The 111823-nt window shown below is 71.0% G+C and carries 107 protein-coding genes and 1 pseudogene (1 of these 108 cut by a window edge); 63 read left to right on the top strand and 45 right to left on the bottom strand.

The features are described 5' to 3' along the window. The 3 genes from ACIP6U_RS18935 to ACIP6U_RS18925 all read left to right on the top strand — a co-directional run. On the top strand, positions 1–2050 hold the 3' portion of the coding sequence (locus ACIP6U_RS18935) for a WD40 repeat domain-containing protein (protein ID WP_401718810.1). It extends 773 nt beyond the left edge of the window; 2050 of the gene's 2823 nt are visible here — the last part of the coding sequence; its start codon lies beyond the left edge, outside the window; its stop codon occupies positions 2048–2050. A gap of 228 nt (positions 2051–2278) precedes the next feature. Next, on the top strand, positions 2279–3262 hold the full coding sequence (locus tag ACIP6U_RS18930) for a hypothetical protein (RefSeq protein WP_401718807.1): 984 nt from the start codon (positions 2279–2281) through the stop codon (positions 3260–3262). Further along, the gene (locus ACIP6U_RS18925; protein ID WP_401718805.1) at positions 3259–5394 is read left to right on the top strand and encodes a hypothetical protein; all 2136 of its coding nucleotides are present in this window, start codon (positions 3259–3261) and stop codon (positions 5392–5394) included. The genes ACIP6U_RS18930 and ACIP6U_RS18925 overlap by 4 nt, the downstream gene beginning before the upstream one ends. Here ACIP6U_RS18925 and ACIP6U_RS18920 read toward each other — a convergent pair. Beyond that, on the bottom strand, positions 5322–6107 hold the full coding sequence (locus tag ACIP6U_RS18920) for a hypothetical protein (protein ID WP_401718803.1): 786 nt from the start codon (positions 6105–6107) through the stop codon (positions 5322–5324). The two genes, ACIP6U_RS18925 and ACIP6U_RS18920, sit on opposite strands and share 73 nt — an antisense overlap. A 168-nt stretch (positions 6108–6275) precedes the next feature. On the opposite strand from ACIP6U_RS18920, the gene ACIP6U_RS18915 reads away from it, so the two are divergent. Then, a complete protein-coding gene (locus tag ACIP6U_RS18915; protein ID WP_401718800.1) occupies positions 6276–6677 on the top strand; it encodes a hypothetical protein in 402 nt (133 codons plus the stop codon). 1 nt (position 6678) lies between these two features. Here the strand turns inward: ACIP6U_RS18915 and ACIP6U_RS18910 are convergent, their stop codons facing one another. After that, entirely contained in the window at positions 6679–6903 is a 225-nt protein-coding gene (locus ACIP6U_RS18910; protein WP_401718797.1) for a hypothetical protein, read from the bottom strand. Positions 6904–7242: 339 nt separating this feature from the next. On the opposite strand from ACIP6U_RS18910, the gene ACIP6U_RS18905 reads away from it, so the two are divergent. The 3 genes and pseudogenes from ACIP6U_RS18905 to ACIP6U_RS18895 all read left to right on the top strand — a co-directional run. Beyond that, positions 7243–7710 (top strand): DUF3052 domain-containing protein, encoded by a 468-nt coding sequence (locus ACIP6U_RS18905; RefSeq protein ID WP_401718794.1) that lies wholly within the window; start codon positions 7243–7245, stop codon positions 7708–7710. 154 nt (positions 7711–7864) lie between these two features. Continuing rightward, a complete protein-coding gene (locus ACIP6U_RS18900) occupies positions 7865–8779 on the top strand; it encodes a glycosyltransferase family 2 protein (protein ID WP_401718791.1) in 915 nt (304 codons plus the stop codon). 241 nt (positions 8780–9020) lie between these two features. Continuing rightward, positions 9021–10880: pseudogene (locus tag ACIP6U_RS18895) on the top strand (BTAD domain-containing putative transcriptional regulator); the annotation flags it as partial. A gap of 45 nt (positions 10881–10925) precedes the next feature. On the opposite strand, the gene ACIP6U_RS18890 reads toward ACIP6U_RS18895, so the two are convergent. Continuing rightward, complete coding sequence (locus ACIP6U_RS18890) at positions 10926–12608, bottom strand: bifunctional 3'-5' exonuclease/DNA polymerase (RefSeq protein WP_401718789.1); 1683 nt, start codon at positions 12606–12608, stop codon at positions 10926–10928. Between the two features lie 92 nt (positions 12609–12700). Beyond that, entirely contained in the window at positions 12701–13444 is a 744-nt protein-coding gene (locus ACIP6U_RS18885; protein ID WP_401718786.1) for a Clp protease N-terminal domain-containing protein, read from the bottom strand. 115 nt (positions 13445–13559) lie between these two features. Here ACIP6U_RS18885 and ACIP6U_RS18880 point away from each other — a divergent pair, with 115 nt between their 5' ends. Together ACIP6U_RS18880 and ACIP6U_RS18875 are read left to right on the top strand one after the other, a co-directional pair. Continuing rightward, the gene (locus ACIP6U_RS18880) at positions 13560–13862 is read left to right on the top strand and encodes a hypothetical protein (RefSeq protein ID WP_401718783.1); all 303 of its coding nucleotides are present in this window, start codon (positions 13560–13562) and stop codon (positions 13860–13862) included. 41 nt (positions 13863–13903) lie between these two features. Continuing rightward, a complete protein-coding gene (locus ACIP6U_RS18875; protein ID WP_401718780.1) occupies positions 13904–15043 on the top strand; it encodes a DUF2786 domain-containing protein in 1140 nt (379 codons plus the stop codon). A gap of 87 nt (positions 15044–15130) precedes the next feature. On the opposite strand, the gene ACIP6U_RS18870 is transcribed toward ACIP6U_RS18875, so the two are convergent. The 4 genes from ACIP6U_RS18870 to rpmB all read right to left on the bottom strand — a co-directional run bounded on the left by ACIP6U_RS18870 (position 15131) and on the right by rpmB (position 17242). Beyond that, positions 15131–15661: a DUF4232 domain-containing protein gene (locus ACIP6U_RS18870; protein WP_401718777.1), complete on the bottom strand. Its 531-nt coding sequence runs from the start codon at positions 15659–15661 to the stop codon at positions 15131–15133. A gap of 185 nt (positions 15662–15846) precedes the next feature. Continuing rightward, positions 15847–16377 (bottom strand): hypothetical protein, encoded by a 531-nt coding sequence (locus ACIP6U_RS18865; RefSeq protein ID WP_401718774.1) that lies wholly within the window; start codon positions 16375–16377, stop codon positions 15847–15849. Positions 16378–16700: 323 nt separating this feature from the next. Next, positions 16701–17006: a 30S ribosomal protein S14 gene (gene rpsN / locus ACIP6U_RS18860; protein WP_401718772.1), complete on the bottom strand. Its 306-nt coding sequence runs from the start codon at positions 17004–17006 to the stop codon at positions 16701–16703. Continuing rightward, positions 17006–17242, bottom strand: a complete 237-nt coding sequence (gene rpmB, locus ACIP6U_RS18855) for a 50S ribosomal protein L28 (RefSeq protein WP_401718769.1) — start codon at positions 17240–17242, stop codon at positions 17006–17008. Before rpmB ends, rpsN begins: the two co-directional genes overlap by 1 nt. 74 nt (positions 17243–17316) lie before the next feature. Between rpmB and rpmG the strand changes: the two genes are divergently transcribed. The 5 genes from rpmG (at position 17317) to ACIP6U_RS18830 (ending at position 19828) form a co-directional block, all read left to right on the top strand. Further along, positions 17317–17481, top strand: coding sequence for a 50S ribosomal protein L33 (gene rpmG, locus ACIP6U_RS18850; protein ID WP_044382365.1), 165 nt, complete (start codon positions 17317–17319; stop codon positions 17479–17481). A 5-nt stretch (positions 17482–17486) separates the two neighbouring features. Beyond that, positions 17487–17759 (top strand): type B 50S ribosomal protein L31, encoded by a 273-nt coding sequence (locus ACIP6U_RS18845; RefSeq protein ID WP_401718765.1) that lies wholly within the window; start codon positions 17487–17489, stop codon positions 17757–17759. Continuing rightward, positions 17756–18991 (top strand): CobW family GTP-binding protein, encoded by a 1236-nt coding sequence (locus ACIP6U_RS18840; RefSeq protein ID WP_401718762.1) that lies wholly within the window; start codon positions 17756–17758, stop codon positions 18989–18991. The genes ACIP6U_RS18845 and ACIP6U_RS18840 overlap by 4 nt, the downstream gene beginning before the upstream one ends. Next, positions 18991–19236: a 30S ribosomal protein S18 gene (gene rpsR, locus ACIP6U_RS18835; protein WP_401718759.1), complete on the top strand. Its 246-nt coding sequence runs from the start codon at positions 18991–18993 to the stop codon at positions 19234–19236. The genes ACIP6U_RS18840 and rpsR overlap by 1 nt, the downstream gene beginning before the upstream one ends. A 373-nt stretch (positions 19237–19609) precedes the next feature. Then, the gene (locus ACIP6U_RS18830) at positions 19610–19828 is read left to right on the top strand and encodes a DUF397 domain-containing protein (RefSeq protein ID WP_401719615.1); all 219 of its coding nucleotides are present in this window, start codon (positions 19610–19612) and stop codon (positions 19826–19828) included. A gap of 93 nt (positions 19829–19921) precedes the next feature. Here the strand turns inward: ACIP6U_RS18830 and ACIP6U_RS18825 are convergent, their stop codons facing one another. Next, positions 19922–20410: an ATP-binding protein gene (locus ACIP6U_RS18825; protein WP_401718758.1), complete on the bottom strand. Its 489-nt coding sequence runs from the start codon at positions 20408–20410 to the stop codon at positions 19922–19924. Between the two features lie 354 nt (positions 20411–20764). Here ACIP6U_RS18825 and ACIP6U_RS18820 point away from each other — a divergent pair, with 354 nt between their 5' ends. From ACIP6U_RS18820 to ACIP6U_RS18795, 6 genes are all read left to right on the top strand, one after another. After that, entirely contained in the window at positions 20765–21589 is an 825-nt protein-coding gene (locus ACIP6U_RS18820; RefSeq protein ID WP_401719612.1) for a helix-turn-helix domain-containing protein, read from the top strand. Between the two features lie 134 nt (positions 21590–21723). Further along, positions 21724–23184 carry an aldehyde dehydrogenase family protein gene (locus ACIP6U_RS18815; protein WP_401718755.1) on the top strand — a complete coding sequence of 487 codons (1461 nt, stop codon included), beginning with the start codon at positions 21724–21726 and terminating at the stop codon, positions 23182–23184. Positions 23185–23288: 104 nt separating this feature from the next. Next, positions 23289–23837: a DinB family protein gene (locus tag ACIP6U_RS18810; RefSeq protein ID WP_401718752.1), complete on the top strand. Its 549-nt coding sequence runs from the start codon at positions 23289–23291 to the stop codon at positions 23835–23837. A 37-nt stretch (positions 23838–23874) separates the two neighbouring features. Then, positions 23875–24516, top strand: coding sequence for a PadR family transcriptional regulator (locus tag ACIP6U_RS18805; RefSeq protein WP_401718749.1), 642 nt, complete (start codon positions 23875–23877; stop codon positions 24514–24516). 118 nt (positions 24517–24634) lie between these two features. Beyond that, positions 24635–25663 carry an ATP-binding cassette domain-containing protein gene (locus tag ACIP6U_RS18800; RefSeq protein ID WP_401718746.1) on the top strand — a complete coding sequence of 343 codons (1029 nt, stop codon included), beginning with the start codon at positions 24635–24637 and terminating at the stop codon, positions 25661–25663. Continuing rightward, positions 25660–26421, top strand: a complete 762-nt coding sequence (locus ACIP6U_RS18795) for an ABC transporter permease (RefSeq protein ID WP_401718745.1) — start codon at positions 25660–25662, stop codon at positions 26419–26421. Before ACIP6U_RS18800 ends, ACIP6U_RS18795 begins: the two co-directional genes overlap by 4 nt. On the opposite strand, the gene ACIP6U_RS18790 is transcribed toward ACIP6U_RS18795, so the two are convergent. The 3 genes from ACIP6U_RS18790 to ACIP6U_RS18780 all read right to left on the bottom strand — a co-directional run bounded on the left by ACIP6U_RS18790 (position 26411) and on the right by ACIP6U_RS18780 (position 30199). Continuing rightward, on the bottom strand, positions 26411–27355 hold the full coding sequence (locus ACIP6U_RS18790; RefSeq protein ID WP_401718743.1) for a class I SAM-dependent methyltransferase: 945 nt from the start codon (positions 27353–27355) through the stop codon (positions 26411–26413). The two genes, ACIP6U_RS18795 and ACIP6U_RS18790, sit on opposite strands and share 11 nt — an antisense overlap. Positions 27356–27452: 97 nt before the next feature. Continuing rightward, positions 27453–28865 carry a glutamate decarboxylase gene (locus ACIP6U_RS18785; RefSeq protein WP_401718740.1) on the bottom strand — a complete coding sequence of 471 codons (1413 nt, stop codon included), beginning with the start codon at positions 28863–28865 and terminating at the stop codon, positions 27453–27455. A gap of 41 nt (positions 28866–28906) precedes the next feature. After that, positions 28907–30199 carry an ion channel protein gene (locus tag ACIP6U_RS18780; protein ID WP_401718737.1) on the bottom strand — a complete coding sequence of 431 codons (1293 nt, stop codon included), beginning with the start codon at positions 30197–30199 and terminating at the stop codon, positions 28907–28909. A gap of 132 nt (positions 30200–30331) precedes the next feature. On the opposite strand from ACIP6U_RS18780, the gene ACIP6U_RS18775 reads away from it, so the two are divergent. Beyond that, positions 30332–31093: a MerR family transcriptional regulator gene (locus ACIP6U_RS18775; RefSeq protein ID WP_401718734.1), complete on the top strand. Its 762-nt coding sequence runs from the start codon at positions 30332–30334 to the stop codon at positions 31091–31093. A gap of 37 nt (positions 31094–31130) precedes the next feature. Here ACIP6U_RS18775 and ACIP6U_RS18770 read toward each other — a convergent pair whose 3' ends face one another. Continuing rightward, positions 31131–31496: a YbjQ family protein gene (locus tag ACIP6U_RS18770; protein WP_123998621.1), complete on the bottom strand. Its 366-nt coding sequence runs from the start codon at positions 31494–31496 to the stop codon at positions 31131–31133. 142 nt (positions 31497–31638) lie between these two features. Between ACIP6U_RS18770 and ACIP6U_RS18765 the strand changes: the two genes are divergently transcribed. Beyond that, positions 31639–32550: a DedA family protein gene (locus tag ACIP6U_RS18765; RefSeq protein WP_401718733.1), complete on the top strand. Its 912-nt coding sequence runs from the start codon at positions 31639–31641 to the stop codon at positions 32548–32550. Positions 32551–32564: 14 nt separating this feature from the next. Here ACIP6U_RS18765 and ACIP6U_RS18760 read toward each other — a convergent pair whose 3' ends face one another. Beyond that, complete coding sequence (locus ACIP6U_RS18760; protein WP_401718730.1) at positions 32565–34196, bottom strand: threonine/serine exporter ThrE family protein; 1632 nt, start codon at positions 34194–34196, stop codon at positions 32565–32567. Positions 34197–34306: 110 nt separating this feature from the next. After that, on the bottom strand, positions 34307–34798 hold the full coding sequence (locus tag ACIP6U_RS18755) for an inorganic diphosphatase (RefSeq protein ID WP_401718727.1): 492 nt from the start codon (positions 34796–34798) through the stop codon (positions 34307–34309). 79 nt (positions 34799–34877) lie between these two features. On the opposite strand from ACIP6U_RS18755, the gene dacB reads away from it, so the two are divergent. The 6 genes from dacB to folE all read left to right on the top strand — a co-directional run bounded on the left by dacB (position 34878) and on the right by folE (position 42767). Then, entirely contained in the window at positions 34878–36515 is a 1638-nt protein-coding gene (gene dacB / locus ACIP6U_RS18750; protein WP_401718724.1) for a D-alanyl-D-alanine carboxypeptidase/D-alanyl-D-alanine-endopeptidase, read from the top strand. A gap of 266 nt (positions 36516–36781) precedes the next feature. Next, positions 36782–37906, top strand: a complete 1125-nt coding sequence (locus ACIP6U_RS18745; RefSeq protein ID WP_401718721.1) for a zinc-dependent metalloprotease — start codon at positions 36782–36784, stop codon at positions 37904–37906. A gap of 192 nt (positions 37907–38098) precedes the next feature. After that, complete coding sequence (gene tilS, locus ACIP6U_RS18740) at positions 38099–39121, top strand: tRNA lysidine(34) synthetase TilS (protein ID WP_401718718.1); 1023 nt, start codon at positions 38099–38101, stop codon at positions 39119–39121. A gap of 93 nt (positions 39122–39214) precedes the next feature. Then, positions 39215–39775: a hypoxanthine phosphoribosyltransferase gene (gene hpt / locus ACIP6U_RS18735; RefSeq protein WP_123998615.1), complete on the top strand. Its 561-nt coding sequence runs from the start codon at positions 39215–39217 to the stop codon at positions 39773–39775. Positions 39776–39982: 207 nt separating this feature from the next. Beyond that, positions 39983–42022, top strand: a complete 2040-nt coding sequence (ftsH, locus tag ACIP6U_RS18730; protein ID WP_401718715.1) for an ATP-dependent zinc metalloprotease FtsH — start codon at positions 39983–39985, stop codon at positions 42020–42022. A gap of 139 nt (positions 42023–42161) precedes the next feature. Further along, positions 42162–42767, top strand: a complete 606-nt coding sequence (folE, locus tag ACIP6U_RS18725) for a GTP cyclohydrolase I FolE (RefSeq protein ID WP_123998613.1) — start codon at positions 42162–42164, stop codon at positions 42765–42767. 22 nt (positions 42768–42789) lie between these two features. Here the strand turns inward: folE and ACIP6U_RS18720 are convergent, their stop codons facing one another. From ACIP6U_RS18720 to ACIP6U_RS18695, 6 genes are all read right to left on the bottom strand, one after another. Continuing rightward, positions 42790–43275 (bottom strand): DUF3180 domain-containing protein, encoded by a 486-nt coding sequence (locus ACIP6U_RS18720; RefSeq protein WP_401718712.1) that lies wholly within the window; start codon positions 43273–43275, stop codon positions 42790–42792. 58 nt (positions 43276–43333) lie between these two features. After that, the gene (folK, locus tag ACIP6U_RS18715) at positions 43334–43945 is read right to left on the bottom strand and encodes a 2-amino-4-hydroxy-6-hydroxymethyldihydropteridine diphosphokinase (RefSeq protein WP_401718709.1); all 612 of its coding nucleotides are present in this window, start codon (positions 43943–43945) and stop codon (positions 43334–43336) included. After that, positions 43942–44301 carry a dihydroneopterin aldolase gene (gene folB, locus ACIP6U_RS18710; RefSeq protein ID WP_401718706.1) on the bottom strand — a complete coding sequence of 120 codons (360 nt, stop codon included), beginning with the start codon at positions 44299–44301 and terminating at the stop codon, positions 43942–43944. The genes folK and folB overlap by 4 nt, the downstream gene beginning before the upstream one ends. Positions 44302–44549: 248 nt before the next feature. Beyond that, a complete protein-coding gene (locus tag ACIP6U_RS18705) occupies positions 44550–45053 on the bottom strand; it encodes a nuclear transport factor 2 family protein (protein ID WP_401718703.1) in 504 nt (167 codons plus the stop codon). After that, positions 45050–45940 (bottom strand): dihydropteroate synthase, encoded by an 891-nt coding sequence (gene folP / locus ACIP6U_RS18700; protein ID WP_401718700.1) that lies wholly within the window; start codon positions 45938–45940, stop codon positions 45050–45052. Before folP ends, ACIP6U_RS18705 begins: the two co-directional genes overlap by 4 nt. Positions 45941–46086: 146 nt before the next feature. Then, the gene (locus ACIP6U_RS18695; RefSeq protein ID WP_401718697.1) at positions 46087–47898 is read right to left on the bottom strand and encodes a phosphatidylglycerol lysyltransferase domain-containing protein; all 1812 of its coding nucleotides are present in this window, start codon (positions 47896–47898) and stop codon (positions 46087–46089) included. 223 nt (positions 47899–48121) lie between these two features. Here ACIP6U_RS18695 and ACIP6U_RS18690 point away from each other — a divergent pair, with 223 nt between their 5' ends. Both ACIP6U_RS18690 and ACIP6U_RS18685 read left to right on the top strand, forming a co-directional pair. Next, entirely contained in the window at positions 48122–49249 is a 1128-nt protein-coding gene (locus ACIP6U_RS18690) for an alpha/beta hydrolase (protein ID WP_401718694.1), read from the top strand. Positions 49250–49430: 181 nt separating this feature from the next. Further along, positions 49431–50969 (top strand): hypothetical protein, encoded by a 1539-nt coding sequence (locus ACIP6U_RS18685; RefSeq protein WP_401718691.1) that lies wholly within the window; start codon positions 49431–49433, stop codon positions 50967–50969. Positions 50970–51064: 95 nt separating this feature from the next. Here the strand turns inward: ACIP6U_RS18685 and ACIP6U_RS18680 are convergent, their stop codons facing one another. After that, positions 51065–52402 carry a PH domain-containing protein gene (locus ACIP6U_RS18680; protein ID WP_401718688.1) on the bottom strand — a complete coding sequence of 446 codons (1338 nt, stop codon included), beginning with the start codon at positions 52400–52402 and terminating at the stop codon, positions 51065–51067. After that, a complete protein-coding gene (locus ACIP6U_RS18675; protein WP_401718685.1) occupies positions 52399–52911 on the bottom strand; it encodes a PH domain-containing protein in 513 nt (170 codons plus the stop codon). The genes ACIP6U_RS18680 and ACIP6U_RS18675 overlap by 4 nt, the downstream gene beginning before the upstream one ends. A 31-nt stretch (positions 52912–52942) precedes the next feature. Here ACIP6U_RS18675 and ACIP6U_RS18670 point away from each other — a divergent pair, with 31 nt between their 5' ends. Beyond that, positions 52943–54103, top strand: coding sequence for an NADH-quinone oxidoreductase subunit D (locus ACIP6U_RS18670; protein ID WP_401718682.1), 1161 nt, complete (start codon positions 52943–52945; stop codon positions 54101–54103). Between the two features lie 73 nt (positions 54104–54176). Here ACIP6U_RS18670 and ACIP6U_RS18665 read toward each other — a convergent pair whose 3' ends face one another. Beyond that, positions 54177–55229: an SAM-dependent methyltransferase gene (locus ACIP6U_RS18665; RefSeq protein ID WP_401718680.1), complete on the bottom strand. Its 1053-nt coding sequence runs from the start codon at positions 55227–55229 to the stop codon at positions 54177–54179. A gap of 200 nt (positions 55230–55429) precedes the next feature. Here ACIP6U_RS18665 and ACIP6U_RS18660 point away from each other — a divergent pair, with 200 nt between their 5' ends. Together ACIP6U_RS18660 and ACIP6U_RS18655 are read left to right on the top strand one after the other, a co-directional pair. Next, positions 55430–56632 carry a histidine kinase gene (locus ACIP6U_RS18660; protein ID WP_401718677.1) on the top strand — a complete coding sequence of 401 codons (1203 nt, stop codon included), beginning with the start codon at positions 55430–55432 and terminating at the stop codon, positions 56630–56632. Positions 56633–56728: 96 nt separating this feature from the next. After that, the gene (locus ACIP6U_RS18655; RefSeq protein ID WP_401718674.1) at positions 56729–57400 is read left to right on the top strand and encodes a response regulator; all 672 of its coding nucleotides are present in this window, start codon (positions 56729–56731) and stop codon (positions 57398–57400) included. A gap of 405 nt (positions 57401–57805) precedes the next feature. Here ACIP6U_RS18655 and ACIP6U_RS18650 read toward each other — a convergent pair whose 3' ends face one another. Then, the gene (locus ACIP6U_RS18650; protein WP_401718671.1) at positions 57806–58909 is read right to left on the bottom strand and encodes a DUF5937 family protein; all 1104 of its coding nucleotides are present in this window, start codon (positions 58907–58909) and stop codon (positions 57806–57808) included. 192 nt (positions 58910–59101) lie between these two features. On the opposite strand from ACIP6U_RS18650, the gene ACIP6U_RS18645 reads away from it, so the two are divergent. Further along, entirely contained in the window at positions 59102–59317 is a 216-nt protein-coding gene (locus ACIP6U_RS18645) for a hypothetical protein (RefSeq protein WP_401718669.1), read from the top strand. Here the strand turns inward: ACIP6U_RS18645 and ACIP6U_RS18640 are convergent. Further along, entirely contained in the window at positions 59307–60530 is a 1224-nt protein-coding gene (locus ACIP6U_RS18640) for a threonine aldolase family protein (RefSeq protein WP_401718666.1), read from the bottom strand. The genes ACIP6U_RS18645 and ACIP6U_RS18640 overlap by 11 nt on opposite strands. A 185-nt stretch (positions 60531–60715) precedes the next feature. Between ACIP6U_RS18640 and ACIP6U_RS18635 the strand changes: the two genes are divergently transcribed. The 10 genes from ACIP6U_RS18635 to ACIP6U_RS18590 all read left to right on the top strand — a co-directional run bounded on the left by ACIP6U_RS18635 (position 60716) and on the right by ACIP6U_RS18590 (position 69017). Continuing rightward, positions 60716–61672: a Rossmann-like and DUF2520 domain-containing protein gene (locus ACIP6U_RS18635; protein WP_401718663.1), complete on the top strand. Its 957-nt coding sequence runs from the start codon at positions 60716–60718 to the stop codon at positions 61670–61672. After that, complete coding sequence (panC, locus tag ACIP6U_RS18630; protein WP_401718660.1) at positions 61669–62661, top strand: pantoate--beta-alanine ligase; 993 nt, start codon at positions 61669–61671, stop codon at positions 62659–62661. The genes ACIP6U_RS18635 and panC overlap by 4 nt, the downstream gene beginning before the upstream one ends. A gap of 11 nt (positions 62662–62672) precedes the next feature. Beyond that, entirely contained in the window at positions 62673–64424 is a 1752-nt protein-coding gene (locus tag ACIP6U_RS18625) for an L-aspartate oxidase (RefSeq protein WP_401719610.1), read from the top strand. 5 nt (positions 64425–64429) lie between these two features. Then, positions 64430–65419 (top strand): carboxylating nicotinate-nucleotide diphosphorylase, encoded by a 990-nt coding sequence (gene nadC / locus ACIP6U_RS18620; protein WP_401718657.1) that lies wholly within the window; start codon positions 64430–64432, stop codon positions 65417–65419. 9 nt (positions 65420–65428) lie between these two features. Then, entirely contained in the window at positions 65429–66226 is a 798-nt protein-coding gene (locus tag ACIP6U_RS18615) for a type III pantothenate kinase (protein WP_123998592.1), read from the top strand. 229 nt (positions 66227–66455) lie between these two features. After that, entirely contained in the window at positions 66456–67094 is a 639-nt protein-coding gene (locus ACIP6U_RS18610) for a hypothetical protein (protein WP_401719608.1), read from the top strand. Positions 67095–67148: 54 nt separating this feature from the next. Continuing rightward, positions 67149–67328, top strand: coding sequence for a hypothetical protein (locus tag ACIP6U_RS18605; RefSeq protein WP_401718655.1), 180 nt, complete (start codon positions 67149–67151; stop codon positions 67326–67328). Positions 67329–67475: 147 nt separating this feature from the next. Beyond that, on the top strand, positions 67476–67883 hold the full coding sequence (locus tag ACIP6U_RS18600; RefSeq protein WP_401718653.1) for a BlaI/MecI/CopY family transcriptional regulator: 408 nt from the start codon (positions 67476–67478) through the stop codon (positions 67881–67883). 9 nt (positions 67884–67892) lie between these two features. After that, positions 67893–68441, top strand: a complete 549-nt coding sequence (locus tag ACIP6U_RS18595; protein ID WP_401718650.1) for an amino-acid N-acetyltransferase — start codon at positions 67893–67895, stop codon at positions 68439–68441. Between the two features lie 240 nt (positions 68442–68681). Beyond that, positions 68682–69017 (top strand): Lsr2 family protein, encoded by a 336-nt coding sequence (locus ACIP6U_RS18590; protein WP_401718648.1) that lies wholly within the window; start codon positions 68682–68684, stop codon positions 69015–69017. Between the two features lie 37 nt (positions 69018–69054). On the opposite strand, the gene ACIP6U_RS18585 is transcribed toward ACIP6U_RS18590, so the two are convergent. Continuing rightward, positions 69055–69684, bottom strand: coding sequence for an SCO3374 family protein (locus tag ACIP6U_RS18585; RefSeq protein WP_401718645.1), 630 nt, complete (start codon positions 69682–69684; stop codon positions 69055–69057). A gap of 440 nt (positions 69685–70124) precedes the next feature. Between ACIP6U_RS18585 and ACIP6U_RS18580 the strand changes: the two genes are divergently transcribed. Next, entirely contained in the window at positions 70125–72653 is a 2529-nt protein-coding gene (locus ACIP6U_RS18580; protein WP_280875617.1) for an ATP-dependent Clp protease ATP-binding subunit, read from the top strand. 57 nt (positions 72654–72710) lie between these two features. Here the strand turns inward: ACIP6U_RS18580 and ACIP6U_RS18575 are convergent, their stop codons facing one another. The 5 genes from ACIP6U_RS18575 to ACIP6U_RS18555 all read right to left on the bottom strand — a co-directional run bounded on the left by ACIP6U_RS18575 (position 72711) and on the right by ACIP6U_RS18555 (position 77947). Then, positions 72711–76016: an NACHT domain-containing protein gene (locus ACIP6U_RS18575; protein WP_401718641.1), complete on the bottom strand. Its 3306-nt coding sequence runs from the start codon at positions 76014–76016 to the stop codon at positions 72711–72713. Beyond that, positions 76013–76363: a trypco2 family protein gene (locus tag ACIP6U_RS18570; RefSeq protein ID WP_401718638.1), complete on the bottom strand. Its 351-nt coding sequence runs from the start codon at positions 76361–76363 to the stop codon at positions 76013–76015. The genes ACIP6U_RS18575 and ACIP6U_RS18570 overlap by 4 nt, the downstream gene beginning before the upstream one ends. A gap of 105 nt (positions 76364–76468) precedes the next feature. Continuing rightward, on the bottom strand, positions 76469–77086 hold the full coding sequence (locus ACIP6U_RS18565) for an HAD family acid phosphatase (protein ID WP_401718635.1): 618 nt from the start codon (positions 77084–77086) through the stop codon (positions 76469–76471). A gap of 111 nt (positions 77087–77197) precedes the next feature. Beyond that, positions 77198–77695 (bottom strand): hypothetical protein, encoded by a 498-nt coding sequence (locus ACIP6U_RS18560; protein WP_401718632.1) that lies wholly within the window; start codon positions 77693–77695, stop codon positions 77198–77200. A gap of 84 nt (positions 77696–77779) precedes the next feature. Then, entirely contained in the window at positions 77780–77947 is a 168-nt protein-coding gene (locus tag ACIP6U_RS18555) for a hypothetical protein (RefSeq protein WP_401718630.1), read from the bottom strand. Between the two features lie 371 nt (positions 77948–78318). On the opposite strand from ACIP6U_RS18555, the gene ACIP6U_RS18550 reads away from it, so the two are divergent. Next, positions 78319–79023 carry a M23 family metallopeptidase gene (locus ACIP6U_RS18550; RefSeq protein ID WP_401718627.1) on the top strand — a complete coding sequence of 235 codons (705 nt, stop codon included), beginning with the start codon at positions 78319–78321 and terminating at the stop codon, positions 79021–79023. Between the two features lie 4 nt (positions 79024–79027). Here the strand turns inward: ACIP6U_RS18550 and ACIP6U_RS18545 are convergent, their stop codons facing one another. Beyond that, positions 79028–79636 (bottom strand): TetR/AcrR family transcriptional regulator, encoded by a 609-nt coding sequence (locus ACIP6U_RS18545; protein ID WP_401719605.1) that lies wholly within the window; start codon positions 79634–79636, stop codon positions 79028–79030. A 191-nt stretch (positions 79637–79827) separates the two neighbouring features. Here ACIP6U_RS18545 and ACIP6U_RS18540 point away from each other — a divergent pair, with 191 nt between their 5' ends. From ACIP6U_RS18540 to ACIP6U_RS18525, 4 genes are all read left to right on the top strand, one after another. Then, a complete protein-coding gene (locus ACIP6U_RS18540) occupies positions 79828–81405 on the top strand; it encodes an MDR family MFS transporter (RefSeq protein ID WP_401718625.1) in 1578 nt (525 codons plus the stop codon). 274 nt (positions 81406–81679) lie between these two features. Beyond that, positions 81680–82102, top strand: coding sequence for a helix-turn-helix transcriptional regulator (locus tag ACIP6U_RS18535; protein WP_401719602.1), 423 nt, complete (start codon positions 81680–81682; stop codon positions 82100–82102). A gap of 59 nt (positions 82103–82161) precedes the next feature. Then, positions 82162–82608: a VOC family protein gene (locus ACIP6U_RS18530; protein WP_401718622.1), complete on the top strand. Its 447-nt coding sequence runs from the start codon at positions 82162–82164 to the stop codon at positions 82606–82608. Then, positions 82605–83465: a class I SAM-dependent methyltransferase gene (locus ACIP6U_RS18525; RefSeq protein ID WP_401719599.1), complete on the top strand. Its 861-nt coding sequence runs from the start codon at positions 82605–82607 to the stop codon at positions 83463–83465. The genes ACIP6U_RS18530 and ACIP6U_RS18525 overlap by 4 nt, the downstream gene beginning before the upstream one ends. A 371-nt stretch (positions 83466–83836) precedes the next feature. Here ACIP6U_RS18525 and cseC read toward each other — a convergent pair whose 3' ends face one another. From cseC to ACIP6U_RS18500, 5 genes are all read right to left on the bottom strand, one after another. Continuing rightward, positions 83837–85201 (bottom strand): two-component system sensor histidine kinase CseC, encoded by a 1365-nt coding sequence (gene cseC, locus ACIP6U_RS18520; RefSeq protein WP_401718619.1) that lies wholly within the window; start codon positions 85199–85201, stop codon positions 83837–83839. Positions 85202–85218: 17 nt separating this feature from the next. After that, positions 85219–85923, bottom strand: coding sequence for a two-component system response regulator CseB (cseB, locus tag ACIP6U_RS18515; RefSeq protein ID WP_401718616.1), 705 nt, complete (start codon positions 85921–85923; stop codon positions 85219–85221). Positions 85924–86003: 80 nt separating this feature from the next. Further along, complete coding sequence (locus ACIP6U_RS18510) at positions 86004–86654, bottom strand: hypothetical protein (RefSeq protein WP_401718613.1); 651 nt, start codon at positions 86652–86654, stop codon at positions 86004–86006. Next, positions 86642–87181, bottom strand: a complete 540-nt coding sequence (locus ACIP6U_RS18505) for a SigE family RNA polymerase sigma factor (protein ID WP_123998575.1) — start codon at positions 87179–87181, stop codon at positions 86642–86644. Before ACIP6U_RS18505 ends, ACIP6U_RS18510 begins: the two co-directional genes overlap by 13 nt. Positions 87182–87452: 271 nt before the next feature. Next, entirely contained in the window at positions 87453–88400 is a 948-nt protein-coding gene (locus tag ACIP6U_RS18500) for an A/G-specific adenine glycosylase (protein WP_401718610.1), read from the bottom strand. A gap of 193 nt (positions 88401–88593) precedes the next feature. Here ACIP6U_RS18500 and ACIP6U_RS18495 point away from each other — a divergent pair, with 193 nt between their 5' ends. After that, the gene (locus ACIP6U_RS18495; protein WP_401718607.1) at positions 88594–89415 is read left to right on the top strand and encodes a hypothetical protein; all 822 of its coding nucleotides are present in this window, start codon (positions 88594–88596) and stop codon (positions 89413–89415) included. Positions 89416–89483: 68 nt separating this feature from the next. Here ACIP6U_RS18495 and disA read toward each other — a convergent pair whose 3' ends face one another. Both disA and radA read right to left on the bottom strand, forming a co-directional pair. Further along, positions 89484–90608, bottom strand: coding sequence for a DNA integrity scanning diadenylate cyclase DisA (gene disA, locus ACIP6U_RS18490; protein ID WP_123998572.1), 1125 nt, complete (start codon positions 90606–90608; stop codon positions 89484–89486). Between the two features lie 81 nt (positions 90609–90689). Next, positions 90690–92099, bottom strand: coding sequence for a DNA repair protein RadA (radA, locus tag ACIP6U_RS18485; protein ID WP_401718603.1), 1410 nt, complete (start codon positions 92097–92099; stop codon positions 90690–90692). A 216-nt stretch (positions 92100–92315) separates the two neighbouring features. Here radA and ACIP6U_RS18480 point away from each other — a divergent pair, with 216 nt between their 5' ends. Then, positions 92316–94010: a hypothetical protein gene (locus ACIP6U_RS18480; protein WP_401718600.1), complete on the top strand. Its 1695-nt coding sequence runs from the start codon at positions 92316–92318 to the stop codon at positions 94008–94010. A 247-nt stretch (positions 94011–94257) separates the two neighbouring features. Here ACIP6U_RS18480 and ACIP6U_RS18475 read toward each other — a convergent pair whose 3' ends face one another. After that, positions 94258–95082 carry a hypothetical protein gene (locus tag ACIP6U_RS18475; RefSeq protein ID WP_123998569.1) on the bottom strand — a complete coding sequence of 275 codons (825 nt, stop codon included), beginning with the start codon at positions 95080–95082 and terminating at the stop codon, positions 94258–94260. A 71-nt stretch (positions 95083–95153) separates the two neighbouring features. On the opposite strand from ACIP6U_RS18475, the gene ACIP6U_RS18470 reads away from it, so the two are divergent. The 4 genes from ACIP6U_RS18470 (at position 95154) to ilvD (ending at position 99888) form a co-directional block, all read left to right on the top strand. Then, complete coding sequence (locus ACIP6U_RS18470; protein WP_401718597.1) at positions 95154–96086, top strand: Ppx/GppA family phosphatase; 933 nt, start codon at positions 95154–95156, stop codon at positions 96084–96086. A gap of 376 nt (positions 96087–96462) precedes the next feature. Next, complete coding sequence (locus tag ACIP6U_RS18465; protein WP_401718596.1) at positions 96463–97287, top strand: sugar phosphate isomerase/epimerase family protein; 825 nt, start codon at positions 96463–96465, stop codon at positions 97285–97287. Continuing rightward, positions 97284–97889 carry a TetR family transcriptional regulator gene (locus ACIP6U_RS18460; RefSeq protein ID WP_401718593.1) on the top strand — a complete coding sequence of 202 codons (606 nt, stop codon included), beginning with the start codon at positions 97284–97286 and terminating at the stop codon, positions 97887–97889. The genes ACIP6U_RS18465 and ACIP6U_RS18460 overlap by 4 nt, the downstream gene beginning before the upstream one ends. Positions 97890–98034: 145 nt before the next feature. Continuing rightward, the gene (gene ilvD / locus ACIP6U_RS18455) at positions 98035–99888 is read left to right on the top strand and encodes a dihydroxy-acid dehydratase (protein ID WP_401718590.1); all 1854 of its coding nucleotides are present in this window, start codon (positions 98035–98037) and stop codon (positions 99886–99888) included. Between the two features lie 87 nt (positions 99889–99975). Here the strand turns inward: ilvD and ACIP6U_RS18450 are convergent, their stop codons facing one another. Continuing rightward, positions 99976–102099, bottom strand: a complete 2124-nt coding sequence (locus tag ACIP6U_RS18450; RefSeq protein ID WP_401718588.1) for a serine/threonine-protein kinase — start codon at positions 102097–102099, stop codon at positions 99976–99978. A 181-nt stretch (positions 102100–102280) separates the two neighbouring features. Here ACIP6U_RS18450 and ACIP6U_RS18445 point away from each other — a divergent pair, with 181 nt between their 5' ends. The 3 genes from ACIP6U_RS18445 (at position 102281) to ACIP6U_RS18435 (ending at position 104035) form a co-directional block, all read left to right on the top strand. Beyond that, positions 102281–102598, top strand: coding sequence for an SH3 domain-containing protein (locus ACIP6U_RS18445; RefSeq protein ID WP_401718585.1), 318 nt, complete (start codon positions 102281–102283; stop codon positions 102596–102598). A 44-nt stretch (positions 102599–102642) separates the two neighbouring features. Next, the gene (locus tag ACIP6U_RS18440) at positions 102643–103146 is read left to right on the top strand and encodes an EamA/RhaT family transporter (protein ID WP_401718582.1); all 504 of its coding nucleotides are present in this window, start codon (positions 102643–102645) and stop codon (positions 103144–103146) included. A 118-nt stretch (positions 103147–103264) separates the two neighbouring features. Beyond that, entirely contained in the window at positions 103265–104035 is a 771-nt protein-coding gene (locus tag ACIP6U_RS18435) for a class I SAM-dependent methyltransferase (protein WP_401718579.1), read from the top strand. On the opposite strand, the gene ACIP6U_RS18430 is transcribed toward ACIP6U_RS18435, so the two are convergent. Then, positions 103999–105441 carry a SulP family inorganic anion transporter gene (locus ACIP6U_RS18430; protein WP_401718577.1) on the bottom strand — a complete coding sequence of 481 codons (1443 nt, stop codon included), beginning with the start codon at positions 105439–105441 and terminating at the stop codon, positions 103999–104001. The genes ACIP6U_RS18435 and ACIP6U_RS18430 overlap by 37 nt on opposite strands. A gap of 266 nt (positions 105442–105707) precedes the next feature. On the opposite strand from ACIP6U_RS18430, the gene ACIP6U_RS18425 reads away from it, so the two are divergent. The 3 genes from ACIP6U_RS18425 to proC all read left to right on the top strand — a co-directional run bounded on the left by ACIP6U_RS18425 (position 105708) and on the right by proC (position 108233). After that, a complete protein-coding gene (locus tag ACIP6U_RS18425) occupies positions 105708–106562 on the top strand; it encodes an ABC transporter ATP-binding protein (protein ID WP_401718574.1) in 855 nt (284 codons plus the stop codon). Beyond that, entirely contained in the window at positions 106559–107359 is an 801-nt protein-coding gene (locus ACIP6U_RS18420; protein WP_401718571.1) for an ABC transporter permease, read from the top strand. The genes ACIP6U_RS18425 and ACIP6U_RS18420 overlap by 4 nt, the downstream gene beginning before the upstream one ends. Before the next feature lie 61 nt (positions 107360–107420). Continuing rightward, positions 107421–108233 (top strand): pyrroline-5-carboxylate reductase, encoded by an 813-nt coding sequence (gene proC / locus ACIP6U_RS18415; protein ID WP_401718568.1) that lies wholly within the window; start codon positions 107421–107423, stop codon positions 108231–108233. Positions 108234–108297: 64 nt separating this feature from the next. Here the strand turns inward: proC and ACIP6U_RS18410 are convergent, their stop codons facing one another. Beyond that, the gene (locus tag ACIP6U_RS18410; RefSeq protein ID WP_401718565.1) at positions 108298–108885 is read right to left on the bottom strand and encodes a cysteine hydrolase family protein; all 588 of its coding nucleotides are present in this window, start codon (positions 108883–108885) and stop codon (positions 108298–108300) included. A 120-nt stretch (positions 108886–109005) separates the two neighbouring features. Between ACIP6U_RS18410 and ACIP6U_RS18405 the strand changes: the two genes are divergently transcribed. Then, positions 109006–110031: a GlxA family transcriptional regulator gene (locus tag ACIP6U_RS18405; RefSeq protein ID WP_401718562.1), complete on the top strand. Its 1026-nt coding sequence runs from the start codon at positions 109006–109008 to the stop codon at positions 110029–110031. Here ACIP6U_RS18405 and trpS read toward each other — a convergent pair. Continuing rightward, positions 109923–110996: a tryptophan--tRNA ligase gene (gene trpS, locus ACIP6U_RS18400; protein WP_401718560.1), complete on the bottom strand. Its 1074-nt coding sequence runs from the start codon at positions 110994–110996 to the stop codon at positions 109923–109925. The genes ACIP6U_RS18405 and trpS overlap by 109 nt on opposite strands. Between the last annotated feature and the right edge of the window lie 827 nt (positions 110997–111823).

The raw sequence follows: 111823 nt of genomic DNA, 5'->3' as shown, positions 1-111823 counted from the left end.
GCTCTGGGATGCGCGTACCGGCGAACTGCTGTCCACGCTCGGCACGCCTCTCCGATCGGCGTCCGTGCTGCTGGAGTTCGGCGTCGTCGACGGCCGTCCGGTGCTGGCCGGTGGATCGAGGGACGGCACGGTACGGATCTGGGATCCGCTCACGGGCGTATCGCTGGCGGTCTTCTCCGTCCCCGCGGGGCACGCGCGGGCGGCCGCCTTCGTTCCGTTCGACGACGGCCGGTGGGCGCTGGCGGTCGCCTCCGGATTCGAGGCGGACGACGGATCCGGGCGGCCCGGCGACCGGTACGCCGACGACGCCGGCGGTGTGGATCTGTGGGATCCCCTCACCGGAGCGCATCTCGCCCAACTGCTGGCGTGCGACGAGGTGGTGCTCGGCGTGGCCGCCCTCACCGTCGCCGGACGATCCGCCGTCGCCGCGCTCTGCGGCGACGCGGTGCGGGTGTGGGACGCCACCACCCGCGAGCTCCTCGCCCAGTGGTCCGACAGGCAGGTGACCTTCGACGTTCCGCCGTTCGTCGGGCCCCTCGCCACCGTTGACCGGAAAGGGCGTGAGGTGCTGGCCCTGGTTGCCGAGGAGGAGGGGACCGGGTGGGACAACCGCGAGTGGCAGCAGTCCGTGTTCCTGTGGGATCCCTCGGCGGGTCCCACGGGCAGGCTGGTCAAGCGCTTCGGTCTGGGCGAGTCGGAGTCGGTGCTCGCCTTCGGGCGTACGGGTTTCGCGAGCACGGGAGGCGAGGGAGGAGAGGGAGGCGACGGAGGCGACGGAGGCGACGGAGGCGAGGGTGGCGTAATTCCGCTTGAAATTGGCGGAGAGACCGTACTGGCCACCGTCTCCCCTCGGTCCGACGGTGCGTGGAGCGATGACGTCGGTGTCTGGGTCAGGACGCTCGACGGCCGGGCGGTCACGGGCGTGGCCGCCCACACCGGTCACTTTCTGACCGGCGCCTTCGGCACCGTCGGCGGCACGACCGTGCTCGCCACCACCAAGACGGGTGGCTTCGACCGGACGCCACAGGGCGGCCACGACATCGTGCTGCTGGACGTTCCCGCCGCCGCCCGGTACGCGGGGACGGGCGAGCGCGATGCCGGCGGGCTGGCGCTCGGTACCGACGGGCGGCAACCGGTCCTGCTGGTCGGCGGCACCTACGAGGTCGACGTCAGGGATCCGGTCACCGGCCGGTCGCTTGCCCGTACTTCCCCGGCCTTCTGCGACAACCACAAGCACGGGCAGAGCCGGGGAGTCGCGGTCGCCTCAGGCGTTGTGGACGGCAGCCCGCTGCTCGCCGTCGCCGGCATCGGGCACGGTGTCTCCCTGTGCGACCCGGCGACGGGCGCGGTGGTACGTGAGCTGCGCGGGCATCCGTCGTCCTGGTCGCGGTTCGTGGCCTTCGGCGACACCGGGCGCCGCGTCCTGCTGCCCGGCAGACCCGCCGCGGCCGCCAAACGGGTCGCCCTCCTCGCCGAGGCGGACACCAGCGGGCCGGTGACCGTGTGGGACGCGGCCACCAGGGAGGTTCTCGGCACCGTGGACGCCTACGGGCGGCTGACCGCGCTCGGCTTCGCGACGGTGGCCGGGCGGACCGTTCTCGCGACCGTCCACGGTGAATCGCTCACGCTGTGGGACCCGGTCAAGGGCAGGGCCCTCAGGAACTTCCCGTGCGGTGCGGCCGGTCTGGCCCTCGGCACCGTCGCCGGGCACGACGTCCACGCCACCGCTTCCGGCCGACGGGTACTGATCCGCGACTCCACCGGCGGACAACTCCTGTCGACCGTCGAGAACTTGGGAGCCGCGGTGACCTGTCTCTCCCTGGCCACCGTGGGCGACCGCGACCTGCTGGTCACCGGCGACAGTTCCGGCGCCGTACGGATGTGGGACGCGGTGACGGGTGATCACCTCACCACCCTGGCCACCTTCGCCCGTGTCGTCCACGAGGTAGTCCTGGCCGCGGTCGGCGACGAGACCTACGTCTTCGCCCAGTCACGCGCCGGCCGCCTCACCGCCTGCCGCGTCCACGCCATCGGGGAGGCCGGGGGCTGAGGTGAGATGCGGAAGGGGTGAGGGGATGATCGGCGGGGCGGAGACGCAGAGGTGTGGAGACGCAGAGGTACGGAGGTGTCGGGCAGCCCCTCCGTAGAGATCGCCGAAGGCTTCCCCTCCGCCCGGTCGAGGCCGCGCGCGCGTCGCACCGGCACGCACCGGCCCAGCTATTTACCGCCTGCTCACCCGTGTGTCACGCTCGGATGGCACGGGCCGGGGGGAGTGCGGATGGGGCAAGGACGCGCGGAGGGCGGGGCGTTGGTCCGTTCGCTGGGGATGGCTGCCGGGTTGCCTTCGACCGTCGTGGCCTCCTACCGTGCGCTGCCCGGGCTCGGTGCGGCGTACGAGCAGGTCGTCGCCCCCTTGTTGGTGGAGAGCCTCGCCGACGCGCGTGAACGTGCCCGGGCCGACGGGTCGTTGCGTGCGATGAGCGTCAAGTTCGGTCTGGCGATGCTCGGTTACGCCCGTCTGACCGGACGTACGCTCCCACTCGACGTCGCCGTGCTGGCCGGTGCCGTCACCCGCCTCTACGACGATCTCATCGACGGCGAGACCGATCCCGCCGCCGACGCCCGGCTCGCCGACCTGATGGGCAACCGGCCCTTCACCGCGGGGACGGACGCCGAACTGCTGCTCGGGCGGATCGTGCGGGAGTTGGAGCGCAGGCTCGGGTACACACCCGGCGACGACGTGTTCGCGGCGATCGCCTCGCTGCACGACTTCCAGGTGCTGTCGCGCCGGCAGCGGGAGGCGGACGTTCCCGTCGACGTGCTGGAGAAGATCACGCGGGGGAAGGGCAGTTCGGCCCATCTGATCCTGTGCGGCATCGTCAAACCGGGGCTGGGGCCCGCCGAACGCGACCTCGTCATGGATCTGGGCGAAGCACTGCAGTCCCTCGACGACTACATGGACGTGGGCCCCGACCGCGCGCACGGCGTGACCACCCTCGCCACCCTCGGGGTGGTCACCCTGGCGCACATCGCGGGGCAACTGCGGGGCATGCGGCCGCGGTTGGTGGCGTGCTACGGCAGGCGGGCCGCCCGGCAGTACTGCGGGATGCTCTCCTTCCTGCTCCTCAAGGCGTGGGTGGGCCGTACGCTCCCCGTCCTCGGTCGGCTGACGAGCCGGGCCGCCGGGAGATCCGCCGTACTGACCGTCTTCGCCCGCAGCGCGGACGCCCTCCCGCCGGCCGGTTCGGAGACCCGGTCGTGAAGGGCCGGCGCGCGCTCAAGGTCGGCCTCTCCGTCGTGCTGAGCGCGGTCCTGGTGGCGACGGTCGTCGTCGGCGTACAGGGGCTCAGGAGCGGTGATCTCAAGCCGTTGGACCTGTGGGTCTCCCTGATTCCCGTCGTGCTCGCCGTCGCCGCCATCGTGACGACCGTGCTGTACAGCGGTCTGCGTCCCGCCGCCACGCTGGACGAGGCGGTGGCCGCGCAGCTGCCCGCACTGGCGCGGAGCATGCGCAAGGCGTGGGTGGCCGAGAGCAGGAACCGCGGTCTCTTCGAGGACCGCCGGATGGCGGTGCGCTGGCGGCGGCGGCCCGGCTCGGAGCGGTTCTCGCGGCTGGCGGCCGAACTGCCCGAGGAAGGCGAACTCAACCAACTGACCGGCACGTTCGCCCGGCGCGTGCGGGCGGGCGGTCTGTCCCGGCTCGTGGTGACCGGGAATCCCGGGGCGGGCAAGACGACGGTCTGTGTGCTGACCACCCTCGAACTCGCCGAGCCGGTCGGCCCGTTGGTGCCCGTGATCTTCCAGATCTCCTCCTGGGACCCGGCCCGTCCGCTCATGGAATGGATGACGGACGAACTCACCGCCGTCCATCCGGCCTCCACCGACCGGACGCGCAACCGCCTGATCTGCGCCGAACTCGTCCGGCACCACGTCCTGCCGGTCCTCGACGGACTCGACCAGGCCGCCGACCGGGCCGCCCTACTGCGGGGTGTCGCCACGGGGTTGGAGGGCCGGTCCTTCGTACTGGCCTGCCGTACCGAGGAGTTCGACGCCCTCGACGCCGACGGGATGCTGCGCGAGACGCTCGTCGTACGACTCCAGCCGCTGCGGGCGGACGAGGCACGCGGAGTTCTGGAGACCGCCCGCCCCGGGCCGGTTCTGGAACCGCTGCTCGCCGCCCTGGAGGAACGGCCGGACGGGCCGCTGGCGCGGGTGCTGGAGACGCCGTTCATGCTCTCCCTGGCCGTGTCGTTGGACGGTTCGCTGCCGCGGGAGATCCTCTTGGAGGGCGGGGCGAACGCGAACGCGGGGGCTGGGGATGGTGCTCCAGCTGGGGCGGACGCGGAGGCCGTGGCCGAGGAACGGATCGGGCAGCGGCTGCTGGGGGCCTTCATCACCCAGGCCTACCTCCGCCCACGCGACAAGGCCCCGCACTACAGCGCCGAGGACGCACGCCGCCATCTGACCTTCCTCGCCCGCAACGTCGACCCCGACACCGGGCGGCTGGCCTGGTGGCAGCTGCACCGGGCCGTACCGCAGTGGGTGCATCTGACGCTCGCCCTGGTCAACGCGGCGATCGGCTGCTCGATCCCGACGGTCGCGCTGTTCGCCCTCTTCGGGCGCCCGTTGCTGGGCCTGTGGATCGGGCTGGGCGCGGCGCTGGTCGGGGCGCTGGTGGTGGAGTTGGTGCCAGGGGACGATCCGCGCCGGGCCAAACCGCGGCTGAGATCCGTACGACCGCCCTCCTCGCACGCGCTGCAACGGGTGCTCGGCTTCGGGGTGGTGGGCGGCGCCGCCTGCGCGGTGATCGTCACGTTCCTCTACGAGAGACCTCAATACGTGGTGATCGGCGGGGTGTTGAGCGGTATCACGTTCGCCGCCGCGCGCTACTTCAGCGAACCGAGCGATCTCATGGAGGCCATCACCCCCACCACGCTGCTGCGTTCCGACCGCGCCACGGTCCTCTACGCCTGGCTGGCCGGCGCCGTGGCGGGGGCGCTCACCGGTGCCTACCTCGGCGGCTCCATCAAGGCGGGCCGGCGCACCCCGCAGCTCGACGATGTCACCCTGATCGACAAACTGCCCACCGCGGTCGAGGCGTTGATGGGGGCGGCGGGCGGGGCGCTGCTGAGCGCCACCGGGCTGGGGCTGATGGCGCTCGGGTCCAGTTCGTGGGGGCGGTTCGTGGCCACCCGCGGGTGGCTGGCGGTGCGCGGGCACACTCCGCGGCGGCTGATGGCGTTCATGGAGGACGCCCAACGGCGGGAAGTACTACGGCAGATGAACGGGCACTACGAGTTCCGGCACCAGCTGCTCCAGCGTCATCTGGCCGAGCCGGCCCGGGCCGTCGCCTCCACCGCCGACACCAACACCGGTCCGGACAGCACCCAGTAGGCCCGGCGGGCGGGCCTGCGGCCGGTGTCGGGCAGCGCGAGGTAGCTGGCCGCGGGGAAGCGGACCCAGGCCTGGGGCGTGCCGGGCCGTACCGGCTGGAAGTCCAACTCGGCCAGCTCTCGGCGGACTTCGGCGAGCACGGCGAGTTCGTCGCGGCCGACGGCACAGACGAACTGAAGGGTGGCCTGGGAGAAGGTGCCGACGGTCCGGTCCCGTTCCCGTCGCCTGAGCAGTTCGCCGACCTGGTTGCCGCGGGTCAGGTCGTAGACCTCGGGTGGTCCCGGGACCTCGTCGGAGCGGACGGCGCAGCGCAGGAGGGGGAAGTGGTGGGTACGCAGATCGGCGGTCCGGTCCGCCAACCAGCAGGGCTCGTAGGCGTGTTGGCGGCGCTCGAAGACGACCAGGAGGAGCGACCGGGCCAGCACGGCCGCCCCCAGCACCACCGCACATACCAACGCGGCGCTCCGTACCCCCGGCACGAGCAGCCCCACCAACGCCACCACGACCGGCACGGCAGCCCAGCCGGCCCCGACGAGCTGCGCCTCGGCGAACTCGGGCCCCTTGAGCCCGGTCCCGTACCGCCGCGCGACACCTTTCAGCCCCGGCAGGGGCGCGAGCGGAATAGCGGCTTCGGGCCGAAGCAACTCGGGTCGCGGCAACTCGGGTCGCAGCAGGTCGGATCGCGGCAGCTCGGGCTCAGGTTCGCAGTTCATCGCCCCACTCACCCGCCCGTCCACCTTCCGCCGCCGACGCTGCTCCCGGTCCCCGTATGCCTGTGCCGCCACGTCTCTACGTCTCTACCCTGTGTCGACGCTACTACGGGAGCGCCCACGCGAAAGTCGCCGTCGCGCCGGGAAGAAGAGGGAAGGGAACTCTCCGCCATGCCCGAGGAACACGTCCATCCCGAGCTGATCCGCGACGAGCACCCTTGGCGACCGACCCACCCTCACACCTGGTCCGGCAGCGCCCATGTACGGGTATGGCGCACGGCCCCGGATCACGTGACCGTGGTGCTCAGCGGCCCCGACGCCGAGTACGACCTGGAGACGGTGCTCCCCCTGCTCCGCGCCGAATACCCCCACGACAAGGCCGACTTCACCTTCCACCGCCCGACAGACTGGGGAACCCTGGGCTACTACGCCCAGCTGACACAGACACCCGACGGAACGGGCCCCGTGACCCGAACGACCATCCCGGACGACACCCTGGCGACCCACCTGGGCCCCACCTTCTACGCCACCGAGGACCCGGACGACGAGACGACGGGCTGGGGCGGTCCCTGAGCTACGCGGCCCTTGTCATCCACCGCTGGTACACCCACCGAGCAAGGCCACCCACGGCGAGCGACGCGAGAATCGCCCCCCAGTCGATGACATGCGGCAGCCCTGGAAAGAAGGCGAAGAAGGCGAGCGTGGCGAGGAAGCCCACGAGGAACGCGGTGATCCCGGCTCGGCGCCGCCGAGTCTGCCGCGCCTGGTCCGAATCGGGGCCCTGTTGCTGCTCGATCATGAACAACTCACTTCGTGATGTGATGACACTGACTCACACGCCGCACTCCGTTGACCAGGAGATGGGCGCACGCCTTGCCATAACGAGGCAGTGTCTGTGGAGAGTTGTTCCGGTGAAGTTGCTCCGCTGGTTGCAGAAGTCGCTGCTCAGCGCTCCGACGAAAGCACAGTCGACTCCAGCGTTCTGATACGTGATCTTCCTGCCGGCGCCTCGGATGATGTGCGTGAAAACGCAGCCCGTAGGAACCTTCATCGTCACACCACCCACGCTGTGCTCGAAGGTACTGGCACTGCTGGGATGGTATTCAACCGATTCCCCCTCTCACCGAGGAGCCGAGACATGGCCGGTCACAGTGGCAACGCGACGGGCGGTGGCTACTCCGGCACGCCGCTCGCCAAGAAGATCGGCATCAAGTCCGGTCATCGGGTACGCCTGCTGCACGCCCCGGACTCCTTCGACATCCCCGATCTTCCCGATGACGTAGACCTCACCCCCGCCTCCGAAGGGCACCGGCACCCTGAATCCCACCCCGCCGACATCACCGTCGCCTTCTTCCGCGCCCACGCCACCCTCGCCGCCGAAGCGCCCGTCCTCGTCAACGCTCTCGCCGACAGCGCCATGCTCTGGATCGCCTGGCCTCGTAAAGCCGCCGGCCACGTCAGTGACATCGCCGAGAACGATCTGCGGGACCTCTTCCTCCCGTTGGGGATCGTCGATGTGAAGGTCGCCGCGTTGGGGGAGGACTGGTCGGGGCTGAAGTTCGTACGGCGCAAGGAGAACCGTGCGGGTGCCACGGCGAATCGGTAGGGCACGAAGCCACACCCTCGTGACGCCCGCACGAACCGTCGGGATACGGAGCGAAATCCCGGGTATTGAGGGAAATCGACGGGGTGCTTAAGAAGTCCTTACCGTGAACGGCTAGCATCGCGCGTCATGCTGCCGGTCGGGATGGGGTGAGGGCATGGGTGACCTGGCTGGCCCGGAGGCGTCGGCGAGGATCGCCGTCGCCGTGGTGACGATGGGGAACCGTCCCGCCGAGGTCGACGCGCTGTTGGAGTCGGTCGCCAAACAGGACCTCGCACCCGCGCGGATCGTGATCGTCGGCAACGGCTGCCCGCTCCCCGACTACGCCACCCGCCTCGCCCTCCCGGGCGAAGTCACCCAACTCGAACTCGACGAGAACCTCGGCTGCCCCGGCGGCCGCAACATCGCGCTCCGCGAGCTACGCGCATTCGACGACATCGACTACGTCGTCGAACTGGACGACGACGGACTCCTCGTCGACGTGGACGTACTGCGACGCGTACGGGACCTCTTCGAGGCCGAACCGCGGCTCGGCATCGTCGGGTTCCGGATCGCCGACGAGAACGGCGAGACCCAACGACGCCACGTGCCCAGGGTCGGCAACGCCGATCCGATGCGCGGCGGATACGTCACCGGTTTCCTCGGCGGCGGCCACGCCTTCCGCACGGCCATGCTCGACGAGATCGGCGACTGGCCCGCCGCGTTCTTCTTCGCGCACGAGGAGACCGACCTGGCCTGGCGCGCCGCCGACGCGGGCTGGCGGATCCGCTACGCCCCCGAGCTGTTGCTCCGTCACCCGAAGACCTCGCCCGCCCGCCACGCCATCTACCACCGTGTCACCGCCCGCAACCGCGTCTGGCTCGTCCGCCGCCGGCTGCCCCTGCTCCTCATACCGGTTCACCTGGGCGTATGGACCCTGCTCACCCTCGTACGGACCCGTTCGGGACCCGGCTTGCGGGCCTGGTTCGGCGGCTTCGTGGAGGGGCTGCGGGAACCGGCCGGCGAACGGCGTCCGATGCGCTGGCGCACGGTATGGCAGCTCTCACGCCTCGGCCGCCCGCCCGTCATCTGACGGCATCGGGATCCGGCCGCGGCGGCGTCACTCCCCCGAGCAACGCGTCGTACGCGCGCACCCCCGGGGCCAGATCCGATGTAGTGATCACATCAGGCCGCGCCAACAGATCGCTAACATTGGCCAAGAAAGACTGAGGACGACAGGGGCGACAAGGACGACGGTGGGCGGTATCCCGCCGAGAGCGAGCGCGGCGCCGAAGCCCAGGAGCTGAGGCGCAGGAAGGGCAGTGAACGGCGTGATGCGGCACGGTCTGCGCTTCGGACTGCTGGGTACGCCGGTGCTGTTCGACTCCCACAGCGACGATCTCCGTGCTCCAGTTCTCACTCCCATCAGCAGTCCCAAGATCCGCGCCCTGCTCGCCACCCTCCTGATCGACAACGGCCGAGTCGTCTCCGTCCCGGCACTCAAGGACGCTCTGTGGCGCGGCGCCCCACCCCCCTCCGCACAGGCCTCCCTGCACAACCACGTGGCCCGCCTACGACGACTGCTCCACGACCCCGACCGCCTACGAGCCGCACCACCCGGCTACGTACTACGCGTCGAACAGGGCGAGTTGGACGTCCACGTCTTCGAGCAGCACCTCGCCGCGGCCCGCGACGCGCACACCACCCGCGACTGGGCGCGAGCGATCCGCGAATCCACGGCGGCCCTCGCACTCTGGCGAGGTGCCCCGCTCAGCGGCCTGCCGGCCGAGACAGGCGGATACGCCTTCGTCCGACGGCTCCGCGAGGCCCGGCTCCTGCTCCTGGAATGGCGCTACGACGCCGAACTCGCCGTCGGCGGCCTCCGACTCGGCGCCCTCGTACCGGAGTTGGCGGCCCTGGCCGGCGAGCACCCGCTACGGGAGGCGTACCACCGCCAGTTGATGCTCGCCCTGCACCGCACCGGCCGACAGGCCGAAGCCCTCGCCGTCCACCGCGACCTCCGCACCCGCCTCATCGAGGAACTCGGCGTGGAACCGGGCCCGACGGTACGCGAGGCCCACGTGGAGGTCCTCCGAGAAGCCACCACTGGCACGGCTCTACTGTCTACGCGCGAAGACCACCCTCTACCTGCCCAACTTCCCCCACCCCCCGCCCACTTCACCGGCCGAGCCGCCGTCCTTGCCGCTCTGCGCGACGCCGTGCACAACACCCCCGAAAGCCCCACCGCCCCCACCGCCCCCACCGCCCCCACCCTCACCGTCATCAACGGCATGGCCGGCATAGGCAAAAGCGCCCTGGCCCTCCACCTCGCCCACACCCTGAAGGAACGTTTCTCCGACGGTCAGCTCTACGTCGATCTCCACGGCGCCACCCCCGGCACGACCCCCCTCACCCCCACCCAAGCCTTCACCACCCTCCTCCGCGACCTCGGCACCGACCCCCGCCGCATCCCCGAACACCCGGACGCGGCAGCCGCGTTGCTCCGCTCGCTCCTCGCGCCGACCCGCACCCTCCTGGTCCTGGACGACGCCGTGAACGCCGCGCAGGTACGACCGCTGCTGCCCGGCGGAGCCGACTGCGCGGTGATCGTCACCAGCCGCTCGCCGCTGACCGCGCTGGACGGCGCCCGCCGTTTCCCGCTCGCACCGCTGTCGGACGAGGAGAGCGCCGCGCTGCTGCGCGCGGTGAGCGGACGCGCCGGCCTCGACGCGGCCCACCCCCTCGTCGCACTCACCGGCCGGCTCCCGCTCGCCCTGCGCGTGGTCGCCGCCCGACTGGCCGCCCGCAGCGCCCTCACCCCGGACGCCCTGGCCGGCCAACTGACCGACGAACAGGGCCGGTTGAACCACCTGGAGTACGACGACCTGAGCGTCCGCCGCTCCCTGGCCGTGGCCCACGACGCACTCGCCGCCTCGGCCCGCCGGGCCGACCGGGACGCGGCCCTCGTACTGCGCGGCATCGGCACCCTCGACCTCCCCGACTACGGCGCACCCCTCCTCGCCCGCGTGGCCGGCATCGACGCCCGGCGCGCCGAGGCCGCCCTCGACCGCCTCGTGGACGTGGCCCTCGTGGAGGAAACGGCGTACGGCAGCTACACCCCCCACGACCTGGTCCGCGACTTCGCCCACGAACTGGCCGTCGCCGCCGGCGCGGCAACCGTCACCGGAACCGCCCGCGAACCCGGCCCTCACTGATCACCTCACTGATCACCTCACTGATCACTTCGCGTCGGCATAGCACTCCACCACCGCCGTCGTGAACGGAAACCGCACCGGCGTCTGTCCGAACGTCAGCCGTCCCGCCAGGTCGGACGCCTCGCGGATCGCCGCCACGATCGTCTCGGCCTCCTCCTCGGGGCAGTGCACGATCACCTCGTCGTGCTGGAAGAAGACCAGCTCGGCCGCCATGTCCGCACAGGTCCGGCGCAGTGCGGCGAGCAGCAGCAGGGCCCAGTCGGCGGCGCTGCCCTGGACGACGAAGTTGCGGGCGAAGCGGCCTCGGGCGCGGGCGTCCGTGGAGGCGTAACCCGGCGTCCACTGGCGGGCGTCGGAGTCGTCGTCCCCGACGGGGATGCCCGCCTCCTCCGCGTCCTCGTCGGCCCCCGCCGCCGGTGGGCAGGTCCGCCCGAGCCAGGTGCGCACCAGCCGGCCCTCCTCACCGGCCCGCGCGGCGTCGTCGACGTACGCGACCGCCTTGGGGAAGCGGCGTCTGAGCGCGGCGAGGTTCTTGAGGCCGTCGCCGGAGGTCTGTCCGTAGACCGCGCCGAGCACGGCGAGCTTGGCCTGGGCGCGGTCGCCGGAGAAGGCGCGGTCGGAGACGGACTGGTAGAGGTCGGTCTCGCGGCCGGCCACCTCCATGAGACCGGGGTCGCGCGAGATGGCCGCCAGCACCCGCGGCTCCATCTGGTCGGCGTCGGCGACGACGAGCCGCCAGCCGGGGTCGGCGACCACCGCGCGCCGGATCACCTTGGGGATCTGCAACCCGCCCCCGCCGTTGGTGACCCAGCGTCCGGTGACCGTGCCGCCGGCGTGGAACTCGGGCCGGAACCTCCCGTCACGCACCCAGTCCTGCAACCAGGACCAGCCGTGCGCCACCCAGATCCGGTACAGCTTCTTGTACTCGACCAGCGGCTTCACGGCCGGGTGGTCGACGGACTCGATCTCCCAGCGGCGGGTGGACCTGACCTTGATGCCGGCCTGCGCGAACGCCTTTATGACATCGGCGGGCAGATCCGGCCGGACCCGGCGCCCGAAGGCGGCGGACACCTCGTCCGCGAGCTCGGCGAGGCGCCGGGGCTCGCCACCGCCCACGTACCGCTCGCCCAGCAGCTCGTGCAGCATCTGCCGGTGCACCTCGGCGCTCCACGGCAGCCCCGAGCGGTTCATCTCGGCGGCCACCAGCATCCCCGCCGACTCGGCCGCCGTCAGCAGCCGCATCCGGTCCGGGTGCGCGGTCGTGTCGTGCCGTCGCTGCTGCTCGGCGTAGACCGCGGCGAGGTCGGGCAGCGGCAGATTGATGCTCTGCGGCTCGAAGAGCGGGGACTGGGCGTTGGGTTCGGCGGAGCGGGTCGGCGGGTCGGCCGGTACAGGGCCGCCGCGCAGCCGGGCCAGGGCGGCGGCGGCCGAGCGGGGTTCCCCGTACCGCCCCTCGTGGCCGAGCAGGAGGGTCTCGGCGTCCTCGACGTCGTAGCACCGCTCGACCCGGACGCCGGCGGCGAGCAGCCGCGGATACATCTCGGCGGTGGACCGCCACACCCACCGCGTGACCTCCGGCAGCCCGCGCACGATCGCCCCGGGCTCCGCCCCTCGGCGCACCGGCCCCGCGAGCACCCCGTCGGGACCGAGGGGCGCGGCCTCCACGCCACCACCCTCGGCCGGAGCGAGCGCCCAGCGATCGGTCATGGTTGCGAGTGTCGCAGCCGCCTCTGACAACGCCCTCGCGATCCACCGCCGCCTGAGCCCTTTGCCCCTCCTTTCAGCCCCCGTCAGGCCCTTCAGTCCTCCTCGCTCACCCCGCCCGGCGCCTTCAGATACCCCGCGAGCGCCTTGCTGAGCGCGGCCTCCACGGGGGCCTTCTCGATGCCGAGGGCGGAGAGGACGCCCGTGCCGTTCTCGAACTCCAGCAGGGCCAGCAGGATGTGCTCGGTGCCGATGTAGTTGTGGCCGAGCCGCAGGGCCTCGCGGAAGGTGAGTTCGAGGACCTTCTTGGCGTCGGAGGCGTAGGGGACGAGTTCCGGGGGCGACTCGACGCCGGCCGGCAGCGCCGCGGTCGCGGCCTCGACGAGTGCGTCGAGGGTGACGTCCTGGGCCACGACCGCCTTGGCCGCCAGGCCGTCCGGTTCGGCGGTGAGGCCGAGGATCAGGTGGGCCGGGACGACCTCGGAGTTGTGTGCGGACTTGGCCGCGTTGTGCGAGGCCATCACGACGTTGCGGGCGCGTGTGGTGTACCGGCCGAACCCCTGGTTCGGGTCGAGATCGGTCGACTCCTTGGGTACGAACCGCTTCTGCGCGGCCTGCCGTGTGACCCCCATGCTCCGGCCGATGTCCGTCCAGGAGGCGCCCGAACGCCGGGCCTGGTCCACGAAGTGGCCGATCAGGTGGTCGGCCACCTCGCCGAGGTGGTCGGCGGCGATGACCGCGTCCTGGAGCTGGTCGAGGGGTTCGACGTGCACCCTCTTGATCGCGTCGATGATGTCGTCGAGACGTACGGAGGACGTGATGGTCGGTTTCGTCGTCATGTGTCAACCGTAGGTTGACAGTCTGGAGGTGTCAACCTCGGGTTGACATAAAGGGGACTCCTCTTTTGAAGAACACCGTGTGAGGCTCCGGCCGACGGTGGTTGACTCGGCTGCCATGAGCACGTTGACGACGAACGCCGCCACCGAGATCGTCGACGCGACGGCCCGGCTGCTCACCGAGCACTACGTGTTCCCGGACGTCGCCGAGCAGTTGGCCGTGCTGCTCCGCCGGCGCCTGGCGGAGGGGGCGTACGACGTCGCGAGCGCGGCGGAACTCGGCGCCCTGGTCACCGCCGACCTCCAGTCGGCCCATGGCGATCCGCACCTGCGGCTCCTGTGCCACTCCGACGCCACCTGGCTCCTCCACCTCGACCCGGCGGCCGCCGTTCCCACGGCCCTGGCGCTCCACGGCGGCTGACCCGGCGCCGCCCTGTCAGTGCCCCGTGTCACGATCGAAGCGTGACCAGTACGCCGACCAGCCCCGTCGAGCGCGCCTTCGCGGCCGCCCTCTACGCCGCCGATGCCGACTCCGCCCTCGACACGGGCGCGTCCGTGCTGGCCGCGGACCCGGCGGCCGACGCCGAACTCGCCCGTCGAGGCCGGGAGTTCGTGGCAGCGGCCTGGCGGCGCGGCTGGCAGCCCGCCGACGTCGTGCGGATCGTCCGCCGGGAGCTGGACGACGTACACATCCACCTCGTATCGGCCCTGATCCGTGAACAGGCGCCGGACGACCGCCCGCGCGGGCCCCGCTGGACCGCGCAGGTGGAGTCCCTCCCGGGCCCCGGCGACGCACCGCCCCGCGCCGACCGCTTCTCGCACGCCACCGCGGTCCTGGAGCTGTACCGCCTGCTGCTGCGCCTGCCGAGCCTCGAACCCCTCGACGAGCAGCACGGCAGACCCGATCAGCGGGCCGGCGGTCGGCCCCGGCCCGAGTCCCGCATGCTCACCCGTATCCGGGCGTTGCTCGCCAAGGCCGAGGCGACCGGGTTCCCCGAGGAGGCGGAGGCGCTCACCGCCAAGGCACAGGAGCTGACCGCCCGGCACAGCATCGACGAGGCGCTGCTCGCCGCGCAGGGGCCCGCGAAGGATGCGCCCGGCGCCTGCCGGATCGGTGTCGAGCCGCCGTACGAGCAGGCCAAGGCCGTGCTGCTGGACGCGGTCGCCGACGCGAACCACTGCCGGGCCGTGTGGAACGAACCGCTCGCTTTCTCCACGGTCGTCGGCTTCGAGGCCGACCTGGAGGTGGTCGAACTGCTCTACGCCTCCCTGCTGGTCCAGGCCCAGACGGCCATGACGAAGGCGGAGGCGGCGCAGCGCGCGGGGGGCCGGCGGCGTACGAAGAGCTTCCGGCAGTCGTTCCTCGCGGCCTACGCCCACCGGATAGGCACCCGCCTCGCGGCTGCCGCCGAGACCCAGGTGACCGACGACCTGCTCCCGGTGCTGGCGACGCGCGAGGTCGCGGTCACGGCGGAGGCGGACCGGATGTTCCCCGAGACGACCACGACCCGGCTGCGGGGCGTGACCGACGCGGCGGGCTGGACCGAGGGCGCCGAGGCGGCCGACCGGGCCCAGGTCGGCGCCCGGCCCCGGCTCCCGTGAGCGACGTACGACAGAGGCATCCCGTCGGCGCTCCGCCTGCCGGCACCCCCGCCGGCGCCTCGCCGACCGGTACCCCCGCCTCCGCCGTCAGTCGCCCGCCTGCGTGAACGCCGTCACCGAGGCGTCCGGCGTGCCCGCGTCTCCCTTGAGCGCGACCTCGCCGTACGACCACGCGAAGCCGTGGTCGGCGTCGGCGCCGGGGAGAGTGAACGTGCCCGTCTTCACCGCCAGGCTCTTCGCGCCGCCGGCCTCGCCGCGCACGTAGGTGATCGTGAAGGAGGCCGTCGCGTCCTTGGCCAGCGTCAGCTTCTCGGCCGCGGAGGCCTTGTCCTCGGGGACCTTGGCCGAGGTCTTGCCGGCGGTGAGGTCGACGCCCGGGTAGCCGTCCAGGGTGCACTGGGAGCCGCGGTTGGTGATCGTCACGGTGACGTTGCCGCTGTCGCCGGCGGCCGGGGCCGGGCTCGCGTCGACCTGTACCCCGACGGAGTCGAGCGTGCAGCCGCCACCGGCGGCCTTGCTCGCGCCGCTGTCGCTCCCGCCGTCACCGCCGCCGTCGTCGCAGGCGGTCAGAAGGAGGGCCGCGGCGAAGGCGGCGACGGTGATCCGGGTGGCGCGCATGAGGGTCCTCGGGTGCTTCGGGGGAGTGACGTCGATGAGACGCGTGCATGGATCATCACGCACGAATGTGCGAGCCGGTTGCCCGCCCCCCGCCCGGACCGCGGTGGATCGCAGCGGATCGCGGCCGACAGACCGACCATCGGCGGACCACCGGCGGACCGCCGGGCCGATGCCCTGCCGCCGCGCTACTGCCCCAGACTCGCCGTCGGCAGCCCCGAAGGCAGCTGTCCGCCCTCCGCCTTGGCGTACGTCTCCTTGCCGAGGCTGCCCGACCAGGTGACCGCGAGGGCGGACTTGTTCACGGAGTCGACCATCCCGGTCGCCCGCTGCTTGCTGCCGTCGGTGCAGGTGAGGTGGATCATCTGCATGCCCGCCTCCTCGCCCGCGGTCCCGCTGCACACGGTCCCGCCGGTCGAGAAGAGCCCCGCCTGCTTGCCGTTGACCACCAGCGCCACGGCCTTGCCGTCGGTGGTGGCCAGCCAACTGCCCTGCAGACCGTCGGACGCGGTCGTCCCGTCGGAATCACCGGAGGCGGAGGCACTGGAGTCGCCGGAGCCGCCGCCCGTGTCCGCGGTCGCCGTGGAGGTCGCGGACGCGCTGGGGTTCGACGAGGCGCCGTCGTCCGAACCGCCGTCGCTGCACCCGGTGAGCGCGAGCGCGCCCGCCAGACCCGCGGCCGCGGCCACGATCCGCACCTTCGTAGTCGCCGAAGTCACTGGTAACTCCCAAGCTCTAGGACCGGTCTTTCGGATCAGCTCGGCGTCGCGGGATCCGGCCCGCACGGCTCGGCCGAGCGGCGGCCCGCCTCCGGAGCCGACCCTGACCGCAGACCGACCCTGACCGCAGACCGGCCCTGACTACGCGCAGCCACCGCACGGGACCCCGTTCGACTCGGCCCGGACGCACCCCGCGGCACAGCCGGCCCGGCTCGAAAAGGACCCGGACGCGCGGTCCCGGGCAAGCCGTGGCCGGTTGGCCGCAACGCCCGCAGCAAGCTACCAGCCCCCGCTCTTCCTGCCATGGGGAGCAGCTGTGAGGCTTACCAGGAGGACTTGCGCACCCCGGGCAGATACCCGGCATGCGCCTGCCCGCGCAGGGACACCCGGGACAGCCCGAAGGCGCGGAAGTAGCCGCGGGGCCGCCCGTCGATCTGGTCGCGGTTGCGCACCCGCGTCGCGCTGGCGTCGCGTGGTTGCCCGCGCAACTCCCGCTGGGCGGCGAGCCGTTCGGCCTCCGTCGAGGACGGCCTGCGGATGATCTCCTTCAACTCGGCACGGCGTCCGGCGTACCGGGCGACGAGCTCCTGGCGCCGCTCGTTCTTCGCGATCTTGCTCTTCTTCGCCATCAGACCCGCACCCCCCGCGCCCTGATCCGGGCCACGGCCGCCTCGACGCCGATCACGTCGACGGTCTTGATCCCGCGCGTGCTCAGCCGCAGCCGGACGTGCCGGCCCTCGCTCGGCAGCCAGTAGCGCTTGGTCTGGATGTTGGGGTCGAAGCGGCGGGAGGTCCGCCGGTGCGAGTGGGAGATGCGGTTGCCGAAGCCGGGGCGGGCGCCGGTCAGCATGCAGTGCGCGGACATGGGTGACGTACCTCTCCTCGATCGTTGTCACCACGAGTGGTGTTAATGGAATTCATTTTCAGTAAGGTAGCACCATGGCACGCAACGAACTCCGCCCGGTCATCAAGCTGCGGTCCACCGCGGGGACCGGATTCACCTATGTGACCCGCAAGAACCGGCGCAACGACCCCGACCGCCTGACCCTGCGCAAGTACGACCCGGTCGCAGGCCGCCACGTCGACTTCCGAGAGGAGCGCTGACCCCCATGCGCAACGGAATCCACCCCTCCTACGGTCCCGTCGTCTTCCGCGACCGGGCCGCCGGCCATGCCTTCCTCACCCGCTCGACGCTGGCGGACGAGGCGACGGCGGGCGGGCGGACCATCGAGTGGGAGGACGGCCGCACCTACCCGGTCGTCGACGTCGAGATCTCGAACGTCAGCCACCCCTTCTACACCGGCACCGCGCGCGTGCTGGACACCGCCGGGCGCGTGGAGCGCTTCGAGCGCCGGTTCGGGAAGCGGGGCACGGCGTCGTGAGTCTGTCCGTCGTCATCGTCGGCGGGCTGCACGCCGAGGCCCGCAGGGTGACGGTCGCCCGGCTGCTGGCCGACGTGCCGGGCAGTGTCGTACTCCACCACGACCTCGCGACGGCCATGGCGGGCACGGTCGTTCGCACGATCAGCGACGCCACCGGGCTGCTCTCCGCGGGCGAGGCGCCCCTCGTCAACGACTGCGCCTGCTGCGCCCTGCGCGAGGACCTGGTCCCCGAGCTGCGCCGTCTCGCCGACGCGGGGCTGACCCGGCTCGCCGTCGTCGAGCTGTGGGACTCCGTCGAGCCCAAGGCGATGGCCGAGGTGGTGGCGGCCGGCGGGCTGACCGTCACCGGCGTGATCACCGCCGTGGACCCGGCGCTGCTGCTGCCCTACCTCGGCAACGGCGACGACCTCGCCGAACGCGGTCTCGCCGCGGCCGCCACCGACCAGCGCACGGTCGCGGACACCTTCGCCCGCCAGCTGGAGTACGCCCCCGTCCTCGCCGTCCTCGACTCCCCGGAGGCCGACGACGAGGACCGCGAGCTGCTCGCCCAGCTGCATCCGACAGCCCGTCAAGTCCCCGTCCAGGGCGGCCACTCCGGGGATCTGACGGGCGTTTTCCAGCCATCCGCCGATCCGGCGCCCCGGCCCTCCGGTGCACCTGCACCTGCATCGGAAGGCGTACGACCTGCACGATCCTCGCCGCTCGCCCGGGCCGCCCTGGCCGGCTTCGACGTGGAGGCCGCGGCCGCCGCCCAGCATCCCGCCTGCGCGCTGCTGCCCGCCGAGGCCGACGCGCACGGGGTGTCGACCCTGGTGTGGCACCGGCGCCGGCCCTTCCATCCGGAGCGGCTCTTCGCGGCCCTGGAGGACCTGACCTGCGCGGCCGCCCGCAGCCGGGGCCGGTTCTGGCTGGCCGACAAGCCCGACGTGCTGCTGCACTGGGACGCCGCCGGCGGCGCGCTGTGCGTGGAGAGCGCGGGTCCGTGGCTGGCCTCGCTGCCCGACGCGGCCTGGGACATGGTCCCGCCGGTGCGCCGCGCCGCCGCCGCGCTGGACTGGCACGCCGAACACGGCGACTGCTGCCAGCACTTGGTCTTCACCTCGCCGGGCCTGGACCGCGACGGCCTCGAACAGCTGCTGGAGTCCTGCCTGTTGACCGACACCGAGTACGCGGCGGGCCGCACCGCCTGGAAGCGGCTCCCGCCCGCCTTCGACGCCTTTCTGGAGGTCTGATGCCCCGCACCACCGACCGCAGGTCCGACCGCAAGTCCGCGGGCAGCCGCCCCAATCCGCTGGACCAGGCGAAGATCACGTACATCGACTACAAGGACACCGACCTGTTGCGGAAGTTCATCTCCGACCGAGGCAAGATCCGCAGCCGGCGCGTCACCCGGGTCACGGCGCGGCAGCAGCGGCAGCTGGCGCGGGCCATCAAGAACGCGAGGGAGATGGCGCTGCTGCCGTATACCAGCAGGTGAGTTACGGTTCAGGTCGCTGAACAACCCTCCCGGTCACCGCCCCCGCCCGAACCTCCTCGTCCCGCCCACTGGATCGATTCACGGACCCTGGAACAGGAACGGCCCGGTCTGCGTCTCTTCCTAGTGCACGAGGGATTCGATTCCGGTGAACCGCATCGCATGGTCCGAGGACCCCGGGGCACACGCTGGAGCAACTCCGGCAAAGGGGTCGTCAAAGCTGTAACGGAGAGAACACACCGCGTGCACGTGCATCTGCTCATGCATTTGCACGTGAACAGGGTTATGATCCGGATCAGTTGACCACTGCATCAATGGCCCCAGGGGCCACCGCACCACCGGGGAGCGACCTGTGGACCGGGACGTGTACAACGGCATGGCTGCCACGGATCTCAACGGGGTGGCCTGGCAGAAGAGCATGCACAGCAACTCGCAGGGTTCCTGCGTGGAGTTCGCCCGGCTGCCCGGCGGTGAGGTCGCGGTGCGCAACTCGCGCTTCCCCGACGGGCCCGCCCTCGTCTACACCCGCGCCGAGATCGAGGCCATGCTGGCCGGCGTCAAGGACGGCGAGTTCGACCACCTGGTCGCGGGCTGACGCACTGCCCGCCCTGAGGTGATTCCGGGCGATCGGGAACGCCCGGCCCTTTGACGCGCGTAGAACCGCGGCGCGAAAAAGCGCCGCGGTGCCTCACTCGGTGGTGGGCGCGGGCGTGGCCGGCAGCTGGAACAGCGCCCAGACCACCTTGCCGCCGAGCGTGCCCGCCAGCGGGTGCCAGCCCCAGCTGTCGCTGAAGGAGTCGACGAGGAACAGGCCACGGCCCGACTCGGCCGAGAAGTCGTCCGTCTCGCGGGCCACGGGGGAGTCCTGGCTGGGGTCGCGCACCGCGCACACCAGCCGCTCGGTCCAGCGCATCAGGTGCAGCCGCACGGGCGGCGCGTGGTCCACCCGGACGCAGGTCGTGGGCAGGGCGTGCCGCAGGGCGTTGGTGACGAGCTCGGAGACCACCAGGCAGACGTCGTCGAACCGCTCGCCCGTGTCCCACTGGTCCAGTGTCCGGCGCGTGAAGCGTCTCGCGTCCCCCACCGCTTCGTAGCGGGCGGGCAGCGAACACGACGCGGCGTCGGACACGGCCGCGGGATCAAGCGGCGGAAGGCCCTGCCGTAACGGCTCGAGCATGGTCGATCCATTCGTCCCCATGCGAGGCACTCCCGGGAATTCGCGGTCGTTGCGATGCAGCGGTGGCGCGAGACCATGGTTTCGGATGCGTAGGGCAGATGCAAGGGCAGATGCACGTGCACGCGACCGAATTGGACCCTCCCGTACCGCTTGTTGGCCATTTTTTCCGCCATCTTCCGGCGACCTACTTGCCAACACCTCCCCCTTACCTGTGCAGAATCTTTGACTTATTGCCGTCTCTGTAATCGGACGAGTACTGCTCGAAGTGTTTTAGTGGCAGACTGCGGCCCCTGAAGACGGTTGGGGAGGCTGGCGAACGTGAGCGCGGGAGAGCCAGGATCGGTGGTGCGGCGCATGCTGCTCGGCTCGCAACTCAGGCGACTGCGTGAGGCGAAGGGCATCACGCGAGAGCAGGCGGGGTACTCGATCCGCGCCTCGGAGTCGAAGATCAGCCGGATGGAGCTGGGCCGGGTGAGCTTCAAGACACGTGATGTCGAGGACCTGTTGACGCTGTACGGCATCACGGACGAGGCCGAGCGCATGTCCTTGCTCTCCCTCGCGCGGGAGGCCAACGTCGCGGGCTGGTGGCACAGTTACTCGGACGTCCTGCCGAGCTGGTTCCCCACCTATGTGGGCCTGGAGGGCGCCGCGTCGCTGATCCGCGCCTACGAGGTGCAGTTCGTGCACGGTCTGCTGCAGACCGAGGAGTACGCGCGCGCGGTCGTGCGGCGCGGCATGAAGGGCGCGAGCCCGGCCGACATCGAGAAGCGCGTGGCGCTGCGTCTGGAGCGGCAGAAGTATCTGTCCGCGGACAACGCCCCCGAGTTCCACATCGTCCTGGACGAGGCCGCCCTGCGCCGTCCCTACGGCGACCGCAATGTGATGCGCGGTCAGCTCCAGCACCTGATCGAGATCTCCGCGCGGCCCAACGTGCGGCTGCAGATCATGCCGTTCGGCTTCGGCGGGCACTCGGGCGAGAGCGGCGCGTTCACGGTCCTGTCGTTCCCCGAGTCCGACCTGTCGGACGTCGTGTACCTGGAGCAGCTCACCAGCGCCCTGTACCTGGACAAACAGGAGGACGTGGCGCAGTACGAGAAGGCCCTCAAGGAGCTCCAGCAGGACAGTCCGGGCCCCGACGAGAGCCGCGACCTCCTGAGGGGTCTGCTCCAGCTCTCCTAGGGATCTCCCCAGACCCTCCGAGGGTTCTCCCCAGAAGATTGCTCTCCGTCCCCAACTCGCTTAGCGCACAAGTACGATGACACGTGATCAGACCGTGACGTGGTGCAGGTGTCTGCTAGCGATTGAGGGATCACATGTCGTCCTACTTCACCGACCTGGCTCAGCAGTACATCGACGGTGAGTGGCGCCCGGGTACAGGTTCCTGGGACATCATCGACTTCAACCCGTACGACGGCGAGAAGCTCGCGTCGATCACCATAGCCACGGTCGACGAGGTCGACGAGGCCTACAAGTCGGCGGCGGCGGCCCAGAAGCAGTGGGCGCGCACCAACCCCTACGCCCGCCGTGCCGTCTTCGAGCAGGCGCTGCGTATGATCGAGGAGCGCGAGCAGGAGATCACCGAGGTGATCATCGCCGAGCTCGGCGGCACGTACCTCAAGGCCGGCTTCGAACTGCACCTCGTCAAGGAGTTCCTGCGCGAGTCGGTCCACCTCGCACTGCGCCCCGAGGGCCGGATCCTCCCGTCGCCGATCGACGGCAAGGAGAACCGCGTCTACCGCGAGCCGGTCGGCGTCGTCGGTGTGATCAGCCCCTTCAACTTCCCCTTCCTGCTGTCGATCAAGTCGGTCGCCCCGGCCCTCGCGCTCGGCAACGCGGTCGTCCTCAAGCCGCACCAGAACACCCCGATCGCCGGCGGCACCCTGGTCGGCAAGATCTTCGAGGAGGCGGGCCTGCCCGGCGGCCTGCTCAACGTCGTCGTCACGGACATCGCGGAGATCGGCGACGCCTTCATCGAGCACCCGATCCCGAAGGTCATCTCCTTCACCGGCTCCGACAAGGTCGGCCGTCACGTCGCCACGGTCTGCGCCTCCCAGTTCAAGCGCTCGGTCCTCGAACTCGGCGGCAACAGCGCGATCGTGGTCCTCGACGACGCCGACCTCGACTACGCGGTCGACGCGGCGGTCTTCAGCCGGTACGTCCACCAGGGCCAGGTCTGCATGGCCGCGAACCGCGTGCTGGTGGACCGCTCGATCGCCGACGCGTTCACCGAGAAGTTCGTCACCAAGGTGAAGACCCTCAAGGTCGGCGACCCGCGCGACCCGCAGACCGTCATCGGCCCGGTCATCAACTCCTCGCAGGCGGAGGCCATTTCGGGCGTCGTCGAGCAGGCGATCGCCGAGGGCGCGACGGCGCTGCTGCACGGCACGACCACCGACAACCTGGTCGCGCCGTCCGTCCTGGCCGACGTCCCGGCCGACTCGGCCCTGCTCCAGCAGGAGGTCTTCGGCCCGGTCGCCTTCCTCATCACCTTCGACGGCGAGGAGGAGGCGGTCCGCCTCGTCAACGACACGCCGTACGGACTGAGCGGCGCCGTCCACACCGGTGACATCGAGCGGGGCGTCGCCTTCGCCAAGCAGATCGACACCGGCATGTTCCACGTCAACGACGGAACCGTCCACGACGAGCCCCTCGTCCCCTTCGGCGGCGAGAAGAGCTCGGGCCTCGGTCGTCTGAACGGCGAGACGACCCTGGACGCCTTCACCACCCTGAAGTGGATCTCGGTCCAGCACGGCCGCAGCGGCTTCCCGTTCTAGTTCTTCGGGCACGGGCCATTGAGGACACAAGCTGACCTCAATGGCCCGTAGCTTCGTCGGTGTCAGGGGAATCCTTGAACAGACCCGACGAAAGGCGGCCGGTCATGGTCACTCACGTTCCCGCAGAGGCCCAGGGCGACGAGCGCGGCGCGCTGCTCGCGTTCATCGAGGAGCAGCGCGGCGGCATCCGCAGGGCGCTGCTCGGGCTGACCGAGGAGCAGGCCGCCAGCAGGCCGAGCGCCAGCGAACTCACCCTCTCCGGCCTGCTCAAGCACGTCGCCGAGGTCGAGCAGGGCTGGATCGCGCGGGCCAAGCAGGAGCCGCCGGCCGTCAAGCGGGACGAGACCAACTGGCACGAGAACTTCCGGCTCGTCGACGGCGAGACCGTCGAGTCCCAGCTCGCCTACTGGGAGAAGGTCGCCGCCGAGACCGAGGCGTACGTCCGCTCGGTGCCGAGCCTGGACGACACCTTCCCGCTCCCGAACGACCCCTGGTTCCCGCCGGAGGGCCGTGTCTCGGTGCGCTGGCTCTGTCTGCACCTGATCCGTGAGTTCGCCCGGCACGCCGGCCACGCCGACATCATCCGCGAGTCCCTCGACGGCAAGACGGCCTTCGAACTGGTCGCCCAGGAGCAGGGCGCAAGCTGGGGCTGACCCAGGGACAGCCGCCGGCTGGTCCTACGCTGGCCCCATGTCAGCGATCCGTCTCCTCGTGCTCGGTGCGGTCCGTCAGCACGGGCGGGCCCATGGCTACCAGGTGCGCAACGACCTGGAGTACTGGGGCGCGCACGAGTGGTCCAACGCCAAGCCCGGCTCGATCTACCACGCCCTGAAGCAGATGGCGAAGCAGGGACTGCTGCACGCGCACGAGATCGCGCCGTCCACGTCCGGCGGACCGCCGCGCACCGAGTACGAGATCACCGACTGGGGCACCGAGGAGTTCTTCCGGCTGCTGCGGGAGTCCCTGGTCGCCTACGACCAGAAGATGGACATCCAGTCGGCGGCCATCGGCTTCCTGGTCGAGCTGACCCGGGACGAGGCGGTGACCCTCCTCAAGGAGCGCATCCGCCGGATCGGGGCCTGGCGGGGCGCCGTCACCGAGCACTACATCCCCGAGGACGGCCCCGAACAGCTCGGCCACATCGGCGAGATCATGAACCTCTGGGTCCACACGGCCGACTCCGACTCGGCCTGGACCCAGGGGCTCATCGACCGCATCGAGGGCGGCGCCTACACCTTCACCGGTGAGGGCGAACCCTTCGTCGGCGTCCTCGCCGAGGGCCAGGCGAACCCGTACGCGACGGGGGACCGGCACCCGGAGGACGACCACTAATCAAGTTTGACCAATCGGCTCGACGGCGTTACTGTCGGTGAAGTAGTCAAGTTTGATTAGCTGTCCCTGCCTGGCTGAGCGCTACTGGGCAGGGGCGGCTGGGGGAGAGGGAGTGGCAGTGGCCGACACCGCAATCACCGTCGACGGAGCCCGCAAGGCCTACGGCGGTAAACCCGCGCTGGACGGGCTCGACCTCACGGTCGCCCGCGGCGCGGTGCACGGAGTCCTGGGCCCCAACGGCGCGGGAAAGACGACCCTGGTCCGGATCCTGTCCACCCTGCTGCGGCCCGACGCCGGACGCGTCGAGGTGGCCGGCCACGACGTCGTGACCGAGGCCCGCGCGGTCCGCTCGCGCATCGGACTGCTCGGCCAGCACGCGGCGCTCGACGAGGAGCTCGGCGGCCGGCAGAACCTGGAGATGTTCGGCCGCCTCCACCACCTGGGCTCCCGTCACGCACGCGCGCGTGCCGACGAGCTCCTGGAGCGCTTCGGCCTCTCCGACACCGGCCGCAAACAGGTCCGCGCCTACAGCGGCGGCATGCGGCGCCGCCTCGACCTGGCCGCCTCCCTGATCACCGACCCGGAGGTGCTGTTCCTGGACGAGCCCACGACCGGCCTCGACCCCCGCGGCCGCGCCGAGGTGTGGGCGTCGGTCCGCTCCCTGACCGGCGGCGGTACGACGGTGCTGCTGACCACTCAGTACCTGGAGGAGGCCGACCAGCTCGCCGACCGCATCTGTGTCGTCGACGGCGGCCGGGTGATCGCCGACGGCACGCCGGACGAACTGAAGTCGGCCACCGGCGGCGACCGCATCGACGTCGTCCTGCGGGACGCCGGTCAACTGGGCGCCGCCGTCGCCCTGTTGCCGGTCCCCAAGGACGACGTCTCCGTCGACCCCGACCGCCGCCTGCTCAGCGCCCGGGTCACCGACCGCATGGCCGCGCTCTCCGGAGTCGTACGCGCCCTGGAGGACGCGGGCATCGAGGCCGAGGACGTGGCCCTGCGCCGGCCCACCCTGGACGAGGTGTTCCTGCGGCTGACGGATCAGGACGACGACCGTTCGGAGACCGTCACGAAGACGAAGTCAGGCACGAAGACGGCGTCTGCCACGAAGAAGGAGTCCGTCGCGAAGGGGGCCGCCGCATGACCGCGTACGCGCTGACCGACTGCTGGACCATGACCCGCCGTGAACTCGCCCACTGGGCACGGCAGCCCGTGCAGGTGCTGGTCGGCCTGGTCTTCCCCGTGATGCTGCTGCTGATGTTCGGCTACCTGGTCGGCGGCGGACGCGGCATCGAGGGCGACTACGTGGACTTCCTCGTCCCCGGCATGCTCGCGCTCACCATGGCCTTCGGCCTGGAGGGCACGATGCTCGCCGTCACCCAGGACCTCGACCGGGGCGTGATCGACCGCTTCCGCTCGCTGCCGATGGTCAACGGCGCGGTCCTGGTGGGCCGTTCGGCCGCCGACATGCTCCAGTCGGCGCTGGGCCTGACGATCCTCGTCGGCGTCGGGTTCGCGCTGGGCTGGCGCGTGCACTGCACGCCGGCCGAATTCCTGGGCGCCATGGGCCTGTTGCTGCTCTTCCGGTTCGCCATGCTCTGGATCGGCATCCAACTGGCCCTGGTCGCGGGCAAACCGGAGATGGTCCAGGCCGTGCAGATCCTGGTCTGGCCGGTCGGCTTCCTGTCCAACGCGTTCGCCGACCCCGCCTCGATGCCCGGCTGGCTCGGCACGGTCGTCGAGTGGAACCCGATGTCCCAGACCGCGACGGCCGTACGGGATCTGCTGGGCGGCCCCGGCGGGGAGGCGGGGCACATCTGGGCGGCCGTGGTCTGGCCGCTGGGCCTGCTCGCGGTGTTCTTCCCGCTGGCGGTACGGAGGTTCGCGCGCCTCAGCCGATAGGGCTCTGACGCGCCGGGCGTGCCGGACGAGCCGCAAGGACCCGCCGTACCGCCCGGGTGACGATCGGCGGCAGCAGGTCCACGGCGATCCGGCGGGACCGGGACCGCGGGCGGCGCGGCGGGGGAGCGGAGGCCGGGGTGGCGGCCGGCCGCTGCGGGGTCTCGGGCGCCGAGTGGTACCGGGAGGGCGGGAAGGGCGGGGGCCGGAGGTCCTTGTGGGCGCGGGTGCGGATCAGCCGGTGGCCCGCGGCCGGCTGCACGCTCAGTCCGCAGTCCGCCCGCTCCCTGAGCATCGCCAGCAGCTCCTCCTGGACCGGCTCCGCGTCGCCCCACGTGCCGTACAGCTTCTGGGTGCTGAGGCAGATCGGGCGCAGTCCGCGGTTGAGCACCGCCTCCCAGGTGGCGACCGAGACGCCCGGGGTGTGCTCGGAGCGGAAGTCGTCCAGGACGACGATGCCGTCGGGCAGCAGCAGGTCGCGCGCCGCGCCGATGTCGTCGCGGACGTGCTCGTACAGGTGCGAGGCGTCGATGTGGACGAACCGGCAGGTCCCGGGGTCCACCTCCGTCCGGATCACGGACGAGGGGGCCTCGATCACCCTGGGCAGGGTGTCGTGGAAGGCGAGGTAGTTCCGCTCGAAGGCCTGCCGGGTGAGCGAGGAGTACGACTTCCTCGTCTCGGCCCGGTTGGCCCCGTCCGGCGCCTCGCCGCCGAAGAGGTCGCAGACCGTGAACTCCTCGCCGTCCTGCCGGTGGTGACCGAGCAGGATCGCGCTCTTGCCCAGGTACGCGCCCAGCTCCAGCAGGTCGCCCCGGAAGCCGTGCGCCTCCTGCCGCTCCAGGAGCCAGGTGAACAGGATCTGGTCCAGGGGCGGAAACCAGCCGGCTACGTCTTCGAGTTCGCCCGGTTTGCTGTCGGATGCTTGTGCGGTGGCCATGAGTGGCATGTGCTCACTGATGACCGTATGAACTGTCCGCCGTTCGAACGTCCGGTGAACAGCGGCCGTCCTTCGTCGGGCAGGCGCGAATCATCCCCTAGTGGTGGAAACCGGTTGCCGCGGTCTTGTCCCTGGTCAGCGGATGCGACTGGCGGCGCAGCTCCGGCAGCAGCCGGGTCAGGTCCTCGATGAACATGTCGGCGAGGTCGACCGAGAAGCCGTTGCGGCACACCACCCGCAGCACGGAGAGGTCCTCCCGGTTCGGCGGGAAGGTGTACGCGGGAACCAGCCAGCCGCTCTCGCGCAGCCGCCGGGACACGTCGAAGACGTCGTACGCCGTCACGTCGGGGCCCGTCGTGAAGGCGAAGACGGGCAGCTCGTCGCCCTGGGTGAGCAGCCGGAAGTCGCCCAGCGCCGCGATCCGGTCGGCCAGAGTCCTGGCCACGTCCCGGGTGGTCTGCTGCACCGCCCGGAAACCGTCCCGGCCCAGGCGCAGGAACGTGTAGTACTGCGCGACCACCTGGGCGCCCGGGCGGGAGAAGTTGAGCGCGAAGGTGGGCATGTCGCCGCCCAGATAGTTGACGCGGAAGACCAGCTCCTCGGGGAGCGCCTCCTTGTCGCGCCACAGCGCCCAGCCGACGCCCGGGTAGACCAGCCCGTACTTGTGCCCCGAGGTGTTGATCGACATCACGCGCGGGAGGCGGAAGTCCCAGACCAGGTCCTCGTCGAGGAAGGGCGCGACCATGGCACCGGACGCGCCGTCGACGTGCACCGGGATGTCGAGTCCGGTGCGCTCCTGGAGGGCGTCCAGGGCCGCGCACAGCTCCGCGATCGGCTCGTAGGACCCGTCGAAGGTGGAGCCCAGGATGCCGACGACCCCGATGGTGTTCTCGTCGCACAGCTCGGCGGCGGCCTGCGGATCGAGGTGGTAGCGGTCGCCCTCCATGGGCACCTGGCGGGCCTCCACCTCCCAGAAGTTGCAGAACTTCTCCCAGCAGACCTGCACGTTGACACCCATGACCAGGTTGGGGCGGGCGTCCCGGGACGGGTAGCGGTCGGCGTTGCGCTGCGTCCAGCGGCGCTTGAGGGCCATCCCGGCGAGCATGCACGCCTCGCTGGAACCGGTCGTCGAACAGCCCACGGCGGCGGCCGGATCCGGCGCGTTCCACAGCGCCGCCAGCATCGCCACGCAGCGCTTCTCCAGCTCGGCGGTGCGCGGGTACTCGTCCTTGTCGATCATGTTCTTGTCCCGGCACTCCGCCATCAGGACGCCCGCCTGGGGCTCCATCCAGGTGGTGACGAACGTGGCCAGATTCAGCCGGGAGTTGCCGTCCAGCATCAGCTCGTCGTGCACCAGCTGGTAGGCCGACGACGGGGACATCGGGGAGTCCGGCAGCCGGTGCTTCGGTGGCGCCTCGGTCATGCCGCCGACCGGATTCGCCTCCCCGAAGAAGGGGTTGACGGACAGCGGGCGTTCGTCGGGCTGCTCGGGACCTTTGTGCAACGGCATGGGCCTGCCTCCTGGGACGATCAACGGATGTCGAACGGCTGTCAGCGCACCGGAGTTCCGTCCTCGCGCAACTGCATCTGCGGACGCCCGGTCACCAGCAGCCAGGCCGGCAGCGAGGCGATGCACAGCAGGGCGAGCATCGCCCCCGAGGACGCCAGTACGGCGGCCGTGAACAGGCTCACCCAGCCCTGCCGGGTGACGGCCAGGAGCATGCCGAGGACGCCCGCGCAGACGCCGACGGCCGGATGGACCCCGGAGACCAGGGCGTGCGCGCACAGCCCGAAGGCGGTGCCGACGAACACCGCCGGGAAGATCCGCCCGCCCCGGAACCCGCTCGACGCGGCGACCAGCAGCGCCGCCAGCTTCACCACCGTCATCACCGCGAACTCGCCCGCCGACCAGCCGTCCGGATCGCGCGCCAGCTCCGCGATCTCCTCCAGCCCCTTGAAGAGCGTCAGATGCCCGCCCAGGGCCGCCAGCAGCCCCAGCACGAGCCCGCCCGCCGGAATGACCAGCATGGGGTGCCCGAGGCGCTGGAAGGCGCCGTGGACGTACGGGAAGGCCCGGACCGCGCACATGCCGAGCAGCGCGGCCAGCGAGGCGATCACGAGGGCGGACAGCAGATCGCCCCAGCCGGGCCGGCCGAGTTCCGGCAGATGCAGGTCGAAGCTCGGATGGGCCACCAGGGTGGTCGTCAGGGCGCCGGCCGCCGCCGCGACCAGGGGCGGGAAGACGTTGTCCCACAGCGGCGCCTTGAGCGACCGTCCGGCGAGCGCCTCGGAGATCACCAGCGCCGCCGCGACCGGCGTGCCGAACAGCGCGCCGATCGTCGCCGCCTCCGCGAGCGCCGGCCACATCGCGCCCGGCATCCGGGGCACGAACCGGGTGCCCAGCCAGAACGCGAGCCCCACGTTGACGGCGATGATCGGGTTCTCGGGACCCAGACTGGGCCCGCCCGCGAGCATCAGCGCGGTCGCGAGGAGCAGCCCCGGGAGCACCGCGGGCGGCAGCACGCGCGCGTCGAGGCCGGTGGTCGCCGGGTCGGGGCCCGCGTGCCCCGGCACCTTCCACACCACCAGGCCGACCGCCAGGCCGGTCGCGGTGAGCATGACCAGCATCCACAGCACCGAGTACCGGCCCACGCCCAGCGCGTCCGGCAGGTTGCGCCACAGGACGTGCTGGAACTGCTCGGCCAGCGCGCTCACCCCGAGGAACAGCAGGCTCGCGACCACCCCCACGACCAGGGCGGGCAGGATCGACGGCAGCAGCACGCGCGCGGGGGTCGCCGGTTTCGCCCGGTCGGCGGGCGCCTTGAGCGCGGGGTCCTGGGCCACGCGCTCACGATAAGCGGACAAAACAGGCGCGACATCCGGAGGGAACCGGCGTAGCACCTCGAAAAACAGGCTTGCACCTCACGCGGCGTGAGGACCCACCCTGGAGCGCGTACCCAGAAGGGAGCGGACGAAGTGAGCTACTCCGTAGGACAGGTCGCGGGCTTCGCCGGCGTCACGGTGCGCACCCTGCACCACTACGACGACATCGGCCTGCTCGCCCCGAGCGAGCGCAGCCACGCGGGCCACCGGCGCTACAGCGACGCCGACCTCGACCGGTTGCAGCGGATCCTGTTCTACCGGGAGCTCGGCTTCCCGCTCGACGAGGTCGCGGCCCTGCTCGACGACCCGGAGGCGGACCCGCGCGCGCAGCTGCGCCGCCAGCACGAGTTGCTGACCGCCCGGATCGAGAAGCTGCAGAAGATGGCCGAGGCCGTGGAGCACGCCATGGAGGCACGCAGAATGGGCATCAATCTCACGCCCGAGGAACGCTTCGAGGTCTTCGGCGACAAGGACCCCGACCAGTACGCCGAGGAGGCGGAGGCACGCTGGGGCGGCACCGAGGCCTACGCCGAGTCGCAGCGCCGGGCCGCCCGCTACACCAAGGACGACTGGAAACGCATGCAGGCCGAGGTCGACGCCTGGGGCGAGCGCTACGCCGCCCTGGTGACCGCAGGCGAACCGGCCACCGGCGAGGCCGCCATGGACCTCGCCGAGGAACACCGGCGGCACATCACCACATGGTTCTACGACTGCCCGTACGAGATGCACGTGTCCCTGGCCGGGATGTACGTCTCCGACGAGCGCTTCAAGGCGTTCTACGACTCCATGGGGCCGGGTCTGGCCGAGCACCTCAGGGACGCGATCACGGCGAACGCGGCCCGGCACGCCTCCTAGGGGGCGTGCCGGGCCCTGGTGGCCTGGTCCGCGCGTGCTACTCCCGGACCAGGACCACCGCCGTCCCGTACGCGCACACCTCCGTCCCGACGTCCGCCGCCTCGGTCACGTCGAAGCGGAACGCCAGCACTCCGTTGGCACCACGCGCGCGTGCCTGCTCGATGAGCCGGTCCATGGCCTGGTTGCGGGTCTCCACGAGCGTCTTGGTGAGCCCCTTGAGCTCGCCGCCGATCATCGACTTCAGTCCGGCCCCGATCTGGCTGCCGAGATGCCGTGAGCGCACGGTCAACCCGAAGACCTCCCCGATGACCTCCTGGACCCGGTGACCGGGTACGTCGTTCGTCGTCACGACCAGTACGTCGGCCTGCGGCCCCTGGCCGCCGCCGTATTCTTCGATGCCCATAGCCTCACAGCTTCGCCCCAGCCGGCGCACAGTGCACCCTGGAGTCACCGGTGGAACCTGGGGCGGACACATTGCGTTGATAGCTTTGGGCGCCCGCAGCAGGACGCCGTACCTCCCTCCACCCCTCAGGAGCACCGGAACCGTGACGACGATCGCCCTCGGCCCGAGCTGGCTCGATCCGAACCAACTGCTGGACACGTTCGGCATCTGGGGCCTGCTCCTGATCGTCTTCGCGGAGTCGGGCCTGCTCATCGGGTTCTTCCTGCCGGGCGACTCGCTGCTGTTCACAGCCGGCCTGCTGATCACGTCGAACCAGCTGGACTTCCCCCTGTGGGGTGCCATCGCCCTGATCTGCGTCGCCGCGATCCTCGGCGACCAGGCGGGCTACATGTTCGGCAAGAAGGTCGGTCCCTCGCTCTTCAGCCGCCCCGACTCCCGCCTCTTCAAGCAGGAGAACGTGGTCAAGGCGCACGAGTTCTTCGAGAAGTACGGCCCCAAGTCGCTGGTCCTGGCCCGCTTCGTGCCCATCGTGCGCACCTTCACGCCGATCATCGCCGGCGTCAGCGGCATGAAGTACCGCTCGTTCGTGATCTTCAACGTGATCGGCGGTGTCCTGTGGGGCGCCGGCGTCACCCTGCTCGGTTCCTGGCTCGGCAAGATCGACGTCGTCAAGAACAACATCGAGGCGATGCTCATCCTGATCGTCCTCATCTCGGTGGTCCCGATCATCATCGAGTTCATGCGGGCCCGCTCCAAGGCGAAGAAGAACCCCGCGCAGCCCCTGCCGGGACAGCAGCAGCCCCCGGTGGTCGACGACGCGACCACCCAGCTGCGCCGCATCCCCTCGGCCGACCAGCCCTACCAGCAGCAGGCGCCGCAGCAGCCCACCCCGCCCGAGAACTACTACGCCCAGCAGTACCCGCAGCAGCAGTACCCCCAGCAGACGTACCCGCAGCAACAGCAGCAGTACGGCGGCCGGCCCGACGAGCAGTACCCGTACGGCAATCAGGGCCAGGGACAAGGTCAGGGCCCGGGACAGAACCAGGGCTACTAGGGCGGCCGGAGGGGCTAGAAGCCCCTCGTCCGCTTGGCGGCCCGGCGCTTCTCCGGGGATCCGATCCGCAGGAACATGCGGGAGATCTCCGAGCCGAGGTTGACCCCGATGGCGATGGCCATGGCCAGTGACGCGGCCGTGGCCAGGGACACCAGTCCCTTGTCCACGTCGTTCTGGGCGATCGACAGCAGCCCGAAGTAGGTGGCCGAGCCGGGCAGCAGGGGCCCGATCGCCGCCGTCGTGTACGGCAGCGCCGACGCGAACCGGTAACGCGCCAGCAACTGTCCGAAGAGGCCGACCAGTCCGGCCGCCACCGCCGTGGACGCGACCGGCGACAGTTCGCCGGGGTAGCGCAGCGCGCCGTACACCGACCACGCCACCCCACCGTTGAGGGTCACCCACAGCACGGTGGACCGTTCCTGCTGGAGCAGCACCGCGAAGGTCAGCGACAGCAGCATCGACGCGCCGATCTGCCACCAGGGCCGCTCGGCGATCCCCAGGGCCGCGTCCGGGTTGAGCTTGGCGCCCAGGTTGACGCCGAAGTACAGGACGACGAGCACCCCGGCGACGATCCCTACGAAGAGGTACATCACCTCCAGGAGCCGTGCCGAGGCGGTGATGTAGAACCCGGTCAGCCCGTCCTGCACGCCCGCCACGAGGGCCCGCCCGGGCAGCAGCGCGAACAGTCCACCGGTGATGACCGCGGACGCCTTCACGTCCACGTGGGCCACCGTCAGCGCGACCCCTATGGCCGCCGGAGGCATCGCGGCGACGGTGAACTGGTAGAACTCCGGCAGCCCGCGCCCCGCGCACAGCCACGCCAGCCGGTCACCGAGCATCGCGCCCAGCGCCGCCGCGACGAACACGAGCACGTCACCGCCGACGAGCACCGAGGCGGCCCCCGCGAGCAGCCCGCTGGCCGCGGTCAGCGTCCAGGTGGTGTACGGGTGCCGGTTGCGGCGCATCTCCGCCAGGCGCCGGTAGGCGTCCTCCAGGGAGATCTCGGTCTCCGGGTCGCTGAGGTCGTCCACCAGCCGGAACACGGCCGCGAGCCGGGTGTAGTCGGTGACCCGGCGGCGCACCGTGCGCGACGCCGTCACCGGGTCGTCCACCAGGGAGGGCTGGTACGAGATCGACAGCAGCGTGAAGGTGACGTTCGGCTCGCAGCGGTCCAGGCCGTAGGACCGGCAGACCGCGAACATCGCGGCCTCCACGTCCTCGGCGCCCTCACCGCCCGCGAGCAGCAACTCGCCGATACGCAGGGTCAGATCGAGCACGCGCGGGACGGCGGGGCCGCTGTCGTCCGGCTTCTGGGCCGGCTCCGGCGCGGGCCGCTCGGTCACCGGCAGCCGCAGGATGGTGCGCATGCGGTCCTGCCAGGGCGCGTCCTTGGTCAGGCTGACCACGGGGATGCCGGTCGCCGGGGTGAACGCGGCCAGGGAGTCCTTGGCGCTGTAGCCGCGCGGGTCGTCGAACGCCGAGCCCTCCGCCTCGGGCACGGGCGCGTGCGTCACGTCGAGCCCCGCCGGGACGGCGAACTCCGACGTGGTCTCCGACTCGCTGTCCGTCACCTCGACCCCGGCCGGCGGCGCGAACGCCATCCTGACCTCGTCCGACTGCGGCTTGCGGTCCTCCGTGTCCGTCACGTGCGTAACACTCCCTGTACGACACCTCCTGTGGCCCTCAGTATGCGCACAGGCACACGAACGGGCCGCACGCGCACGCGTACGGCCCGATCACGGGACTTGCCGGAGGGTCAGTGACCGCCCTGGTCCTTGAAGCGCTTGTAGGACCGCTCGATCTCGACCTCGGCCTCGACGCGGCCCACCCAGTCGGCGCCCTCGACGGACTTGCCGGGCTCCAGGTCCTTGTAGACCTCGAAGAAGTGCTGGATCTCCAGGCGGTCGAACTCGGAGACGTGGTGGATGTCCCGCAGGTGCTCCACGCGCGGGTCCGTCGCCGGTACGCACAGCAGCTTGTCGTCGCCGCCGGCCTCGTCGGTCATCCGGAACATGCCGATCGCGCGGCACTTGATGAGGCAGCCCGGGAAGGTCGGCTCGTCCAGGATGACCAGCGCGTCCAGCGGGTCGCCGTCCTCGCCGAGGGTGTTCTCGACGAATCCGTAGTCGGTCGGGTAGGCGGTCGAGGTGAAGAGGCGACGGTCCAGGCGGATCCGACCGGTCTCGTGGTCCACCTCGTACTTGTTCCGCGAACCCTTCGGGATCTCGATCGTGACGTCGAACTCCACCGGTGGCTCCTCCATGATCAACACATAGTTCTGGTGGTTAAGTGTCCCTCACGCACGAGAGTGATCGCGAAAGGGGCTGGTGTTCGTGCCTGAGCTGAGGCCGTGGCGGGCCGCGAGACCGCATGCGGTGCGGGTCGTGAACGCCGTACGACCAGGTCTGGCACGGGCCGCGGGCGCCGTACAACCACATCTCGAACGGGCCGCGGGCGCCCTGCGACCGCGGCTCGCGAAAGCCGTGGCCGCTGCGAAACCGCAGCTCGCGCGGATCACGAGGCCGAAGCCCGGCGGGCTGCGGCGCTACACCGCGGGCGCCACCGGCGCCGGTGTGGCACTGGCCGTCCTGGTGGTCGTCACCGCAGGTCCCTGGGACTCCACCGGTCAGCGTACGGCCGAGCGGGACCGGGCAGCCGCCCTGGACGGCACGGGTGGCGCAGATCACGGTGGTCATTCTGGTGCATCCGGTACGGCCGATTCGGCGCCGGACGTCGCCCCGAGCGCCGCGTCCGTCCTGAGGGGCCTCGGCGGCGCCGCCAACACCGTGAAGTCGGACCCGACCGGAAAGGCGTTCGCCGACGTCCTGGGGCCCCTCCTGGCCGACCCCGCGCTCGGCGCCCGGCGCACCGCCGCGGTCGTCGACCTGACCGACGGCAAGCGCCTCTACGGCACCGGCGCGGACGACGCCCTCACCCCCGCGTCCACCACGAAGATCGCCACCGCCGTCGCCGCGCTGTCCGCGATGGGCGCCGACCACCGCCTCACCACCCGCACCGCCCTGGAGCCCGACACCGGCGAACTCGTCCTGGTCGGCGGCGGCGACCCCACCCTGACCGCGCACAAGGACGCCGAGGGCTGGGCGAGCCTGCGCACCCTGGCCGACCGGACGGCCGCCGCCCTGAAGAAGCGCGGCATCAAGGACGTCACGCTCTCCTACGACACCACCCTGTTCGCCGGTTCCGAACTTCACCCCATCGGGGAGGACGGCAACCTCGCCCTCGTCACCTCCCTGATGGCCGACGAGGCCCGCCCGAACGACTCGACGAGCGGTCCCGTCACCCGGGACAAGGATCCGGCCGGGGACGCGGCCCACGAGTTCGCCGGCTTCCTGGCGGAGCACGGCATCAAGACGTCGTCCCCCGGTCCCTCGAAAGCGACCTCCCGCGCGCAGGCCCTCGCCGCCGTCTCCTCGCCGCCCCTGTCGTCGATCGTCGAGCGGATGCTGACCAACAGCGACAACGACATCGCGGAGGCACTGGCCCGCCAGACGGCCGTCGCGACCGGCAAGCGCGCCGACTTCGACGGCGGTGCAGCGGCCATCGCGAGCGTCTTGAAGAAGCTTCAACTGCCCCTCAAGGGGGCCCGGTTCAACGACGGCAGCGGCCTCGACCGCGACGACCGCCTCACCGCCGACCTGCTGACCGCCCTCCTCGTCAAGGCAGGCGACCCCGCCCACCCCGAACTCCGCGCCGTCCTCACCGGCCTTCCCGTGGCCGGCTTCACCGGCACCCTGAGCACCCGCTACGCCGACGGCGCGGCAGGAGTCGTACGAGCCAAGACCGGCACTCTCACGGGCGTGAACACCCTGGCGGGCACGGTCGTGGACCGGGACGGCCACCTCCTGGCCTTCGCCTTCCTCACCTCAGACACCACGAGCGCCTCCGCGGCCCAATCAGCCCTGGACCGCACGGCAACGGCGTTGGCGGCCTGCGGTTGCCACTGACGGTGTTTCACGGCCGCTGCCGACGGCGGCCACCGAACTGGCTACCGCTGGGGCGGCCGTCGACCGCCTCGCTCCCGCTGTGGGCAGGCGTTCCGCACGGCGGAACGGGTGGGCACAGCCTGCAGCGCCGGGTGCAGCTTGACCGACCTGAACCCCTGCCGACGCAGCACCTGAGCATCAACGTCGGCCGCCAATCCAAACCGACCGCCAACCCCACCAACCCCCACGGCCTGCCCCAAGTGGGAACGCTCACGTACCGTTGACGCATGACGAGCATCGGTGGTGCAGAGATGGTCGACTGGAATCTCGCGGTGGCGACCGCGACGCGGCTCGCGCGGCCGGGCCCCGAGGTGAGCCGTGACGAGGCCCGGGATGTCGTCGCGGAGTTGCGCCGGCACGCGAAGGCCTCGGAGGAACACGTCCGCGGATTTACCCGGATGGGCTCGGAGGACATCCACGACACCCCCATCCTCGTCGTCGACCGACCGGGCTGGGTCCGGGCGAACGTCGCCGGCTTCCGGGAGATCCTCAAGCCCCTCCTCGACAAGATGCAGGAACGGCGCGGCAACACCCCCGGCGGCGCGGTCCTCGGCGCCGTCGGCGGCAAGGTCACCGGCGTCGAACTGGGCATGCTGCTGTCCTTCATGTCCTCCCGGGTGCTGGGCCAGTACGAGACCTTCGCCCCGGCCACCCGCGAACTCCCCGCGGGAGAGCACGGCGGCGGGCGACTGCTCCTGGTCGCCCCGAACATCGTCCACGTGGAGCGCGAACTCGACGTACAGCCCCACGACTTCCGTCTCTGGGTCTGCCTGCACGAGGAGACGCACCGCACCCAGTTCAGCGCGGTGCCCTGGCTGCGCGACCACCTGGAGGGCGAGATCCAGTCGTTCCTGGGGGAGACCGACGTCGACCCCATGACGGTCCTGGAGCGCATCCGGGAAGCCGCCCAGTCCCTCGCGGGCGGTCGCCCCGAGGCCGAGGAGGACGACGGCGGACGCTCCTTCGTGGAGATCGTGCAGACCCCGGCCCAGCGCGAGATCCTCGCCCGACTGACCGCCGTGATGTCCCTCCTGGAGGGACACGCCGACTTCGTGATGGACGGCGTCGGTCCGGCCGTCGTGCCGTCGGTCGCCGAGATCCGCGAGAAGTTCCAGCAGCGCCGCGCCAAGGGCGCCTCCCGGCTGGACACGGCCCTGCGCAAGCTGCTCGGCCTGGACGCCAAGCTCAGGCAGTACCGGGACGGCGAGCGCTTCGTACGAGCGGTCGTCGACGAGGTCGGCATGGACGGCTTCAACCGCGTGTGGACCTCCCCGAACACCCTGCCGACCCGGACGGAGATCGCCAAACCGGCGGACTGGGTCGCACGGGTGCATCGCAAGACCGAGTCGTGAAGGACGGAGAAGGGTCGTGAAACGAATCCGGCCGTCGGCAGGCGAACGCCCCTTCAATCACCCGTCCGAGGGACCGTGAGCGGTGGGTAGGCGTGCAATGCTCGGGGAACGGCCCGGTTCTGTCACCATCTACACACTCTGAGTGACCGAACACGGGCTCACTCCCCGAAAACTTCATGAAGGGAACCGGACATGGGTCCCCATCCTGCGGTCGCGGCGATACGCCTGGCGGTCCGCCGAGCCCTCCACGACATCCTCAACGAACACCAGGCCTCCGGGCCCACCCCGCACGAGCGCCCGCCGTCCCCGCTCGTGCTCGTCGCATGCTCCGGCGGCGCCGACTCCATGGCCCTCGCCTCCGCCCTCGCCTTCGAGGCCCCCAAGCTCGGCATCCGCGCCGGCGGGGTCACCGTCGACCACGGCCTTCAGGACGGATCCGATCTGCGCGCCGACGAGGTCGTCCTGCGCCTGCGCGAACTGGGCCTGGACCCGGTCGAGTCCATCGCCGTCACCGTCGGACGCGAGGGCGGCCCGGAAGCCGCCGCCCGCGACGCCCGCTACGCCGCCCTGGACGCCTGCGCCGCCCGCCACGGCGCCACCGCCGTCCTGCTCGGCCACACCCGCGACGACCAGGCCGAGACCGTCCTGCTCGGCCTCGCCCGCGGCTCCGGCACCCGCTCCCTGTCCGGAATGGCCGCGGTCTCGGGGGCCGACGGCCGTTACCGGCGCCCCTTCCTCCAGCTCGACCGGCAGACCGCCCGCAAGGCCTGCATGGTCCAGTCCCTGCCCGTCTGGGACGACCCGCACAACGCCGACCCGGCGTACACGAGGTCCCGGCTGCGCCACGAGGGCCTGCCCGCCCTGGAGAAGGCCCTGGGCAAAGGAGTCGTCGAGGCGCTCGCCCGTACGGCCCAGCTCTCCCGCGACGACGCCGACGCCCTCGACGCCTGGGCCAGCCAGGCCGAGACCGCCGTACGCGACGCCACGGGCCTCCTGGAGTGCGCCAAGCTCTACGCCCTGCCGCCCGCCGTACGCCGCCGCATCCTGCGCCGGGCCGCCATCGAGGCCGGTGCGCCCGCGGGTTCGCTGTTCGCCCGTCACATCGAGGAACTCGACCGGCTGATCACCGGCTGGCGCGGCCAGGGAGCCATCAATCTCCCGGGCAAGGTCGTGGCCCAGCGCCAGGGTGGCAGACTGGTGATTCGGCAAGGCTGAATCTCACCTCTCCCGGGGGCACCCCGAACTCACCGAGTTCACCGGGTACTCCCCCGGGGAGGCATCGAGCGGCCGGTAGGACGACCGAAAGTGATGCGGGTGGACGCGAACGACATGGGTGCCGACCTCGAGAAGGTACTCATCACCAAGGAAGAGATCGACGCGAAACTCGTCGAACTGGCCGCGAAGATCGACGCGGAGTACGCGGGCAAGGACCTGCTCATCGTCGGAGTCCTCAAGGGCGCGGTGATGGTCATGGCCGATCTCGCCCGGGCGCTGTCCACCCCCGTCACCATGGACTGGATGGCCGTGTCGTCGTACGGCGCGGGCACCCAGTCCTCCGGTGTGGTGCGGATCCTCAAGGACCTCGACACCGACATCAAGGGCAAGCACGTCCTGATCGTCGAGGACATCATCGACTCCGGGCTGACCCTGTCCTGGCTGCTGTCGAACCTCGGCTCGCGCGAGCCGGAGTCCCTCAAGGTATGCACCCTGCTGCGCAAGCCGGACGCCGCCAAGGTCGCCATCGAGGTCGAATGGGTCGGCTTCGACATCCCGAACGAGTTCGTGGTGGGCTACGGCCTCGACTACGCCGAGAAGTACCGCAACCTCCCGTTCGTCGGTACGCTCGCGCCCCACGTCTACGGCGGCTGACACCGTGCCCGATGCGGCGGCTGAGCCGTACGGGCCAGTCCTGTAGGACGATCGGGAACCCCGGCGGGTTGCGCGCCGTTGGAGCATGCAGACGGGTTCGTCAGACCTCCCGTGCAGTTGCGGGCGGCGATGCTGGGGTACCGTCAGAAGAACTGTCTTATCAAACTCACTATGGCAGGAGGGACGGGGCGACTTCGCTCCGTATGGATGGACGTGAAGCGATACTTCCGTGGGCCGGTCATGTGGATCGTGCTGGCCGTCCTTGCCGTGGTCGTGTTGATGCAGGTCGTCGGCTCGTCCGGCGGCTACAAGACGGTGGACACCGGCCAGGTCGTCCAGGCGATCAATGACAACAAGGTCGAGTCGGCCAAGCTGACCACAGGCGACGAGCAGACCATCAAGGTCCAGCTCAAGGACGGCGAAAAGGTCGAGGGCAGCTCGAAGATCCAGGCGAGCTACATCGGCGACCAGGGCGTCAACCTCGCCAATACCCTGCAGACCAAGTACCAGGACAAGCAGATCCCGGACGGCTACACCGTTTCGCCGTCCAAGCAGAACCCCTTCCTCGGGATCCTGCTCTCCCTGCTCCCCTTCGTCCTCATCGTGGTCGTCTTCCTGTTCCTGATGAATCAGATGCAGGGTGGCGGCTCCAGGGTCATGAACTTCGGCAAGTCCAAGGCGAAGCTCATCACCAAGGACACCCCGAAGACGACCTTCTCGGACGTCGCGGGCTGTGACGAGGCCGTCGAGGAGCTCCAGGAGATCAAGGAGTTCCTCCAGGAGCCGGCGAAGTTCCAGGCCGTCGGCGCCAAGATCCCCAAGGGCGTACTCCTCTACGGCCGTCCCGGCACCGGCAAGACGCTCCTCGCGCGTGCCGTCGCCGGCGAGGCCGGGGTGCCCTTCTACTCGATCTCGGGTTCCGACTTCGTCGAGATGTTCGTCGGTGTCGGTGCCTCCCGGGTCCGTGACCTCTTCGAGCAGGCCAAGGCGAACGCTCCGGCGATCGTCTTCGTCGACGAGATCGACGCGGTCGGCCGCCATCGCGGCGCCGGCCTCGGCGGTGGTCACGACGAGCGCGAGCAGACGCTGAACCAGCTGCTCGTGGAGATGGACGGCTTCGACGTCAAGGGCGGCGTGATCCTCATCGCCGCGACGAACCGGCCCGACATCCTCGACCCGGCGCTGCTGCGTCCCGGTCGCTTCGACCGCCAGATCGCGGTCGACCCGCCGGACCTGCTGGGCCGTCTGGAGATCCTCAAGGTCCACCAGAAGGGCAAGCCGGTCGCCCCGGACGTCGACCTCTCGGCCGTCGCCCGTCGCACCCCCGGCTTCACCGGCGCGGACCTGAGCAACGTCCTCAACGAGGCCGCGCTGCTCACCGCCCGCAGCGACAAGAAGCTGATCGACAACGGCGCGCTGGACGAGGCGATCGACCGAGTGGTGGCGGGCCCGCAGAAGCGGACCCGGATCATGTCGGACAAGGAGAAGAAGATCACCGCGTACCACGAGGGCGGACACGCCCTGGTCGCGGCGGCTTCCCCGAACTCCGACCCGGTGCACAAGATCACGATCTTGTCGCGTGGACGGGCCCTCGGTTACACGATGGTCCTGCCGGACGAGGACAAGTACTCCACGACCCGCAACGAGATGCTGGACCAGCTGGCCTACATGCTGGGCGGCCGTGCGGCCGAGGAGCTCGTCTTCCACGACCCGACCACGGGTGCCGCGAACGACATCGAGAAGGCCACGGCCACCGCCCGCGCGATGGTCACCCAGTACGGCATGACCGAGCGACTGGGTGCGATCAAGTTCGGCGGCGACAACACCGAGCCCTTCCTCGGACGTGAGATGGCTCACCAGCGCGACTACTCGGAAGAGGTCGCCGCTCTGGTGGACGAGGAGGTCAAGAAGCTCATCGAGAACGCGCACAACGAGGCCTGGGAGATCCTGGTCGAGAACCGCGACGTCCTCGACAACCTCGTCCTGCAGCTTCTCGAGCGGGAGACGCTGGGCAAGGAGGAGATCGCCGAGGTCTTCGCCACCATCGTCAAGCGCCCGCCGCGGCCTGCCTGGACGGGCTCTTCCCGCCGTACGCCGTCCACCCGTCCGCCGGTGCTCTCCCCCAAGGAGCTCGCACTGACGAACGGCGCCAACGGCTCCACGCCGGCGATCACCACCGCCAAGGCGACGGTCACGGAGCACGCCCCGGTGACCGAGACGGCCCCGGAGGAACGCCCCGAGAGCTGATCAGGCTCCCGCGGTCCCACCGGCCCGGAAATGCATGCCGTGCCCCTCAGGTCCTAGCCTGAGGGGCACGGCATTTTTCGCATGTCTGCACAGAGGCGCGTAACCCACACGCGTGACCCGCACAGGAACGAGGCACAGGATGACCGACCCCGTGACGCTGGACGGCGAGGGCACGATCGGCGAGTTCGACGAGAAGCGCGCCGAGGCCGCCGTTCGCGAACTCCTGATCGCGGTCGGCGAGGATCCTGACCGGGAGGGGCTGAGGGAGACGCCGGGGCGGGTGGCTCGGGCCTATCGGGAGCTGCTGGCGGGGCTCTGGCAGGAGCCCGAGGACGTGCTGACGACCACGTTCGATCTGGGGCACGACGAGATGGTCCTCGTGAAGGACATCGAGATCGTCAGCTTCTGTGAGCATCACCTGCTGCCGTTCCACGGCGTGGCCCACGTGGGCTACATCCCGGCGGAGACCGGCAAGATCACCGGCCTGTCGAAGCTGGCCCGGCTCGTCGAGGTGTTCGCCCGCCGCCCGCAGGTGCAGGAACGACTCACCACGCAGATAGCGGACTCCCTCATGCGCATTCTGGAGGCCCGGGGGGCGATCGTCGTCATCGAGGCCGAGCACATGTGCATGTCGGTGCGGGGCGTCCGCAAGCCGGGCGCCAAGACCACGACGTCGGCGGTGCGCGGTCAGCTCCGGGACGCCACCACCCGTGCCGAGGCGATGAGCCTGATACTGGCGCGCTGACCCGAGGCGGGCGTCGGGCCCGTCAGGCCGCGGACGTCGCCCCGTTGTTGTGCTCGTCGTCCTCCGGGAGCTTGCAGATGCGTTCCAGGAAGATGGCGGCCGCTATCACCGCGATGCCCGCGAGGACCGAGAAGCCGGCGTAGAAGGCCTGGTCGCGGCGGGCGGGGGTGTCCAGGAGCTCCAGGAGGAAGGCTCCCGTGCCGCCGTACATGCCGGAGACCAGGGCGGCCACCAGGGCGCTGGCCTGGCCGAAGACGACCGCGCGGGCCGCCATCAGGGGGTCGACGCCCTTGGCGTCGGGGCGGCGCTCGCGCTGGGCCTTGAGGCGGCCGCGGATCGAGAGGGCCGTGGCCAGCAGGACGACGGCGATCAGCGCCAGCACGATGGGTGCGGCCAGGGGGACGCTGGGCAGGGTCCCGATCGAGTTCCAGAGGCGGGCGCCCGCCCAGGACAGGACGCCTGCGACGACGAACACGCCGGCCAGCAACCTGATGCGCAGCTCTCTCACGGTGTCCCTTCAGCTCCCCCGGACCGATCCCGGACTGTGCTCGTCCTGACCTTAACGACTACTCGGGCAGGTGAAGTTCCAGGTCCTTGCGGGCGGCCACGCCGTCGAGGGTGACGACGTCGAGAAGGGCCGCGACCGTGCCACGGCCGGGCAGCTGCGCCTCCGGGTCGATGTCGTGCCAGGGGGCGAGGACGAAGGCCCGCTCGTGGGCGCGCGGGTGCGGGAGCGTGAGCTGCGGGTCGTCGTCCACGACATCGGCGTAGGCGACGATGTCGACGTCGAGGGTGCGGGCGCCCCAGTGCTCGTCCCGGACGCGGTGGAAGGCCTCCTCGACGGCGTGCGCGCGCTCCAGGAGCGAGGACGGCGGCAGGGTCGTCTTCAGCAGCACGACCGCGTTGAAGTAGGCGGGCTGGCTGCCGGGCTCGACGCCCCAGGGCTCCGTCTCGTAGACGGGGGAGACGGCCTTGATGCGGACGCCGGGGGTGTCCTCCAGGGCGTCGATGGCGCCCTGGAGGGTCTCCAGACGGTTGCCGAGGTTGGCGCCGAGGGAGATCACGGCGCGCCTGGGGTTGCTGAGGGTGATGTCGGCGGCGTCCACCTGCTGGACCACGGCGGCGGGCACCGGCTGGACGGTCGGGTCGCTGTGCCCCTGGGTGAAGGACGCGGTCATACTCGGCTCCGGGTGATGGTGACGGTGACGTCGTCGAAGGGGACCGTGATTGGCGCGTCCGGTTTGTGGACGCAGACTTCGACCTCCTGGACCCCGTCGTGCTTCAGACAGGTCTGGGCGATGCGTTCGGCGAGTGTCTCGACGAGGTTGACGGGCTCGCCCTGGACGTCGGCCACGACCTCTTCCGCGACGATGCCGTAGTGCACGGTCTTCGCCAGGTCGTCGTCGGCCGCGGCCGGTCGGGTGTCCAGGCCCAGGACGAGGTCCACGATGAAGGTCTGGCCCTCCTCGCGCTCCTTGGGGAACACCCCGTGGTGCCCACGGGCCTTGAGGCCGCGCAGCGCGACACGATCCACGCGAATCACTCCTGCAGTCGTCGTTGACGGCCGGTCCGTGCCGTGTGCGGGCGGCACACCGGCCTCGAACGAATCTACCCGCGGGCACTGACAGCGCCGGTCCGCCGGGGTGCGGGCCGGTGCCGGGGCCAGGGGGTTTCATCGGTCGTTCCCCCTGGGGGACCCGGCGGCTCACGGGTTGGTAGCCGCCCCTACCCACGGGTTCGTGATTCCAACCACTTGTTGGTCCCTGTGGGGCGCCTACCCACTCAGGAGGGTGTCTCCTCGTCCTCTTCCTCGTCGTTTTCGGTCAGAACGGGAGAGGCGTGGTGGGACCACATCTTCCAGCCCTCGGGGGTGCGCCGGAACACGTTCGTGGCGACCACGAGCTGGCCGACGAGCGGCCCGAGTTCCTCGCTGCCCTCGGGCGCGGGGCCGCCGCTGAGGATGTTCTCGGTGCAGGTGACCAGGGCGGTGTCGCCGGTGACGGAGACGTGCACGTCGGTGAGGAAGAACTGGATGTAGTCGGTGTTCGCCATGATCAGCGCGTACGACCGCAGGACCTCGCCGCGGCCGGTGAGCACGGGCCAGCCGGGGTGCACGCAGGAGACCACCGCGGCGTCGGCCGGGTCATGGAACTCCTCGTCGATGCCCAGGTCGGACGGGGTGAGCCAGAGCGCGGACAGGTCCTCGAAGTCGCCGCGCTCCAGCGCCTCGTAGAAGGCGGTGTTGGCGGCTTCCACCTGTTCCACGTCGGTGTGGGGGGCGCTCACAGGGCTCCTTCCACGCCGTTTCGCGCGGCGCGCGCTCCTTCCACGGCGCGTGCCACCCGCACCGCGTCCGCCGTCGCGCGCACCTCGTGCACGCGGACCGCCCAGGCGCCGGAGTGCGCCGCGATCGCGGAGACGGCGGCCGTGGCGGCGTCGCGCTCGCGCGCGGGTGGCGGCGCGCCCTCCGGTCCGGCCAGGACGCGTCCCAGGAACCGCTTGCGGGAGGCGGCGACCAGCACGGGGTGGCCGAGACCGAGCAGGCGGTCGAGGTGGGCGAGGAGGACGAGGTCGTGTTCGGCGTCCTTGGAGAAGCCGAGGCCGGGGTCGACGACGATGCGGTCGGGGGCGACGCCGCCGGCCAGGACGGCCTCCACGCGTGCGTGCAGTTCGTCGACGACCTCGGTGACGACGTCGTCGTAGACGCCCTTGACGTTCTCGCCGGCCAGGAAGCCGCGCCAGTGCATGACGACGAAGGGGGCGCCGGCCGCGGCGACCACGGGGATCATCGCGGGGTCGGCGAGGCCGCCGCTGACGTCGTTGACGAGGACGGCGCCGGCGGCGAGGGCCTGCTCGGCGACCGAGGCGCGCATGGTGTCGACGGAGATGGTGACGCCCTCGGAGGCCAGGCCCCGTACGACGGGGATGATGCGCTTGAGTTCCTCGGCCTCGTCGACGCGGGCGGCGTGCGGGCGGGTGGACTCGCCGCCGACGTCGACCAGGTCGGCGCCCTCGCTGACGAGGTCGAGGCCGTGTTTGACGGCGGCCGTGGTGTCGAAGAAGCGGCCGCCGTCGGAGAAGGAGTCGGGGGTCACGTTCACGACTCCCATGACCGCGCAGCGGTCCCATTCCGGTAGGCCCGCGACGCGCCCGCGTCCGCTCTGCTTGCTCATGCGTTCAGCGTAGGCCCAGGGCAGGGCACGCAGGACGCCGCGGCCCGGGCGGAGGCCCTCAGGGCTGGAGGGGGACTTCCGCCCGGGCCTGTCCCGGGGTGTCACGTGAGGGCCTCGGGCCGCTCCGACGGCAGCGGGATGCGTCCCTAGGCCGCTCTGACGTCTCTTTCGGCCACCGCGTGGGCACACGCGCGTGCGGGTGTCCGGCGGCGGCGCAGGAAGCGCGGCAGCGGCAGCGCGAGGTTGACGAAGCCCTCCGCCTGCATCGCGGCGAAGCCGATCCGGGGCAGGTCCGCGGAGGCGCGGTAGACGACGAAGCGCGGCTCCCAGCGGGGCTTGAACTTGGCGTTGAACTTGTAGAGGGACTCGATCTGGAACCAGCGGGAGAGGAAGACGAGCAGTCCGCGCCAGGCGCGCAGCACCGGGCCCGCGCCGATCTTCTCGCCGCGCGCGAGTGCCGCGCGGAACATGGCGAAGTTGAGGGACACGCGCGTGATGCCGAGTTTCGGCGCCGCCTCCAGGGACGCGACGATGAGCAGTTCGTTCATGCCGGGGTCGGCGGTGCGGTCGCGGCGCATCAAGTCCAGGGAGGCGCCGTCGGTGCCCCAGGGGACGAAGTGCAGGATCGCCTTCAGATCGCCGTAGGGGCCGGGGTGTTCGTCGCTCTTGTGGGCGGTGGCGATCAGGCAGTCGCCGTCCGAGGGGTCGCCGACGCGGCCCAGCGCCATGGAGAAGCCGCGTTCGGTGTCGGTGCCGCGCCAGTCCTCGGCGGCCTGCCGGATCCGCTCCAGCTCAGCCTCGCCGACGTCACGGACTCGTCGTACCCGGGTCTCGTACCCGGCGCGCTCGATGCGTTTGACCATCTGGCGCACGTTGCGCATCGCGCGGCCGGCCAGGGAGAAATCCGCGACGTCCACCACCGCCTCGTCGCCCAGTTCGAGGGCGTCCAGGCCGGTCTCGCGGGTCCAGACCTCGCCGCCGGTCTCCGAGCAGCCCATGACGGCCGGGGTCCAGGAGTGCGCCCTGGCCTCGTCCATGAACCGTTCGATGGCGCCGGGCCAGGCCTCGACGTCGCCGATGGGGTCGCCGCTGGCGAGCATCACGCCGGACACCACGCGGTAGGTCACCGCGGCCTTGCCGCTGGGCGAGAAGACGACGGCCTTGTCGCGGCGGAGCGCGAAGTGGCCGAGGGAGTCCCGGCCGCCGTGCTTGTCCAGCAGGAGGCGCAGCTGTGCCTCGTCGGCCTCGGTCAGCCGCGCGGCCGGGTGTTCGGGCCGGAAGGCGAGGTAGATGGTGGTCACCGCGGTGAGCAGGCCGAGCGCGCCCAGCGAGAAGGCGACGGTCCAGGAGGTGCTGCCCTCGTAGTCGACCGGTCCCTCGAAGCCGAACAGGCCGTACAGGACGTGCGTAATGCGATCGGCCAGGCTCGGGTCGCCGACCATGCGCCTGGGGTGGACGCTGACGATGACCAGTCCGAGGACGAGGGAACCGGCGCCCATGAGGACGAAGTTGGCCAGCGCGCGCCAGCGGCTGCGCGGGTCGGGCAGGGCCGCGAACTGGTCGCGGTGGCGCAGCAGCGGCGCGAGCAGCGCGAGCGAGATGACCACGCCGATCAGGGAGTGGCGGTACGTGAACTGCGCCACCGCGCCGGCCGGCAGCAGCGCCACCGCGGCCCGCCAAGCCCGGCGCTTGCGGCGCCTGAGACCGTGCGCGAGCAGCAGCAACAGCACGCCGGTGCTGAGCGCGAGCGCCGCCGCGAACGGTCCGAGCGCTCCGGGCAGCACCTCGGCGAGGGTGTGCATACGGCTGTGCCTGAAGCGTGGGAAGACGCCCGCGGCGATGTCCAGAAGTCCTACGAGAGCGCAGGCTCTGGCGACGAGGACGGGGACGGCTTCGGGGCGCGGACCGTTCAGTACGCGCCGCGCGCCGCGTGTTCGGGTCGGAACCCCGCCCGACATTTCCTCATCTGTCCTGACAGACATCGCATCCCGTAGTTCTGCGAGAAAGCTTGGATCCGGGCCCGATTCGGGCATCCGGCGACATTGCGCCCTCTAGGACGGTGTCTCGGGGAGAGAGGTTCACTCTGCTCCTCAAAGCCGGTTCAAAGGCCCGGGAAAGTCCCGGACAAGCCCTCGCGAAGGAGTGGGGGACCAGGGAGAAAGCGCAGGCGGGAAGCATCTCATGGGACTGACGAGCAATCAGGTGCTGGTAGGGGCGATCGTGTTCGCCGTACTGCTGTTCGGTGGCACGGTGTGGCTGTGGCCGCGGCTGGCCCGGCGGAACTGGCGGGCCGTCAGCGGGCGCGTGGGGCTGCTCCTGGCCACCCAGTTGGCCCTCTTCGTGTGCGTCGCCCTCGCCGCCAACCAGGCCTTCGGGTTCTACGCCAGCTGGGCGGACCTGATGGGGCGTGAGAAGGGCCAGGGCGTGGTCGTCGACCACAGTGCGCTCGGCGGCTCGGGCGGCCCCCTGGAGGTCGTCGACACGGCACGCGTGCGTGGCGCGGCCGGTTCGCGGCCGGACGTGGCCGGACAGATCCAGCAGGTCGACATCGTCGGGCGGACGACACACATCGCCACACCCGCGTACGTGTATCTCCCGCCGGAGTACTTCCAGGCCCGCTATCGCGCGCGTACCTTTCCCGCGGCGGTCGTCCTGACCGGATATCCGGGCACCGCCAAGGCACTCGTCGACAAGCTGCACTACCCGCGCACGGCCCAGGAACTCGCGAAGGACGGCCGTATGCAACCGATGATCCTGGTGATGATGCGTCCGACGGTCGCGCCGCCCCGGGACACCGAGTGCGTGGACGTCCCCGGCGGGCCGCAGACCGAGACGTTCTTCGCGAAAGACCTTCCCGAGGCCGTGCTCGCGCACTACCGGGTGGGCGCGAAACCGGGTTCCTGGGGAATCATCGGCGACTCCACGGGCGGCTACTGCGCGCTCAAGCTCGCGATGCACCACCCCGGTTCCTACGCGGCGGGGGCGGGCCTGTCGCCGTACTACAAGGCGCCGATCGACCCCACCACGGGCGATCTCTTCCAGGGCGACAAGCGGCTGCGCGACCGGGCGAACCTGTGGTGGTTCCTCAAGCACGCGCCCGCGCCCGACACTTCACTGCTCGTCACCAGCAGCCGGATCGGGGAATCCAACTACCGGGACACACTGAAGTTCATAGAGCGCGTACGGGCCACCAAGCTGACCCGGATCTCGTCGATCATCCTCGAAAGCGGCGGGCACAACTTCAACACCTGGCGACGGGAGATTCCGGCGACGCTCCAGTGGATCAGCGGGCGGCTGAGCGACCGCTGACAAGGGTGTCCGAGAGGGCCGGAGAGGAGCCCGAGAGGCGGCTCGACAAGGGCGTCGGACATTGTCGATCTTGGTGAATTCGGTGCATTGCAATTCCTGATGCCCTGTGAACGTTTCGGTATGGCTGTGTTTTTACGGGGCGGGGCACCAACGTTCGCCTACGCGCGGTAAGTTTCTGGCCATGCCACGTGGACGTCATCGCCATTCACCGCCCTTGCACAGGCTGCTGCCCCCGTCGGCGATAGCGGGCGTCTCGCTCGTCTGCGCCTTCGGGCCGTGGGTGTTCACACAATCGTCCGTGCTCCGCGTCATAGCCGCCTTCGCCGCGGCCACGGCGGTCGTCGGCGCGGCCGTCATGCGGCGCTGGGACGCCCAGGCGGGCAAACAGGTCGCCGACCTCACGCGCGCGCGGGCGAGCGACGACTGGCGGCACGAGGAGCGGATCGCCGAGCTGGAGACCGACCTCGACGAGTCGCGCGAGCTGCGCACCAAGCTGGAGCAGCGGCTGCGGGGCAAGCGCGCGGAACTGGCGGGCCTGCGCAACGAGCACGCGGCCCTGCTGCGGCGGTACGCGACGGCCGAGACCGAGCGTGCGAGCGCCCTGGAGGGCCGCCGCCTGCTGGAGATAGAGGCCGCGGATCCGGATCCGGAATGGGCGGACGCGGAGGGCGAGGACGCCGAGAGCGTCGAAGGCGTGGAGGCGGAGACCGAGGCTGTGGCTGCCTCGGTGGACGCGGACGAGCCGGTGGACGCGGACCTCGCCGAGGGTTTCGACGACGACGATGACGACTTCGACGACGAAGACGACGAGAGGCCGGCGGCCACACCGGTGTTCTCGCCGGAGGGCTCGCACCTGTTCCTGCGGGCGAAGGCGGCGCTGAAGAAGTTCGACGGGGACGGCGAGGGCTCTCCCAAGGACGACTCCTCGACGGACGACTCCTTGAAGGACGACTCTTCGACGGACGGCTCCTTGAAGGATGACGACGCGGCTGCGGCCGAGGACGAGACCGAGGCCGGGGACGACGCCGAAGAGGCTGCCGAGGACGAGGCCGGCGCGGAGGTCGTGGCAGCCGAGGACGGCTCCCAGGACGACGCCGCTCCTCGGGCCGACACGGTGGCCGACGAGGACGACGAGTCCCCGAAGGGTGACGACTCCCCGAAGGACGACGGCCCCACGAAGGGGCGGCGCTCCGCGAAGCGCGAGCCGGTGAAGGCGAAGGCCGGTGCCGCCACCGCGGCGGCCACCGCCGCGCCCGAGGCCGCCGCCGGTTCCGGTACGGAGGCCGCGGCGCAGGAGGACGAGGCGCAGGGGAAGCCCGAGGCGGTCGACGGGCATGAGCGCGCGGCCGCCGCCCCTTCGGTCGGGCCCGTCCCGTCCGCGCCCGTGCAGCAGCCCTCGGGTCACTTCGTCGCGCCGACCGCGGTGGCCGTGGTGCCCGCGGCGCCCGTGCGGCGGCCGTCCGTCGAGGGCGGGTTCGACTTCTTCGGTACGAAGAGCGAGATGGCGCACGGTGCCCTGGACGTCGTGCAGAACGAGGACCTCGCCGACGTGGTCGGCCAGGAGGCCCTCGCGCTGCACAAGGCCGAGGCGGAGGCGGAGTTCAAGCCGGCCGACGAGCGGTCGCGCGGCGTCGGCCAGGTGATCGACCTGACGGCGCACGACGAGACGGAACACATCGACCTTCAGGGCCTGCGGACCATCCGGAGCGCGGTTTCCTGACGGACCGCGACCTGGTCCACGGACTGCGACCTGGTCTCCGGCCCGGCCCCCGGCACTGTCCTCGTCACGAGGGCAGTGCCGGGGGCCGGGCCGGTCTACGACGCCATCCAGCGGTCCGGCAGCGCGTCCCGGCGTCCCGTGCGTGACCTCTCCGCCTGCCCCCGCAGCAGCTCCGCGGCCTCCTCGGCGTCCCGCAGCCGGGCCGTGACGGTCTTGTTGGCCCCCGTGTCCATGTGGACGTCCGCGAGGCCCCACAGGCGCTTCCAGGGCCCCTGAGCCAGCCGTACGCTCTGGACCTTGGCGTGCGGAACCAGCGCCAGGCTCCGCCTGAGCAGGCCGTGCCGGGTGGCGAACACGGTGTCGGTGACGGCGATCCCGTAGCCGCGCCACCACAACGGCATGCACCGCCCGGCCCGGCGCGGCGGGCGGGACAGCGCCGCGGCCTCCGCCACGCGCACGCCGGGCAGTACGCGCGCGATGACCGACTCGGCGACCTCGCGCGGGGCCACCGGCACGAGCACGGAGTTGGACGAGCCGGCCACGTCCAGCTCCACCCGCACCCACCCGCGCCGCCGCCACAGCAGCGGCTCCACGATCCGCACGGTCTGCACGCGCCCGGGCGGCACGGTCTCGTGCGTACGGTCGAGGAGGCCGTGGTCGATGCGCAGCCCGTCCGGCGACTCGCCCACCGTCCAGTCGTACTCGCCGACGAAGCGCCCCACACTGCTCGCGCCCGCCGCGCCCAGCAGCGGCAGGCCGGTCGCGAGGACCGACCACACGCTGTGGGTGGCGAACCAGAGGAGCGGCGGTACGACGAGGGCGGCGGCCAGGGAGCCCCAGGTGGCGCCCGTCAGCACCACGGAGATCGCGAGGTCCAGCGGGGGCGTGTGCATCAGCTGACGCGCCGGCGCCTCGCCGACCTCGTGCGCGGTCTCGGGGGCGAAACCGGCGGCGCGCGCCAGCAGTTCCGCGCGCAGCGCACGCGCTTCGTCCGCCCCCAGGAAGGCCAGCTCGTCCTTCTTGTCGGTGCCTATGACGTCGAGCTTCAGCTTGGCGACGCCCGCCACGCGCGCGAGGAGCGGCTGGGTGATGTCGACGGCCTGGATGCGTTCGAGGCGGATGTGCGCGGTGCGCCGGAACAACAGGCCGGTCCGTATGCGCAGTTCGGAGTCCGTCACCGCGAAGTGGGTGAACCACCAGGTGAGGAAGCCGTACAGGGCGGCGGCCGGGACGAGCACGGCGAGCGCGATCAGCAGCGTGGTGGACGTCAGCTTCGTCAACTGGCGCTGCGCCTGGTCCGGGTCGTGCACGGCCCACCCGATGAGCACGGCCACCGGCGCCCACGCCCGCCGCAGCGGCGTCACGGGGTGCAGCCGGTGCTCGGCGAGCGGTGCCTTCTCCCGTACGGCGTCGTCGACGCCCGGCGTCGTCACAGCCCCGCCGATCGGGCCTCGCCGAGTTCGGTGAGCCGGTCGCGCAGCCGTTCCGCCTCGGCCGGTTCGAGCCCCGGGATGGTCGCGTCGGTCGCCGCGGCGGCCGTGTGCAGCTGCACGCTGGCCAGCCCGAAGTGCCGCTCGACGGGCCCGGAGGTCACCTCGACCAGCTGCATCCGCCCGTACGGCACGACCGTCTCCTCGCGCCACAGCACGCCCCGGCTGAGCAGCAGGTCGTCGGCGCGCTCGGCGTAGCGCCAGGAGCGCCAGTTGCGGCCCAGCAGCACCCAGCCCCAGGCCATGAGGGCCAGCGGCAGCAGCGCGAACGCGGCCCAGCCGGGCCCGGCGAGCAGGCCGAGCAGCAGTCCGACGGCCAGGGCGATCAGCCCCAGCCACACCACCAGCAACAGCCGTCGCATCCGCAGCAGGCCCGGCGGCAGCCCGCGCCACTCGGGCCCCGCAGTGTCGTCCCCCGCCGTGCCCGCCTCGCGCGCGCTCCCCGTCTCCATACGGCCAGCGTACGTAGGACAGACTGTGCGCATGACTCCTACGACGGGGACGACGGAGACCACGGTCGGTGTCGGCGGTGCCGCGGAGAGCACGGACATGGTGCTCAACATCGGGCCCCAGCACCCGTCCACGCACGGTGTGCTCAGGCTGCGGCTGGTCCTCGACGGCGAGCGCATCACGCGCGCGGAGCCGGTGATCGGCTATATGCACCGGGGCGCCGAGAAGCTCTTCGAGGCGCGCGACTACCGCCAGATCATCATGCTCGCCAACCGGCACGACTGGCTGTCGGCCTTCTCGAACGAGCTCGGCGTGGTCCTCGCCGTGGAGCGCATGCTCGGCATGGAGGTCCCCCCGCGCGCGGTGTGGACGCGCACGCTGCTCGCCGAGCTGAACCGGGTGCTCAACCACCTGATGTTCCTCGGCTCGTACCCGCTGGAGCTCGGCGGCATCACCCCGGTCTTCTACGCGTTCCGGGAGCGCGAGGTCCTCCAGAACGTCATGGAGGAGATCTCCGGCGGGCGCATGCACTACATGTTCAACCGCGTCGGCGGCCTCAAGGAGGACCTGCCGGCGGGCTGGGCGGCACGCGCGCGTGGGGCCGTCGCCGCCGTGCGCTCCCGGATGGACCGCTTCGACGACCTGGTGCTCGGCAACGAGATCTTCCGGGGGCGCACCCGGGACGTGGGGGTGCTCTCGCCGGAGGCGGTGCACGCGTACGGCGTGAGCGGGCCCGTCGCGCGCGCCTCGGGCGTCGACTTCGACCTGCGCCGCGACGAGCCGTACCTCGCGTACGGCGAGCTGCAGGACACCCTGAAGGTGGTCACGCGCCAGGAGGGCGACTGCCTCGCCCGCTTCGAGGTGCTCCTGGAGCAGACCCACAACGCCCTCGACCTCGCCGACGCCTGCCTCGACCGGCTCGCCGCACTGGAGCCCGGGCCGATCAACCAGCGGCTCCCGAAGGTCCTGAAGGCGCCCGAGGGACACACGTACGCGTGGACCGAGAACCCGCTGGGCATCAACGGCTACTACCTCGTCAGCAAGGGTGAGAAGACCCCGTACCGGCTGAAGCTGCGCTCGGCCTCGTACAACAACATCCAGGCCCTCGCGGAGCTGCTGCCGGGGACGCTGGTCGCGGACATGGTGGCGATCCTGGGGTCGCTGTTCTTCGTGGTCGGGGACATCGACAAATAGCGGGTCGCCCGGCGGGCGGCGCGTGGCGTCGAGGGCGGCGGCCGGGATCAGGAGCGGTTCGGGGTTTCGAACGTCAGTCGGAGCGGGAGCCCTCGAAAAGCGCGTTCTCGAGGAGTGCGTCCGGGAGGCCGACCGGTTGCAGCAGCCAGCCGAAGTCGCCCAGGCCGCCCGGTGCGGTGAGTTCGGCAGCTTCGCCGGCGGTCGCGAGGGCGCGGACGTAGGCCGCGGGGTGGGTGGACGCCATGGTGAGTGGGGGGCGCGCGCTGGCGACGCCGAGGGCGCGCAGAGCGGCGCGTTGCGAGAGCAGGTGCGCGGCGGGGAGTGTGCGCGCGGTCTCGTGCGCCGCGCAGGCGTCCAGTGCGACGTGCGCCGTGATGTCGCACGACCCGTCCGGCACGGGAACCGTCGCGCGCCCCTCGCGGAAGCCGGTGAGCGTCCCGAACGGGGGGCGCGCGGCCGCGGTGTGCGCGTAGTCGACGGCGACCGCGAGTCCCCGCTCGAGCGCCGAGACCGCTTCGGCCCAGGCCTCGTCCCGGGGCAGGCCTATCTCGGCGCGCGCGCCCTCCTCGGGCGGCAGCGGCCACCACCGCGCCAGCCAGCGCGCCTCCGCGCCCCAGACCGGCTCTCCGAGGCGCTCGGCCCCGTCCCGGCGTACGAGCACCCGGCGGGCGGTGCCGGCGGCGTCCACCTCGGCGACCTCCGCCGGGACGTTGTCCAGCCACTCGTTGGCGAACAGCAGGCCGGTGATCCGGCGCGGCGGCTCGGGCAGCCACTCGATCCGGGTGCCGAGCCCCGCCGGGCGGTCGGCGAGCTCGACGGCGTAGACACGCGTGCGTGCGGCCACCTCGGCGGGCAGCGCGGCCAGTACGCCCACGGCCAACTCACCGCGCCCCGCCGCCATGTCGACGAAGTCCAGCGGGTCGGGCCGGTCCAGCGCCCGGTCGACCCAGCACAGCAGCCGCGCCACCGCCTCCGCGTACAGCGGCGAGGCGTGCACCGACGTACGGAAGTGCCCTCCTGGCCCCTCGGGGCGCCGGTAGAAACCGCCGGGCCCGTAAAGGGCGTCTTGCGTCGCCGTACGCCAGCCGTGCCACTCGCCGGTCTCGCCCGCAATGTCTTCCGTCACCGGGTCAGGCTAGGGCCTGTCCTCAGGAACGGGTCGGCTAAGCCCGTGTGCGCCACCTGGTGGACGACGAGACCGCGCGAAACCCCGGGTCCTGCCCGAACGGAAGAGCGGAGCCTCCACCTTGCGGAGTATGCGCGGCGGATACGGATCGGTCCTCCGGTTGACCCCTGCACGCATCCCGCATCCCTACGCTGGGTTACGTGCAGCGCCTCTATGACTTCCTCCGCAGACACCCGACCGGGGTCGACACCTTCTGGGCCGTCATCCTGTTCGGGGTCTCCGTGGCGAGCGCCACGGCTCGTACGGAGGATCCGGGCACCGACGCGCAGGTGCTGATCGTGCCGATCGCGTTCCTGTTGTCCCTGGTGATCGCGCTGCGCCGACGGATGCCGGAGAAGATGCTGCTGCTGACCCTCGGGCTCGGCATCGTGCAGCTGGTGGTGGACGTCGCGGTGACGCCGGCCGACTTCGCGATGCTGGTGATCGTCTACACGGTGGCCGCGACGGGCGCCCGCTGGGCCTCACGGCTGGCGCTGGTGGCCAGTCTGGGCGCGGCCACGGTGGCGCACCTGCGCTGGCCCAACGAGGACACGAGCGTCCTGAACAACGTGGGGGTCGTGGTCTTCCAGACGGTGCCGTTCGCGCTCGCCTGGGTACTGGGCGATTCGATACGCACGCGGCGTGCGTACTTCGAGCAGCTGGAGGAGCGCAACGCCCGTCTGGAGAAGGAGCGCGAGGCGCAGGCGAAGGTCGCGGTGGCCGCCGAGCGCGCCCGGATCGCGCGCGAGCTGCACGACGTGGTCGCGCACAACGTGTCGGTGATGGTGGTGCAGGCGGACGGCGCCGCCTACGTCCTGGACTCCGCGCCCGACCAGGCCAAGAAGGCCCTGGAGACCATCTCCTCCACCGGCCGCCAGGCCCTCGCCGAGATGCGCCGCCTGCTGGGTGTGCTGCGCACCGGCGAGCACAAGGAGGCCGGCGAGTACGTGCCGCAGCCCGACGTCGAGCAGATCGACGACCTGATCGCGCAGTGCCGCACCTCGGGCCTGCCCGTCGACTTCAAGGTCGAGGGCACCCCGCGCCCGCTGCCCAGCGGTGTCGAGCTGACCGCGTACCGCATCGTCCAGGAGGCGCTGACCAACACCCGCAAGCACGGCGGACCCAACACGGGCGCCAGCGTGCGGCTGGTCTACTTCGACGACGGCCTGGGGCTGCTCGTCGAGGACGACGGCAAGGGCGCCCCGCACGAGCTGTACGAGGAGGGCGGCGTCGACGGACAGGGGCACGGCCTGATCGGCATGCGCGAGCGGGTCGGCATGGTGGGCGGCACCCTGGACGCGGGCCCGCGCCCGGGCGGCGGATTCCGGATCAGTGCGCTGCTGCCGCTGAAACCCGCACACTGACGTGGACGTGCGCCTCGCTGACACCTGTAACGCCCCGCCGACGTAATGACCAGTGACCTTGTCGACCCGAACGTGAAGAGAACGGAAGAGGCCCCGATGACGATCCGCGTGATGCTCGTGGACGACCAGGTGCTGCTGCGCACCGGATTCCGGATGGTGCTCGCGGCGCAGCCGGACATGGAGGTCGTCGCGGAGGCGGGGGACGGTGTCGAGGCTCTCGAGGTGCTGCGCGCGACGACCGTCGACGTGGTGCTGATGGACGTCCGCATGCCCAAGCTCGACGGCGTGGAGACGACCCGCCGCATCTGCCAGGACGACAACCCGCCCAAGGTGCTGATCCTGACCACCTTCGACCTCGACGAGTACGCCTTCTCCGGGCTCAAGGCAGGTGCGTCCGGCTTCATGCTCAAGGACGTGCCGCCCGGCGAGCTCCTCGCCGCGATCCGTGCCGTGCACAGCGGCGACGCGGTGGTGGCCCCCTCGACCACACGCCGGCTGCTCGACCGGTTCGCGCCGATGCTGCCGAGCGCCGGGAAGCAGCCGCAGCACAAGGAACTGGAGCGCCTCACCGACCGTGAGCGCGAGGTCATGGTGCTGGTCGCGCAGGGCCTCTCGAACGGCGAGATCGCGGCCCGGCTGGTCCTGTCCGAGGCCACGGTGAAGACCCACGTCGGCCGCATACTGACCAAGCTGGGGCTCCGGGACCGGGTACAGGTGGTGGTCCTCGCGTACGAGACGGGGCTGGTGCGGGCGGGCGGGCACGGCTGACGGTCCCGTGGCGGGTGCTGAGCGCGATCCTGTGCCAGGGCGCGGATTGCGGAAGGCTCCCGTGTCGGACGGCTCAGCGCGAGGCGCACTGCGTCGGACGGTCAGCGCGGGACCCCCGCATCGGGCGGCTCCCTTCAGAGCGCCCTGGGTCGGACGGCTTACCGGGGAGGCCCGGTGGTGAGCGTTCGGGGTACCGGGGGAGGCCCGGTGCCGGGCGTTCCGTGCCGGACGCTCCGCGCAGGACGGCTCGGGTCGGACGGCTCACTGCAGAAAGTCCTGCGTCGGACAGGCAGCACTGGACAGCCTTCGTCAGGTGGCTCGCCTCAGCGCGTCCGGTGCCGGACGGCTCACCGCGTGACGCCCTGCGCCAAGTCGCCCATCGCCTCGCGCCCCCTTCTGGACGGCTCAGCGCAGGACTCCCTCCAGGAAGTCGCTGCCCAGGCGGGCGACCACCGTCACGTCCAGTTGGTGGAGGACGTAGCGGCCGCGGCGGCGCGTGGTGATCAGGCCCGCCTTCTTCAGGACGCTCAGGTGGCGGGATATCTCGGGGGCCGTCATGCCGTGCACCTGGGCCAGCTCGCTCGTCGTGTAGGCGCTGCGGGCCAGATGCCGGCAGATGCGCATGCGGACGGGGTGGGACAGCGCGGTCATGCGCAGGGTCAGCTGCTCCACGGAGGCCGGTGAGGTCAGCTCGGGCGTGGCGACCGGGTAGTGCACGACGGGCTGCCAGTGCGGGCGGTACAGGACGGACAGGTGCGGCCAGCCCAGGCTCGTCGGTACGAGGAGGAGACCGCCCTCCGCCGTGGCCGTGTGCCCGACGCTCAGCTTGTCGACCGTGATCTGGCCGGCGCCCTCGTCGAGCGTGACCACCGGGGAGACCGCGGTCAGCATCTCGGTCAGACCCCGGTGGCGCAGCAGGTCCGTCTTGAGCCGGGCGTCGGCGGCCAGCTGGTGGCGCAGCCGGGACCAGGTGTCCGCGAAGAACGCCTCGTCGCAGTCGGCCAGGAACTGCCGCAGCCAGGCCCGGATCCGGGGCGGGTCGGCCAGCAGCCGCTCGCTGAAGCGCACCTGCTGCGGCCCGCGCGAGGCCGCCAGCTCCAGGGCCCGGCGGCGCAGCCCGGCGTCGACGAGGGGGCTCGGGCCCGTGCCGTAGGGCATGGCGCAGGTGAACTCCAGGGCCGCGTCCACGAACTGCTCGTCCGTCAGCTTGTCGAGTTGGTCCAGCTCCTCGGCGAGCGTCGCCCCGGGCAGCGTGGTCCGGCCGGGGATGCCGGCGCAGGGCATGAAGAGGTCCGAGAACGTCGTCCGCCACAGGAAGTCGGCCTCGCACATGCGGTCGGCCAGCTGCGGGTCCATCCGGGCGGTCACGCCGGTCACCCAGCCCTGGAGTCCGGGATGGTGCCCCGGTTCGGACAGCGCGTGCAGCGCCATGCCGAGCTCGGCCAGGGGCGAGGGGACGACGGCGACCCTCTCCGGCCGCAGCCCCGCGATGTCGATGCGCACGCTCATGACTTCATGGTGCACCCCGCCACCGACAACGCCCCGCCCGATTGACGGCGGCCGTCAATCGGCGCGACGCGACCGACGTACCGGCGCACTGTGGACACCCCGGGGCAGCCGCGGAGCCCACGGATCTCTGACGTCGGGTCCTCCTGACGTCACGTCCTTCACCGTCTCCACGTCCCGAGAAGGCGATCCGTCATGAGCATCACGCAGCAGTACCTCCTCGACACCTACCGCGCCCGCAGGCTCGGCGAGCCCGCGCCGCCCGCCCCCGGCGCCGACGACTGGCAGGTCGTCCGGGAACTGCGCGACCAGTGGCAGCTTCGCGCCGTTGCCGCCGGCCGCCCGGCCCACGGGCGGATACGGCAGGCGTTGGGTCGGTGGCTGCACCTGCGGCCGCGTTCTACGTGCTGACGGCGCCGGCCGCTCCGGCCCCGTCGGCGCCGGCCGCTCCCGACCCGCCGGTCACCTCGGTGAGGCGGGACACGAACTCCGCGACCGCCGCCTTCACGTCCGCCGCCGTCCACTCCAGGGCGTCGGCGCGCACGTAGACCTCGGTCATCGCCAGACCCGGGCCCCGCTCGTCCCAGTGGTTGCCGAACAGGGAGATCCCCGTTTCCTCGGCCTGCCGGATCGCGGCCTCGGCGAGGTCGTCGACGCCGTACGGCAGCCAGACCTGGAAGTCGAAGGTGTGCGGGACCTCGGGGTGGATCCGCGCCCAGGGAACCCCGGCCGCCGCGAAGCCCTCGCGCAGGGCGTCGGCCACCACGCGTGCGTGGGTGACGTACTCGGGGAGCCGGGGCAGATCCCGTTCCAGGCCCGCGAGGGCCGACAGAACGGTCGGGAACTGCTGGAAGACCGCGCCCCCGTACCGGTGCCGCCAGGCCTTCGCCTCCTCGATCAGGGTCTTCGGGCCGGCGAGCGCGGCGCCTCCGAAGGCGTCGAACGACTTGTAGAACGACACGTAGACGCTGTCCGCGAGGTCCGCGATCTCGGCCAGCGGGCGGCCGAAGTGGACGGTGGTCTCCCACAGGCGCGCCCCGTCGAAGTGCACCACCGCGTCGCGCTCGTGCGCCGCGTCCACGACCGCGGTCAGTTCCTCCCAGGTGGGCAGCACGAAACCGGCTTCCCTGAGCGGCAGTTCGAGCATCAGGGCGCCGAAGGGCTCCTCGAAGTCGCGCACCTCGTCGGCGCCGGGCAGTCGGGGCTCACTCGTCACGCGGACCGGGCGCAAGCCGCTGACCTGGCTGAACGCGTGCCGTTCGTACATCTCGGGGTGGGCGAGGGCGTGCAGGGCGACGGTCGGGTTGCCGGTGCGGCCCGCCCAGCTGCGCAGCGCGACCTGCTGGGCCATCGTGCCCGTGGGGAAGAACGCGGCGGCCTCCTTGCCGAGCAGTCCCGCGACCTTGTCCTCCAGGGCCTCGACGATCCCGTTGCCGTAGACGTCCGCCGTCTCGTCCAGGTCGTACACCTCGTGCGCGTCGGCCAGCAACGCCAGCCGCTCGCGGAGGGGGTTGAGGAAACCCATGCGGGCCAGCGCGCGCTCCGCTGTCCGGTTCGCGGTGATGCGCCGCTCGCGCCGCCGCTTGATCTGTTCCGCCGTATCGCTCTGCGCCGTATCGCTCATGGCCCGGATCATGCCCAACGCCCTCGCACGCGGGCACCAGGTTTTCCACAGGCTTTCCGGTGCGGGCGGGACGTGCCGTCGCCCACAGCCTGTGTACAACCGAACGCCCCTCGAACCAATCGCGTTAACATGACGAGAAATCGTCCGGTACCCAGAGCGGACTGGAACGGGAAGGCCTCGGTCGCGTGAGTACAGTCCAACAGCCAGACCCCAGGGACCGCCCCGCGCGGCTCACCGTCGGCGTCGTCGGAGCCGGTCGGGTGGGCCCCGCGCTGGCCGCGTCGCTCCAGCTCGCCGGGCACCGCCCGGTGGCCGTCTCGGGAGTCTCCGACGCCTCCAGGCGGCGCGCCGCGCTGCTGCTGCCGGACGTGCCCGTCGTGCCGCCCGCGGAAGTGCTGGCCCGCGCCGAGCTGGTGCTGCTGACCGTCCCGGACGACACCCTGCCCGGGCTGGTCGAGGGCCTCGCCGAGACCGGGGCCGTGCGGCCGGGACAGCTGCTCGTGCACACCTCGGGGCGGTACGGCTCCAAGGTCCTGGACCCGGCCCTGCGGGTGGGCGGACTGCCGCTGGCCCTGCACCCGGCGATGACCTTCACCGGCACCCCCGTGGACGTCCAGCGCCTGGCCGGCTGCTCGTTCGGCGTCACGGCGCCGCACGAGCTGCGGCTGGCCGCCGAGGCCCTGGTGATCGAGATGGGCGGCGAGCCCGAGTGGATCGAGGAGGAGCGCCGCCCGCTGTACCACGCGGCGCTCGCGCTGGGCGCCAATCACCTGGTCACGCTGGTCGCCCAGTCCATGGAGCTGCTGCGCGAGGCCGGTGTCGAGGCGCCCGACCGGATGCTCGGCCCGCTGCTGGGCGCCGCGCTCGACAACGCGCTGCGCTCCGGGGACGCGGCCCTGACCGGTCCGGTCGCGCGCGGGGACGCGGGCACCGTCGCCGCGCACGTCGCGGAGCTGCGCAAGCACGCCCCGCAGACCGTCGCCGGCTATCTGGCGATGGCCCGCGCGACCGCCGACCGCGCGCTCGCCCACGGACTGCTCAAGCCCGAATACGCCGAGGACCTGCTCGGAGTGCTCGCGAACGGGACGACCGGGACCAACGGATCCACCGGGACCGACGGCGCCGAGGGAGATGCCCGATGACCACCGCCCTGCTGCGCACCGCGGACGAACTGCACGCACGCACGCGTACCGGCCGCCGCGCCGTCGTGATGACCATGGGCGCCCTGCACGAGGGCCACGCCACCCTGATCCGCACCGCGCGCGAGATCGCGGGGCCGGACGGCGAGGTCGTCGTCACCGTCTTCGTGAACCCCCTCCAGTTCGGCCAGGGAGAGGACCTCGACCGCTACCCGCGCACCCTCGACGCCGACCTCAAGCTCGCCGAACTGTCCGGCGCCGACGCCGTGTTCGCGCCCTCCGTGGACGAGGTCTACCCGGGCGGACAGCCCCAGGTCCGCATCACCGCGGGCCCCATGGGGGAGCGCCTGGAGGGCGCCTCGCGGCCCGGGCACTTCGACGGTGTGCTCACCGTCGTCGCCAAGCTGCTCCACCTCACGCGTCCCGACGTGGCCCTGTTCGGCCAGAAGGACGCCCAGCAGCTCGCCGTCATCCGCCGCATGGTGCGGGACCTGAACTTCGGCATCGAGATCGTCGGCGTACCCACCGTCCGCGAGGACGACGGGCTCGCCCTCTCCAGCCGCAACCGATTTCTCTCGCCCCAGGAGCGGCGCACGGCCCTCGCGCTCTCCCGCGCGCTGTTCGCGGGCCGCGACCGGCACGCGGCGCAGGAGGCGCTGCGGGCGCGGGCGCGCGAGGTGCCCGCCACGCACGCGCGTGCCGAGGCGCTCAGCGCCATCGGGGAGTCCCGTGCCGCAGCCGACACGCACGCCGTCGCCAAGGCGCTCCCGGGCGCCCCCTCCGCCGTCCGCGCGGCAGCTCGCCTCGCCCTCGACGAGGGCGCGCGCCTGTCGCCGCCGCTCGAACTGGACTACCTGGCACTCGTCGACCCGTCCGACTTCACCGAGATCGAGGACGGATTCACCGGCGAGGCCGTCCTCGCCGTCGCCGCCCGGGTCGGGACGACCCGGCTGATCGACAACCTCCCCCTCACCTTCGGAGCCGCCTCGTGACCCGCACAGGCATACGCCCGCCCGTCGCCCACCACCACCCGACGAGAGCGCTTCGCGCCCGCCCCTGCCTTCATGCGCCCACCCCGGGCTGGAGCATCGCCGCGGACGTGGTGGTCGTCGGTTCCGGAGTGGCCGGCCTGACCACGGCCCTGCGCTGCGAGGCCGCGGGCCTGCGCACGGTCGTCGTCACCAAGGCCCGCCTCGACGACGGCTCCACGCGCTGGGCGCAGGGCGGCATCGCCGCGGCCCTCGGCGAGGGCGACACCCCCGAACAGCACCTCGACGACACGCTCGTGGCGGGCGCGGGCCTGTGCGACGAGGAGGCCGTACGGATCCTGGTCACCGAGGGACCTGACGCCGTACGCCGGCTCATCGACACCGGCGCGCACTTCGACGAGTCCTCCGAGGGCCTGCTCGAACTCACCCGGGAGGGCGGTCACCACCGCCGCCGGATCGCGCACGCGGGCGGCGACGCGACCGGCGCGGAGATCTCCCGGGCGCTCGTCGAGGCGGTACGCGCGCGAGGGCTGCGGACGATCGAGAACGCGCTCGTGCTCGACCTGCTGACCGACGCCGACGGCCGCACCGCCGGTGTCTCCCTGCACGTCATGGGCGAGGGCCAGCACGATGGCGTGGGCGCGGTGCACGCGCCCGCGGTCGTCCTCGCGACCGGCGGCATGGGCCAGGTGTTCTCGGCGACCACCAACCCGTCGGTGTCGACCGGTGACGGCGTCGCGCTCGCCCTGCGTGCCGGGGCCGAGGTGAGCGACCTGGAGTTCGTGCAGTTCCACCCCACCGTGCTCTTCCTGGGCGCCGACGCGGAGGGCCAGCAGCCGCTGGTCTCCGAGGCCGTGCGCGGCGAGGGCGCCCACCTGGTCGACGCCGACGGCGTGCGCTTCATGGTGGGACAGCACGAACTGGCCGAGCTCGCGCCCCGGGACATCGTCGCCAAGGGCATCATGCGGCGCATGCAGGAGCAGGACGCCGAGCACATGTTCCTGGACGCCCGGCACTTCGGCGCCGACATGTGGGAGCACCGTTTCCCGACGATCCTCGCCGCCTGCCGCGCGCACGGCATCGACCCGGTCACCGACCCCATCCCGATCGCGCCGGCCGCCCACTACGCCTCCGGCGGCGTGCGCACCGACTCCCGGGGCCGCACGACCGTCCCGGGCCTGTACGCGTGCGGCGAGGTCGCCTGCACCGGCGTGCACGGCGCCAACCGGCTCGCCTCCAACTCGCTCCTGGAGGGCCTCGTCTACGCCGAGCGCATCGCCGCCGACATCGGGGCGACCCGCGCGCGGGACGGCCTCGACGCGCGGGTGCCCGAGCCCGTCGAGCACCCGCGGACGCCCGCGCACCCGCTGCTGGCCCCCGAGAACCGGTTCGCGATCCAGCGGATCATGACCGACGGCGCGGGCGTCCTGCGCTCCGCCGTGTCCCTCGCCCGGGCCGCCGACCAGCTCCAGCGACTGGACACCGAGGCCCGCGACGACCTCGCCGAGAACGGCAAGACGTCCGAGCCCGGCGTCGACACCTGGGAGGCCACCAACCTCCTCTACGTGGCCCGTGTCCTGGTCGCCGCCGCCCGAACGCGCGAGGAGACGCGGGGCTGCCACTGGCGCGAGGACCACGCCGAGCGCGACGACACGGCATGGCGGCGCCACATCGTCGTACGGCTGAATCCGGACCGCGCACTCGCCCTGCACACCACCGATACCGCAGACTTCCCCCCGACCCGGCAGCCCCATCAGGAGCAGTGACAGACGTGAGCACCCCCGACCTCCCCCTCGCCCCGTCCGGAGGCTGCGGCGACGGCTGCGCCTGCGGTGCCGAGGGCGACGCCAATGACCTGGCCGAGTACATGGAGTGCGGGCTCGACCCCGCGCTCGCGCAGCTCCTGGCCGACGCCGGACTCGACCCCCTTGAGGTCGAGGACATCGCCAACGTGGCCATCCAGGAGGACCTCGACCACGGCGTGGACGTGACCACGGTCGCCACCATCCCCGAGGACGCGGTCGCCACCGCCGACTTCACCGCGCGCGAGGAGGGCGTCGTGGCGGGCCTCAGGGTCGCCGAGGCGGTGCTGTCCGTGGTGTGCACGGACGAGTTCGAGGTCGAGCGGCACGTCGAGGACGGCGACCGGGTGGGGGCCGGGCAGCGGCTGCTGTCGGTCACCACGCGCACGCGCGACCTGCTCACCGCCGAGCGCAGCGCGCTGAACCTGCTGTGCCGCATGTCGGGCGTCGCGACCCACACGCGCGCGTGGGCGGACGCGCTGGAGGGCACCAAGGCGCGGGTGCGCGACACCCGCAAGACGACACCGGGACTGCGCGCCCTGGAGAAGTACGCGGTCCGCTGCGGCGGGGGCGTCAACCACCGGATGTCGCTGTCCGACGCGGCGCTCGTCAAGGACAACCACGTGGTCGCCGCGGGCGGGGTCGCGCAGGCCTTCGAGGCGGTGCGGGAGGCGTTCCCCGAGGTGCCGATCGAGGTCGAGGTCGACACGCTGCACCAGTTGCGCGAGGTCGTCGACGCGGGCGCGGACCTGATCCTGCTGGACAACTTCACGCCCGGCGAGTGCGAGGAGGCGGTGGGCATCGTGAACGGCCGCGCCGTCCTGGAGGCGTCGGGCCGGCTCACCCTGGAGAACGCGAAGTCGTACGCGGACACCGGCGTGGACTACCTGGCCGTGGGGGCCCTGACCCACTCCTCGCCGATCCTGGACATCGGCCTGGACCTGCGAGCGGCGGAGTAGGAACCGGCCATGCTGCTGACCATCGACGTAGGGAACACGCACACGGTCCTCGGCCTGTTCGACGGAGAGGACATCGTCGAGCACTGGCGGATCTCCACGGACGCGCGCCGCACGGCCGACGAGCTGGCGGTGCTGTTGCAGGGCCTGATGGGCATGCACCCGCTGCTCGGGGACGAGCTCGGCGACGGCATCGACGGCATCGCCATCTGCGCGACCGTCCCCTCCGTCCTGCACGAGCTGCGCGAGGTGACGCGGCGCTACTACGGCGACGTGCCCGCGGTCCTCGTCGAGCCGGGTGTGAAGACGGGCGTGCCGATCCTCACCGACAACCCCAAGGAGGTCGGCGCGGACCGGATCATCAACTCGGTCGCGGCCGTCGAGCTCTACGGCGGTCCGGCGATCGTCGTCGACTTCGGCACGGCGACGACGTTCGACGCGGTCAGCGCGCGCGGGGAGTACGTCGGCGGTGTCATCGCCCCCGGCATCGAGATCTCCGTCGAGGCACTCGGCGTCCGCGGCGCCCAGCTCCGCAAGATCGAGGTCGCCCGGCCGCGCAGCGTGATCGGCAAGAACACCGTCGAGGCGATGCAGTCCGGCATCATCTACGGCTTCGCCGGCCAGGTCGACGGCGTCGTCACCCGCATGGCCCGCGAACTCGCCACCGACCCCGACGACGTGACGGTGATCGCCACCGGCGGCCTCGCCCCGATGGTCCTGGGCGAGGCCTCGGTGATCGACGAGCACGAACCCTGGCTGACGCTGGTGGGACTGCGCCTGGTCTACGAGCGGAACGTGTCCCGGATGTGACGACGGCGCCGCCGGGTCCCTGGCAGGGGGCTTGGCGGGCGGGTCGCGGTGCGGGCGGGCGTCCCGCGCACGCGGCGCGTCGAGCCGGCGGGTGCCCCGCGCGCGCCGCCGTGTGTTCCGGCTGATCAACCGGGTGGCTCCCGCACGCCACACCGTCCCCCTATGTCGAGTTTGTCTGATTAGCGCGTACCGTCGGCGCATGCCCACGCCATACGGATCCCGCGGCGGCATGGCGTTTGGTGTGGAGGAGCTGCGTGTGCTCCGCCGCGCTCTCGCCCTCGCCCTTCGCCCCAGCCCCGCCTCGGCCGAGGACGTCCAAGACTGCCTCCGCCTGGCCGAGTCCCTCGACGAGGCATTGCGTGAGGGGGCCCGGCTGCGCGCCTTCCTGGTGGCGGACCTGGGTCGCTACCGCGCCGCGCTGCCCGGCACCGTCGCCGGATACCTCGCCCTTCTGGAGGAGGCGCTGGGGTCCGGATACCGCCCGGAACCCGACGACCTCGCGGCCCTGCGCGCCCTGCGGGGCAATCCGGTCGCCGCCGCGCTCCTGGACCGCTGCCAGACGCTCGCGGAACAGGACGTACGCGCCCGTCTGGCGCGTCGCGCGATCCGTCCGGCTGCTCCGGTCGTCCCCGTCTCCCGCACGCGCCTCACGGCCCTGCCCGGCGGTCTCTCGGGCGCGGTCGGCGAGGCGGCGGACGGGGATCCCCGGAAGCGGCCCGCGGAGAAGCCCGCCGCCCCGAAGCCGGCGCCCGCTCCGGCGGCCCCGAAGCCGAACCGGCCCATCCCCACCCCGGGCGAGGTCTTCCCGCGCCGCAAACCGACCCCGCCGAGCACGGCGACCCCGCCCCGGGAACTCGCGGCGGGCTGACCGCACCCGGACCCCCCGCCCGGCCGCCGCACGCCCCGTGGCTACCCTGGAGGCATGGACTACGTCTCCGCGCTCGTGCCGCCCATCGTGATGGCCGTGTTCTTCATCGGCGTGATCAGGGTGATCGTGAAGACCCAGGGCGGGGCCAACAAGGCCAAGGAGGACGCCGCCGTGGACGCCGTCCTCGCGCGCGCGGAGGGTGCCCGGCAGACCTCCGCCAAGGGCGACGGCTGAGCGGTTCGCCCAAGGGCGCCCTCATCGGCGTACGACTCGCTGGTTTTTCGAGTCGTACGCCCTTTTTGTTGTCGTTTGCCGGTGAAGCGCACGTCCGGCACGCCAATGCGGTGATCTCCCACTATTGTGCGAGCTGTGCCTCGCCCATTGGGAGAACTCGAAGACTCGGTCATGACGCGGGTGTGGAAGTGGAACCGCCCGGTGACCGTTCGGGAAGTCCTGGAAGACCTTCAGCAGGAACGGTCCATCGCGTACACCACCGTGATGACCGTTTTGGACAATCTCCATCAGAAGGGTTGGGTGCGGCGTGAGGCCGAAGGCCGGGCCTATCGATATGAGGCGGTCTCCACGCGGGCCGCGTACGCCGCTGCCCTGATGAACGACGCGTGGGCGCAGAGTGACAACCCCGCCGCCGCTCTCGTCGCGTTCTTCGGCATGATGAGCGACGAACAGCGACATGCTCTGCGCGACGCCGTACGCATGGTCCAGGGACCGGAAACGCGGGAACAGGAAGAGGCGAACCCCGGCGCCGCGCCGGGTGACGGCGGGCGATAGCGTCCGCTCATGTCAGCAGTGAGCCCCGAAGGCCCCGAAGTCAGCGCTAAAGCCATCACCGTCCGGCGGGCCCGTACCAGCGATGTCCCGGCCGTGCGCCAGCTCCTTGACGCGTACGTCCGTGACCGCATCCTGCTCGACAAAGCGACGGTGACGCTTTACGAGGACATCCAGGAGTTCTGGGTCGCCGAACGGGATGCCGACTCAAGCGCCGAGGTGGTCGGCTGCGGCGCACTGCATGTGATGTGGGAAGACCTCGCGGAAGTCCGTACTCTCGCGGTGAAGGACGGCCTCAAGGGTGCCGGTGTCGGGCATCAGTTGCTGGAGAAGTTGCTGGAGACCGCGCGCTGGCTCGGCGTTCGTCGCGTTTTCTGCCTGACCTTCGAAGTGGACTTCTTCGGCAAGCACGGCTTCGTCGAGATCGGTGAGACGCCTGTCGACACGGATGTCTACGCAGAGCTGATGCGTTCCTATGACGAGGGCGTCGCCGAGTTCCTCGGACTCGAACGAGTGAAACCGAACACCTTGGGCAACAGCCGGATGCTTCTGCATCTGTGAGGATCTGTGATCGCCGATCACCAGGCTGTATTCCGCGCGACCCCTGCCCAGGTTCCCTATGTCCGAAACGCGCATGTTTCCGGACCGGACCGGGTCGACCGGTCTCTCCCGGGGGTTTGTGTTTTTCCAGCAAAAGCGGTTTGCTTTCCGACGTACTGCAGTACTGCATATAACAAGGGACGGCGAAACGGCAGACGCCGCAGAGCCACGGCCCTCAAGTTATGGATGAAAGGAAATCCGGTGGCACAGAAGGTTCAGGTCCTTCTTGTCGACGACCTCGACGGCGGCGAGGCGGACGAGACCGTCACGTTCGCGCTGGACGGCAAGACGTACGAGATCGATCTCACGACTGCCAATGCGGACAAGCTTCGCGGCCTTCTCGACCCTTACGTGAAGGGCGGTCGGCGTACCGGAGGCCGCGCTTCGGGCGGGCGCGGAAAGGCGCGTGCCACGACGGGCGGCAGCCAGGACACCGCACAGATCCGCGCGTGGGCGAAGGAGAACGGCTTCGAGGTCAACGACCGTGGCCGCGTCCCCGCGTCCATCCGTGAGGCCTACGAGAAGGCCAACGCCTGACCGTGGGCATTACCGTCCCGAAAGCCCGCTCGCGGGCCTAGGGAAAGGACAGCGGCTCCGCGCACGCGCGCCGCAGCCGCAGCCGGTGGCATTGCGTCGCCACCGTGTCCACCAGTCGTACGAGATCGGGGGCGCCCCCAAGGCCCCCCACGGCCGACAGTGTCGGCAGCGAGGCCTCGACCTCGCACCCCGGCTCGGGGGGCCGCAACCATACGGCGGCCCCCTGCAGGGTGTCCGCGCGGACCGGAACCCGCCCGGGCAGCAGCGGCGCGTCCATCCGGCCGCCCTCGCCGATCGCGGTGAGATCGAGCGCCAGCGCGCGCCACTCCAGCCAGTCCAGCAGCCCCGGCAGCTCCTCCGCGCCGCCCGCGGCCACCAGCAGCCGCATCCGATCGCCCAGGACGGCCACCGGAGAGCCCGGCGCGAGATGCCGCAGCGCCGCCCGGCCCGCCTCGGCCGGCACGTCCAGGACGTCGAAACGCTCGCCCGCGCGCAGGCGCAGCGGAGAACCGGCGCCGGTGGGGTCCGGGGGCAGCGTCGGCCAGCCCAGCTCGACCTCGTACCACCGGCGGAGCCGCTCGTCCGGATCGAGGGGGCGGCGCGGGGCCGGGACCCTGGTGCCGACCGCGGTGAGCGGGAGAGTGAGCGAGGGGTCGCTGCCAACCATGACAAGCGCAACCGTCCGAAGAGGCCGCGAGTTACGCTGGGTGTTCCAGTAATTGCACAGCGTGTCGAAAAGGGGGCGTGCGGGGGTGCGGCGAGGTGCAAGGGTGTTCGCCCATAGCGGAGGGAACCGGTGCGCGCGGCATGGAGTGTCCGTTCGCACGGGTAAGACATCCCTAGTGAGAGGGGGCGACACGCAGGACGGGGCGTCTCACGTTCGCCATCGGCGTACTGATGGTGGGGGTAACTGTCTGGCCTGCGGGAACATCGTCTCGCACCATCGAGTTGGAGCAGATGTCGGCGTTCGGGGTCAGGAGGCAGTGCTGGTTCTCGGTCCGGTGTCGGCAGTTGGAATGAGCGGTCCCCGCTTGCGGGACTAAGCTGCGGAAGGACAGGGAGGGGAAGTTCCCCCCACTGCCTGACCGCTCTGAGGAGCGATTAACGATGTTCGAGAGGTTCACCGACCGCGCGCGGCGGGTTGTCGTCCTGGCTCAGGAAGAAGCCCGGATGCTCAACCACAACTACATCGGCACCGAGCACATCCTCCTGGGTCTGATCCACGAGGGTGAGGGTGTCGCCGCCAAGGCCCTTGAGAGCCTCGGGATTTCGCTCGAGGCGGTCCGCCAGCAGGTGGAGGAGATCATCGGCCAGGGCCAGCAGGCCCCGTCCGGGCACATCCCCTTCACCCCTCGTGCCAAGAAGGTCCTGGAGCTGTCGCTCCGCGAGGCCCTTCAGCTGGGCCACAACTACATCGGCACGGAGCACATCCTGCTCGGCCTGATCCGTGAGGGCGAGGGCGTCGCCGCCCAGGTCCTGGTCAAGCTGGGTGCCGACCTCAACCGGGTGCGGCAGCAGGTCATCCAGCTGCTCTCCGGCTACCAGGGCAAGGAGACCGCCGGCGCCAGTGGCGGTCCTGCCGAGGGCACGCCCTCCACGTCCCTGGTCCTCGACCAGTTCGGCCGGAACCTCACCCAGGCCGCTCGTGAGTCCAAGCTCGACCCGGTCATCGGGCGCGAGAAGGAGATCGAGCGGGTCATGCAGGTGCTGTCCCGCCGTACGAAGAACAACCCGGTCCTGATCGGTGAGCCCGGCGTCGGCAAGACCGCCGTCGTCGAGGGGCTCGCCCAGGCCATCGTCAAGGGCGAGGTGCCCGAGACCCTCAAGGACAAGCACCTCTACACCCTCGACCTCGGCGCACTGGTCGCCGGCTCCCGCTACCGCGGTGACTTCGAGGAGCGCCTGAAGAAGGTGCTCAAGGAGATCCGCACCCGCGGCGACATCATCCTGTTCATCGACGAGCTGCACACGCTGGTCGGTGCGGGTGCCGCCGAGGGCGCCATCGACGCGGCTTCGATCCTGAAGCCCATGCTGGCCCGCGGTGAGCTGCAGACCATCGGCGCCACCACGCTCGACGAGTACCGCAAGCACCTGGAGAAGGACGCCGCTCTCGAGCGCCGTTTCCAGCCCATCCAGGTCGCCGAGCCCTCGCTGCCGCACACGATCGAGATCCTCAAGGGTCTGCGTGACCGGTACGAGGCCCATCACCGTGTCTCCATCACGGACGAGGCGCTGGTCCAGGCCGCCACCCTGGCCGACCGGTACATCTCGGACCGCTTCCTGCCGGACAAGGCGATCGACCTGATCGACGAGGCCGGCTCCCGGATGCGCATCCGCCGGATGACCGCGCCGCCGGACCTGCGCGAGTTCGACGAGAAGATCGCGGGCGTGCGCCGCGACAAGGAGTCCGCGATCGACTCGCAGGACTTCGAGAAGGCCGCCTCCCTCCGCGACAAGGAGAAGCAGCTCCTGGCCGCCAAGGCCAAGCGGGAGAAGGAGTGGAAGGCCGGCGACATGGACGTCGTCGCCGAGGTCGACGGCGAGCTGATCGCCGAGGTCCTCGCGACCGCCACCGGCATCCCGGTCTTCAAGCTGACCGAGGAGGAGTCCTCGCGTCTGCTGCGCATGGAGGACGAGCTCCACAAGCGGGTCATCGGCCAGAAGGACGCCGTCAAGGCGCTCTCGAAGGCGATCCGTCGTACGCGTGCCGGTCTGAAGGACCCGAAGCGTCCCGGTGGTTCGTTCATCTTCGCCGGCCCGTCCGGTGTCGGTAAGACCGAGCTGTCCAAGGCGCTGGCGGAGTTCCTCTTCGGTGACGAGGACGCGCTGATCTCCCTCGACATGTCGGAGTTCAGCGAGAAGCACACGGTCTCGCGGCTCTTCGGTTCGCCCCCCGGTTACGTGGGCTACGAAGAGGGCGGCCAGCTGACGGAGAAGGTGCGGCGCAAGCCGTTCTCGGTGGTCCTCTTCGACGAGGTCGAGAAGGCCCACCCGGACATCTTCAACTCGCTGCTGCAGATCCTGGAGGACGGTCGCCTGACCGACTCCCAGGGCCGGGTCGTGGACTTCAAGAACACGGTCATCATCATGACGACCAACCTCGGCACCCGGGACATCTCCAAGGGCTTCAACCTGGGCTTCGCGGCCACGGGTGACACGAAGTCGAACTACGAGCGCATGAAGAACAAGGTCTCGGACGAGCTCAAGCAGCACTTCCGGCCCGAGTTCCTCAACCGCGTCGACGACGTCGTCGTCTTCCCGCAGCTCACCCAGGCCGACATCCTCGCGATCGTCGACCTGATGGTGGCCAAGGTGGACGAGCGCCTCAAGGACCGGGACATGGGCATCGAGCTCTCCCAGTCCGCCAAGGAGCTGCTGTCGACCAAGGGCTACGACCAGGTGCTGGGTGCGCGTCCGCTGCGGCGCACCATCCAGCGCGAGATCGAGGACACGCTCTCGGAGAAGATCCTCTTCGGCGAGCTGCGCCCCGGTCACATCGTGGTCGTGGACACCGAGGGCGAGGGCGAGGCCAAGATCTTCACCTTCCGGGGTGAGGAGAAGTCGGCACTGCCGGACGTTCCGCCGATCGAGCAGGCGGCGGGCGGGGCTGGGCCCAACCTGAGCAAGGAGGCGTAGCCCTTCCGGGGGTTCGCCGAATGAGGGGCCGGTGCCTTTGGGGCGCCGGCCCCTTTCTCATGGGCTGGGGTGCGCCGGCTGGCCGTTGATCTCGATGGTCAGGTCGGGGTGGTCCTGGAGCGGGGACAGGTCCAGTGCGGTGCCTGGGGCGCATTCGATGCTGAGTCGGGTGAGCGAGGGGAACAGCTGGGCCAGGTCCGTCGCGGAGCTGGCGCGGTCGATGCCTCTGAGGGTGAGATCGCGGATTCCTGGTAGAGGACCGAGGTCCCAGGATCTGCGCGGCAGTGTCGCGAACCTGAAGCCGACCCTGAAGTCGAGATTGCTGAGTGAAGGGGCCTTGGCGGCTGCCAGTAGCAGCGCGGGCACGTTGCAGTCGCCTTGCACGACGAGTTCACGCAGAGAGGGCCACTGGGAAAGGTCGTTGATCATCATCTCCGAGTGGCCGATCACCGTGAGCCGTTCGACCGTCGGGTGCCTTGAGGGAATGGGGATGTTGCTGTCGAGCGGGGGGCCCGCCAGCGAGAGTTCGGTCAGCCGGTCCAGCCGTTCCAGAGAGACCAGTTCGGACTTGGACATCTCTTGGAGTTCCACGCTGAGCGAGGTGAGCGGCAGGCCTTCGAGTGCGGACAGTGTCCTGACTCTGGGGCACACACTGAGCTGCAGAGAGGTCAGTCCGGACAGCCCGCGGACGAAGGAGAGGTCGTCCAGCAGTGAGTTGTCGATGACGTAGAGCCCTCTGATACCAGTACGCGGCAGGAGATCGGCCAGGTCGGCACCGCTGACGGCCATGTCGGCCATGACCGTGCCGATGGGACCGCAGTAGTGCAATGCCGAGACCATGGCGGGGGTGGTCACGATGACCTGCTCGTCCTCAAGGGGCATATGGGCGAGAACTTCTCGGGCGTAGTCCTCTGTGGGAAAGCGCGGCCATGTGTTCTGGAGCATGCCTCGGACAGAGCGGGAAGTATGCGTGGCGTACCGCCGAAGCAGCGGCAAGGACGCAGGGTCGCCGACCTCGCGGACGAGGTTGACGATCCGTAGGGCTTGAGCCTCGTCCAATCCCTCCGGGCCCGGGATCAGCGGAAGCACGTACGACCCAAGGGACGCCAGCGCAGCGGTGCCCGCGGCATCCAGCGGCCGTAGCAACCCCCGCACCCGCTCAGCCACCTCCTCCCGTACCTCCTCCTCCAGCACCACCGCGCTCAGCGCGCAACGGGCCGCCAGCACATGGATGTTGGCGCGCAACCCCCGGTCCTCGGTGCCGTCGCCCTTCTCGATCAGTTGCTCTATCAGGCGGCGGACCTCGCCCCGGTGGCAGTGGCCGACGGCCAGGAGGATGATGTCCTGCCATTCCTCCTCGCCCGCGTGCTGGAGCAGCTCGCCCAGGCCGTCGCTCTCCTGGAGTTCCTTCGCCGCCAGGTAGTCCTGGAAGGTGCGGTGGATGAACTGGATGGCCGTCTCGTTGCGCTCCTGGAGCAGTCCGCTGCGGTTGAGGAGATGGGTGAGGACGGCCTCGGCGGAACCCTGCTCCCGCACCTGGGGCATGCTCCGCATGGCCAGTGCGATCTGGTGTTCCGCCTGGGCGTGGTTGAACTCGGTGTTCCCGCTGCGGGCCAGCCAGGCCGCGATGCGTTGAAGCAACTGCTGGTGTTCCTCGACTCCCAGGACTATGCCCTCGGGCGCGCCGACCCGGCGCAGGGTGTCGCGGCCGCCGAGCAGCATGGTGAGCGAGGCGTGGTAGAGGGACCAGCGGGTCTCCGGCAGGAATCCTCTGCGGCGGCGGTGGAGGGCGCAGACCACGGCCGCGAGGAGCGGGGTGCGGGAGAGGTGGAGGAGGGTCGGGTTGCGCTCCAACTCCGTTGTCAGCGCCCGTTCCAGGGTGTGCAGGTGCTCCTCCTCCACGGCCGCCCGATGGGTGTCGCGGAGGCCGGCGCATTCCAGGCGCGCGGCCGCGTGCCAGGCGCGGGAGAAGGCCAGGACGTCCTCGTCGCGCATGGGGAGCAGCCGGAGTTCCTCGAAGTCCTCCGAGCCGAGCCAGTCGGTGGCCACCGCCAGCGGTCGTACGGTGACCAGGCACCGGTTGTGCGGATACGCCGCCAGGAGATCGGACAGACGGCGGCGGGCCTCCTCCCGGTCGGCGGGCGGCACTTCGTCCATGCCGTCGACGAGGAGAAGCGCGCGTCCCGCTGCCAGGACGCGGCCGGTCCAGCCGTCGGGGAGTTCGTCGATCTGGAGCTCGGCGACCGTGGCCAGTTCGGGGAGCCGGGGGAAGGCCTTGCCCCGGGCCAGCAGGCTGCGCATGGGGATCACGAAGGGCACCAGGTCGTTCAGTTCGGCGAGTTCGTGATCGAGGGCGCCACAGGCGGCATGGGAGGCGAGCCACCACACCAGCGTGGTCTTGCCGGCGCCGGCCTCGCCGCGCAGGACGGTTCGAGGGCGGTCGGCGAGCAGGTCGTTGATCCGGCGCGGTACGGACACGGCCTGGGGCAGGGGGGCGTTCTCCCGAGCCTCCCGGGTCTCCCGAGTCTCCCGGGCCTCCGTGGCGGAGATCGCCTCCAGGCTCAAGTACGCCGTGTCCAGGTCCCAGTTGGTCTCGGTGGTGCCCAGTTCGTCGAGCCCGAAGATCTCGATCTTGCGGTATCGGGTCTTCAGGGCGCGCGCGTACTGGCGCTCGAACCGCTCGTCCTGGAAGTGGGAGCCCGGCCCGACCGTCTCCAACACCGGGGGGACGTGACCCGGTTCGCTGCCCATCACCTGGCGGGGGAAGTCCGGGGCCTGGAGGATGCGGTCCACGGGGGTCGCCTCGATGCGGCGGTGGTCGCGCTTGTCCGGGACCTGGGTCACTATGCCGATCAGGACGGCGCCGGCGAACAGGGGCGCCCCGGACAGTCCGGCGAACGGTGATTCGCCCGGCTTCGGGGCGGCCACCGGGGCCCGGTCGAACTCGCACACCAGCGTCGATCGGATCCGCCCGGCCATGGGCAGCACGGTTCCGGTGAGCTGGTCGTACTCCAACTGGTCGTCCGGGCCGAACCGTTGGACCTGCGGGAAGCCGACGATCTGGCAGCCGGGCAGCGGATCGGAGGCGCCGACGGCTCCCCAGCGCAGTCTCGCCAGTGCCCAGCGGTCCGGGGCGACCAGCTCCTCGCCGGTGAGCAGCAGGGCGACGTCGGTCTCCTCGTCGCGCCACACCACCCGGCTGGGCAGGGGCTGTTCGCTCTCCGGGTGGACCGTGCGGATCCACTCCTTGTTCCGCAGCACGTGCGCGCTGGTCAGCACGAGGCGTGGGGTCAGCATGACTCCGCTGCCCTGCGATCCGGCCAGCACCACCACGGACCGCTCGACGGCCGAACGCAGTATCACGGCGTGGTGGGCGCACCACGGCCGAACGCGTCGACGCTGCCCTCCGTCTCGTTGCGCACCTTCCAGGGCGCGCCCGTGCGCGCGTCCCGTGCCCGCAGGGTGAAGGACACCTTGTGCGTACGGCTGTTGGCGCGCGTGGTGTCCGCGCCCGCGTCGACGACCCAGGCCAGCACCTTGGCGTGGGCCTTGTTCTCCTTGCGGAACTCGACGGTGAACTCCATCTGGATGTCGCCCACTTCGAAGACGACGTCGTGTCCCGTGGAGCGCCGGGCCGCGGTGAGCAGCTCGTCGCGGATGGTCTGTACGGCGTCCGCGAGTTCGACGCGCGGCGGCTCTGTGGCGCTCATGGAATCCCCCTCGGCCCGTCGACTCGGTGGGGCCGGTACCCGAAAGTACCGGCCCCGCAGGAGACGCGCCCGGCGATCAGCCCAACTGGGGGTCCGGGGCGGGAGTCAGGACAACTGGCCGTCGTAGTCCGGGAGTTTGTACGTCTTCTCGGCGTGGCCGCCCGAGAGGTCGGTGGCGCTGTTGCCGACGTTCGCGATGATCGTGTAGCCCTTGCTCTCGATGTCGACGCGCTGGGCGGTCTTGTAGGCGGCGACGTCCTTGAAGAGGTCGAAGAGGCCGCGGACGTAGAGGCCGGAGACCTCGTAGCCGTCGTGCTCGAGGTTGTACTCGGTGGGCAGGTAGATGATGCCCGGGCGGGCGGTGACGAAGAACAGCGAGACGCCGTGCTCCTGGGCGTACTCCGCGACGTCCAGGACGGGCTTGTTGGCCGGCTGCGGCCAGCTGAAGCCGAAGTCGGTCTCCAGGGTGGTGTTGTCGATGTCGAAGACGATCGCCTGCTTCTCGCCCGGCTTCGCGGCGGCGATACGCTGCTTCAGGTAGGGCAGGGCCTGGTCCATGACCGCCCGGCAGTCCGTCTGCCAGGTCGCGTAGTCGACGTCCTCGGCGGCGGCGGTGCTGGTGGTGCTCGTCGCCGCGTCGGCGGGGGCCGCCAGCGCCACGAGGGCGGAGACGGAGACGGCGGCGGTGGCCAGGCGGCGCGCCCAGGGGCGTCTTGTTGTCATGGGGGTCCTCTCACTCACGTCCGGATGCCGGTGTCTGGTGCATGGTGCGGGGCGAGGGTGGCGCGAGGGGAACCGTAGGGTTACTGGACGGTAGTTTGCTAGGGGTGTGCGTCACATTGTGCGGCGGTCGGGATTCAGGGCGATGGTGTCCGGGAGCCGATCCGCTTTCAGGAGGCGGCAGTTGGGGGGAGTCGTCACGCGGCGCAGGGTTGGGTGGGCTGCCAGAGGGGCCAGGTCGAGTTCGGTGCCGGAGAGCACCCGTAAGGACACCGTCCGAGGGAATGCCGTCACTGCCGACCCGAGTCGCGCCGCCGACGCGTCGCCTGTCAGGGAGACGTGGTGGATGTTCTCCAGGCGGATCCCTTTGGACGCGAGGCCGGTGACCTCCGCCGGGCCGAGCCTCAGCGTGCTGAGCAGGTTCAGCTCGTTCAGCACGTCCAGGTCCTGGATGCCCGGCAGGTCCATCAGCCCCACTGATTCCAGGGGCAGTTGCTTCAGCGGGGCGAAGGACATCAGGTTCCCGCAGCTCTGCAGGTAGAGCACCTTCAGCATGTCGTCCAGGTCCAGATCGCCGAGGGCGAGGAGGGTGCGGCGCAGGGCGTCCGCCACCGCCTCCAGCTCCGCGGTGTCCAGCAGCGCCTTCCGGGTCTCGCGGGCCGCGCGCTCGACCAGCTCCCGGACCAGTTTGCGCAGCTACCGCTGGCCGAGGGTGCGCCGCTCGCCCCGGAAGGACACCAGCGCCGAGACGCGTACGGGCTTGTCGACCAGGCCGGCGCCCGGGCCCTCCCGTAGGAAGAGCTTCTTCACCAGTGGGCCGATCAGGCTGGACGCGAGCCTGGTGCCGATGACCGTCGGATCCACTCGGCCTCCCCCTGAGCCTTGTCGATGGGACAGCAGAGTAGTCCCCGTCACATTCCCAAGGGCCTTGATCTTGTGGGTCGGTGACATGCCGCACAGGCGATTTGTCCGTTACTGCCTGGGGTAGTAGATGGCCCGATCTGGGCAAAAAGGACTTTTGTCCCGGAACCTTGTGGCGGGTTCGTCCGTCGTGGGTGGATTCATTCCCGATGGTGGTTGTGTCAAGGAGTCGGAAGTTTTGGGATGAAGTACTAGCTTCCGTCGTAGATCTTGGGTTTTGGGGTCCGTGGGGGTCGGGGTTACCAAGGGACGGTCCATCCGGCGGCCGTCCGTGTGCCGGGTGGCTTTTCTGTCCCCGTCCCCATGAGGTTTCGATGTCTTCGCGCGTCCCGTTCCGCTCCGCCCGTACGTCCACGCTCCGCACCCGCGCGGCCGTCCTGACCGCCGGTCTCGGTGTGTCGGTCGCGCTGGGTGCCGGGGTCGCGGTCGCCGCCGACGCCACCTCCGTGGTGAGCACCTCCGCCGCCGCGAGCGGTGTCGAGGCGCAGGCCGCCGCGCAGGCGAAGGCCGCCAAGGCCGCCGCGAGCGCCAAGGCGACCGCCGCGAAGAAGACCGCCGCCAAGAAGGCCGCGGTGCGGAAGGCCGCCGCCAAGAAGGCCGTCTCCTGGGTCGCGCCGGTGAAGAGCTACACGCTCTCCGCGACCTTCGCCCAGGCCGGCGGCATGTGGCAGTCCACACACAGCGGCCAGGACTTCGCCGTCGCCAGCGGCACCGACGTCCGCGCCGCGCACGGCGGCACGGTCGTCAAGGCCGGCTCGAACGGTGCCGGCGACGGAGCCGCGTACGGCAACGCCATCGTCATCAAGCACGCCAACGGCACGTACTCGCAGTACGCCCACCTGTCGCGGATCGACGTCAAGGTCGGCCAGGTCGTCGCCACCGGGCAGCACATAGCCCGGTCCGGCAACACCGGTAACTCCAGTGGTCCGCACCTGCACTTCGAGATCCGTACGACCGCCAACTACGGCTCGGCGATCGACCCCGTCAAGTTCCTGCGCGCCAAGGGCCTGACCGTCTGACCGTCTAGGACGGTTCCGCGGCGGCCTTCATGCCCTGGTGGGCCTGGGTCACCATGTCGGTCGCGACCTCCAGGACGGCCTTGCGCTTCTCCTCGGGGGTCGCGTCCAGGTCCTGGATGAAGAACATCCCGGCGTGCAGGGTGAAGATCGCGCTGACGCTGCGGATCTGGTCGACCAGGGCCGCGTCCGGGTCCACGATGATCTCGCGCAGGCCCTGCATACGGTCCTTGAAGGTCTCGCCGACCCGCAGTTCGCGCACGGCCGCCTGGTTCTCCTGCATGAAGCGGAACAGCGGTGCCGCACCGGCCAGGATCTCGCTGTACCGCCGTACGATCTCCTGCTTCGTCTCCAGCGTGTGCGGCTGCTGCTTGCCCCACTCGGTCAGGTCGAGGATCGGCTGCGTCAGATCGTCGAAGATGCTGACGAGGATCTCTTCCTTGGTCTTGAAGTGGTAGTAGAGGGCCGCCTTGGTGACGTCGAGGCTCTCGGCGATCTCGCGGAGCGAGGTCTTCTCGTACCCCTGCTCGGCGAAGAGTTCGAGCGCGACGTCCTGGATGCGCTGGCGGGTGTTGCCGCGGCGCTGCTGCTTCGTGCCGTCCATGGTGCCAACCATCCTCGCGGTCATCGGGGCCCCTGAAAACTTACCTGGCGGCCGGTACCTAACTTACTTGCCGCCCGACTAGAAAACTTACTTGACGCCCGGCTAGTTCCCGGTCTACCTTCCTGCAGTGTAGTCAACTAGCCGGGCGGCAAGTAAGTAGCCGGCCGGGGGGATGTACAGGGAAGTACAGGGGAGTGACGACAATGGCGGACACACAGACGGTGGACGTGGACACGGGCAAACAGCCGCGCAGCGTACGGGTCGTGCTGCTGGCGCTCATGATCACCATGATGCTGGCGATGCTCGACAACATGATCGTGGGCACCGCGATGCCGACGATCGTCGGCGAACTCGGCGGCCTGGAGCATCTCTCCTGGGTGGTGACGGCGTACACGCTCGCGACCGCCGCCTCGACCCCGGTCTGGGGCAAGCTCGGCGACATGTACGGCCGCAAGGCCACCTTCATGACCTCGATCGTGATCTTCCTGATCGGCTCCGCGCTCAGCGGCATGGCCCAGAACATGGGCGAGCTGATCGGCTTCCGGGCCATCCAGGGTCTGGGCGCCGGCGGTCTGATGGTCGGCGTCATGGCGATCATCGGTGACCTGATCCCGCCGCGGGAACGCGGCAAGTACCAGGGCATGATGGCCGGCGTCATGGCGCTCGCGATGATCGGCGGTCCGCTGGTCGGCGGCACCATCACCGACAACTGGGGCTGGCGCTGGTCCTTCTACATCAACCTGCCGCTCGGCGTGTTCGCGCTCGGCCTGATCAGCGTCGTGCTGCACCTGCCGAAGAAGCGGTCCAAGGCGGGCATCGACTACCTCGGTGTCATCCTGCTGACCGTCGGCATCACCTCCACCGTCCTCGTCACCACCTGGGGCGGCTCCGAGTACGCCTGGTCCTCCGCGCGGATCATGGAGCTCATCGGGATCGGCGTGGTCTCGCTGGTCGGGTTCGTGTACTGGCAGACCAAGGCCGCCGAGCCGGTCGTGCCGCTGCACATCTTCCGCAGCCGCAACTTCACCCTGATGTCGATCATCGGCTTCATCACCGGCTTCGTGATGTTCGGCGCGACGCTCTTCCTGCCGCTGTACCAGCAGTCCGTGCAGGGCGCGTCCGCGACCAACTCCGGGCTGCTGCTCCTGCCGATGCTCGGCGCGATGCTGGTCACCTCGATGGTGGCGGGGCGTGTGACCACCAACACCGGCAAGTACAAGGTGTTCCCGATCGTCGGCAGCGCCTCGATGATCGTCGGGCTGTACCTGCTGTCCACGATGGACACCGACACCTCGCGCTTCATGTCCGGTGTGTTCATGGCGGTCGTCGGACTCGGCATGGGCTGCCTGATGCAGATCACCATGCTGGTCGCGCAGAACAGCGTCGAGATGAAGGACATGGGCGTCGCGTCCTCCTCGACCACCCTGTTCCGTACGCTCGGCTCCTCCTTCGGTGTCGCGATCATGGGTGCCCTGTTCAACAACCGGGTCCAGGACGTCATGTCCGAGCGGGCCGGCGCGCTGGGCTCCAAGGTCACCGAGCAGTCGGCGCAGCTGGACGCGGCGAGCCTGGCGAAGCTGCCCGCCGCCGCGCGGGAGGCCTACCAGCACGCGGTCTCCGCGGGCGTCCACTCCGCGTTCCTGCTGGGCGCGATCGTGGCGGTGGCCGCGCTGGTGGCGGCGGTGTTCGTCCAGGAGGTCACGCTCCGCGGAGCGGGGCCGGCTGCGCCCAAGCCCGGCGAGGAAGGGTCGGCCCCGGCGCCGCTCGTCGAGGCCGTCTGAAAGTCACAGTGAGCCGAAGGTCCCCCGGTTGGTGTCCGCCCCGGGGGGCCTTCTTCGTGTTCGGGGGCGGTTCGGTGTGTTCGGGTACGTCGTCGTGTTCGGGTACGTCTTCGTGTTCGGGTGCGGCGCCGTTGCCGGGGGCTGTGCCCCCGGGCCCCCCTTCGGCCCGGAGGGCCTCGTCCTCGAACTCCCCCAGAGGGGGCACCCCCAGACGGGCCGATGTGAGCGAGGTCTGATTGTCAGTGGCCCGTGCCACCATCGCCGTATGGACAAAATGCGGCAGTTGCGGCTGGCCAAGGACGCGATGGACCGTGACTGGGCCGACGCGGAACTGGACCTGGTCGCGGTGGCCGCGCATGCCGGGTACTCGCGGTACCACTTCATCCGCGCCTTCAAGGAGGCGTACGGGGAGACGCCGGGCCAGTACCTCACGCACCGGCGGATCGATCGGGCCGAGGATCTGCTGCGCACCGCGAATCTGTCGGTGACCGAGATCTGCAACCTGGTCGGCTTCAGCAGTCTGGGCACGTTCTCGACCCGGTTCAAGGCGTGGACCGGGCTGGCCCCCACGGAGTACCGCGCCAAGCACGTGGGTCGTGGGGCCGCGCTCATACCGGGGTGCTACGCCATGCTCTGGGCCGGTGGCTTCAGAAGCGGCCCCGGCGGGGAGCGGCGCAATTCTGGAGAAGCGGGCTGACTCCGCCGCTGCCTACGGTGACGGAGCAGGAAGACAGTCACCGTCGGCAGGAGCACACCGTGATCAAGGGACTCAAGATCTCGACCGTCTGGGTTCTCGACCAGGACCGGGCCAAGGAGTTCTACACCCAGAAGCTGGGCCTTGAGGTCCGGTCGGACATCACGATGGGCGAGGGCGGCATGCGCTGGCTCACCGTCGGTGCCGAGAACCAGCCGGACGTCGATCTCACGCTGATGGTGCCGGGACCGCCCGCGATGGACCCGGAGTCCGCCGAGATGGTCCGCAAGCTCGTGGCCAAGGGAGTCCTCGGCGCGGGCGCGCTGACGACGGACGACATCCACGGGGACTGCAAGAAGCTCAAGGACCGGGGCGTGGAGTTCCTCCAGGAGCCGCAGGAGCGTCCGTACGGCATCGAAGCGGTGTTCCGCGACGACTCAGGCAACTGGTTCTCCTTCACCCAGCCCCGCGAGGGTGACCTCGACCTGTCGAAGGACTGGGCGTGCTGAGCGACGCCACCGAACAGGGACACGCCGGCGCCGACCACACCGCCGTGCGGACCGCCCTGTGGCGGGCCCTGCACGTCCGGGCCGACGCGGCGCCGCACGTGCTGGAGGACGAGCTCGGGCTGCGGCTCGCGGATCCCGGTGACGACTGGCGGGACCGTCCCGACATGGACGAGCGGGCCACGCGGCGGGTCCGGGCGTCGATCGTGGCGCGGGCCCGGTTCGTCGAGGACCTGGTGGTGGAGCGGGCGGGGGAGGGCGTGGACCAGTACGTCGTCCTCGGGGCGGGGCTGGACACGTTCGCCCAGCGCCGGCCCGATGTCGCCGCCCGGCTGCGGGTGTTCGAGGTCGACCGGCCCGGACCGCAGGCCTTCAAGCGGCGGCGACTGGAGGCGCTCGGCCTCGGCGTGCCGGACTGGCTGCGGCTCGTGCCGGTCGACTTCGAGGGCGACTGGTGGGGGCGGCTGCTCGACGCCGGGCTCGACCCCGGCCGGCCCGCGGTGGTGGCCTCCGCCGGCGTCACGATGTACCTCACCCCGGAGGCCATCAAGGCGACCTTCGCCCTTGTCGCCGGCCTGGCCCCCGGATCGACGCTGGTCTCGACCTTCCTCCGGCCCGTCGAGGACGTCGAGCCGGAGGAACAGCCCCAGCTCAGGGCGGCGATGAAGGGCGCGCGGGCCGCGGGCACGCCCTTCCAGACCTTCTTCCGCCCCGAGCAGATCCTCGCCCTGGCCCGAGAGACCGGCTTCCGAACGGCCCGGCACGTGTCGGCGGAGGAACTGGCGGAGCGGTACTTCACGGGGCGGACGGACGGGGTGCGGCCTTCTCGGGGGGAGGAGTTGGTGGTGGCGGGGGTGTGAGGGGCGGGGGCGCGGGGGGTGCGGGCGTGCTGAGGGAGGTCGGGGTGGGGGTCGGCGAAGGGGGGTCGGCTCGTCTGGTCCTGCCTCGCGGGGCCGGTGAGGGCTGTCGGCCGATGTCCGTCAGCCGGTCCCGCCTCGCGGAGCCGTGGAAGGCGTGAGGGCTGCCGCACCACGATGCCGGCCCGTTCTGGTCCGGCCTCGCGGAGCCGCGGGCGCCAGGGGTGAGTGCTGTCGGGGCTGTGTCCGTCTGTCCGGTCCGGCCTCGTCCAGCTACGGTCCGCCTGGTTCGGCCCGGGGCCGTGGGAGAGGTCGGCTTCCTCGTACAGCCCCCTCGCCGACCACCCTCTCCGCCGAACCCCCGGAGGGCACCGCTACGGCAGCATCGGATAGCTGCCCGTGTTCGTCGGCGCGTGTTCCGGCAGCCACAGCACCGCTACCGCGCCCTCGGACGGGACGTGGTCCGGGGCGCCGGGTGGGCGGATGTTGCGGAAGGTGAGGCGGGCGCCCATGACGCGGGCCTGGCCGGTGGCGATGGTCAGACCCAGGCCGTGGCCGTGGCCCGCGCGGTCCGTGCTGCCGGTGCGGAAGCGGCTGGGGCCGTCCGCGAGGAGGTCGGCCGGGAAGCCGGGCCCGTGGTCGCGGACGCGGATCACGCGGCCCTCGACGGTGACCTCGATCGGCGGCTTGCCGTGCCGCGCGGCGTTGGCCAGCAGGTTGAACAGCACGCGCTCCAGGCGGCGCGGGTCGGTGGTGACCAGCGACTCGTGCACCACCCGCACCTCGATGTCCGGGTCCTTCGCCGCCACCCGCCGGGCCACGAACTCGCCCAGCACGATGTCCTGCAACTCGGCCCGCTCGGAGGCCCCGTCGAGGCGGGCCACCTCCAGGACGTCCTCGACCAGCGTGCGCATCGCCTTCGCGCGGTCCAGGACCAGCTCCGTGGGGCGGCCCGGAGGCAGCAGTTCCGCCGCGGTGAGCAGTCCCGTCACCGGCGTACGCAATTCGTGCGCGATGTCCGCCGTCACCCGGCGCTCCGCCTCAAGACGCTGCTGGAGCGTGTCCGCCATGGCGTCCACCGCGCGCGCGAGGTCGTCGGTCTCGTCGCGCACCACCCCGCCGATGGCGTCCCGCACCCGTACGTCCGTCTCGCCCCTGGCCACCCGGTTCGCCGCGGCGGCCGCCTTGCGCAGCCGGCGCGACAGCTGCCCCCCGATCAGCACACCGAGTGCGCTGCCGCCGAGGACCACCGCGATGGAGCCGATGACGAGGGCCTGGTCGAGGTCCTTGAGGATGTCCGTGCTGCGGTCGGTGAACCCGGTGTGCAGGGACAGCACATGCCCGTCGTTGACCGGCACCGCGGCCCAGATGTCCGGCACGCCGTTCGCCAGGTCCGTCACGTACGTCGCCCGCCGGCCCTCCGCGACCTTCTCGCGCAGCGCCGACGGCAGATCCGGGTCGTCGATCCGCACGTTCGGGAAGTTCAGCCGGTTGGACAGCTCGTAGCTGCGCTGCGCGATCCGCACCCGCTCGGCGGCGAGGTCGCGCGCGTTGTCCAGCATCGACACCCGGGCCGCGTTGTGCACGACCAGGCTCAGCGCGATCGCCACCAGCGCGCCGACCAGCGCGATCGCCGCGCTCAGTTTCCAGCGCAGGCCGGTGCGGATGCCGCCCGCGCCACTGCCCGGGCCGCCGTTCGCGTCGCCGCCCGTCCCCGGGTTCCGGAAGATCCCCCGCATGTCCCTGACGTCCCCGCTCAGGCCTTCAACTTGTAGCCGAAGCCACGGACCGTCTCGATCCGGTCCTGGCCGATCTTCGTCCGCAGCCGCTGCACATGGACGTCCACGACCCGGGTGTCGCCGCCCCAGCCGTAGTCCCACACGCGCTCAAGGAGCTTGTCGCGCGAGAGGACCGTGCCCGGCGCCGAGGAGAACTCCAGCAGCAGCCGCATCTCGGTCGGCGTCAGCGCCACCGTCTCGCCGGACCGGCGCACCTCCATGCCCTCGGTGTCGATCTCCAGCTCACCGAAGGTCAGCACCCCGCCGGCCACCTCGGCGGGCGCCTCCTCGGCCTTGTCGCCGCCGCTCGCGTGCCCGAACCTGCGCAGCACCGCCCGGATCCGCGCCACCAGCACGGCACCGTCGAACGGCTTGGTCACGTAGTCGTCCGCGCCCGCCTCCAGGCCCAGCACCACGTCGATCGAGTCCGCCCGCGCGGACAGCATGATCACCGGCACGGTCGACTCGTCGCGGATCCGGCGGCACAGGCTCACACCGTCCAGACCCGGCACCATGACGTCGAGGAGTGCGATGTCGGGGCGCTTGGCCCGGAACGCCTCCAGGCCCGACAGCCCGTCGGGCATGGCGGTGACCTCGAAGCCGTCCCGCTCCAGAGCGAGCTGGGTGGCCTCACGGATGACGTCGTCGTCCTCCACGAACAGGACGTGGGTCTGGTCTGCCATCCCGGTGTTCTCAGCTCTCGTTTCGGTTGGTGGCGCAGGCGTGCGGCTGAAGAGGGTTCGGTCCGAGGACTACGAACGGTTCACGGCGCCGGTGCCGGCGTCGCGTCGCCCCCGACCGCGTTGCTGTAGTCGTTGTGCGTGCGGAACTCCTCGGTGAAGCGGCCCGAGCCCCAGCGGTACGTGATCACGTTCTCGCCGGACGGACTCGACACCGGATCGCCCTTCTCGTAGACCTGCTTGGTCACCACGAGGTCGCCGCGGTCTATCTCCGCGTAGACCGGAGGCTCCTCGACCTTGAACACATTCTCGTACCGACCGCTCACCTCGCGATAGACGTACGAGCCGATCCCGACCGCGTCGCCGCAGGTCAGTACGTTCACCACGACATCGTCCGCGCGCCCGCCGGTGAGGTCGCCGTACGACACGTCGACCGGGTACTCGTCGGCCACGCACGGCTTCAGCTCGCGCTTGACCTCCGTGGCGACCGCGGGATCGTCCTCGACCAGCTTGACCGCGTCCACGCGCGCGGTCGTCGAGGTCGGGCTCGGCGTGGGCGCAGCGGAGACCGCGGCGCCCGCCACCGAGTCCGAGGCACCCTCGTGCGCCGGGCCCTCGTCACGGGCGCCGGTGCCGCCGGTCGCGCAGGCGGAGACGAAAAGGGCGAGGGCGGCGAGCACGACCACCGCCGTGAACGCCGCCTGCAAGGTCCCTCGGCCGGTCAGACCGCGCACCGCTCCCGCTCCTCACGCTCCAGCGCGCGTGCGTCCAGATCGCGGCTCTCCAGCTCCTCTCGGAGCCGGGCGAGCGCCCGGTGCAGCGTGCTCTTGACCGTTCCCGCCGACATACCGAGGGCGGCGGCGGTCTCCTCCGTGGACATCTGCTCCCAGTGTCGCAGGACCACCACACTGCGCTGCTTCGGTGCGAGAACTTTCATGATGTCCATGAGGAGCGCGCGGTCCGCGTGCTGCTCGGTGGAGTCGTCGACGCTGGCGTCCGGCAGCTGCTCGGTGGGCACCTCTTCGAGCTTGCGGGCCCGCCACCACTCGGTCCGCGTGTTGATCATGACCCGGCGCAGGTAGGCGTCCGCCAGCCGCTTGTCCTCGATGGTCTCCCAGCGGCCGTACGTCCGGACCAGCGCCGTCTGGAGCAGGTCCTGGGCGTCCACCGGGTCCGGGACCAGCCGACGGGCACTGCGCAGCAGCGCGTCCTGCCGGGTGCGGACGTACTCCTCGAACTCGAGCACCTCGCCCTGCGCCATGTCGAACCGCCTTCCGATCCCCGTTTCCGCCGACGTTCGCCGGCGGTCAGTCCGTAGTCGCCCCGGACCTGCCGGGTACGTAGATGAAGCTACGGAGGGGTTGTCACGGGCCTGTCCGAAGCAGCGCGCGGCTAGCAATCGGCTGTCCGTCGGTTGTGTAACAGCCGTAGGGACGGGGTAAGCGGGTGCGGTGATTAGTGGGGGTGTGGGGGGATTTGCGGGCGGGGTGAGGACGTTACGTCCGTCGTGACGTCGGCTGTCGCGGCCGTCGTCACGTCAACGGGAGTCGATACAGACCACCTGGGAGAGGTTCCACCAGACCGTCCGACACGAGTCCGTCCAGTGCCCTCGCCCGCTGCACCGGCTCGTGCCACATCCGGTCCAGCGCCGACTGCGGCACGGGCGCGTGGGCCTCGCGCAGAACGGCCAGCAGCCTGCCCCGCACCTGACGGTCCGTGCCCGCGTACGTCTGTCCGCGGCGCGGCGGACCCTCGTGCGCGGGCTTGCCCGCCAGCCGCCACGCGCACTGCGCGGCGATCGGACAGCGCTGACAGGTCTCGTTCTTCGCGGTGCAGATCAGCGCGCCCAGCTCCATGGACGCCGCGGCCCAGCGGGACGCCGTGTGCTCGTCGTCGGGCAACAGGGCGCGGGCCAGCCTGCGTTCGGCCGCCGTGGTGGCGTTGGGCGGGTACTGGACGCCGGTGACCGCGCGCGCGAAGACCCTGCGCACATTGGTGTCCAGCACGGCGTGCCGCTGTCCGTAGGCGAAGGACGCCACCGCCGCCGCCGTGTACTCGCCGATGCCGGGCAGGGCGAGCAGCTGGGCGTGATCGGTGGGTACGTCGCCGTCGTGCCGTTCCGTTATCGCGACCGCGGCGCCGTGCAGACGCAGGGCGCGGCGGGGGTAGCCGAGCCGGCCCCAGGCGCGGACCGCCTCGCCGGGGGCGTCCGCGGCGAGGTCGGCGGGGCGGGGCCAGCGGGCCAGCCACTGTTCGTAGACGGGCAGGACGCGGTTGACGGGCGTCTGCTGGAGCATGAACTCGCTGACCATCACGCCCCAGGGGCCGGCTTCGGGGCGGCGCCACGGGAGGTCCCGGGCGTGTTCCTCGAACCAGTCGATCACGGGGGCGTGGAGGTCGCCGGCGGTCTCTCCGACGGGGGAGTCGGAGGAGGAGCCGGCGGCGGGGCTGTCGTGTGGGGGTTTCGTGGGCGCAGTCATGGCGCTTCCGATCCTGCCATGGTGCGCGGTCGTTGGACCGCCGTTGCGCTGTGTGCCGGTGGGTGGGTCGGGGCGTGGCGGTGCGTCGGCGTGCTCGCGCGTGCGGGGGTGCCGGGATGATGATCCGGAAAAGTTGAGGTACTGGCGGCGGGTGGGGCGAGGGAACGTTCCGATCTCTCGTACAGTTTGCGCCGTGGGATCTATGCGCAATCCGGTCGGGCCGCTTCCCTCCACCATCTACTGGCGTCGGAGGGCCGTACTGCTGTCCGTACTCGTCCTGTTGGCGCTGCTGGTCACGTGGATCGTGACCTCGGACGGTGGGGGCGGCAAGAAGGACGACGACGGGGCCAACGGCAAGACTCCTGCGCCGACGATCTCCGCGGGGCCGTCCGGTTCGGGGCCCGCGATCAGTGAAGCCCCGGGCGGGCGGGACGAGTCGAGCGGCGGGAGCGCCGACGGGGGTGCGAGCGGCGACACCGGCGGGGGTTCCGGTGACTCCAACGGCGGTGACTCCGGCGGCAGTTCGGGTGACACGGGGTCGGCTTCCGGCTCGGACGGCGGCAGTGGCTCCGGTGGTGGTGTCGGTACGGGTGACACCGTGCCCGTCGACTCCACCTTGCCCAACTGCACAGCGAGCAACGTGACGTTGAGCCTGCGCAGCCTCCACAACAACTACGGGCCCGACGACACGCCCTCGTTGCTGCTCACCGCGAAGAACTCCGCAGGCAGCGACTGCAAGGTCGACCTCGGACCCAAGAGCGCGGTCGTGACCATCCTCAAGGGCGGGACCGCGTACTGGTCCTCCGCCGACTGCCCCAAGACGTCGGGCAGTTTGCTGTACCGCGTGCCGGCCGGGAGCAGCGTCACCTACACGGTGAAGTGGGACCGCAAGCCGAGCGCGCCCGAGTGCGCCACGCCGCCGGCCGGGTCCGCGGGGGCCGGCACCTATCTGGTGGAGGTCCAGGCGGCGGGGTACGCCAAGCTGCAGACCTCGTTCGTGCTCGACAACGACTGACCGCAACCGGCGGTCGCCGGTCGGTCGGTCGGACGTGGCGTTCCCGCGTCGGACGGAGCGCTCCGGCGTCAGACGTAGCGCTCCAGGATCGACGACTCCGCCAGGCGGGAGAGGCCCTCGCGGACACTGCGGGCCCGGGCCTCGCCCACGCCGTCCACCGTCTGGAGGTCGTCCACGCTCGCGGCGAGGAGTTTCTGCAGGCCGCCGAAGTGCTCGACCAGGCGGTCAATGATGGCTCCGGGGAGCCGCGGGACCTTGGCCAGGAGGCGGAAGCCGCGCGGGGAGACCGCCGAGTCGAGGGCTTCGGGGGAGCCGGTGTAGCCCAACGCCCGGGCCACCGTGGGGAGTTCGAGGAGCTCCGCGTGGGTGAGGGCGTCCAGCTCGTAGAGCGCCTCGTCCACCGTGCGGGAGCGCTTGGCCGTGGGCTCGGGGACGTAGTCGCGGACCACCAGCTCGCGTTCGGGCTCCACGCCCGCGATCAGTTCGTCGAGCTGGAGGGCCAGCAGGCGGCCGTCCGTGCCCAGTTCGACGACGTACTCGGCGATCTCGGTGGCGATACGGCGGACCATCTCCAGGCGCTGGGCCACGGCGGAGACGTCCCGGACCGTCACCAGGTCCTCGATCTCCAGGGCGGAGAGCGTGCCCGCGACCTCGTCCAGGCGGAGCTTGTAGCGCTCCAGGGTCGCCAGGGCCTGGTTGGCGCGGGAGAGGATCGCGGCCGAGTCCTCCAGGACGCGGCGCTGGCCGTCGACGTAGAGGGCGATCAGACGCATGGACTGGGAGACGGAGACCACGGGGAAGCCGACCTGTTTGGAGACGCGGTCGGCCGTGCGGTGCCGGGTGCCCGTCTCCTCGGTCGGGATCGTCGCGTCGGGCACGAACTGCACGCCCGCGCGCAGGATCTTCGACTGGTCCGAGGAGATCACGATTCCGCCGTCGAGCTTGCACAGCTCACGCAGACGGGTGGCGGTGAACTCGACGTCCAGGACGAATCCGCCCGAGCACATCGCCTCGACCGTCCGGTCGAAGCCGAGCACGATGAGTCCGCCGGTGTTGCCGCGGAGCACCCGCTCCAGGCCGTCGCGCATCGCCGTGCCGGGTGCCACGGCGCTCAGGGAGGCGCGCATCAGGCCATCGGCACCGGAACTCCCACCGGGCTTCCCGGGAGCTGCTGCCCGGTCGTTGGCTGCCACTGCACTCCTCCGGTCGCAGGTTGCTGGGGCACCGCCGTTCGCACTTCACGTTCGTACGGACGGGCGAGACCAGGGCAAAGTCTACCGGCGGTCCTCCACGTCCCGTGGGGCCTCTCTCCTACGGGAGCTCGGAAGGACCCTCAGAGCGTCCCCTATGTCCGCGACTTCCAGCACCTTCATGCCGCTGGGGATCTTGCCCGGGTCGCCCGGGACGAGGGCGTGGGTGAAGCCCAGGCGGTGTGCTTCGGAGAGCCTGCGCTGCACGCCCGTGACCCGTCTGACCTCGCCCGCGAGGCCGACTTCGCCGATCGCGACGAGGTTCTTCGGCAGGGGGGTGTCGCTCGCCGCGGAGGCCAGGGCGAGCGCGATCGCCAGATCCGCGGCCGGTTCCGAGAGTTTTACTCCGCCGACCGTCGCGGAGTAGATGTCACGCTTGCCGAGGGCGCTGATCCGGCCGCGCTGCTCCAGGACGGCGAGCATCATCGAGACGCGGGAGGTCTCCAAACCCGAGGTGGTGCGCCTGGGGGAGGGGATCTGGGAGTCGACCGTGAGCGCCTGGACCTCGGCCACCAGGGGGCGGCGGCCTTCCAGGGTGACGGTCAGACAGGTGCCGGGGACCGGCTCCGCGCGACGGGTGAGGAACAGGCCGCTGGGGTCGGCCAGGCCCGTGATGCCCTCGTCGTGCAGCTCGAAGCAGCCGACCTCGTCCGTCGTGCCGTAGCGGTTCTTGACGCCCCGTACGAGACGCAGGCGCGCGTGGCGGTCGCCCTCGAAGGAGAGCACCACGTCCACCAGGTGTTCCAGGAGGCGGGGGCCGGCGATCGCGCCGTCCTTGGTGACGTGACCGACGAGGAGGGTGGACATGCCGCGCTCCTTGGAGGCGCGGATCAGCGCGCCGGCCACCTCGCGGACCTGGGCCATGCCGCCGGGGGCGCCGTCGATCTCCGGTGAGGCCACCGTCTGCACCGAGTCCAGGATCAGCAGCGAGGGCTTCACCGCGTCCAAGTGGCCGAGGATGGTGGCCAGATCGGTCTCGGCGGCGAGATAGAGGTGGTCGGCGATGGCCTTGATGCGGTCGGCCCGCAGCCGGACCTGGCTCGCCGACTCCTCGCCGGTGACATAGAGGGTGCGGTGCTCGTCGCTCGACGCCTTGGCCGCCACGTCGAGCAGCAGGGTCGACTTCCCTACGCCGGGTTCGCCCGCGACGAGGACGACCGCGCCGGGGACCAGACCGCCGCCGAGCACCCGGTCCAGCTCGGGCACACCGGTCGAGCGGGCGGTGGCCTGGCGGCCGTCGACCTGGCCGATGGGCAGCGCGGAGGTGGTGACGCGGCCCGGTGCCGTCGTACGGACGGCGGGCGTGCCGTACTCCTCGATCGTCCCCCACGCCTGGCACTCGGAGCAGCGGCCGAGCCACTTGGCCGTCTGCCAGCCGCACTCGGTGCAGCGGTAGGACGGACGGTCCTTGGTGGTCTTCGTACGGGCAGCCATGACGGAACCGTAACCGGCGGCACTGACAATGCCGTCGCCGACCGGTCCGGGCGGGCCGGCGCGCGGTGCGCGCCCCCGGGATTCGGCCACCTCCTGTCAGGAACAGGCCACGGAATTCGGGGTTCCTGTACCCGATTGAGGGATCGTTTCACCCGTACGGATTAAAAGTGCTCAAGGTGCCGGAAGGGGCCCTCGCGGGCCGCCTACGGTCCACGGATGATGAGCAGCAGTCCGGAGACCTCGCCCCGCACCACCGGCGCGCACCGGGCGCGTCGGGAGGCGCGTGACCGTGCCGCGGCGCGCACGCTGGCGCAGCGGCCGCCCGCGCGCTACGAGCCGTATCTGGACGGGCTGTTCACCTACTGTCTGTCCGTCCTGTGCGACCACGACACGGCCACCGCGGCGCTCGGCGACGTCCTCGCGCTCGCCGAGCGGCGCCGCGGTCCGGAAGCGGACGGCGACCGCCGGGCCTGGCTGTACGCGCTGGCCCGCTGGGCCTGTCTGCGCAAGCTGGCCGAGGCCAAGCAGAAACGTCAGGGCACCCACGCGGCGGGCCGGCACGAGGGGCACCGGGAGACCGCCGCCCCGATGATCGCCATCGAGGTCCAGGAGGAGCGGCGGCGTGAACTCGCCCTGCTCGCCTGGCCGGAGGCCGCCGGCACCACCCCGGAGCAGCGCGAGGCGCTCGAACTCGCCGTGCGCCACCACCTCGCCGCCCACGAGGTCGCCGCCGTCCTCGGCCTGGACCTCGCCGCCGCCCGCGAACTGCTCGCCTCCGCCGCCTGCGAGGTCGAGCGAACCCGCGCGGCCCTCGCCGTCGTCGAGACCGGCAACTGCCCGAGCGTCGCCCGGCTCACCGGCGACCACCAGCTCGTCCTCTCGACCGCCCTGCGCAAGGAACTCGTCCGGCACGTCGACGACTGCCCGCACTGCCGCCGCAGCGCCGAGCGCGCGGTCCCCGGCCCGTGGCCCGGCACGACCGTCGCCCCCGCCGAACTCGCCGTCCTGGAGGCGCCCCGCGCGGCCCTGCACGTGGCGCTGGCGCATCACCCACGCGCGCGTGGCGCCGCCGCCCCCCGCTTCGACCGGCGCGGCTTCCCGATGGACCCCAAGGACCGCGCCGCCCGCCGCGACCGCCTGCGCGCGCGTGCCGTCACCACGACCGTCGTCGCCACCGTCGTGGCCGCCCCCGTGCTGGCTCTGTGGGCCGCCTACCGCGGCGATCCGGTCGGCGAGGGCCCCGACGGGCACAACGCCACCGCCAGCGAGGCACACGGCCCCGGCCTGCTCGACGGCGAGGCGGCCGGCAGCGGCTACGAGAACGCCGGCAACGCCAGCACCAGGCCGGGACCCCGCTTCGGCAAGGGCGACAGACCCGACGTGTCGGTGGAGGTCATCAGCGTCACCGGCGCCGGCCGCAAGGGCGCCGGACACCTCGACGTCTCGGCCGGCAACAGCGGCGACACCACGCTCGTCACCCTCACCGCGACCGGCTCGGCCCCCGTGCGCTGGTCCGCCACCACGGGCGCCTCCTGGCTCTACCTCAGCCAGTCCTCGGGAACGCTCGCACCGGGCGAGTCGTTGACGATCAAGGTGTACGTCGACCATCTGCGCGAGCCGTCCGGCCACTGGAGCGCACGGGTGGCGATCTCACCGGCCGGCGCCGTCGTCTCCATCGACGGCTACGGCACCGCGCCCCAGCCGTCCGGCGGCCCGAGCAGCCCCAGCGACCCACCACCGTCGTCCCCCGACCCGACCCCGACGGTCACGGCACCCACCCCGAGCGAACCCCCACCGTCGTCTCCTGACCCGGACCCCACCCCCACCGACCCGTCCCCGTCCGACCCGGGCACCTCCCCACCACCGTCGGGAGACGGATCCAGCGGCGACCCGAGCCCATCGACGTCGTAGAACCCACCGAGATGCACCGAACGACGTCTGCCCGCCGGGCCGGTGCAGCTTGCGTATGGCTGGCCCGGTGCAAGTCGCGTCCGCCGGCCCGGTGCAGCCCCCGTCCGCCGGGTCGGACAGCTCGCGCCCGCGGACCCGGGCCCCTTTCGGCCGCCGGGTCCGACCCCGGACGTCGCGCCCGTCGGCGTCCGTCCGGTCAAGCCGCCCGCACCCTCGCCCCGCTTCGTCTCCGTGGGCCCCGGACGCCTCAGTCCACCGGGTCCGCGGGGTGCGGTGCCAGCAACGGCAGCTGCGAGGCCAGTCGCTGCTCGCACAGTTCGACGAGGCGGTCGTAGCCGGCCTTGCCCATCAGTTCGGTCAGCTCGGGCCGGTAGGAGACGTACACCGGATCGCCCGCGCCGTGCGCCGAGGTCGCCGACGTGCACCACCAGTGCAGGTCGTGGCCGCCCGGACCCCAGCCCCGGCGGTCGTACTCACCGATGGAGACCTGGAGCACGCGCGTGTCGTCGGGCCGGTCGATCCAGTCGTAGGTCCGCCGCACCGGCAGCTGCCAGCACACGTCCGGCTTGGTCTCCAGCGGTTCGAGGCCCTCCTTGACCGCAAGGATGTGCAGCGAGCAGCCCGCGCCGCCGGCGAAGCCGGGCCGGTTCTGGAAGATGCAGGAGCCCTGGAAGGGACGGGTCTGGCGCTCGCCGTCCTCGTCCTCGGAGACCCAGCCGCTCTCGCGGCCCACGTCGTGGTGCTGCCAGATGTCCGGGGTGAGCCGCTCCACGAAGCCGGCGACGCGTTTCTCGTCGTCCTCGTCGGAGAAGTGGGCGCCCAGCGTGCAGCACCCGTCGTCCGCGCGGCCCGCCTGGATGCCCTGGCAGCCACTGCCGAAGATGCAGTTCCAGCGGGAGGTCAGCCAGGTCAGGTCACACCGGAAGATCTGCTCGTCGTCCGCCGGGTCGGGGAACTCGACCCACGCGCGCGCGAAGTCGACCCCCTTCTCGTCGGCGGCCAGCGCTTTCTTCGCCGCCTTCGACATTTTTCCCGTCGACTTGTCGGCCTTTGCCTTTTTCGTCTTTGGCACGAGACCAGCGTAAGGCGCGGAGGACGGCATCGAGGACGGAGGACCGTTCAGCTGGCAGTAGCGTTCTGTACATGAGACTCGGTGTCCTCGACGTGGGATCGAACACGGTGCATCTGCTGGTCGTGGATGCGCACCCGGGCGCGCGACCGCTGCCCGCGCACTCGCACAAGGCGGAGCTCCGCCTTGCCCAACTCCTGGACGAGGACGGGGCGATCGACCCCGAAGGAGTGGACAAGCTGATCTCGGTCGTCCGGGAGGCCGTGCAGGCCGCCGAGGACAAGGGCGTCGAGGAAATGCTGCCCTTCGCCACCTCCGCCGTGCGCGAGGCCAGCAACGCCGACGACGTCCTCGCGCGCGTGCAGGCCGAGACCGGCGTCGAGCTCCAGGTCCTCACCGGTGCGGAGGAGGCCCGGCTGACCTTCCTCGCAGCCCGCCGCTGGTTCGGCTGGTCCGCGGGCAAGCTGCTCGTCCTGGACATCGGCGGCGGCTCCCTGGAGATCGCCTACGGCATCGACGAGGCGCCCGACGCGGCCGTCTCCCTGCCGCTGGGCGCCGGCCGCCTCACCGCGGGCTGGCTCCCCGGCGACCCGCCGGACCCGGACTCCATAAGGGCGCTGCGCCGTCACGTACGGGCCCAGATCGCCCGCACGGTCGGCGAGTTCACCCGCTTCGGCGCCCCCGACCACGTGGTCGCCACGTCGAAGACCTTCCGCCAGCTGGCCCGCATCGCCGGCGCGGCCCGCTCCACGGAAGGCTTGTACGTCCAACGCGAACTCAAGCGCGAGTCCCTCGAAGCCTGGGTCCCCCAACTCACCGGCATGACCACCGCCCAGCGCGCCGACCTCCCCGGAGTCTCCGAGGGCCGAGCAAGCCAACTCCTCGCCGGCGCCTTGGTGGCCGAGGGCGCGATGGATCTGTTCGGCGTGGAGACGGTGGAGATCTGCCCGTGGGCACTGAGGGAGGGCGTGATTTTGCGGCGACTTGATGGGATGCGCGCTGTTTAGGCGCCTTGTGGAAGGAACGGGACTGAGCGGATGTGCGTTCGCCGCATGCCCCTCAGGGGCGCGGGGCTGTGTCGATGTGCGGCTCCGCCGCGTGGGCGCGACCAACCGCCGGCGCTCTCGGGGCGTACGTCCCGCATACGCACCTCAGGGGCGCGGGGAACTGCGCGACAAGCCACAGCGCACCCGCACCCGCCCGCGGCGATTCCCTCAACGGCGATGACGCGCACCGCCCGACAAATCCCGCACCCGCCCGCGGCGATTCCCTCAACGGCGATGACGCGCACCGCCCGACAAATCCCGCACCCGCCTATGGCGAACCCCACAACGGCCAATAGGCGCCCCGCCCCACCCAACCGCACCCCGTAATCTGTCCCCCATGGCGGAGCCAGTCGTGAGGATCCCGGATGCGAAGGTCGCCCTGTCAACGGCCTCGGTGTACCCGGAGTCGACAGCGACCGCCTTCGAGATCGCCGCGCGCCTCGGCTACGACGGCGTCGAGGTCATGGTGTGGACCGACCCGGTCAGCCAGGACATCGAGGCACTGCGCAGACTCAGCGACTACCACCAGGTCCCGATCCTCGCGGTGCACGCCCCCTGCCTGCTCATCACCCAGCGGGTGTGGTCCACCGACCCCTGGATCAAGCTCCAGCGAGCCCGCGCGGCAGCGGAGAAACTGGGCGCGACCACCGTGGTCGTACACCCCCCGTTCCGCTGGCAGCGCCAGTACGCGCGGGACTTCGTGACCGGGATGTGGCGCATGGCGGACGAGACGGATGTGCGGTTCGCCGTCGAGAACATGTACCCCTGGCGCTACCGCGACCGCGAGATGCTGGCGTACGCCCCCGACTGGGACGTCACCAAGGACGACTACCGGCACTTCACGATCGACCTCAGCCACAGCGCGACCTCCCGCGTCGACGCGATGGACATGGTCGACCGCATGGGCGACCGCCTCGGCCACGTCCACCTCGCGGACGGCAAGGGCTCGGCCAAGGACGAGCACCTCGTCCCGGGCCGCGGCTCGCAACCCTGCGCCGAACTGCTGGAGCGCCTCGCCCTGACCGGCTTCGACGGCCATGTCGTCATCGAGGTCAACACCCGGCGCGCGATGTCCAGCGCCGAACGCGAGGCCGATCTCGCGGAGGCGCTGGCCTACACGCGTCTGCACCTCGCCTCCGCGGTGAAGGTGCCCCGACGGTGACCGAGGCCACCTCCCGGCGCCGTGGCCGGCGTCCGCGTACGGAGTCCGCCGACACCCGCGACCGCATCCTGACCGCGGCCCGCGAGGAGTTCTCCGCGCGCGGGTACGACAAGACGTCCGTGCGGGCCATCGCCAAGGCGGCCGACGTGGACTCGGCGCTGGTGCACCACTACTTCGGCACCAAGGAGCAGGTCTTCGAGGCGGCCATCGCGGTCGCCCTCGCGCCCGCGGCCAACGCGCCGGAGGCGGTGGCCGACGGCCCCCTGGAGGACGTCGGCGAGCGTCTGACCCGCTTCATCTTCGGCGTCTGGGAGAACCCCGTCACCCGTACGCCCCTGCTGGCGATCGTCCGCTCGGCCGTCAACAACGAGGCCGCGGCCACCGTCTTCCGGCGCCTTGTCGTCGCCCAGGTGCTGGGCCGGGTCGCGGCCCAGCTGGAGGTGCCGGACGCGGAGCTGCGGGCCGAACTCGCGGGAGCGCAGCTGGTGGGGATCGCGATGCTGCGGTACGTGATCAAGGTCGAGCCGCTGGCGTCGGCGGACGTCGAGCAGGTCATCGCCCGCGTGGCGCCGGTCGTGCAGGGGCATCTGACGGGGCCCTGAACCCCCGTACCCCGAGACAGTTGTCCCGCATTCCGGACACCGCGTCCCGACCCCTGGATGACGGGCGTACGCTCGAATGCAGTCAGAAGTCTCTTACGACCGTCTCTGAAGTCTCTGACGACCGTCTCTGAAGGAGCGAGCGACGATGCCCGAGCTGAGGTCCCGCACAGTCACCCACGGCCGCAACATGGCGGGCGCACGCGCCCTTATGCGCGCCTCCGGTGTACCCGGCGCGGACATCGGCCGCAAGCCGATCATCGCGGTCGCCAACAGCTTCACCGAGTTCGTCCCCGGCCACACGCACCTCCAGCCGGTCGGCCGCATCGTCAGCGAGGCCATCACGGCCGCCGGCGGCATCCCGCGCGAGTTCAACACCATCGCCGTCGACGACGGCATCGCGATGGGCCACGGCGGCATGCTCTACTCCCTGCCCTCCCGCGACCTGATCGCGGACAGCGTGGAGTACATGGTCGAGGCGCACTGCGCGGACGCCCTGATCTGCATCTCCAACTGCGACAAGATCACCCCGGGCATGCTCATGGGCGCCCTGCGCCTGAACATCCCCACGGTCTTCGTCTCCGGCGGGCCCATGGAGGCCGGCCGCGCGACCCTCGTGGACGGCACGGTCCGCACCCTCGACCTGATCGACGCGATGGTCGACGCGGCGAACGAGAACGTGTCCGACGCGGACGTCCTCCGCATCGAGGAGAACGCCTGTCCTACCTGCGGCTCCTGCTCCGGCATGTTCACCGCCAACTCGATGAACTGCCTGACCGAGGCCATCGGCCTGTCACTGCCGGGCAACGGCTCGGTGCTCGCCACACACACCGCCCGCAAGGGCCTGTACCAGGACGCGGCCCGCACGGTGATGGACATCACCCGCCGCTACTACGAGCAGGACGACGAGACGGTCCTGCCCCGCAACGTCGCCACCTTCGCGGCCTTCGAGAACGCCATGGCCCTCGACATCGCGATGGGCGGCTCCACCAACACGATCCTGCACCTGCTGGCCGCGGCGCAGGAAGCGGGCGTCTCCTTCGGCCTGGACGAGATCAACGCGGTCTCGCGCCGGGTCCCGTGCCTCGCGAAGGTCGCCCCGAACGTCGCGAAGAGCCGCACGTACTACATGGAGGACGTGCACCGCGCCGGCGGCATCCCCGCCCTGCTGGGCGAGCTGCACCGCGCGGGCCTGCTGAACGAGGACGTCCACTCCGTGCACAGCCCCTCCCTCGCGGACTGGCTCAAGACGTGGGACGTGCGCGGCGGTTCGCCCTCCCCGGAGGCGATCGAGCTGTGGCACGCGGCCCCGGGCTGCGTCCGCAGCGCGGAGGCCTTCTCGCAGTCGGAGCGCTGGGAGGAGCTGGACGAGGACGCGGCCGAGGGCTGCATCCGCAGCGCCGAGCACGCGTACTCCAAGGACGGCGGCCTCGCGGTCCTCAAGGGCAACCTCGCCGTCGACGGCTGCGTGGTGAAGACGGCCGGCGTCGACGAGTCGATCTGGACCTTCGAGGGTCCCGCGGTCGTCTGCGAGTCGCAGGAGGAGGCCGTCGAGAAGATCCTGAACAAGCAGATCAAGGACGGCGACGTGGTGGTCATCCGCTACGAGGGCCCCAAGGGCGGCCCGGGTATGCAGGAGATGCTCTACCCGACCTCCTTCCTCAAGGGCCGCGGCCTCGGCAAGACCTGCGCGCTGATCACCGACGGCCGCTTCTCCGGCGGCACTTCGGGTCTGTCGATCGGCCACGCGTCCCCCGAGGCGGCCTCCGGCGGCACGATCGCGCTCGTCGAGGACGGCGACCGCATCCGCATCGACATCCCGAACCGCTCGATCGAGCTCCTCGTCGACGACTCCGAACTCGCCCGGCGCGAGCAGGAGTTGGGTGGCGTGTACGCCCCGAAGAACCGCGAGCGCAAGGTGTCGGCGGCGCTGCGGGCCTACGCGGCGATGGCGACCAGCGCGGACCGGGGCGCGGTGCGGGACGTGTCGAAGCTCGGCTGAGTGTCGTAACGGACCGAGGTTCTCTGTTCGAAAGGGGCTGTCCCTTCGGGGCGGCCCCGTTCGCGTGCCCTCTGTTCGCCTCTTGGGCTACCAGGCCGCCGGTTTGCGGGAGTTCACCGCGAAGACGGTGCCGTCGGGGGCGGTGGCGTACACGCGGGTGCCGGCGACGACGGGCCGGGGGACCGTCGCGGCGACCTGGCCCGAGTTCGCGCCAGGGCGCGCCGGGGTCTGTCCGACGAGCCGCCCCGTGCGGGCGTCGACCGCGAGCAACCGCCCGTCGCCCGCGGCGAGATACACATGGGCGTCGTCGGCGACCGGCTCCGATCCCCGGCTCACCGAGGTCTCCAGGTGCCACAGCCGCTTGCCCGCCTTCATGCCGACGGCGTCCAACGCGCCGTCGGCGGCCAGCAGATAGACGACGTTCCCGTGCACGCTCGCCCGGGCGTCGGGGCGCGCGACGGGGAGGGCCACCCGGCGCGTGGACTCGTCCGCCGGGTCGTACCGGACGACGGCGTCCGTGTCGCCGTAGACCGGGTCGGTGGCCAGGAGGAAGACGGAGCCGTCCTGGGCGCCGACGGCCTCCAGGTTCCCCTTGAGGCTCGCGTCCCAGCGTACGGCTCCGGTGGCCGGGTCGACGGCGGTGACCCGGGTGCTCGACCCGTCGGCGGACGGGCCGGTCGCGTACGCCAGCGGGTCACCGGTGAACGAGCCGAAGTACGGCCGGCTCTGGCCCGCGATCCGGTGCTCCCACTTGGTCTCGCCGGTCGCGCCGTCCACACCGGTGACCGTGCCGTCGGCGTGGGTGAGCAGAAGCATCCCGCCGACGGCCCGCAGGGAGGTGTGCGCGGGCATCTTCCGCTGCCAACTCGGCTTCCCCGAGGCCGGGTCGAGCGCTTCGAGGCGCGGGCCCTGGTCCAGCAGCGGCTGGACGAGTCCGCCGGCCAGGACGGGCGGCCCGCTCCGCTGCGACGCGGCCACGGAGTGCTTCCACAACAGCTTGCCGTCGTCGGGATCGAGGGCGAAGACCGAACCGGACCGCGCACAGATCAACTGCGCGGTTCCGTACGAGCATTGCGGCATCCCCGACTTCCCGGCCGCCGCGTCCGAGGCCCACGCCCCGAACCCGGCTGCCGAAGTCGCCCCCGACGCCGACGACTTGGACGGTGTGGTCTCCTCGGCCGTCGCGCCGTGGTTCCCGAGCAGCTGTACGGAGGCCAGCGCACCGCACACGACGAGGGCGAGGCCGACCACACCGGCCGTGAGGACGGCCTTTCGTCGCCGGCGTCCTCCGGGCGGCTGTTCCTGTTCCGGCTCCGGGTCCGCCTCGGGCGCGGGTTCACGTTTCGTCCGCTGCGACGGTATGAAGGCCTGCGTGTCGTAGGAGGCCGCCACCGACCGCAGTTCCCGCATCAACTCGTCGGGGGTGGGCCGGTCTTCGGGCTCCTTGGCCAGACACCGCAGCACGAGCGGCGCGAGATTCTCCGGTACGCCGCTCAGATCCGGCTCGTCGTGCACGACCTGGTAGGCGACGACGTACGGACTGTCCGAGTCGAAGGGACCGCGCCCGGTCGCCGCGTGCACCAGTACCGAGCCGAGCGCGAAGACGTCGGCGGCGGGGCCGACTTCACGCGGGCGCCGGAACTGCTCGGGCGCCATGAACGGCGGGGTGCCGATCAACTTGCCCGTCTCGGTGCGCAGTTCGCTGTCCTTTGGCCGAGAAATGCCGAAGTCGATGACCTTGGGCCCGTCCTCGGCGAGCAGGACGTTGCTCGGCTTGAGGTCGCGGTGCACGACCCCGACGCGGTGGATGTCCCGTAGCGCCTCGGCCAGTCCCGCCATCAGCCTGCGCAACTCGGCAGGGGGCATCGGACCGTTCCGCTTGACCTGTTCGGCGAGGGTCGGACCGGGGATGAACAGCGTGGCCATCCAGGGCCGTTCGGCCTCCGGGTCGGCGTCCACGACGGACGCGGTGAAGGCACCGCTCACCCGCCGCGCGGCTGCCACCTCCTGCCGGAAACGGCCTCTGAACTCGGGGTCCTTGGCGAAGTCGGCGTGCACCACCTTCACCGCGAGCTTCATCCCGGAGGTGCTGCGCGCCAGGTGCACGACCCCCATGCCGCCCGAGCCGAGGCATGACTCCAGGCGGTAGTGACCGGCGTACTCGGGAAGTTCCGCTTCCGCGCCCGCTCCGGTGTTGCCCTGTGGCGCCATTGGGACCACTCCCGTGCTGTTCGTCCGCGCGCGACGCTCGGAGCCTAGTCGATGAGGCGTTCGGGACAGAGGCGGCTTGCTGGCGTACGTGTGCGAGTTGTGTACATGTGTTTCATGGCGTGTTTTAGGGGAATCAATGGGGCCTCATGGCAGTCATGGGGTCCAACGGGGGAGGTTTTTCATGTCCATTGACCGCACGGAGGAGGCCGGGAGCGTCGAGGGCGCCCAGGCTCTGACGGCCGCCGCGACCGTCCGCTACTACTCGGTCGCGCCGGGTGTCCGGCTCAACGTCCGCAGCGGCCCCGGCACCGGCTACAGCATCGTCCGGGTCCTGGCCGCGGGCGCCAAGGTGCCGATCTACTGCCAGACGCCGGGCACGCGGGTGACGGGCCCGTACGGCACGAGCAACATCTGGGACAACATCAGCAACGGCGAGTACGTCTCCGACGCCTATGTCCTGACCGGCAGCGACGGCTACGTCGCCGACCGCTGCGACTGATCCCGGCCGGGAGCCCGCCCCGCCCCGGGCGCCATAATCGTCCCGTGAGCGACGAAAACGGCACCCAGGACACGGCGGGCTCCCCCACGGGGCCCCGCCCCGAACCCCTCCGCTTCTTCGGCACCACCTGGGTGGACCACGAGGGCGGCTACGCCCTGCGCCGCGTCGGGGCCGCCGTCGGCTCCCTCGCCGCCGGGGTCGCCTCCTGCCTCGTCCTGCGCTTCGCCTACCAGGGCCTCCAGCTCGCCGACACCGGCTCCTTCGTCACCGTCCTGGTCGTCGCGATGTTCGCCATCTGCAGCGCGCTCGCCTTCCGGCACACCTGGGAGTCCTTCGGCACGCGCCCCGACCCCGAGCGCCAGGCCTCCCTGCGCGGCCTCCTGGCCATCGGCTTCGTCGGCTCCCTCGCCGCGTACTTCTTCCGCTCCCTGACCGAGGCCCCCGGCGAGAGACTCCACCGCACGGAGTACGAGACGGCCCGCACGGAGTACGAGAAGCGCACCACCCGCCGCACGGGCAACCCGTCGAAGAAGCGCCGCCGGAAGTAGCGGGCGCCGCCGGAAGCAGCCGGGGCGGCGGCCACCGCCGGACACAGGGGGATCATGGCTGTTCCTTCCCCCGGCAAAACTCACGCTCCCCTTTACCCGACGGGTCCACCATGGCCGTATGACCGCCTCCTTCCACGCCTCCCGCGCCCACTCCTTCAACGCCGCCGCGGCCCAGTACGCCGCGAACCGCCCCTCCTACCCGCCCGCCCTCTTCGACGCGATCGAGGAACTCGCCAACCGCCCCCTCGAAGGCGCCCGCGTGGTGGACGTCGGGGCCGGGACGGGGATCGCGACCGCGCTGCTGCACGGGCGGGGCGCCGAGGTGGTCGCGGTGGAGCCCGGGGAGGGCATGGCGGCCCAGTTCCGGCACACCAACCCCGGTATCCCGATCGTGCGGGGCAACGGCAACCACCTGCCCCTCGCCGACGCCAGTGCCGACCTCATCACCTACGCGCAGGCCTGGCACTGGACCGAGCCGGCCCGCTCGGTCCCGGAGGCGCTGCGGGTCCTGCGGCCGGGCGGGGCGCTGACGCTGTGGTGGAACACCAGCGCCCTCGACGTCCCCTGGATCGACGCGCAGTCCGAACGCATCCGGCGCCACTTCGGCGTCGACCGCGTCGTCGACCGCAACGGCAGCGGCATGCACTCCGCCCTCGCCGACCCCACCGGCCGGCTCCACTTCGCCCACCGCCGCGTGCGCTGGAGCCGGCACGTCCCCGTCGACACCCACCTCGCCAACATCAGCAGCCACTCGATCTTCCTGGTGGCCGGCGAGGAGAGCACGGAGGCCTTCCTCGCCGAGGAGCGCGACCAGCTGCTCACCGTCTTCCCCGGCGGAGTCGTCGAGGAGATCTACGTCGTCGAGCTGCTCGTCGCCACCGGTTCCTGACCCCGCGCGGCGGCCCACCCCTCCAGGGCCGCCGCGCAGGCGTGGTCCAGGTGCCGCAGCCCGCCCAGTTCGAGCCGCACCTCCCGGTCCACCGGCAGCGCGTCGAGCGCGTCCAGCAGCTTCGGCAGCCGCAGGAACGTGGCGTGCCCGAGCACCCGTACGACGATCCCCGCGTCCCCCCGGTCCTCCGTCTCGATGTGCACATGGCTGACGTCCCAGGCCGTCTTGGCCACCGCCAGCGTCAGCCCCACCAACACCCCCTCGAACAGGTTCCCGACGACGATCGCCCCCGCCGTCACCACCAGCACGAGCACCTCCCCGCGATGCCCGCGCCACAGCACCCGCACCTCCCGCACCGGCACGAGCCTGCACCCGGCGTGCACGAGCAGCCCGGCCAGCGCCGCCACCGGAATCACCCCGAGTGCCCCCGGCACGAAGACCGTGAACACCAAGAGCCACACCCCGTGCAGCAACCGCGATGCCTTGGTCCGCGCCCCCGCCTGCAGGTTCGCGGCAGACCGCACGATGACCGCGGTCATCGGCAACGCCCCCAGCAGCCCGCACACCGCGTTCCCCGCACCCTGCGCCAGCAACTCCCGGTCGTAGTCCGTACGCGGCCCCCGATGCAGCCGGTCCACGGCCGCCGCGCTGAACAACGACTCCGCCGACGCGATCAGCGCGAACGCCACGACGGTCCCGATCACCCCCACTTCCGTCAGCCGCCCGAAGTCCGCCACTTCGGGCATCCGTACCGCATCGAGCAGCCCCCGCACCTCGACCCGCCGCACATCCAGGCCGAACACTCCGGTCACCGCCGACACCAGAGCCACCGCGACCAACGGCGCAGGCACCACTCGCGCCCCCCTGCGCCAACGCGGCCACAGCAGCAATACCGCAAGGGTGGCACCCCCCACTGACAACGCCACCGGATCCACCCGCCCGGGCAGCGACACCAGCCCGGCGAGCTTGCCGAGCCCGCCGCCGGGCGCCGCCGCGTCGCCCAGCGCGTAGACCTGACCGGCGATCAGCACCAGCCCGATGCCGGCGAGCATCCCCTGCACCACGGCCATGGACACGGCCCGGAACCAGCGCCCGAGCCGCAGCGCCCCGAGCCCCAACTGCACAAGACCGGCGCCGAACACCAGCACGCCGAGCGCCTCGACGCCGTACCTCTCGACGGCCTCGTACACGAGCACCGTCAGTCCCGCCGCCGGCCCGCTCACCTGGAGGCTGCTGCCGGGCAGCGCCCCGGCGACCAGCCCGCCGACGATCCCGGTGACCAGCCCCAACTCGGCCGGGACTCCGGAGGCTATGGCCACGCCCACACACAGCGGCAGCGCGACGAGGAACACGACTAGGGAAGCGAACAGATCGGCCTTCTGTACGACGCCACAGCGCTTGCGCATGACGGGAGCACCTCCGGTGATCGAACGGGAGATGCGTGGGCGCCGAGCCGGGGGAGGGCACGGCGAACCTGCGTGCGCGGCATATGACCTCGCACTGAAATCCATTGTCGGGAAAGGGAGTTGGCTGCGCACCCCGTTCGTGTTGCCGACCCGTGAACGCGGAAGCGCGGATACCGGAACGCCTTCTTCCGATCACGCCGCCGCGCGCCTGCGCCCTCGGATGCACCCGCTTGACGGCACCGTCCCGCGAGAGCATTATTCATCACATGATGAATTACGTCGCCGAGCCACCCGGCACAGCCGGCACCGGACGTGAACCCGCCGTCCACGCCGAGAGCCTCACCGTCGTCCGCGGCCCCCGCACCGTCCTGCACAGCCTCGACTTCACCGTCCCGCGCGGCCAGATCACCGGCCTGCTCGGCCCCTCCGGCTGCGGCAAGTCGACCCTCATGCGCTCGATCGTCGGCACCCAGGCCAAGGTCACCGGCACCCTCGACGTCCTCGGCCGCCCCGCGGGCCACCCCACCCTGCGCACCCGCATCGGCTACGTCACCCAAGCTCCCTCCGTCTACGACGACCTGAGCATCCGTCAGAACCTCGACTACTTCGCCGCGATCCTCGACCCCGGCCGCGCCGGCGCCGAACGCCACCACGACGTCGAACGCGTCCTCGCCGACGTCGACCTCACCAGCCACGCCGACTCCCTCGCCGGCAACCTCTCCGGCGGCCAGCGCAGCCGCGTCTCCCTCGCGGTCGCCCTCCTCGGCACCCCCGAACTCCTCGTCCTGGACGAACCCACCGTCGGCCTCGACCCCGTCCTGCGCCGCGACCTGTGGACCCTCTTCCACGCCATCGCCGCCGACCGCGGCGCCACCCTCCTCATCTCCTCCCACGTCATGGACGAGGCCGAGCGCTGCCACCGCCTCCTGCTGATGCGCGCGGGCGAGATCCTCGCCGACGACACCCCCGAGGCCCTGCGCACCAGCACCGGCGCCGAGACCGTCGAAGCGGCCTTCCTCCACCTGGTCGACGAGGCGAGCGCCGCCGTCCACGAGAACTCCCACCACGGCTCCGACGGCGGCTCCCGTGACAACACCCGCGCGAAGGAGAACACCCGATGAGTACGACGACCCCCGCGCCCACCGGCACGGCGGCCCCGAAGCCCGCACCCACCGGCGTCTTCAACGCCTCCCGCACCTTCGCCACCGCGACCCGCGTCCTGCGCCAGCTCCGCCACGACCCGCGCACCATCGCGATGCTGATCCTGATCCCGTGCGTGATGCTGTTCCTGCTGCGCTACGTCTTCGACGGCAGCCCGCGCACCTTCGACAACATCGGCGCCTCGCTCCTCGGCATCTTCCCGCTGATCACGATGTTCCTGGTCACCTCCATCGCCACCCTGCGCGAACGCACCTCCGGCACCCTCGAACGCCTCCTCGCCATGCCCCTGGGCAAGGCCGACCTGATCGCCGGCTACGCCCTGGCCTTCGGCGCCCTCGCCATCGTCCAGTCCGCCCTGGCCACCGGCCTCGCCGTCTGGTTCCTGGGCCTCGACGTCACCGGCAGCCCCTGGCTGCTGCTCCTGGTCGCACTGCTCGACGCCCTGCTCGGCACCGCCCTCGGCCTCTTCGTCTCGGCCTTCGCGTCCTCGGAGTTCCAGGCCGTCCAGTTCATGCCGGCCGTGATCTTCCCCCAACTCCTCCTCTGCGGCCTGTTCACCCCCCGCTCCAACATGCACCCCGCCCTGGAGGCCGTCTCCGACGTCCTGCCCATGTCCTACGCCGTCGACGGCATGAACGAAGTCCTCAAACACACCGACATGACCGCCACCTTCATCCGCGACGCACTCATCGTGGCCGGCTGCGCCCTGGTGGTCCTGGCCCTGGGCGCAGCGACCTTGCGGCGCCGCACGGCATGACCGCGTTCCGCCAGCCGGACAGCCGCCTCACCCCACACACCGCCGGTGCGAGGATGAACCCATGACCCAGAAAGTCGCAGTCCTCGGCACCGGCAAGATCGGCGAAGCCCTGCTCAGCGGAATGATCCGCGGCGGCTGGACGCCGGCCGACCTCCTGGTCACCGCACGCCGCCCGGAGCGCGCCGAGGAACTGCGCGCCCGGCACGGCGTCACCGCGGTCACCAACCAGGAAGCCGCCAAGACCGCCGACACCCTGATCCTCACGGTCAAGCCGCAGGACATGGGCAACCTCCTCGACGAACTCGCCCCACACGTCCCCGCCGACCGCCTGATCATCAGCGGCGCGGCGGGCATCCCCACCTCCTTCTTCGAGGAGCGCCTCGCCACGGGCACCCCCGTCGTCCGCGTCATGACGAACACCCCCGCCCTCGTCGACGAGGCCATGTCCGTCATCTCCGCCGGCAGCCACGCCACCGAGGCCCACCTCGCGCACGCCGAGGAGATCTTCGGCGCCGTCGGCAAGACCCTGCGGGTCCCCGAGTCCCAGCAGGACGCCTGCACCGCACTCTCCGGCTCCGGCCCGGCCTACTTCTTCTACCTGGTCGAGGCCATGACCGACGCCGGCATCCTGCTCGGCCTGCCCCGCGACAAGGCCCACGACCTCATCGTCCAGTCCGCGATCGGCGCCGCGGTGATGCTCCGCGACAGCGGCGAACACCCGGTCAAGCTCCGCGAGAACGTCACCTCGCCCGCCGGCACCACCATCAACGCCATCCGCGAACTCGAGAACCACGGCGTACGAGCCGCCCTCATCGCCGCCCTCGAAGCCGCCCGCGACCGCAGCCGCGAACTGGCCTCCGGCAAGAAGGACTGACCCCCACCGGGCCGACCCCACCGGCCGACCTCACCGGGCCAACGCCCATCCGGCGGCGGCCCGTTCACCCCGCCGCCGCGTCCACCACCTCCTCCGTGGTGACCACGCGCGCGAAGCCACCCCCGTGCAGCGACACCGCCGCCGCCTGCCCCACCTCGTCCGCGGTCCGCCGCCAGCCGAACGGCCCCTCCAGGTCGAAGGTGTACGTCGCGTCGTACGGCACCACCACGTCGTACCCGAGATTCCCGCCCATCCGGGCCGTCGTCTCCACGCACATGTTCGTCTGGATCCCGACCAGCACGAACTGCGAGATCCCCGCCTCCGTCAACCAGGCCCCCAGATCCGGCGTCCCCAAGAACGCCGAGTTCACGGACTTGGTCACGAACAGCTCGGGCCCGCTCCCCTTCCCCCGCCTCCCCTCCACGTACTCCTTCAGCTCGTTCCCCTCGTACCCGAGCCGCAGCGGCGACCCGGGCTTCGACGAGTCGTGCCGCACGAACACGACCGGCCGCCCCGACGACTGCCATACGTCGATCAGCCGCGCGATGTTGTCATCCGCCCCCGGGTTGTTCCGAGGCCCCCAGAAGTCGGCTTCCTCGAAGCCCTTCTGCACGTCCACGATCACCAATGCCGCGTTTTCTGAGATCTCCATGCCCTCGATCCTGCTGCCGAGGGCACGCGGGCCCCAGAGGGTCAGAAGTCAGCGATCGATGGTTTACTGCCAGCTGTGGATCCTGCCCCTGTCCCTACCCGTGCTCCTGTCCCGTACCGCGTGGCACTGGTCGCCTTCTCGGGCATCCGCGCCTTCGACGTCTCCGTCATCACCGAGGTCTGGGGCACCGACCGCACAGACCGCGGCGCCCCCGCCTTCGACCTGCGCCGCGTGGCCACCGACACCACTCCCGTCCCCATGCGCGGCGGCCTCACCCTCCTCCCCGACCGCGCCCTCGACTGGCTCTCCCGTGCCGACCTGATCGTCGTCCCCGGCCTCGACGACCACGTCACTCCCGCACCCACCCCCGTCCTCGACGCCCTGCGCCGCGCCCACGCCCGCGGCACCACCATCGCCGCCCTCTGCGGCGGCGCCTTCACCCTCGCCCAGGCCGGTCTCCTCGACGGTCGCCGCGCGATCACCCACTGGAACCTTGTCGCCCTCCTGCGCGCCCACCACCCCCAAGTCACCGTCGTTCCCGACGCCCTCTTCATCGAGGACGACAACCTCTGGACCGCCGCCGGCACCGCGGCCGGCATCGACCTCTGCCTCCACCTCGTCCGCCGGTCACACGGTGCCGAGGCGGCGGCCACCATCGCCCGGTCGATGGTCACCGCCCCCTTCCGCACCGGAACCCAGGCGCAGTTCATCGAGCACCCCACCCCGCGCACGGACCGAGACTCCGACACCCTCGCCGCCGTACGCGAGCACGCCCTGCGCCACCTCGACGAACCGCTCACGGTCGCCGACCTGGCCACCCACGCGGGCATGTCGCCGCGCAGCTTCGCCCGTCACTTCACCGCGGAGACCGGCACGACCCCACTGCGCTGGCTCCTCGACCAACGCATCGCCGCAGCCCAGAAGCTCCTCGAACGCACCGACCTCCCCATGCCCGAGGTCGCCCGCCGCGCCGGCTTCGGCAGCGAGGTCACGATGCGCCAGCACTTCGCATCACGCCTCGCCACCAGCCCACGCGCCTACCGGGCCGCGTTCAGCACCGGTTCCGTGGCCGGCTTCGTCGCCGACTCAGTCACCGGCTCAGTCAGCGGCTCCGACGTGGGTTCCAGCAGTCCGATCGCCCGGTAAGCCGTATCCACCGTCGGCCGCGCCATGGCCCGAGCCTTCTCCGCACCATCCCGCAGCACCCCCTCCACATAGCCCGGATCCGCGCACAACTCCTTGTGCCTGTCCTGTACGGGCTTGAGGATCTCGACCACGGCCTCTGCGGTGTCCTTCTTCAAGGACCCGTACGACTCATATACACCGCTCAAGGCTTCGGGGTTCCCACCTGTGCAGGCAGCGAGGATCTCCAGCAGATTGGCGATCCCCGGCCGCTCCTCCCGGTCGTAGACGACGTCCTGCCCGCTGTCCGTCACGGCCCGCATGACCTTCTTGCGCACCACGTCCGGCTCGTCGAGCAGATAGACGATCCCCGCCCCGAAGTCGTCCGACTTCCCCATCTTCGAAGTCGGTTCCTGGAGGTTCATCACCCGAGCAGCGATCTGCGGTGTGGTCGCCTTCGGCACCACGAACGTGTGCCCGTACCGCTGGTTGAACCGCAACGCCAGATCCCGGGTCAGCTCCACATGCTGCGTCTGGTCGTCCCCCACCGGCACCTCGTCGGCCCCGTACGCCAGGATGTCCGCCGCCATCAGCACGGGATAGGTGAGCAGCGACAGCCGCACACTCCCACCACGCTCACGCTCTCGCGCGGCCTTCTCCTTGTACTGGATCATCCGACGCATCTCGCCGTCGGTCGCCACACACTCCAGCACGTACGACAGCCGCGCGTGCTCGTCCACATGACTCTGTACGAACACGGTGCACAGCTGTGGATCAAGTCCCGCCGCCAGCAACAACGTCGCCGCCTGCCGACTGAGCCTCCGTACTCTCGCGGGATCGTGGTCCACGGTCAGCGCGTGCAGGTCGACGACGCAGAACAACGCGTCCGACCGGTGCTGGTCCACGTCGACCCACTGCCGCATGGCTCCCAGGTAGTTCCCCAGGGTCAGGTGTCCGGTCGGCTTGATCCCGCTGAAGACCCGAGTCATTTCCACTCCACCTCCTGATCGAGACCGCCGTCCCGGCGGCCGACCCTCAGGAGCTCTGGAGGGAGAAACGAGAACGGCCGCCGAGGCGGCGGCCGTTGAGTGCATACGTGCGCACGGCCGCCGTCAGGCGGCCCACCAGAGCTGGGTGCACGTACGCGTAGTCATGGGGCCAGAGTACGCCTCAGGGCCCCGGTCCGACCGCGAGTTGACACACCCAGGTCCGGTACGTAGTGTTCTCCGAGTTGTCCGACGTGAGCGCCGACTCCGGTCGGTCCCCGGACAGCCATTCCGCAAGTACCAACCACTAGTCGACTAACAGTCGGTCTGACTGTCGTCGTGTTATTGGCGTGCGTATTCGCGAAATGAGGAATCCGCGTTCGAAAGGGCGCAGCACCCGATTAGCGTCGGAGGCGGGAGTCCGCTAAAGTCTCACTCGTCGGAACGGCCCAACAGCCGGAAAGACAACCCCATCTGACGGGGAATCGGACGCCGAAAGGGTCTGATAGAGTCAGAAACGCAAGACCGAAGGGAAGCGCCCGGAGGAAAGCCCCAGAAAATGTTCTGCGGGTGAGTACAAAGGAAGCGGCCGTTCCTTGAGAACTCAACAGCGTGCCAAAAGTCAACGCCAGATATGTTGATACCCCGTCTCCAGTCGTTACGGCTGGGGCGTGGTTCCTTTGAAGAACAAAACACAGCGAGGACGCTGTGAACGGTCGGGCTTATTCCGCCTGACTGTTCCGCTCTCGTGGTGTCATCCCGATTACGGGAGAACATTCACGGAGAGTTTGATCCTGGCTCAGGACGAACGCTGGCGGCGTGCTTAACAC

The organism is Streptomyces sp. NPDC088794 (assembly GCF_044750545.1).
Classification (GTDB): domain Bacteria; phylum Actinomycetota; class Actinomycetes; order Streptomycetales; family Streptomycetaceae; genus Streptomyces.
The sequence above is the reverse complement of the archived record's forward strand: the minus strand, read 5'-3'. Positions and strand labels throughout refer to the sequence as shown.

Bases quoted from the DNA above. Each gene is read 5' to 3' on its own strand.
- ACIP6U_RS18445 (WP_401718585.1), top strand. From the start codon at position 102,281: ATGTCCATTGACCGCACGGAGGAGGCCGGGAGCGTCGAGGGCGCCCAG.
- cseC (WP_401718619.1), bottom strand. From the start codon at position 85,201: ATGCGGGGGATCTTCCGGAACCCGGGGACGGGCGGCGACGCGAACGGC.
- ACIP6U_RS18500 (WP_401718610.1), bottom strand. From the start codon at position 88,400: ATGACTGCGCCCACGAAACCCCCACACGACAGCCCCGCCGCCGGCTCC.
- proC (WP_401718568.1), top strand. From the start codon at position 107,421: ATGACCCAGAAAGTCGCAGTCCTCGGCACCGGCAAGATCGGCGAAGCC.
- ACIP6U_RS18695 (WP_401718697.1), bottom strand. From the start codon at position 47,898: ATGTCGGGCGGGGTTCCGACCCGAACACGCGGCGCGCGGCGCGTACTG.
- ACIP6U_RS18580 (WP_280875617.1), top strand. From the start codon at position 70,125: ATGTTCGAGAGGTTCACCGACCGCGCGCGGCGGGTTGTCGTCCTGGCT.
- ACIP6U_RS18540 (WP_401718625.1), top strand. From the start codon at position 79,828: ATGGCGGACACACAGACGGTGGACGTGGACACGGGCAAACAGCCGCGC.
- tilS (WP_401718718.1), top strand. From the start codon at position 38,099: ATGGGTCCCCATCCTGCGGTCGCGGCGATACGCCTGGCGGTCCGCCGA.
- ACIP6U_RS18915 (WP_401718800.1), top strand. From the start codon at position 6,276: ATGCCCGAGGAACACGTCCATCCCGAGCTGATCCGCGACGAGCACCCT.
- ACIP6U_RS18745 (WP_401718721.1), top strand. From the start codon at position 36,782: ATGACGAGCATCGGTGGTGCAGAGATGGTCGACTGGAATCTCGCGGTG.
- ACIP6U_RS18880 (WP_401718783.1), top strand. From the start codon at position 13,560: ATGAGCACGTTGACGACGAACGCCGCCACCGAGATCGTCGACGCGACG.
- ACIP6U_RS18505 (WP_123998575.1), bottom strand. From the start codon at position 87,181: ATGGCGCAGGGCGAGGTGCTCGAGTTCGAGGAGTACGTCCGCACCCGG.
- ACIP6U_RS18910 (WP_401718797.1), bottom strand. From the start codon at position 6,903: ATGATCGAGCAGCAACAGGGCCCCGATTCGGACCAGGCGCGGCAGACT.
- ACIP6U_RS18470 (WP_401718597.1), top strand. From the start codon at position 95,154: ATGAGACTCGGTGTCCTCGACGTGGGATCGAACACGGTGCATCTGCTG.
- ACIP6U_RS18890 (WP_401718789.1), bottom strand. From the start codon at position 12,608: ATGACCGATCGCTGGGCGCTCGCTCCGGCCGAGGGTGGTGGCGTGGAG.
- ftsH (WP_401718715.1), top strand. From the start codon at position 39,983: ATGGACGTGAAGCGATACTTCCGTGGGCCGGTCATGTGGATCGTGCTG.
- ACIP6U_RS18565 (WP_401718635.1), bottom strand. From the start codon at position 77,086: ATGACAACAAGACGCCCCTGGGCGCGCCGCCTGGCCACCGCCGCCGTC.
- ACIP6U_RS18640 (WP_401718666.1), bottom strand. From the start codon at position 60,530: ATGAGCGATACGGCGCAGAGCGATACGGCGGAACAGATCAAGCGGCGG.
- ACIP6U_RS18845 (WP_401718765.1), top strand. From the start codon at position 17,487: ATGCGCAACGGAATCCACCCCTCCTACGGTCCCGTCGTCTTCCGCGAC.
- ACIP6U_RS18430 (WP_401718577.1), bottom strand. From the start codon at position 105,441: ATGCGCAAGCGCTGTGGCGTCGTACAGAAGGCCGATCTGTTCGCTTCC.
- ACIP6U_RS18805 (WP_401718749.1), top strand. From the start codon at position 23,875: ATGTCAGCGATCCGTCTCCTCGTGCTCGGTGCGGTCCGTCAGCACGGG.
- ilvD (WP_401718590.1), top strand. From the start codon at position 98,035: ATGCCCGAGCTGAGGTCCCGCACAGTCACCCACGGCCGCAACATGGCG.
- ACIP6U_RS18905 (WP_401718794.1), top strand. From the start codon at position 7,243: ATGGCCGGTCACAGTGGCAACGCGACGGGCGGTGGCTACTCCGGCACG.
- ACIP6U_RS18605 (WP_401718655.1), top strand. From the start codon at position 67,149: ATGGACTACGTCTCCGCGCTCGTGCCGCCCATCGTGATGGCCGTGTTC.
- ACIP6U_RS18610 (WP_401719608.1), top strand. From the start codon at position 66,456: ATGGCGTTTGGTGTGGAGGAGCTGCGTGTGCTCCGCCGCGCTCTCGCC.
- ACIP6U_RS18570 (WP_401718638.1), bottom strand. From the start codon at position 76,363: ATGAGCGCCACAGAGCCGCCGCGCGTCGAACTCGCGGACGCCGTACAG.
- ACIP6U_RS18480 (WP_401718600.1), top strand. From the start codon at position 92,316: ATGATGAGCAGCAGTCCGGAGACCTCGCCCCGCACCACCGGCGCGCAC.
- ACIP6U_RS18675 (WP_401718685.1), bottom strand. From the start codon at position 52,911: ATGGAGACGGGGAGCGCGCGCGAGGCGGGCACGGCGGGGGACGACACT.
- ACIP6U_RS18670 (WP_401718682.1), top strand. From the start codon at position 52,943: ATGACTCCTACGACGGGGACGACGGAGACCACGGTCGGTGTCGGCGGT.
- ACIP6U_RS18870 (WP_401718777.1), bottom strand. From the start codon at position 15,661: ATGCGCGCCACCCGGATCACCGTCGCCGCCTTCGCCGCGGCCCTCCTT.
- folP (WP_401718700.1), bottom strand. From the start codon at position 45,940: ATGAGCAAGCAGAGCGGACGCGGGCGCGTCGCGGGCCTACCGGAATGG.
- radA (WP_401718603.1), bottom strand. From the start codon at position 92,099: ATGGCTGCCCGTACGAAGACCACCAAGGACCGTCCGTCCTACCGCTGC.
- ACIP6U_RS18690 (WP_401718694.1), top strand. From the start codon at position 48,122: ATGGGACTGACGAGCAATCAGGTGCTGGTAGGGGCGATCGTGTTCGCC.
- rpmG (WP_044382365.1), top strand. From the start codon at position 17,317: ATGGCACGCAACGAACTCCGCCCGGTCATCAAGCTGCGGTCCACCGCG.
- ACIP6U_RS18810 (WP_401718752.1), top strand. From the start codon at position 23,289: ATGGTCACTCACGTTCCCGCAGAGGCCCAGGGCGACGAGCGCGGCGCG.
- ACIP6U_RS18545 (WP_401719605.1), bottom strand. From the start codon at position 79,636: ATGGTTGGCACCATGGACGGCACGAAGCAGCAGCGCCGCGGCAACACC.
- ACIP6U_RS18830 (WP_401719615.1), top strand. From the start codon at position 19,610: ATGGCTGCCACGGATCTCAACGGGGTGGCCTGGCAGAAGAGCATGCAC.
- ACIP6U_RS18655 (WP_401718674.1), top strand. From the start codon at position 56,729: ATGACGATCCGCGTGATGCTCGTGGACGACCAGGTGCTGCTGCGCACC.
- ACIP6U_RS18465 (WP_401718596.1), top strand. From the start codon at position 96,463: ATGGCGGAGCCAGTCGTGAGGATCCCGGATGCGAAGGTCGCCCTGTCA.
- ACIP6U_RS18420 (WP_401718571.1), top strand. From the start codon at position 106,559: ATGAGTACGACGACCCCCGCGCCCACCGGCACGGCGGCCCCGAAGCCC.
- ACIP6U_RS18425 (WP_401718574.1), top strand. From the start codon at position 105,708: ATGATGAATTACGTCGCCGAGCCACCCGGCACAGCCGGCACCGGACGT.
- ACIP6U_RS18450 (WP_401718588.1), bottom strand. From the start codon at position 102,099: ATGGCGCCACAGGGCAACACCGGAGCGGGCGCGGAAGCGGAACTTCCC.
- ACIP6U_RS18410 (WP_401718565.1), bottom strand. From the start codon at position 108,885: ATGGAGATCTCAGAAAACGCGGCATTGGTGATCGTGGACGTGCAGAAG.
- ACIP6U_RS18885 (WP_401718786.1), bottom strand. From the start codon at position 13,444: ATGACGACGAAACCGACCATCACGTCCTCCGTACGTCTCGACGACATC.
- hpt (WP_123998615.1), top strand. From the start codon at position 39,215: ATGCGGGTGGACGCGAACGACATGGGTGCCGACCTCGAGAAGGTACTC.
- ACIP6U_RS18535 (WP_401719602.1), top strand. From the start codon at position 81,680: ATGCGGCAGTTGCGGCTGGCCAAGGACGCGATGGACCGTGACTGGGCC.
- ACIP6U_RS18785 (WP_401718740.1), bottom strand. From the start codon at position 28,865: ATGCCGTTGCACAAAGGTCCCGAGCAGCCCGACGAACGCCCGCTGTCC.
- ACIP6U_RS18585 (WP_401718645.1), bottom strand. From the start codon at position 69,684: ATGGTTGGCAGCGACCCCTCGCTCACTCTCCCGCTCACCGCGGTCGGC.
- rpsR (WP_401718759.1), top strand. From the start codon at position 18,991: ATGCCCCGCACCACCGACCGCAGGTCCGACCGCAAGTCCGCGGGCAGC.
- ACIP6U_RS18595 (WP_401718650.1), top strand. From the start codon at position 67,893: ATGTCAGCAGTGAGCCCCGAAGGCCCCGAAGTCAGCGCTAAAGCCATC.
- trpS (WP_401718560.1), bottom strand. From the start codon at position 110,996: ATGACTCGGGTCTTCAGCGGGATCAAGCCGACCGGACACCTGACCCTG.
- cseB (WP_401718616.1), bottom strand. From the start codon at position 85,923: ATGGCAGACCAGACCCACGTCCTGTTCGTGGAGGACGACGACGTCATC.
- ACIP6U_RS18930 (WP_401718807.1), top strand. From the start codon at position 2,279: ATGGGGCAAGGACGCGCGGAGGGCGGGGCGTTGGTCCGTTCGCTGGGG.
- ACIP6U_RS18645 (WP_401718669.1), top strand. From the start codon at position 59,102: ATGAGCATCACGCAGCAGTACCTCCTCGACACCTACCGCGCCCGCAGG.
- ACIP6U_RS18795 (WP_401718745.1), top strand. From the start codon at position 25,660: ATGACCGCGTACGCGCTGACCGACTGCTGGACCATGACCCGCCGTGAA.
- panC (WP_401718660.1), top strand. From the start codon at position 61,669: ATGACCACCGCCCTGCTGCGCACCGCGGACGAACTGCACGCACGCACG.
- ACIP6U_RS18825 (WP_401718758.1), bottom strand. From the start codon at position 20,410: ATGCTCGAGCCGTTACGGCAGGGCCTTCCGCCGCTTGATCCCGCGGCC.
- rpsN (WP_401718772.1), bottom strand. From the start codon at position 17,006: ATGGCGAAGAAGAGCAAGATCGCGAAGAACGAGCGGCGCCAGGAGCTC.
- ACIP6U_RS18920 (WP_401718803.1), bottom strand. From the start codon at position 6,107: ATGAACTGCGAACCTGAGCCCGAGCTGCCGCGATCCGACCTGCTGCGA.
- rpmB (WP_401718769.1), bottom strand. From the start codon at position 17,242: ATGTCCGCGCACTGCATGCTGACCGGCGCCCGCCCCGGCTTCGGCAAC.
- ACIP6U_RS18550 (WP_401718627.1), top strand. From the start codon at position 78,319: ATGTCTTCGCGCGTCCCGTTCCGCTCCGCCCGTACGTCCACGCTCCGC.
- ACIP6U_RS18820 (WP_401719612.1), top strand. From the start codon at position 20,765: ATGCTGCTCGGCTCGCAACTCAGGCGACTGCGTGAGGCGAAGGGCATC.
- ACIP6U_RS18815 (WP_401718755.1), top strand. From the start codon at position 21,724: ATGTCGTCCTACTTCACCGACCTGGCTCAGCAGTACATCGACGGTGAG.
- ACIP6U_RS18615 (WP_123998592.1), top strand. From the start codon at position 65,429: ATGCTGCTGACCATCGACGTAGGGAACACGCACACGGTCCTCGGCCTG.
- ACIP6U_RS18685 (WP_401718691.1), top strand. From the start codon at position 49,431: ATGCCACGTGGACGTCATCGCCATTCACCGCCCTTGCACAGGCTGCTG.
- ACIP6U_RS18770 (WP_123998621.1), bottom strand. From the start codon at position 31,496: ATGGGCATCGAAGAATACGGCGGCGGCCAGGGGCCGCAGGCCGACGTA.
- ACIP6U_RS18650 (WP_401718671.1), bottom strand. From the start codon at position 58,909: ATGAGCGTGCGCATCGACATCGCGGGGCTGCGGCCGGAGAGGGTCGCC.
- folE (WP_123998613.1), top strand. From the start codon at position 42,162: ATGACCGACCCCGTGACGCTGGACGGCGAGGGCACGATCGGCGAGTTC.
- ACIP6U_RS18900 (WP_401718791.1), top strand. From the start codon at position 7,865: ATGGGTGACCTGGCTGGCCCGGAGGCGTCGGCGAGGATCGCCGTCGCC.
- ACIP6U_RS18435 (WP_401718579.1), top strand. From the start codon at position 103,265: ATGACCGCCTCCTTCCACGCCTCCCGCGCCCACTCCTTCAACGCCGCC.
- ACIP6U_RS18790 (WP_401718743.1), bottom strand. From the start codon at position 27,355: ATGGCCACCGCACAAGCATCCGACAGCAAACCGGGCGAACTCGAAGAC.
- folK (WP_401718709.1), bottom strand. From the start codon at position 43,945: ATGACCGCGTCCTTCACCCAGGGGCACAGCGACCCGACCGTCCAGCCG.